This is a genomic window from Prosthecochloris sp. (assembly GCA_015482705.2).
Taxonomy (GTDB): domain Bacteria; phylum Bacteroidota; class Chlorobiia; order Chlorobiales; family Chlorobiaceae; genus Prosthecochloris.
In genome coordinates, this window is record JADMLA020000008.1 from 1 (window position 1) to 115,343 (window position 115,343).

The window sequence follows — 115,343 nt, forward strand, 5'->3', positions numbered from 1 at the left end:
TCAGCCTCCTATTCAGGAATATTCGGGATTTTTGTGGTTTTTCCCTGGTGGTTGCGGAGCACGTATTCTTTGTCGTTTTTTTCGATCATGTAATAATCCGGCATAAGCGGGACTTTGCCGATGTTGGTTGCAAGAACGTACATCGGTTGCGCGAGGCCGGTCGTGTGACCGCGCAGGGCGTCACGGATCAGTTCGGCGCCCTTTTCGACCGGAGTCCGGAAGTGATCGATACCGGGAGCGGGTTCGCAGTAGAACACGTAGTAGGGCCTGATACGGATGCGGAGCAGCTTCTGATGAAGCTCCCTGAAAGTTTCGACATCATCGTTGATCCCTTTCAGCAACACCGCCTGATTGCCGACATTGATACCACAGCTCAAGAGTTCATACACCGCTCTCTCCGTTTCTTCGGTAATCTCTTTCGGATGGTTACACTGCGTGTTGATCCAGACGGGGACTTTGTGAAAACCGCCGATGGCTTTTTTCAGGCCTTCGGTGATTCGCTGCGGCAACACGATAGGCAGGCGGGAGCCGATGCGGATCATTTCCACGTGCGGTATCTCGCGAAGTCTTCCTATCAGGTGTGCCAGTTTTTCATCCGACAACAGCAGCGGATCGCCTCCCGTTATCAGGACATCACGGATTTCAGGGTGTTCGGCAATCCAGGCCAGCCCTTCATCCACATCCATACGCAGTTTCAGATCCTGATCGACAACAAGTTCCTTGCGAAAGCAGTGACGGCAATAAATCGCGCATGTTTCGATGACCGTAAAGGCAATACGATCGTGATATTGCCGGGCAATACTGTCCGGACGGACTTCTTCTGTCGAGCGGTTTTCTTTCCAGACCAGATAATTATCCATTCCGAATTCGTTCACCTGCTCCTACATCGATGGTATCACCTGTTTACGAATCGGACAGTCGGGATCATCTTTGTCCATCAATGAGGCAAAATAAGGCGTTACGCCCCATCTCGTTGCCATCGACTCGATAGCTCGCCGTTCATCATCGGTTACCTTGATATACTCTTCGAGCTTCTCTACTGAATCCACCAGATTCTGCATTTGCCTGACCCATTCTTCCGGCATCGGTTCTCCTTGTTTTATGATTGCTGCAAGTGAGCATGTTTTAACCTAAGTAAGCCTTATTATCCCCCATTTTCAAAAACAGCTTATCCCGGACATCACGAAACGACAAAGGTTGCTCGTTGAAACACGTGAACGGTTCTTACAGTGGACGTTCATCCTTATTGAACCACACCCCCTGATTCCCTTGATTTCGTTTCCATTGTGCTGCCGTTTTCGACCAATACCAGCCGGAACTCTCCGAAATCCTTCCCGAGAATCATTTTGATCGGAAATACGGAAACAACAAGTCCTATAACGATACTAATCGGTGTTATGACAAGCTGGAGTGTTTCAGGGGAGGTAACTCCCACCATGTAGAAAATGGCCCCGATTATCCCACCGACCAATCCTCCCAGTAACATGCTCACAATTGCTGCAACCAGGCTACGCCACAGGTGTGCCCACCAGACGCGAATCACTCTCCCCCAGGTTATTTCGAGTTCCATATTTTTTCCGATAGATTTTGAGATTCATGCTTCATCTTTCCACCAATGATAGCGACATTTCATTAATTTTCATCATTTTCACATTATTTTATCGACAGTTACCCAACAAACCAAGACGAAGGCAGCTGGTTCGGCAAAGAACATTTAACCGGTTCCATCCGTTAGGAATAAACAGATATTTTTCAACCAATGGCTCATGATCATGGAAAAAGAAAAAGTGCTCGTAGCGGGAGCGTCGGGTTATCTTGGGCGATACGCCGTACATGAGTTCAAGAAACGGGGGTATTTCGTCAGAGCTCTGGTCAGAAATCCGGAAAAAGCGGAAAAGGACGGACCGAATCTCGAACCTTCGATCAAAAAGGTCGCCGATGAAATCGTGACCGGAGACGCGACCAGACCGGAAACGCTGAAGGATGTATGCAAGGGTATCGATATCGTATTTTCCGCTTTGGGCCTGACCATGCCGGAAGGTAAAGTCACGAACTACGACGTCGATTTCCTCGGTAACAAGGCGATTCTCGATGATGCGTTATCGCATGGAGTTCGAAAATTCATTTATGTATCGGTTTTCAATGCATCGAAAATGTCCGGTGTGGATGTTGTCAAGGCCCATGAACTGTTTGTCGACACACTTGCATCATCGGGTATGGATTATGCAATCATAAGGCCCACCGGCTACTTTTCCGACATGGGAATGTTTTTTTCGATGGTCAAGTCCGGGCATATGTTTTTGCTTGGCGATGGTGAAAACCAGGTCAACCCCATACATGGTGCAGACCTGGCAAAAGTCTGCGTCGATGCGGTTGAAAATCACGAAAAAGAAGTCGGGGCCGGAGGACCCGAAGTCTTTACGTTCAATGAAGTCATCAACATGGCCTTCGATGCCGTCGGGAAAAAACCATGGATAACGCACATTCCGCTATGGCTGGGAGATGCAGCCCTGTACGTCACCGGTTTTTTCAGTAAAACAATAGCCGGGCTGCTCTCTTTTGCGGTAACGATCAATAGAATAGACAATGTGGCCCCTATGAGCGGAACGCATTATCTCAAAGATTTTTATCACGAACTGGCGAAAAAGGAAGGCTGAAGAAATCACCAAGTTTACTGCGGTATTCCGTAAATGCATTTCTACCGGTGTCGGTTATACGATATGTCGATAACGGCACCCGTTTACTGTATGTTTTATCACAGTATACATAACCTGCAGCTTCGAGCTTTCTCATATGCACACTGAGGTTACCGTCGGTGGCACTTATACCCTCGCGTATTTCAACGAACGACGCCTGATCGACAGAATCAAGATAACAAAGCGCTGCAAAGCGGATCCTCGAGTGGATCACCTTGTCGAGCTGTTTGTAATTGTAATCTTTCTCTTCGTTTTGCAGGGCACTCCCCTGCGCTTTTGATCGAGCACTCATACGACATGCCGGTTATCACCATCATTGAAAAAAGACTTGAAAGCACAACATTGCTTTTAGCCGTATCGTATTTTCTTTATTTAACAAAGTACTCTCAAAAGCAATAAAACTCAACAAAGCAAAGAAATATTTGCTATACTTTTTGCCATATTTGCATTAAATGAGCCTGTATGCATACCGAAAAAATCAACATCAAGTCATATTCACGCAAAGAACTGCAACACGTCGTTGCTGCTCTTGGTGAACCTGGATACCGCGCAAACCAGATACATCGATGGCTCTTCAATGATCGAGCCAAAAACTTCGAAAGTATGACCAATCTCGGTGCAGCGCTGAGGGACAAACTTTCGAACCGGTATGTCATTCCATCATGCTCGATTGTAAAAAAGCAGCATGATCCGAAAGAAAAAAACGGTATGCAAACCTCGAAGTATCTGACACAACTTCATGACGAACAAACTGTTGAAACCGTGCTGATTCCGGCAGAAAACAGAAACACGGTGTGCGTCTCTTCCCAGGTAGGCTGTCCGCTCGGCTGCACGTTCTGTGCAACTGGTCACATGGGATTCTCCCGCAATCTCAGCGCTGCGGAAATCGTTGAACAGGTGTACCTCGTCAACAATCTTCTTGAAACCAAAGCCGTATCGAACCGTGTCACCAATGTAGTTTTCATGGGCATGGGAGAACCTCTGCTGAACCTTTCAAACGTCATTGAAGCGGTCGAAACCCTTTCCGACCAGGATTACCGTTTTTCGCTCCCTCAACGCAAAATAACCATTTCGACCGTAGGGCTGATTCCTCAAATCGATGCGATTGCCCGTTCCGGTTTAAAAACGAAGCTTGCTGTTTCTCTTCATGCCGCAAATCAGCAGAAGCGGGCATCTCTCATGCCTGTAGCGAATGAGCATACCCTTGACGGCCTCCGAACTGTTCTTGAACGATATACCGCTCTTGCAGGCGGGCCCGTAACACTGGTTTACATGCTTCTCGAAGGAGTGAACGACACGATCGAGGATGCTAAAAGCCTTGTGGCATTCAGCAGAGGTTTTTTATGCAAAATAAATTTGATTGATTATAATTCTATCGTTAATATGGAGTTCAAGCCTGTCGAGGCAGAATGGCGAGATCGGTTTATCGGGATCCTTGTCGGTGCAGGTTTGAATGTCACTGTACGCAAAAGCTATGGGACGTCGATAAATGCAGCGTGCGGTCAATTGGCATTACAAGAAAAAACGTTGCCTGCTGACCGTTTCATTAAATAAACCGCACAGCACATTATGGATTTACTGGATTTTCTCCCTTTCAAGAACGAAATCAACAAAGCGTATCACAGCCTTACCGATAATGCTAACCAAACCTCGGAGAATCCTGTTTTCGATGAGTTGAAAGTCAGGCGCTTCGCAAGGCCTCTTTCCCAAACCACAAATTTCATCGTCGAAAAAATAGAGCACTGGATCGGCTGGAACCTCAGAAGCAAGAAAACATCCGTCGGAGGTATGACGATGATTCGTGCAGATGTCTCTTCATTTGCCCTCCTCGGCACAAAAATCACCGTGACGTTCGGTCTGACCGAAGAAATCGACCGCAACGGCCAACCCATTACCACAATCAATTCGAAAGCCGAAACCGAGATTGCGTCGAGAGGTGATTTGGGAGAAAGCCGGCGGGTTATTCGAATGATGCTGTCTGCGCTTGATTTTGAGTTCAGAAGAGCTCTCGTCAAAGATGACCAATACCTCTTTCTGTCGCTCGACCCGAAAGGTCAGATTCTGAATTTCCAGGAACAGTTCGATAAAAACGACACACAGAACAAGCCGACGGAAAAAAAGAAAAAAACGACAAAACAAGCTATTCCATTCAAAGCCTCTTCGAAATCGAACGGCACTTCCGAGCAAAACTCTCCTCCGCAACAACCCGAAGCCTCGACAAATCCTGCAACAGCCAGTGAATCATCCTCACCGGGAAATAAACCATCCAGATCGAAGGTAAAGGTTATTACACTGAAAAAATAGTAATTTAACAACCCGCCATAATGAGAATTATTTTACTCGGGGCACCCGGCGCAGGCAAAGGGACTCAGGCTCAGTTTATTTCTTCCAAGTACAACATTCCACAGATTTCAACCGGCGATATGCTTCGATCAGCCATCAACGAGGGAACTCCGCTAGGGCTGGAAGCAAAAAAAATTATGGATGACGGCAATCTGGTTTCGGATGAAATCATTCTTGAACTTGTAAAAGAACGACTCGATAGGCAAGACTGCAAGAACGGCTGTCTGTTCGACGGGTTTCCCCGCACAATCGCCCAGGCCGAAGCTTTGAAGGAGGGCTCGATAACGATCGATCATGTGATCGATATCAATGTCAATGACGAAGAGATCATTAAACGCATGAGCGGCAGGCGTGTTCACCTTTCCTCAGGCAGAACCTATCACGTTGTCTTCAACCCGCCTGCCAGCGAAGGTCTCGATGATGTAACCGGAGAACCGCTCGTCCAGCGTGAAGATGACTGTGAGGAAACCGTTCGCAAACGCCTCGAGGTCTATCACAATCAAACGGCACCTCTTATCGAATACTACCAACAATGGGAGTTGAGCGACGATCCGGCAGCCCCCCGGTTCAGTAGTGTGAACGGCACAGGAAGTGTCGATGAAATCAAGAACTCGATCCTGGATGTTTTACAATCCTGAGATTATCTTCTCACATTTTTTTATTATAGAAGTCAGTGTGCCGTTTCTACACTGACTTTTTTATTGTACACCCATTATCCATGCGCTTTGCATCACTATACGCCAATAATTACCTCCGTGATGAACCGTTGCTCGTTACCGTCGGGAGCGATCTGGCAGATGAACTTCAGCCTGGTTGTCAGATATTGTTTTCACCTGCAAACAATACGAGACGGAGCGTCATCGGTTATGTGGTCGAAATTACCGACTCTCCCCTGCCAAATCAGCCTGAAGGCTTCATAACCGATATTCTCAATAGCGGAAAACCCGTTCTCACGCCGATAACCTTACAGCTCTCGATCTGGATAGCCGAGTATTACATAACATACCCGATTGAAGCCATCAATGCGATCCTTCCTGCCCCATTGAAAACCAAAGTCAGTGAAACAGTCGAACTGACCGATTTTCAGCTCATCAGCAGCAGTGACCGAAAAGTTGTTTCGACCTCATTGCGCAAACACATCCTGAAGCTTTTACAAAGCAGGAAAAAGTTGACGGTCAAACAGCTTGAAAACAGGCTAGGGAAACAAAATCTCTACCGAACATTGGTCGAAATGGAACGTGGCGGACTGGTGGCATTGAAAAAATCCTTCAAGACCGCAAAGCCTAAAACAAAAACAGCCTACCGCTTTCGCCAGTCCTATAGCGAATCCTTGTTGCAAGACTTAGTACGATCTCCCCGTCAAGCAGAAGCCGTGAAGCAGTTACATGCCCTGGAAACATCTTGGGGATTCCCCGAACAAATGGGCATTACAACTGGAATTGCCCGGGAACTGGTTAAAAAAGGAATTTTCGAAAAAATAAAGGTTGAAACCGGTTCCGGGTTTTCAAGCGAGTTTTCGGAACCGAAAAAAATCGTCAAACAGCTTACCGAATCACAACAGCAAGTGCTGAACAAACTGTTGACGGGATTTCGATCCGGCAATTTCGCAACCTATCTACTGCATGGCATCACAGGAAGCGGTAAAACGATCATCTATATCGAGCTACTGAAAGAGGTCCTCGCTGCAGGCCAAACCGCAATCGTTTTGGTTCCTGAAATATCGCTGACCCCCCAAACAGCATCCCGCTTTCGTCAGTACTTCGGCGACGATATCCAGATTCTGCATAGTGCAATGAACAACCAGGAAAAATATACCGCCTGGCAAAAGCTTCGTTCGGGAAAAGCCAAAATTGCGCTTGGAGCTCGATCAACGGTGTTCGCACCGCTTGAAAATGTCGGAGCCATCATCGTCGACGAAGAGCACGATATGGCCTACAAACAGGACAGAACACCACGCTACAATGGCCGGGATACTGCGGTTATGCGCGCTAAACTCGAAGGGGCACTCTGTCTTCTCGGATCGGCCACCCCTTCATTCGAGTCGTTCTACAATGCGAAGAACAAAAAATATACTCTTTTGACGCTTCCGGAAAGAGTCGATGGAGCAACGATGCCTTCCGTAAAACTGATTCCCATGCGCGAAAACAGAAAGGTCTCTTTTTCCATTTCGGAAGTTCTCTTCGAGGAGATCAAAAAAAGACTCGAGCGCAACGAACAAGTCATACTCCTGCAGAACAGACGAGGTTTCGCAGGAAGTCTGCTTTGCCTGGACTGCGGTGAGATTCCCACTTGTAAGCATTGCAACATCCCAATGGTTTATCATGCTGCCAGCAGGCAGTTGCGTTGCCATTACTGTGGAAATGCGGCACTCTTCTCCGATCAATGTCCGCATTGTTCCTCAACAAACATTCTTTACAAAAGCAGTGGAACCGAACGCATCGAAGAGGAATTGCACAAGCTTTTTCCTGAAGAAAAGATACTCCGTATGGATGTCGATACAACAGGTATCAAAGGTGCTCATGCAATGATCCTGAACGAGTTTCACAAGAAAAAAGCCCGGATACTTCTCGGTACTCAAATGGTGGCCAAAGGTCTCGATTTTCCCGATGTCACCCTTGTTGGCGTCTTGATGGCCGATATCGGATTGAATATTCCTGATTTCAGGGCGGGTGAGCGCCTTTTTGCGCTTCTCATGCAGGTGTCTGGCCGTGCAGGCAGGTCCAAGATTCCCGGAGAAGTCTATCTTCAAGCATATAATACGGACAACGATGTTTTCGCTTATCTTCTCAACGGCAGTTACGAAAAGTACTACAGTCTGGACATGCTGGCAAGAAAAACACTGGAGTACCCACCTTATGCGAAACTTGTCACCTGCGAATTCTCTTCAACGGAAGAAAATACTGCAGAAAAAGCCGCCGAAGAATTTGCAGAAGCGCTAAAACCACATCTTCAGAAAGAAACCTTTCTTATGCTTGGCCCAGCTCCCGCGGGCATAGCACGTATCAGGGGACGTTACCGCTATCAGGTTCTACTGAAACTTCCCGGCAAAAAAATTTCCGCCGATTTCCTCAAAAAGATGAGGTATTCTCTGATGAACAAACACAGCAGAAATAATCTTTCCATTACCATCGATGTCGATCCGCAAAGTATGATGTAGCTTGTTTTAGAATCAAGAAGTCAGAATAAAGGATTGTGAAAAAATGAGTCGTCCTGAAACGTATAATGACAGCATACTTTCGACCCTGAATATGTCAGATATCAGTCCAGAAAGAACACCTATTATTGAGAACTTATAATTCAAATACTGCTTATATTGTACTTTTTGTAATATACCTTTATCGTTTACAACTCTTCTTTATTAAGGCACATGGCTCTTTTGAAACACCTTTTTTCTCGGAAAGGCCGTGCAAGTCGACTAGCATTTATCGGCTCCTTGTTTATCCCGATCTTGCTTGGCCTAATTATAAGCCCTCTTATATTTCTTGCTGAAGAAGCCTTCTATATTTATAGTGCGTTGCTTTCTCTTTTGATATTTTTGGAAATTCCTTCACTATGGATCATAATTGCCAATAGCATCAAAAGACTACATGATATAGGCTATCCTTCGAGTTTTATTTTTTTGGCCTTGATACCAATTTTCAATCTTCACCTTTTTTTCATCCTTCTTTCTTTAAAAGGCAAGAATGGGGAAAACAAATACGGTCCTAACCCATCATCTAATCGACCGTTTTTTTCATTCAAGAAAACATACCTCAAGAATTACCCTTTAGAAGCTGTTCCTGCTTCAATATTTCTCCTCGGTCGCTACCTTTTTGCAGCCTTTTTTCTTTATGGCTTCTGGCACAAGCTGGTAAAGGGATGGCTCTGGACCGACATTATGTCCGTACATTTCTCCGAAAGACTCGGGGAACTCCTTCCAGGTTCCTTTCAGGCACTCTACCTCGAACATTTCGCCATTCCGCTGGCAATGCCCATTGCGTGGATCGTCACCGTTGGCGAACTCATCATCGGCATGTCCCTTGTCTTTGGTCTTGCTGTACGCATAAACGCCGCATTTGCGCTCTTTCTCGTATTGAATTTCGCTGCAGGAGGGTATTACAACCTCTCTCTCCCTCCATTCATGATTTATTCGGTATTGTTGATGGCCTTTCCCTCGGGCCATTGGTTAGGCATGGACAAAAAGCTCCATGAGAAGTACCCTGATTCACTGTGGTTTCTTTGAGCCCGAAGCGGAACTCTAACAAAGCAGAATTACGTTTTAATTTTTCCACATACATACATTTCGAAGTGTCCGAAACGGTATGTGACCACCGAGAAAGGTATGAGTCGAAAATAATAACCGGATCATTCAAACAAGAGTTATGCATTGCAAAACAACGATTCCGGCGACAATACTATTGACAGCCCTGCTTTTGAGCGCCATTTTTTCAGGTATGTCTCCCGTTGTCAATACCTCTTTTGGCGCTGTATCCAGCAAAACAAAATCTTCAACAGATCGTTCACGTGCCCTTATCGATGGAGATACTGCGTTTTATACAATGCATTACGAGATAGCGGACTCGCTCTATTCATCGATCATCGAAAAAGAACCTCACAACGCCGAAGCCAACTGGAGGCTTGCCCGGCTTTATATCAGCATGGGCGAATCACTACCACCTGAAAACAAGGAAAAGCGTCAACCGTACTATGAAAAAGCCGTTCTGCATGCAAAGACAAGTATAGCAAGCAATGAGGCTATTGCCGAGGGGCATACGTGGTTTGCGGCCTCCCTTGGTGTTTTGGCTGATAATATTGGCCCGAGAGAGAAAATAAAACGAGCCAACATCATCAAAAATGAACTCGACCGGGCACTCGAGCTCAATCCGGAAGATGATATCGCCTGGTCTATTCTCGGCTCTTTCAACCGTGAAATCGCCAATATGGGATGGTTTGAAAAAGTGTTCGCCAAAACATTTTTAGGTTCGTTACCGAAAGGAAGTCGGGAAGAAGCAGAAAAAATGCTCAAAAAAGCCATTGCAATCAATCCACGAGTCATACGGCATTACCATGAACTGGGAAAACTGTATCACGATATGAAACGTTACCGGGAGGCGGTCGAAGTTCTTGATGAAGCTCTCAACAAACCGGTACTGATGAAGAGTGACGAACGAAGGCTTCAAAATATCCGCAAACTGAACAAAAAACTTTCAAAAAAGATCGATGATTAGGGAGGCTTCGGAGCAGTTTAGTCAAGAAGCCGGATGGAAAATGCCACAGAGAGTCATACAGTTTTTCGATGTGCCTTAAAAGTCGACTTTCAAACCGACCAGAACGTTGTGACTTGAGATATCGAGTTCTATGTTTTCTTCGTCTTCACGAAATCCGGCATCCTGTGTTGCAAAGTAGCGGTACATTGCATTGACACTTACCGAAGAAGAAATCTTTACTCCCAATCCCGCGCCAACCTGATAGGCAAGCACGATGTCATCTTCACTGAACTCATCAACCTCGTCCTCATACTCTACATTTGCAGCCCCGATACCCGCACTGATGATGGGCACTATTCTGCTATCACCGATGTGACAAGAGTAATAACCGTTTGCAAGCAAAGAAAGAATGGAAAGGTCACCATCTGCAGCAGCTGCAATCCCTCCAGGCTCGAATGTCTCGAAATCGTTTTTCTGGTAACCGATTTCTCCCTCGAATCGAAAGCTGCCGAAGTCAAGACCATGAGCATAGCTATATGCTTCTCCTTCGTCGTAGCTCAGATCACCTCGTTTCGAACCTTTTATACTTGAATCATTTAAATACGCCAGCCCTACAGTCAACCCTGCATAAGGGGAACCTGCGTGTGCTGGAAAAGAAGAGAAAAAAACAACGATAAGACACAATACCCCTTTCGCATACTTGCTTACCATTCAACCTCCCGAGTAATAAAAAATACAGCCGCCACATAACGACATTCAGTGACCTATCTGTATACACATTACTCTCTGTTCACAGCGCAATTGTACACACGACACCTATTTTACAGGTAATATAATGTTTTTTCGCAACTCCAATAAAGATCCTGGGAAAAACATTCAGCCGAGTTCGAGCATCCCCATGAGTCCACGAACACCAAGGTGATAACTGTTTGCTCCAAATCCACTGATGACACCACTGCAAACCTCAGATATCACAGAAGTTCTTCGAAATTCCTCGCGTGCGTAGATATTGGAAAGATGGACCTCGATGACAGGTATCGTAATCGCGCTGATCGCATCTCTCAATGCAATTGAATAATGGGTCAGTGCTCCGGCATTGAGCACCACCCCACTATACCCACCCAAGTCTTCACAATGAAAGAGTTTTTCCAGAAGCTCACCCTCTTCTTCGGACTGAAAAAATTCAAACGATACCCCTGGAAATGTATCGACAAGTTCCTTGTTGATATCATCGAGGGTTCGACTGCCGTATATCTCGGGCTCACGCTTGCCAAGCCTCGAAAGGTTTGGACCGTTAAGGACAAGAATTGAAATAATATCCATTATTCATCACGTGCAACTCCAAGAAAACGGAGCAGCATAAGAAACAGGTTGATAAAATTCAGGTAAAGCGACAATGCCCCTATTACCGATACTTTCGCTTCTGATTCCCTATCGGTAACCATGGCAGCCATTTCTTTAATGCGTTGCGCATCATAAGCGGTCAAACCGGTGAACAGCAAAACACCGATAACGCTTATAATAAGTTCAAGCATCGAGTTCTGCATGAACATGTTGACCAATGAAGCGAGAATGATACCGATAAGCGCCATGAAAGCGATATTGCCAAGCTTTGTAAGATCACGCTTGGTAGTATGACCGAAAACACTCATGGCCGCAAACGTCCCGGACGTCACGAAAAAGGTACTCACAATCGAACTGGCAGTGTAGACCATGAAAATTGCAGAAAAGGTCAACCCTGTCAGAGCGGAATAAAGAATAAACAGTCCTGTTGCCACCGAGCCTGACAAACGATTGATCCCGGCACTCAGGCCAAAAACTATCCCGAGCTGTGCGATAACCAATCCGATCAAGATGAGACCGTTGGAAAAAATGAGGTTTCTGAGCATCTCATTCTCGGAAACATAGTAGCCGACCGTTGCTGTCAGTGCGAGCCCAAGCGTCATCCAGGTATACACCTGATTGACCACTCTCGTCTGTACGTCGACGGAAACCCTCGGTGCCGCTACGGCTCCCGCCGTTTGAGCCATCTGATTACGTTGTATCATATGTTTTGTTCGTTGTTCATGTTATAATTGACTTGAAGAACCTCCCTCGACAACAGTCTTTTTCCTCCATTTTTCAAGTACTTTCTCCGGTAACCTCAATAAATGGAGATGTCCCTATTACTGTTCAGCCGACTAACATCCCAGCTATCCAGCTAATGGAACACGTAGACCGTCTCCAGACCGAGAGCTTCTTATCTCCTCTACATCAAAGAATATACTGGCTCAGATCCCTGTCCTTGATGATCACACTCAGCTTCTCGCCAACCATCGCTTTGTCAATGACGATTTTTTCGTCACTGCATTTCTCCGGAATGGCGAACATGAGCTCCTCGAGGAGGTTGGTCATGATGGTGTGCAATCTTCTGGCACCGATATTTTCAACCGATTCGTTGACCTGAGCGGCAATTGACGCCAGTTCCCTGATAGCCTCATCGGTAAACTCAAGCTCGACACCTTCGGTTTGTAAAAGAGCTTTGTACTGTTTGATCAAAGCGTTTTTCGGCTGGGTAAGGATTTTGTAGAAATCTTCTTCGGTAAGACTTTTCAGCTCTACACGAATAGGAAAACGTCCTTGTAATTCGGGAATCAGGTCGGAAGGCTTAGCCACATGGAAAGCACCCGAAGCGATGAAAAGAACATGATCGGTCCGCACCATTCCATGCTTCGTCGCAACGTTGGAGCCTTCGACGATAGGAAGCAGATCACGCTGAACTCCCTCGCGGCTGACATCCGGTCCTTTACCGCCCGCACCGGTTGTAGGAGCGGCAATTTTATCGATTTCATCGATAAAAACAATACCGGAATCCTCCACCTTGCAAACAGCCTCTTTTATAACGGCATCCATATCGATAAGTTTCTGTACTTCTTCCTGCTCAAGAAGCTTTCTTGCTTCAGCAATCGTCACCCTTCTTTTTTTGCGCTTTTTCGGAAGACCGCTCATCAGATCCTGCATTATTCCTCCAAGCTCCTCCATTTGTCCGAGAGGACCGAAAATCTGCATCATTCCGCCCTGGGAATCGGTACTGAGTTCCATCTCTATCTGACGATCCTCCATTCTTCCGGAACGAAGCCGTTCCAACATTTTTTCCCGGCTTTTTTTATTGATGGCATCCTCTAAATCGGCACTTGCCTTTTCATCTCCGCTACCTTCTTCTGCAACCTCCTCTTCTCTTTCATAAGGAGATGACGGTACTGTCGGCAGCAATATATCGAGCAAACGCTCTTCTGCCAGGGCAGCCGCTTTTTCTTTGACTTCTTCGGATTTTTCATTCCTCACCATGTTGACCGCCTGATCCGTCAGATCACGGATCATCGACTCGACGTCACGTCCCACATATCCAACTTCGGTGAACTTGGAAGCTTCAACCTTGACAAAAGGAGCATTTGCCAGCTTTGCAAGCCTACGGGCTATTTCGGTTTTACCAACCCCGGTAGGCCCTATCATGATAATGTTGTTCGGCATTATCTCGTCACGCAGTTCTTCGCTGACATTTTGCCGGCGTAAACGGTTTCTGAGCGCAATCGCGACGGCTTTCTTCGCTTCCTGCTGACCGATGATATATTTATCCAGGCGAGAAACAATCTGACTTGGGGTAAGAAATTCGTTACTGATTAAAGAGTTATTCACTGTTGTATTCTCAGCTATTTCAAGAACTTTTTGCTGTTTGTGATCTGTCATATTCGTCTACGTTCGTTTACAATGATAAAATACGTTGATAAGAACTGCTTTCGACCTTACATCAATCCAACACCTGTACAACAAGGATGTCACGAAGAGTAATGCCCAGTAGAGTCATACCTCTTCAAGGATAATGTGGTCATTGGTATAAATGCATATGTCCGCTGCGATCTTCAGGCTCTCCCTAACGATATCCGAAGCCTCCAGATCGGTATGCTTCAACAATGAACGAGCAGAAGCAAGAGCGAACATGCTCCCACTGCCAATCGCAACGATACCGTCTTCAGGTTCGATGACATCACCTGTACCTGATATGATCAGTGCTTTTTCCTGACCCACGACTGCGAGCATAGCCTCGAGGCGACGGAGATATTTATCGGTGCGCCAGTCTCTGGCCAACTCGACGGCAGCTCTTTCAAGCTGTCCTCCATAAGCCTGCAACTTTTCCTCGAAACGGTCAAGAAGCGTCACTGCATCAGCAGTTGCTCCGGCAAATCCGGTAATCAGATCAGCCTGGCGCAATCGTCGTATTTTCTTCGTACTGTGTTTAATTACCGTGTTTCCAAGAGTCATCTGGCCGTCGCTGCCAAGAGCCGCTTTACCGTTTCTTATCACACCAAGAACTGTTGTGGCTCTCAACGCCGGCTTTCCATACATTTCCATTACTACTCCTCTTCGGGACTTTACCCCGGATTCGATCACGTCGCTCATAAGAGATTTTCCAATATCGACCGCTCCGGGGCATTAAAATATTTTTTTTCTTAATCTTGCTACTGGAATTTGCATTTGTTCGCGGTATTTTGCAACCGTTCTGCGAGCAATCTTTATGCCTTTTTCCTCGAGCATCTTTGCAAGCTTATCATCGTTCAGTGGCTTTGCAGAGTCTTCAGCCTCGGTCAGCTCTTTTATATATTGTTTGATGATCTTTGTCGAAAGATCCTCCCCCTCTTCTGTAGGCAAACTCCCGCTGAAAAAATATTTGAGTTCAAAGGTACCGAATCTGGTCTGAACATACTTTCCATTCACCGCCCTGCTTATCGTGGAAAGATCGAACCCAGTTTTTTCAGCTACATCCTTCATAACCAGAGGCACCAGTTTCTCTGGACCGGTAACAAAAAAATCATACTGAAAATTCATCAAAGCCTCTATGACCTTGATGAGCGTGTTCCGACGCTGCGCAATGGCGCTTGCAAATTCTTTTGCACGACTCAACTTCTGGCGCATGTACTTTCTGTCTTCGACGGGAACCCCCCTGCTTTTGAGAACATCCTGGTATTCTCTCGTAACATGGACCGTCATATTGCTCCGATCATTCAGCACTGCTGTAAGACGGCCGTTTTCATATGTCACGATAAAATCGGGAACGATGTATTCATCCGCACTGACACCGGCGATAAACGGATGAGGGTCCAGCGTTGAAATGACAGCTATTGCCGATTCCAGCTGTGCCGGCCGGATCTGCAACTGCTTGAGAATCCGCTCATAACGGTTGTTGAGAAAATCATCGTAATGCTCTTCGAGAATATGCAAAGCCAACGTATCGGGAGAGGTCTTGTTTCTACCGACTTTCGCTTCGAGCTGGACAAGTAACCTTTCCTGAAGAGTATGAACACCTATCCCCGGAGGATCGAGATACTGTATCTTTTTCAGAATGCTCTTCACTTCCCACTCATCAACTTCGATACCGTTTTGTCCGAGTCCGTAAACGATAACCGGAAAATCTTCCTTCAAATAACCGTCATCATCGAGATTTCCCAGAATTTCGACTGCTATCGACAACTCCCTGGCAGCTATTCCTTCCTGTAAGGAAAGGTCTTTCAACAGTTTTTCCTCACAGGAATCCTGCTGAACCGCCTGGATAAAACTTTCTTTCGGACGATTATCGATGGTGAACTGCAACCTCCCTTCCTGATCGTCCTTTTTTCCTCTTTCGGTATCTCCCGCTCCGTCTTTTTCAAAACGATCGACAGAATCGAACATACCCTCTTCAGGTTCATCGCCACTCTTTACGCCGGAATCATCTATGGACTCCCCCTTCTGCTCTTCGAGCTCGAGCATGGGATTATCCTGCAGCTCATCGAAAATCCTTTGCTCGAGATGCATTAACGGAAGTTGGAGAAGCTGACTTGTCATAATCTGCTGAGAAGACAGCTGGGTTCTCTGGCTCTGCTGAAGCTTAATGTCTGGCATAATTCATGGGAGAATTCGCTAATAAGTCTTTCAAGCGGCGATACCATGTCAAACCGTAACGATCGATCAATGCTTCTGCAACATAATCAATAAGAGGAACACCTTTGTCGATTCCTTCTTTTACAGCTTGCCGACACATTGCATGCCGCTCATAGACAAGATAATCCAATCCAAACTTTTTTATAATCCTGATTGGAAACAACCGGCATGAGAGCGGTTTTCTCTTTTCTATGGCACATAAGGTTATATCCTTATCCCGAAAGGCAAAAACACATTCACGTCCATCCATGGTTCGAGTATAGAGGCTACCCCGATATATTTCCAGGCAACCGTGACGCCTGATATATCGTCTGTTTTTTTCCGGAAGTCTTTGACTGAGCGTACCTACGATTTCACGGAGAGACTCTGCCTCCTTCTCCAAAACCGGAGCTCCGAGTTCTCCTTCAACACAACACGCACCTTTACACGAAGCAAGATCACAAGAAAAAAAGGACCCGGGAATCCCGTCATCTATGAGCACATCATCAATTGCAAGCATCGAGGTCAAGAGAAATCGTTGTATAAAATTCTATTTTACTCATCATCAAGAGTTATTTTTTTTATATAGCAAGGGTAAAAACCATACCCATATTAATCCAATTATCAGTAAGAAGCACACTATGACAATCATTGACGGTAAAAAGATTTCAAGCGACATCAAAAACGAACTGAAAACCTCCGTTGCTGCATACAGGCAGAAAGTCAATACCGTACCGGGTCTCACCGTAATTATAGTCGGGGAAGACCCTGCATCACAGGTCTATGTACGAAACAAGGCCAAAAGCTGCAAAGAAATCGGCATGAACTCCGAAGTCATAGAACTCCCGAAGGAAATATCCCAGGAACAGCTGCTTTCCAGAATAGAAGCATTGAACAAAGACCCGGAAGTTCACGGTATCCTCGTTCAGCAACCGCTCCCCCCGCATATCGATGAATACGCGATTACCATGGCAATATCCCCTTCCAAGGATGTAGACGGGTTTCATCCGGAAAACGTCGGGCAAATGGTACTCGGCAACCTGGATAAATGCTTTCTGAGCTGTACACCCTATGGCATTCTCGAGCTGCTTTCACGATATAACATCGAAACCAAAGGCAAACACTGCGTCGTTGTCGGAAGAAGCAATATCGTCGGGAAACCTATGGCGAATTTGATGCTCCAAAAACTCGAGGCAACCAACTCTACAGTCACCATATGCCATTCGGCAACGAAAAACATGTCTGAACTGACCAGGCAGGCGGATATTCTGATTGTAGCCATCGGCAGGGGAAATTTCATCACGAAAGATATGGTCAAACCCGGTGCCGTTGTCATCGATGTCGGTATGAATCGAATTGAAGACGCATCGCGAAAATCCGGCTACCGGCTTGTGGGTGATGTGGATTATGAGCCTGTCTCCCGGAACGCCTCGGCCATCACCCCGGTTCCCGGTGGTGTCGGCCCGATGACCATAGCCATGCTGCTGAAAAACACACTCCAGTCGTTCATGCGAGCCAACTCCATCGAAGCGTTGTAACATCCGAGATGGCCAAATCAGCAACCCGTTATATCTGCACCAGTTGCGGTGCCGTCTCGCTAAAATATTCCGGTAAATGTTTTGCGTGCCAGAGCTGGGGGACCCTTGAAGAATCGGCCATCGAAGAGCCATTGGCGGGTAATTCCTCAACCGACAATGTTCTACCCGCCTCGGAAACGTTACAGCAACCAGGAAATTCTGTATCACAGCAAAGAATTTCGACAGGAATCGGAGAACTCGACCGGGTACTCGGTGGCGGCCTGATGCCCGCTTCGGCAGTCCTTATCGGCGGCGAACCGGGCATTGGCAAATCAACCCTGATGCTACAACTCGCCCGGCATACGTCACCCCTGAATATTCTCTATGTTTCGGGAGAAGAATCACCGTCTCAAATCAGGGATCGTGCCAACAGACTTTCCATCACCTCCAATGATCTGAGGCTTGTTCCGGAAGTCAACCTCGAAAAAATCATCGGTGTCATCGATCGTGAACAGCCTGACATCGTCATCATCGACTCGATACAAACGCTCTATTCAGGTGAATACAAAAGTTCGGCCGGAACAATAACACAGATACGAGAATGCACCTCGGAGCTCATCCGCTCTGCCAAAAGCCGTAACTTCATCCTGCTCGTCATCGGGCACATCACGAAAACCGGTTCACTTGCCGGTCCGAAAACCCTCGAACACATGGTCGATACGGTTCTCCAGTTCGAAGGTGAAGGCTATCAGTGGTACCGAATGATCCGATCGGTCAAAAACCGGTTCGGACCGACGAACGAGATCGGTGTATTCCGAATGGATGAAAAAGGGCTCGAAGAAGTGAAAAATCCTTCGGAATTCTTTATATCCGGCCGCTCCACCGGTGTACCGGGAAACTCGGTGCTCGCCGCCATCGAAGGATCGAGGGCCGTGCTGGTCGAGGTGCAGGCGTTGGTCAGTAAAACAAACTACCCGATGCCGCAGCGGATAAGTTCGGGATTCGATCTGAAACGAATAACGATCATACTCGCCGTCCTCGAAAAAAGGCTTGGTATACCTACCTGGGGACAGGATGTTTTCATCAAGGTCGCGGGAGGGCTGAAACTGGTCGAACCGGCATCGGATCTTGCGGTTGCAGCTGCGGTCGCTTCCGGAATCAGTAATACCGCTCTTTCCCCCGGTATGGTCTGCGCCGGTGAAATCGGGCTTTCAGGTGAATTGAGAGCGATAAGCGACGGAGAACGCCGAATACGTGAAGCCGCCCATCTCGGCTTCGACACGATTTTATTACCGTCTGCAAACACCAGAGAACTGAAATCCTCCATCCGCAAGCTCCCCGTCACGGTAAAAGGCTGCAATTCACTACAAGAAGCCCTGGATCACATGCACCTCTGATATAATCTCAAAAAAGAGGGGACGTTGTAAATAATTTACACTTCACAGCACAATCACAGATTTTGTACCTACCCATGTACCAAGCGTATCACACCGAATTACACTTCGCATATATGACTGCATTTTAGAAAGATTCCATCACCTTCAGCTCACGATCGGGTTTGGCTTCAGACTGAAAAGCCTTACATTTCTTCAAACCCAATGCATTATTCGATGCGGCATCGTTAAGCGCGATAAACAATCAACCAATATTCAAACAGAGGACAATTATGGCTTATATATTACTTATGTGGCTCATCAATGCCTTGTCAGTCTATGCCACCGCGAGCCTTCTTGGTGGCATTTACGTAAAAAGCTTTTGGGCAGCTCTCATTGTAGCCCTTGTACTCGGCCTGGTCAATGCGATCGTCAAACCAGTCCTGGTGTTTTTCTCCATTCCCTTCATCATCGTTACTCTCGGGCTTTTTCTTCTGGTCATCAATGCGCTCATGCTGATGTTTGCTGCAGCAATCGTCGATGGGTTTTCGGTAAGCAGTTTTTGGTGGGCTGTTCTTGGCTCTTTGGTCATCAGTTTCGTCTCCTGGATGTTAAGTTCGATTTTCAATATTTAAATTTCAGGGCAAACAGATCATCATGCAAGGTCAAGCAGACGCAATTATCCTTCCAAAAGCAAACAAACTCAGACTCAACTCGGTATTCTACAGTTCCGACAGTCCGAATGACATTCTCGTTAAAACTATTGCAACGACCATTACACCGGGTGTAGACCGTTTGCTCCTTACCAATAAACCGGTATCACACAAGGTATTGAACTATCCGATCATGCTCGGAAGTGAAATGATCGGGCAAGTTATGGAAACAGGACCGGATGTATCGACGGTTAAACCTGGCGATTTCGTCTATACATTCAAAGGCGACCGATGGGAAGGAATCGAGACATATTATGGCTGTCATGCCGAGATTGTTCCTACCTCACAGGAAAACGTTCTTCCTTTGGGTCGCAAGCCGATACACAGAGACCTCCTCACCGGTCTTTTAGGATACGCTATAGCAGCAATCGAAAAGGCACAACCGGACAAATCCAGTCGAGTTCTTATTCTCGGACTTGGATCAGTCGGACTGATGGCAGCCGAATATCTTCGGCACAAAGGTGTCGAATCAATCGATGCTCTTGAAAATTTCGGCATTCGTGGCCAGCTTTCCTGTGCTAAAAACATTGCGATGCAAATCAACGATTTCACGAGTGATTTCAATGACTCCTATGACATCGTTATCGAAGCCACCGGTCGGATTCTACTCCTTGAAAAAGCAATTCGACTCCTCAAACCCGAAGGCAAAATAGTGCTCATGGGAAACTATGAAGTACTCGCCTACGATTATCGCCTGATCCAGCACAAGGAACCGGTTATCATCTGTTCGAATATCACCTCCTACGAGCATCTTCTTTCTTCCCAGAAACTTCTTGAAAATGAAGGTATCGAGAGTGAGAAATTTTTCACCAACGTTTTCGCTGTCAATCAATTCGAGCTTGCCTACAGAGTCGCTCTTGACAGCAAGGACGCGATTAAAACCGTCATCAGCTGGATTTAAAGCACATGAATGATGTAGCGGTACGTTTATCCGGTATCTCAAAAAAGTTCGGTGAGTTTTGGGCAAACCGAGACATCTCACTTGATATCCAAGCCGGCTCTATTCACGCCATTGTCGGAGAAAACGGTGCAGGAAAAAGCACGCTGACGAGAATCATCTACGGCATTTCCGTACCTACTTCAGGCACAATTTCCATAAGAGGAAAAAACATACGTTTCAGCGCTCCACGCCAAGCCATTGACGAGGGAATCGGCATGGTACACCAGCATTTCATGCTGATACCGGAACTCAGCGTTACGGAAAACATCATACTCGGAGCTGAGCACTGCTCACTGTTTGCCCCACTGAAGAAAAAAGAAGCCTCTCTGAAAATCAAGTCAATTGCTGAAAACCATGAGCTTGCATTTGATCCAGACGTGCTTGTATCTGAACTCTCCGTAGGAGAAGAACAAAGGGTTGAAATACTTAAACTACTGTATCGCAATGCCGATATACTGATTCTCGACGAACCAACAGCCGTTCTTACTCCTTCTGAAACAGAACAGCTTTTCAAGACCCTCAAATCTCTTCAGCAAGAGGAAAAAACCATCATCCTGATCACCCATAAACTCGATGAAGTACTAAGTGTTTCCGACACGGTCAGCGTGATGCGTAGGGGAAAAATTGTCGCAACCAAAACAACGACTTCCGTCACGAAGAGTGATCTTGCCAATTTGATGGTAGGCAGAAATGTTTTACTCAAGGTCGACAATCCCCCGGAAACACCAGGGAAAAGCATATTACAAGTCTCACATGTCAGTCTCACGGATCCCAAAAAACGCTCAAGACTCAATGACCTTTCTTTCGAAGTCAATGAAGGGGAAATTTACGGTATCGCTGGTGTCGAGGGAAATGGACAACGAGAACTACTGTCCCTGCTCTGGGGAATGGCTGAACCGCTTCACATTACGAATGGTACAGTCACTGTCGAAGGTGCATCCATTCTAGGGAGAAATCCAGCTGAAATCGCATCATCAGGTGTTTCCCACATTCCGGAAGATCGCCTGAAGCACGCTGTGATATCCAACTTCTCCATAAGTGAAAACATCATCTTCGGTCGCCATAGGGAACACAAATTTCTAAAGTTCGCAGGCTTCGATACAACCGCCGTCAACAACTATGCAAAAAGCATGATAGACCTTTACGATGTTCGTTGTGACTTGCAGAACAATCCCTCCCTTGCAAGCCTTTCAGGCGGCAATCAACAGAAAATAGTACTCGCAAGAGAAATCGACCGCCCTGGCCTCAAGTTACTCATTCTCGCTCAACCTACTCGTGGAGTCGATATCGGCGCCATTGAAATGATCCATAAGAAAATCATCGAGACCAGAGATAATGGTGTCGCCATTCTTCTCATCTCTGCCGAACTCGAAGAAATCATCTCGTTATCGTCCAGAATCGGTTGCCTTTACAAAGGAACTATCCGACATGAGTTTACCATGGAAGAAGTCCGCAAAGGAAGAACCTCCGAACAGGACTTCGAAAAAGAAATTGGCATGTTCATTACCTGAAAAGAATCTACGTCATGCAAAACCGTACTATCAAGGTTGTCGTTCCTCTGCTTGCCATAGCCGTTGCACTGCTCATCAGTGCATTGCTGATCATGACAACGGGAAGAGACCCCTTGATGATCTATCAGAAAATGCTCTCTATGACATTCGGCTCGGATTATGGAACCGGGCAGATAGTATTCCGAACAACCTCTCTCATCCTGACCGGACTGGCTGTCGCCATTCCTTTCAAGGTAAGGCTTTTCAATATCGGAGGCGAAGGCCAGGTTCTTGCCGGTGCATTTACCGCCGCTTTTGTCGGCATCATGCTTCCCCACCAGACCCCACCGCTCATTGCCATATCGATTTGCTCAACATCAGCCATGCTTGCAGGAAGTTCCGTAGGTCTCCTCGCCGGATGGCTGAAAGTCCGATTCGGCATCAGCGAAGTGATATCGACAATCATGCTGAATTTCATCGTACAGGCTTGTGTCGGATACCTCTTGACTTGGCATTTTGCAGTCCCCTCAACCGTTCATACTCCTGAAATCATCCAGTCGGCACAAATACCGACGTTCGAAAGCGCTCTCGGTGTCTGGCGAAAATCACCGGCAAATTTCAGCACGTTGTTTGCACTTGCCGCCAGCCTTTTATCATGGATCATGATATTCAAAACCACGACAGGATATGAAATGAGGGCTGTGGGCCTGCAACCCGAAGCCGCCGGATATGCAGGCATCAGCGCAAATGCACACATCATGAAAGCGATGGCCATAGGTGGCGCCATGGCCGGCCTTGCATCGGCAAACCTGGTACTCGGTTACAAGCATTTTTATGAAGCGGGGCTGGCAAGCGGAATAGGCTTCATCGGTATCGCTGTCGCACTGCTTGCACTTGCACACCCTTTATGGCTTGTCGCTTCCGCCTTGCTGTTCGGGTTCCTGGAATACGGAGGTCTGACTGTCAATGCTTACGTACCAAAAGATATTTTCATGATGGTACAGGCCATAACAATTCTGATGATACTGATACTAACAAAAACCTTACGTTGAATGTCGTATCATATCTTTGAAATAGCATTACAGCAAGACACCCAAGCGCTCTCGTCTCCATTCACATCAGCGTTCCGTCCGATTGTTAGGATCGGAATCAATATCAGAGCCGTATAGATTCATCTGCTTACGGTAGTAGGAAAATGCCTGTTCCTGCCGTACAACGCCAAGCAATGTATCCGATTTACGTGACAGTACCGGAAGAATATCATAATCGGTCAACTCGAAAAGCTTCAATGCTTCATCCAGTTTAGAAGTCTCATAAAGGACAGGAATATCTTTTTTTACAATATCTTCGGCAATAAGACCGGTCAACGGTCCTTCTCTGAGCAAAATACTCATTTCCTCGAGCCTTATGACGCCGACGAACTCGTCGCTCTCTGTTGTTACGAGAAAGTTCGATTCCGGGGTATTGTGAAACACATCGATGATTTTTTCAGCTCCCGTCACATCACGAAACCTGACGTAACTGGTTCGCATGATATCAAGAACACTTATATTCTCCGCAACCGATAGAGCGATTCCAAAACCGACACGGACCCCTTCTTTCTCAAGGACATAGGTCTCCATGGAATAACCGTATGCCAGGCGGGCAATCAATGCAGCGGTTACCGCTGCAAACATGATTGGCAAAACAATTTCATACTCCCCCGTCACCTCAAAAAGAATCAGAATTACCGTAAGAGGAGCGCGAATGATGCCTGCGGTCAAAGCCCCCATACCGACAAGAGCATATGCTCCGGATGTCGCTGTTATACCGGGGAACAGCGTATGAACCAGATTACCGAACATTCCGCCCAGCATCGCGCCCATTTTCATGGCAGGAGCAAACATACCACCAGAACCACCGGAACCTACACTAAAGCCTGCGACAACAGGCTTCAATAGATAAATGCCAACCATGTTCAGCCATGACTCGGTGCCTCTTACAGCGTTATCTATGACCTCGTAGCTGTATCCGTAGAGTCCTGGCAACCACATACAGACCAAACCGGTTAAAAGTCCGCCGATTGCCGGCATCGCCCAGGCCGGTATGTTCCGTTTTTTTTCTACTTTCAGAAATGTCTCTTCTATTCGATAATACACCTTGATAAACATCACGGCGGAAAGACCGGCCAAAACACCGAGCAGAAAATAAAACAGCAGCTCTGTGTTGGAAACAAGACTATAATCCGGCACCTGAAAGGTCGGTGAATTGCCAAGGTAACTACGAGAAACAACCGTGCCTATGACAGCGGCAATAACGATCGGGCTAAATGTTCTGACACTGAAATCCCCCAGGATAACCTCGATAGCAAACATTACACCACCAATCGGTGCATTGAACACCGCAGCAAGACCGGCTGCCGCCCCGCACCCAAGAAGGGTTCGTTTCCTGTCCGGTGAAAATTTCAGCACCTGAGCGACGGAAGATCCAAGTGCCGCTCCTACCTGGGCGATTGGAGCTTCTCGACCACCACCCCCGCCCGTACCTATACTCAGAACGGAAGTTATGGTTCGATGGAGCCACAACCGCCGAGGAAGATTCCCCTCGTTCTGTGCAACTGCTTTTATAACACTTGCGAGGCCATGCCCTGGCCTTGTTTTGACGACATACGCGTTATAAAGCCCGACAAGCAATCCCCCCACAGCCGGCACAAAGGGCATCAACAGCCCCCAATATCCCTCTGTTATGAACGAAGTCCCAAAAACTTCCAGTCCACCGAAAAAAAAGTGACTGAGAAGTTTGATGGCATCGTGAAAAATGACCGCAACGTAACCGGTTGTAACCCCTACAAAAACGGCTATAAACAGAAAAGGCAGATCCTGATTGAGATTGAGCTGAATCAGGATATTCTCCAATGTCAACTTGAAAAATTTCTGTGATGTCCCTCTAAAGTATCTGCTTCTTCTAAACAGTATGTAGAGGATGGCAAGAACTTTCCTGCTCCAGCTACCTTTTATTTTCGAGGGATTCTTCATCAATAGGAATTCAACTCACAAAGAATGGATATGCATATTGGGCAGAGGAAGAAAAATCATCCGCATATTCACCATACAATTTATTTTTTTATCTTCAATCGCTTTTAAGAAGAATGATCCGTTTATCTTAAACTTGTTGCTATAATTATGCCAGTAAAACGTACCGAAAAAGAAAAAGCCTCCAAAAAAGCTGCAAAGAATACTTCAGCAGCAACAACTTCGACAAAGAAAAAAACAACGGCGGCAAAATCAACAACCAAAAGCACAGCCACCCCAAAAAAAACAGCAAAGAAAACTTCCTCCACAGCAAAAAAACAAACCAGAAAGGCTGCATCAATCACTCCAATGACAGCAGAAAATCATGAAACTGTCAGGATCGCCGCCTATTACCGCTGGGAACAACGAGGAGGAATCCATGGTTTTGATGTTGAAGACTGGCTACAGGCTGAAAAAGAAATGACCAATTAAAGAAGCGCAAACACGTTATCGAAAGCCATTCGGAGTAATGGCTTTCATATTCCAATGCAAAACGTCCACCAATGTCCTTCCTCAGTACTCTACTCAGCAGCATCAGAATCTTTTTTGCCGGCATATGGCTTGTAATAAGAATTGTACTCGAATATTTCGGAATCATCAGCGATGGCAACGACAGAACGACCGGCATAAAAGACCTTCGAGAGGAATATAAAAAAGCGAACTACCGTTAAACAGGCAATTTAAAAGGCGATCCAAAATCATCCGTTTCCTCGTCAGTCTTATTCACTCATCATCGACAACCACAGTAAGATCAACAACTTTACCCGGCTCGGCGAGAGCATTCACCGCAGGTTTCTGATTAATTACCGTATAAGGAACAAGAAGTGATGAATACTCATATGAGACGTTGCCGGTATTGAAGCCGTTTTCAACTATAACCGATCTTGCCTGTTTGAGTGACATCCCTAAAACATCCGGAACTGGAATTTTCTGAACAGTCTCGATCACTTCTGCTTTTCCCACGATCAATGAAATGGAAGAACCCGAGGAAACAACGGTTTTCGGTGCTACCGACTGGCTCAGGACCCTTCCGTCCTCCGCAGGATCGTAGACGGACTGAACCTGCACACCTGTTACAGTGATATCGAAACGGTCAAGAATCTGACGAACTTCATCAAGCGGCCTACCATAAAAATCAGGTATGGAAAATCTTGGTTTTTCCCGTTTATTCAGAACCAGATAAACCGTTCTTCCCGGTTTTACCTCGGCCCCGGCAACAGGTCTCTGAACAATGACGGTGTTTGAATCAACCTCACGAAGGTAACGCACGTTATAACTTTTTTTCCCTGCAAGCCCGGCAGCTCTCAGCACACCAAGAGCATTGTCATAGCTCATCTTTTCTACATTCGGCACCAAGACACTTTGTCCCTGACGGGTATAAGAAATCATTACGAATTTATCCATTACAACATATCCTGCGACAAGCAGAACAACAACTACAAGAACTTTCTTCATTATTCTTTCCGAGCCATCTTAATTCTCACGTTTCATAACAAAATCAACAAGCAGCTTCAGAGAACGTTTTGCATCCCCCTCTTCCAGCCTCTCTATCGCAGTCAGGGATTTCTCGGCAAAGCCTTCAGCCACTTCCGCCGCATAATCCAGTCCGCCCTTCTCTTTGACAAAAGCAATAACCTCACGACTTCTCATAGTTCTCTTTTTCGAACTCTTCAGTATACTTTTTATCATTTTCTGCTCGGTACGATCAGCATTGCGAAGAGCGTATATCAGCGGCAAGGTGATTTTCTTGTCTTTGATATCGATTCCCAGTTGTTTACCTGTCTTTTTGGAGTCGCCTGTATAGTCGAGTAAATCATCACGAATCTGGAAAGCAAGTCCAAGATACTCTCCATAACTCTTGAGTGCCTCTATTTTCTCCTCATCATCCGTAGTACTTGCAGCACCTATAGCACTTGCTGTTGCAAGAAGTGACGCCGTTTTATCCGATATAACCCTCAGATAATCGGCTTCTGTTATATCGAGGCTTCTTGTTTTCTGGATCTGTAGTATTTCACCTTCACTCATACGTCTAACGGCATCCGAAACCATATGCAGAAAGAGATAATCTTTGTTATCGAGTGAAAAAAGGAGCCCTTTTGAAAGCATGTAATCGCCAATCAATACGGAAATCTTATTTTTCCAAAGGGCATTGATAGAGGGCAATCCTCTTCTCATTTCCGCACCATCCACAACATCGTCGTGAATGAGTGTTGCAGAATGCAGTAGCTCTACCATAATAGCTGCCCGATAGCTCTTCTCTTGGACTCCACCGCAAACTTTCGCCCCAAGCATAACCAGGAGTGGGCGAATCTGTTTCCCTTGCTGCTTCAGTATGTAACGAACAACCTTGTCGACGAGACTGTTGTCCGTATTCAGTGCTGTTTTGTATTTTTGCCGAAAAGTGTTCAACTCTTCGGCCACAGGAAAAACAACGTCTTGTAAATTCACAGGCTTTGTTTGTTGAGAGCGGCTCAAAGCGCACTTATGTAATCAGTTGAACAATCAATTAGTATAACAGATCTCTCCGAAATAAAAAGCCCGAAACCGGTTGTATAATTCCTTATGTTGCAAAAATAGTTCAAATAACCAGAAAAAAAATCATCAATTACGCTTTTCCTCTTTTCGTTGAACCTGCTGTCAGTTTCATATCGTTTTACTCTTGAATCGATATATCGGCACTGCCTACCGCAACCCCACAAAAACAACGCCGACCGACCACCTTAACCAACTCATTATTTATCAATATCTTATAAATCAACAGATTACCTTCTAAAAAACAATTTGCTCACGACTGGTATGTTTATTAGTATGTTTCGGTTCATTACTATGCCATTTCGCTCCCCGGCTGGCCTAAACAAGGAAAAGCAAACGAGTTCCCGACAAACAAGCTGTAGTGCAGCATGAGCAATGAAACAGAATCCTCAAAACCCAAATCACCTGCTTCGCAGTTGATGGATGCCGAAATTGAAGCCAAAGAGCGTGATCTAGCCGAACACGAGAATGAAGTGGACGACAGTTCCGGTGCTACTGAAATGAACTTCATCGAGCATCTCGACGAACTCCGTAGCAGGCTCATCAAAAGTGGAATTGTGCTTGTCCTGATAATGGCGCTATGCGCATTCTTTTCGGATACGCTCGTCAATCAGGTTCTCATTGCGCCCATAAAGAATAGCAGCGACACGATTGTTTTGCAAAATCTCGTGCCTTACGGACAGATTTCGCTGTATCTCCAAGTCATATTTTTCTCAGGTTTCATTCTCTCTTTCCCTTACCTCGTCCATCAGATATGGCAATTCGTACTTCCGGGATTGAAGCAAAAAGAGAGGTCTGCAACACGTTTTATCATTTCCTTCATTTCACTTTCATTTTTCGCAGGCATTGCCTTCGGGTACTTTATTTTCATGCCGATCTCGCTAAAATTTTTTGCCGGATTCGGCACCCCTCTCATTGAAAACAACATCGCCGTTCAGGACTATGTCAGTTTCTTCATTGGAGCACTTCTTACGACAGGCCTTGTCTTCGAACTGCCGTTCATTTCATACATCCTTTCCAAGATAGGGTTGCTGACTCCTGCCTTTATGCGCTTCTACCGCAAACATGCCATTGTAACGCTTTTAATCGTTGCCGCCGTCGTCACCCCTTCTACCGATATCGTTACACAGCTCGTCATTGCAGTACCGATGATCCTGCTGTATGAGCTCAGCATTGGTATTTCAGGCTATGTGAACCGGAAAAACGATGCCTTGACGAGTGCCCCGAAAGTCCCATCGAAATAACAATAAACAAAGAAAACCCGGACTTCGTCAGCACAATCCTGCCTGGCTCATGATCTTGTCGTAGAGTTCATGAACGTTTCGCTCAAGTTCCTTGAACGAACCATTGTTTTCTATCACAAAATCAGCCCGCTCCACAAGCTTTTTCTGGGGCCACTGAGATTGAATACGATGCATAATTTCTTCACGAGTTCCCATTCCTTTTCTTATCGCACGCTCTATCCTTTTTTCAAGATCGGCCACCACAACCACTACCATATCCAATCCTTTGTCACCCCCGGACTCGAGCAGGATTGCCGCTTCTTTTACGAGTATTTTCACTCCTGATTTCGAAGCCTCGTTCACTGTATGACGAAAAGCCTTGAAAACTTTCGGATGAACCAATTCATTCAACGCTTCCAACAAAGAAGAATCAACAAAAACCCTCTTGGCAACACGCCGTCTGTCCAACATCAGTTTTCCGACACTGTCCAGACGATACACCTCGTCACCGAAAAGCTTTTTAATCCCGGCAATTATTTCCGGATCTTCAAGCTGAAGCTCTTTGGCGACCTTGTCGGCTTCAAAAACAGTACATCCCATTTCAGCAAGCATTCCGCTCACACTGCTTTTACCACAACCAAGCCCCCCTGTTATTCCGAGAAGAAAAGGAGCATGCTGCTTCATCTTTCTTTTATCGATCATCTTCCTGCAGGTTGTTTCTTACTTGAAGCAAAACCGCCTTCCACAGATTTGGATTTTCTTTATAGACATCCGTTCGCTCATTAAAACCTTCGAGGCTCAAAGCATGTACTTCGAGCAATGAATCAACGTGCTTTCCGCCAATCCTGTGGACATTTTCAGACTCACCGACCGTAACCCCGGACAAGACCAGATAATCAGCATAAAACGCAGCAAATTTCTTATCGGCCTCGTTCAGTACAGGCTGTTTGTTTCGAGTGCACCCCTGCCCAAGGAACATCAAAACAAGAAAAGCACCACATAAAGCATGTATCCCGGTTTTTCGCGACCTCATGACACCCCCTTTTAGAGTAACCTATCCGATATGGATCAAAAAGTATTCAATAACCATGAAAAGCAGACAAAAGTGTCGATCATACAATGAATTATCAAAAAATTCATCTGCAAGAGAAACTAAATCTTTATGGCAATAGTTAAAAAAACCACATCTCGTTCCTATGGCACTTTCAATTTAAACTTTCAACGCTCATGGCTTACACACAACCGGCTCTACCCTATGCTGAAAATGCTCTAGAACCCCACATTTCAGCCAACACCATAAGCTTCCATTACGGCAAACACCATGCTACCTATGTTAAAAAATTCAACGACATGGTAGCAGGTACCCCTCATGACGATCAAAGCCTCGAAGATGTTTTCATCGCAGTTGCCAATGACCCTGAAAAAATCGGTGTATTCAATAATGGTGCACAAGCATGGAACCACTCTTTTTATTGGAACAGCCTTTCTCCAAACGGAGGAGGAAAACCGTCAGGGGAAATAGCTGATAAAATCGATGCTGATTTCGGCAACTACGATTCTTTCAAAGCGGAACTTGCCAATGCCGCTGCAACGCAATTCGGCAGTGGGTGGGCATGGCTCGCTCTCGATAACGGGCAGTTGAAAATCGTTAAAACCCCCAATGCTCAAAATCCACTGACAAGCGATATGCATCCACTCTTGACCATCGATGTCTGGGAACATGCATACTATCTCGATTATCAAAACCGTCGTCCTGACTATATAACAGCTGTCATCGACGAGCTGTTGAACTGGGACTTCGCTTCACGGAACTTCCTCAACGCTCAGGTATAAGGCTGAATCGCAGCCCCTCAATGCACAAGAAAAAATCATGCCGATCCGTGAAACTGATGTCCGGATTTCACGGATCAAGCCCGAGAGTGAATGAAAATAGATTGGAACCGCTTGACTCTTCAATGGAAAGCAAGGTAGATGAAAGGAATGTTCTCCTGCAATAATGCAATGTAATTCTACATCCATGGAAGCTGAACAACTCTATCCAGGTCGATAACTTTCACATTTTCCGGGAGATTGAACTGAATATCGAGGTCGGCTGGATTGACGACACGTTCATCGTAGACGATGACCAGCTCGTGTTTTCCGGCACCATCCAAACGAGGATTGAACATCATGACATCGATTTCACCAGGCAGGTTGACCTTCTTACCGTCAAGAACGAATGGTGAGAACTTTTTGAAATGCACTTCAACCTGTTTACGACCACGAGAGTCGAAAAAAAGTATTCCTTCGATATTTCGCGTCAGAGGATTTACCAGCAGCTCTTTCTTACCGCCTTCCACATTAACGGCATAACTAACTTTACCCGCTCCTTCATAAACCCTTTCTATTGCCTGAACTGGCTCGTCAACAGTCACAACACCGGCAAGAACATCAGATAAAAATTCATATCCCACCTTCAATCCAAGAATTTTCTCAAGATTGTCAGGGTGGCTCGTTCCCTGAAGAGCCCGGTTGTTCAACATATCATGAACAAAGAGTGAATCAGGCCGAAACAACATATCGGCAACGGGCCACCCAACGACACCCGCACTGACTATAATACGCATATCATTTGATCGTTCGAGCTGTACGGTACCGTACAAGTGCTCCTTTCTTTTTGGTGTTCTGATCCAGATATCGGCATATCCATCGATGGCAGACACTACTTTCGATGTTCCCGATACATCGCGATACAGTTCAGCGAGATCTTCACTAAGTGCAACGCTCTCGGTAGGCCACTCTTCAATTGTAACTGTTCTGAAATCCGCACACCCTGCAGTGATAAACACTAAAAAAATGCACAGGAACCCTCTGAAGCCTTGTTTCATTGAAAAATCCTAGATAGTGAATAGGTCAGAAAATATTGAGAATATGGTGAATATTCTTTTTTTAAGCTGTTCTTTTTTTTATCCCTACATTAATTTCATTGATTATAATGCGCTTGCTGCACCACAAAATTTCGACCCGTTTTATTTATGGACTCTCTGTACCTCAAACCAAAAGAACATCGAAGGCTGTTCAAGGGCCATCTCTGGTCATTCAGTAACGAACTGCAATCACTTCCGAAAGATATTACTGCAGGAGAAACAGTCAAACTGTATACTCACGACAAAAAATTTGTGGGTACAGGGTTTTACAATCCCCATTCTCTCATTGCCTTTCGTTTGCTGTCAAGAACGGGAGAGGTTCCAAACGGTGATTTTTTCAGAAAAAAAATCCTCGATGCATTTGATCTTCGTAAGAAAATCTACCCGGAATCCGATACAAACGCATTCAGACTCGTACACGGTGAATCCGATGGTCTTCCAGGCCTTGTTGTCGATTGTTTCAACAAAGCCATCGCTGTACAAGCATTTTCCGCCGGTATGGATCGTCATCTGCCGCTTATCTGCGATGTCCTTCTCGACCTTTTCCAACCATCGGCTGTCGTTTTGCGCAACGAATCCGTTCTCCGGGAACTCGAAGGGCTTCCTTTATATAAAAAAATCGTGCATGGCTCCAGTACAGAAGCAGTTCAGACTATCCATGACACCGGACTGCAATACCTCATCAATCTTCTGGAGGGTCATAAAACCGGCTTTTTCCTTGACCAGAGGGATAACAGGCGCATCGTTCGTAAAATCGCTCATGGAGCGGAAACACTCGATGTTTTTACCAGTGACGGGGGATTTGGACTGAACGCACTTTTTGGAGGAGCCAAATCCGCCACCATGGTCGATATATCTTCCGACGTGTTGCAACGTGCAGAAGAAAATGCCATCCTGAATAAGCTCTCGAATTATGCACTGATTAAAGGTGACGCTTTTGACGTTCTCACCCGGCTGGTCGAGGAAAAAAAGTATTACGATCTGGTCATTCTCGACCCGCCAAGTTTTACAAAAAGCCGCAAGAACCTACCATCCGCATTGCATGCTTATAAAAAGCTCAACAAACTAGGGCTTCAGCTTGTCAGAAACGGCGGCTTTCTTGCAACCGCATCATGCTCACATCACGTTTCAGAAGAGGACTTTCTTGGAGTCATTCGTCAAGCCTCTTTCACACAAAAAAAACAGTTACGCCAGGTCTTCAGAAATACCCAACCCGCAGACCACCCTATACTGCTCTCCATGCCCGAGACTCATTACCTCAAGTTCGCCTGCTTCTATGTCAACGAGATGTGAGGCATATGGGCACAAGCCATTGAAAATCTTCTGCATGATAAGGTTTTGACTCTGATGCGTCATAGGGTTGTTGTCGAAAAGCTGTCATGCAGGAGATTTTTCACAAAAAGAGTGCACCAAATCATACACCTCCTTCCATGAAGACGCACGTGGTTCGGATATAGCCTTGTTGGTACTGTTTGCAAAACAAATGGTGTAGAGATCTTTTTTCCGCAACTGTTCAATGTTATCAGGGGTATCCTCAACATAGATATCAGCACCGACTTCCGACTTCTCCTTCATGAAACAAAGGTCCCAGTATGGAATGCCATGACCATCGAGCCATGAAATAGTCTGCTCCACAGCTGAAGCATGCGAATAATGGAGAAACAACCGATGTGTGATAATTCTGATATGGTACCCCTCATCGGATAACTTTCTCAGGTATTTTCTCGCTCCGACAATCATGGGCATGGTCTTGAAAAGTCCCCTTTGGTTCAACGCATACCGATGCAGACTCTCATATTGTTTTTCCCCGGAAATCCCCCACTCCTTCAACCCATAAGAAACATCGGTTGTCAGCTCTTCGACGGAAAGCTCAAACCATTCTGCGGCAATCTCCCGCATTCGCCCATAAAAATCAGCACAGACCCCATCGAGGTCCACCCCGATGACTGGCTTACTTTTCTCAGGTTTTCCCATATGTTCAAGGTTTGCGTTTATATGTCAATCACACGAGAATGAGAACCCAACATTCACCTACCGGGCCTGAGGGGCTAATACAGTGCCCTATCGAAGACTCTTCTATGCTTCAACGTAACCGGATGCTCCTCACCGAGATACCTGAAAACTGCAATGCACGCTTTACGGGCACCATCATCATCGTAATAACGGTTTTCTCTGATTACCTCTATGAAATCGTCAAGAGCCGCATCGAACCGTCGTTCCCTCAACTCCGTTATCGCTTTAAGATAACGGTCGCGAACACTATCACCCTGAAAAACGCCGACATCTTTCATTAAAAGAGTGATGAGCGTCCTTGCTGCATCAACGAGCTCCGCATAATCGAGATCACCTTCGAGTCTGTCGACAAGGATAGCTGCCTCTTCGGGTGCAGAGAAAATTTTCAGCTTCATAAGCGCTGAAGACGCACGAGCATTTCCCGGCTCTTTTTCCAGTATCTCTTCGAATATCGAAACCGAGCCATCTTCATCTCCCTCCATGAGAAGCAATTCAGCTTCTTTGAGTCTGTCGGCATATTTTCCTGGAAGTGACTTCCTCAACCAATGCTCTACCTGCCCTTCCGGCAGAGCTCCGACAAATTCATCAACGACAGCACCATCGACAAACAGCTTTACAGCGGGAATGCTCATGATACCGTATCGACGAGCCACATCCTGATGCTCTTCGGTATTGATTTTTACGAGAATAAATTCTCCAACATGATTTGCCGCAACTTTTTCAAGCACCGGTCCGAGCATTCTACATGGCCCACACCATTCCGCCCAGAAATCAACGAGAACAGGAGTATCGTAACTCTTTTCTATGACATCACGGTTAAAATCAAATGTATTTTCTTGCATATTTTTTCTTTGTTGGAATATTAGTACATAGACGCAACTGCGCCCAAATGAAAATAATGATCATGTGCAAAAAAACATGGGATTACCCGTCCATGAAAAAAACAAGTTTTCTATCTTGCATTGAGATACCGTTCGAAGTCAAGCTGACAGCACAATCATCGTAGAACCCATTCTCATATGATTACTCTTGAAAACCTTCATGTTTCCATCCAGGGCAACCCAGTACTCGAGGGCATCAATCTTTCTATAGATGATGGAGAAACGGTTATCCTTTTCGGGCCGAACGGTTCAGGCAAAACAACGCTATTATATACCATCATGGGGATAGGCAACTACGATGTTACCGAAGGCCGAATCCTCTTCGACGACGAAGATATCACAAGCCTTCCTGTTCATAAACGAGCAAGAAAGGGAATCGGCATGTCGATGCAACGTCCACCCTCGATCCATGGATTGAAAACAAGAGGGCTTGTCGCAATGTGCGCAGGGGAAAGAAAAATCGACATCGATACTCTCGCAAAAAAAGTCAACCTCGAAACATTTCTCGACAGAGACATAAACCTTGGCTTTTCCGGCGGTGAGATCAAACGTTCAGAAATACTTCAACTGTTGGCCCAACAACCCGACCTCTTGTTGTTCGATGAACCGGAATCAGGTGTCGATGTGGAAAACATGGACCTGATAGGCAACATGATCCGGGAACTCCTTGAAGGAAATCCTGAACCGGATGCGGAACATACCATGAATGAACTCATGCATGAGCGGAAAACATCCGGTCTGATCATCACACACACGGGATATATTCTTGATTATATCGCTGCTGACCGTGGCCACGTTCTTTATGACGGACACCTTTGCTGCGCCGATAATCCTAAACGAATTCTCGATCACTTGAAAAAATACGGCTATAAGGAGTGTATCAGATGCCTCAGCTGAAAGATTCCAGCCCTGTACCGACGGAAATGAACGATAAAACCGTCTTATTTAATGAAGTATTGAACCGTACACATTCAGCTCTCATTGAAACTGAATTTTTGAATCACTTGTAAACAATCAATAACGGTGAAAGTCGATCTGTCCAAATATGAGTTCTCCGACCATGAAAGCAACGAGGTTGACGACCTGACAAGGCTTGAAAAAGGCGAACAGGAAAGCATGAAAATGGCCGGGTTCGACGTATCGGAAAAAAACACAAGCGCATCGTTCGTGCAGATCGACCATAATCATGCATTTTGTAAATCTTACGATCCGGGAGTCGAAATACTCCCCCTTGGTTTGGCCCTTTCAATAGATGAAGGATTGGCCGACCTTCAGTGGAACCTCTTGAAACCAGATAAAGACGAATTCACAAGACTTGCTGCTGATAATACACATGGCGGTTATGTCATACGCATCAAAAAAGGAGCCAAACTCTCAGCCCCTGTTCAATCCTGTTTGATGATGCACACGAACAAGGTTGGCCAGAACGTTCATAACCTGATCATTGTGGAAGAAGGTGCAGAAGCACACATTCTTTCAGGCTGCACGACGACCGAAGCCGACCAGTCTGCCGCACATATCGGTATATCCGAGTTTTATGTAGAAAAAAATGCAAGCCTTACGTTCACCATGGTGCACAACTGGGGTGAAAATGTCGAGGTGCGACCACGTTCAGCCGGTCAGGTCGAAGCCGGAGGAATCTTCCTCAGCAACTATATAAGCCTCAAACCGGTTCGTAACCTTCAGATGAACCCGCTGATCACACTGAAAGGAGCAGGGTCAATCGCCCGTTTCAATTCCGTTGTGGTCTCTACCGAGAACACTTTCATGGACGTCGGCAATCGAGTTATCCTCGATGCGGCGGACACCAGAACAGAGATCATCTCACATGCGATTGCCGCAGGTGGACACATTATTGCACGTGGGCATATCCAGGCTAACTGTTCCCCGGCAAAAGGACATCTCGAATGTCAGGGCTTGTTGCTCAATAACGGTATCATACAGGCTATTCCGGAACTCGATGGACGCGCTGAAGGTGTTGAGCTTTCGCATGAAGCCGCTGTTGGAAAAATCGCCAAAGAAGAGCTTGAATACCTCATGATCCGAGGGCTGGACGAGGAAGAAGCAAGTTCAGCAATTGTTCGGGGATTCCTCAACATCGACATCATGGGATTGCCTCCTGAACTTAAAACAGAAATAGACAAAGCAGTTACCGAAAGTCAAAAAAGCATGTTTTAACCTCATGAAACGTACGTTATCCTTACCAATCCTTCTCCTGCTTATTATATTTTCCTTACCTTTGTTCGCCGAGCAAACAACGATAAGGAGTGCTGACGGAGCTATTCCCGTCCAGTTCACCGGTCTTGCTGAAAAAAAAGATCTGTCCGGCCCAAAAGGCCGTATCGCCATCCGCATCGACAACATCAGAAATTCCAAGGGAACTCTGGGCATTGCCCTTTTCAAAAGTGAAACAGGATTTCCCGATAAACCGGAAAAGGCATTTGCTTTCGCAAGTATCGCGACAAAGGAGTCGCCCGGTGAAATCGTCATCGAAAACATTCCTTACGGCACCTATGCGCTCAGTGTTCTTCATGATGAAAACGAAAATCGAAAAATGGATAAAACCTGGGTAGGAAAACCAAAAGAAGGATTTGGAACCTCGAATAACCCGAAAGTCAGGTTCGGCCCTCCCAAATTCGATGAATCTGGCTTTGTTCTCGATCGGGAAAACATATCAATAGTGATAGACATGATGTATTTATAATGACATCTTCGCCATAAAGTAAACCTGAAAAATATGAAAACAACGTCATTCATGACAAAAGGGGTCATAACAAGCCTTTTTTGCTGTATTGCCCTCTTTTCCTGTAAACCAACGGTCAAAGTCGAGGCACCGGAGAAACCAATAACGATCAACATGAATATCAAGATCGATCACGAAATAAGGGTTAAGCTCGACAAGGATATCGAAAACATGCTCGATGAAAGAACAGATATTTTTTAACCAGGGAGATCTGACATGAAAACCACAACATCTATACCTGCATCTCGTAGCCTCAAAACATTCGTGCTTTTCGTAACGTTACTGCTCTCTTTCAGTCCCGGACTTTTTGCCATCGACCTCCAAAGCGCCCTTTCCAGAGGTTTGGCAGGAGAAGTAGATAATGGTTACCTCGCCATTCCACCCGGAGCGACAAACGAGGCACAGCCGCTTGTGAAGTCGGTCAATAACCAAAGACGGGCCGCTTATGCTTCACTTGCAACGAAAAATGGTGTCACCCCTGAAATTGCCGGCCAGGTAACGTTCGAAAAGCGTTACCCTGAATTTCCAGTTGGAACCTGGGTAAAGATTCAGGGAAGGTGGACGCAAAAGTAAGCTTTTCACCGTGAAATGGGTACTACGCATTTTCATTGCCGTGCTGCTTGTCACCATTACAGCTACAGCAGTTGCATGGCTTACGTTTCCTCGATATGTCCAGTCCTTGCTCGACAGGACTGTCGAGGGAACAAACGTCAGTATACAAATACACAAACCCGGTCTGCCGAACCTCTCCGGAATACAATTCGACAGACTCGAAGCTGTATTCGATTCCCCGCCCGATTCATGCACGAACAGATCCGCCAGGTACCGGCTTATCGTTCATAACGGCAAACTGCACTGGAAAACACCACAAAACAACAGCCGCAGTGCAAACGGATTGATACCGGAAATAGTACCTCTCAACTTCGAACTCGAATCCGACTCGATCAACATCGTTCAGGAAAAAGGTGGACTGTCATTCAGTGACAACGATCCTTCCATGGCAGGCACTGTGAACATTGTCCGTATGGGAAAAGGATTACATGTTGCTTTTGAACCGGAATCGTTCCACTATGAAATTGAAAACGGTGCTCTTGCTTTAAACAATCTCAGATTCGAAGACATCACCTACAAATACACAATCGACAGTAAAGAAGCATGGATCCAAAAACCGGCGCTCCTCAACGTTGGATCCTTGTATTCAGATAATCAACCGGTTCCCCTCTCCAATTTTGAAGCACTTTTCGCTTTGACAAAGGATTCTGAAAATATCTGCGGAATAACTTTTAAAGACTGCTCTGTCGATTTGTTCGGGCTCAGGGCAAAAACTCCACGAATAGACTACAATCCGCTTAACAATGAAACCAGCTTCACCCTCCTCCTGGACAGCCTTCCGCTTGAAAAACTGCCAGGCTTCAAGGGGAGCGAGCCTGACCGCCCTTTTGCAAAAGGAGAATTGAACGGAACCATACCGATAGAGTTCCGCGATTCTGTGATCAGAATTCACAACGCTTTCATTCGGGCAATTCCAGGCACAAAACTGATCTATTACTCACAGGAAGGTCTGCCTTGGCTTTCGATAACAGGTACAAACAGTAGCAGCCCCCATGATCTCTTCACCAACCTCAATGCAACCATCGCTCTGAACAACGAGGATACCAACCTTCCAGGTATAGCGTTAAAAAGCCTGTCCTCCGTCTTTCTCGATGGAACCATGAGCATAGGACCCGCCATCTATGACACTTCTGATAAAAAACAGTCTTTTATATTGAAGCTGAACAATGTCCAACTGCCCGAACGGGTTAGCCTGCATGGCGATTTCAATGCATCTTTGAAGGGAGAAGTCAGCGGTACGGTACCGATCAGCATCATGGAGGGAAAATTTGCGATAAACAATGCACACCTCTCGTCCAAAGGCAATGGATCCATCATTCACACTCCTCCTCGTCAGAAAAAAGGTGAAAAGGATACTATTTTCAGCTCGCCACCATCCGATGCAACATACACCTATAGCGAACCCGACTTACGAATCACCCGTGATCCCGAAGGGAAAACAACAATCGGCTTCGAGCTGAAACAGATGACACGCAAAACAACCGGAGGAACGCTTGAATTTTTGTCTCCAAAAGGAGTTCTTGACCTCTGGCACGTTGAAAACAATCCGAGTTTGATCTCCCTTTCAGAGTTCTCGGCAGGATTAATGGATGGCCAGATTGCTCTAGAACATGTCGATTTCGACATGGTAAAACATACGGCTGAAACAGAATTGATTTTTGACCGTATCCCCCTGCAGAAACTGCTTGACCTGCAAGGCATGAAAAAAATCTATGCCACTGGCACTCTTCGTGGAAAAATACCGATAATCATCAAAGATCAGCTTTTTGAAATCCCCACAGGTAATATGGATGCCGATCAAACCGGCCAGATAATCTATTCAACAACCCCCGAGGAAAGGGCTGCAGCTAATGAAAGTCTAAGACTTACTTATGACGCTTTAAGCAATTTTCTTTATTCCGAACTGATCTCCTCTATCAGTATGAGCCCTGACGGGCAATCAGTTATTCGTCTTCAACTGAAAGGAGTCAACCCTTCGTTCCAGGATGGCAGGCCTATCCACCTCAACCTGAACGTTGAACAGAATCTGCTTGAATTATTGAAAAGTCTTACTATATCGACCAACATAGAACAGGCTATTTCTGAAAAAGCCTTACAACAGCAATAATACACCTGGCCTGCCTTTATAGTAAAATTGTAAATACGGAGAATATCCTTTGACACACCTACTGATCCCTCTTGTCGCCCTGACGACGCTGACCGTCACGACACAACCAAAACCAGAGCCCTACGGCAACCATCCGATTCTCAGGCTTTTTTCAGAAGAAAAAGAGGAAAGCCCAAAAGACACCGCTCACGTCGAAGAAAAGGAACACGCCAGCATGTATCTGCAAATCTGGACAGGAAGCGGAACCATTGCTCAACAAAACCAGTTTACCTTCAATGAAAAAGCCACTATTGACAGGAACCGTGAAAAACTGAACTGGTGGTTTCGGTTGCAAAAGGACGATAAAGCTGAATTCGCTGTCTGGCAGGTAGCTGAGTTTCCGTTCACAAACTCCATATTTGACTGGAAAAAGCCTGATGGAATCGTGGCAAGCGGCCCGGTCATATGTCAATTCGGTCTTGGAAACGCCAATTTCTTCGAAATCGAATTCGATGAATTCGTCGATACACATGACCATCTAACCTCGAAAAAAGCCATCACCTATTATATCCGTGTCATTGCTCTCGATGCCACTGGTGAACCTATAGGTTCCCCTTCAAATACGGTCATAGCACACTACTGACTACTCGATCCATGAAACTCGTTTTGCCTGCAGAAAAATACCGAACAATGAAAACAGACATCGATTTTGCGTATATTATACACTGAAAAACCCCAATCCCTTCAATTCGAACTTATCTCGTATGAAATGGAAGGATCTTCTTTCTGTGGAAATCGACTATACATACGGCGTGACAGACCATCTTGTAAGCTTGGTCCGGGATGATGAACTGGACTGGAAACCCGATCACGGAAGTAACTGGATGAGTATGGGGCAATTGCTCATGCATATGACCGATGCATGTGGGAGTACGTTCGATGGACTGATCAGTGGGGCATGGGATATCCGCGAAGAATATGTCCTGAATGATCTTGACATGCAGCAGATTTTTCCTCCAGCCAACATGCTCCCCATGGTCAACACCGTAGCTGATGCGAGAAAACTGCTTTCCGAGGACCGGAAGCTTGCCCTGAAAAGTCTCAAAAAATGCACTGAAGAAGAGCTGGCAGGCAAGTACGCACCGGCGCCCTGGACAAGACATCCCATGATACTCGGCCAGCGTCTTTTACATATGATATTGCATCTCAACCAGCACAAAGAACAGCTATACTACTATCTAAAACTGACTGGCAGATCCGTAAACACCTGTGACCTTTATGGTATGAGCTGTGATATTTATCCAGGAAAACAACTGAAGGATCAAGAGAAAAATCCGTCTTCCATATAACCCTCCTGTATCAATATCACTGCACCTAACCCTCCACGAAATTGTAATAAATCATCGAATTCCCACATTTTTGTACTCTTCATCTCTCTTTCAGACAAACCCAAGGTGCGCATAAGCCGTTCAATAACAACACATTAAGAGAAAACGTCTTATTCTGGCACATATCTTGATATTTATTGTATACAAGATGTTTTCGCAGGACCTGACTTCAAAGCATTCAACTCATTTGCCATGACAGTTATCGATACTCTTTTCGGACGGCTCAACGGAGCAACGGTAGACCCGCTTTTTTCCAACAAAAAAGTGAACGGCTGTATTGTCTCGAAAAAAAACGTCTTTTCCACACCGTTTGGAGAACTCATACCGCAATTTGAAACCGAAGATATTGGAAGACGGGAAAGAAAACCTGTTTATTTCTACAAAAGCGGTGCTGTCAAGACACTTCCTCTTCAACATCAGACAAAGGTAAAGACACCTTTCGGAGAAATCTCAGCCGAGCTGATTACGTTTTATGAAAGTGGTGCCCTTAAAAGAATTTTTCCGCTTGACGGGAAGCTCAGCGGTTTCTGGTCATGGCAGAATGAGTCGATGCTTGCGGAGGAATCAGGATTTGACACACCAGCCGGATACATAAAAGCCAAACTGCTATCGGTACAGTTCTATGAACATGGTGAACTTAAAAGCCTAGCACTATGGCCTGGTCAGAAAGCAACGATATCAACCCCATATGGGGAAAAAGAGTTCAGAAAAGGAGCCGCATTTTATGAAAACGGAATGTTGCGCTCCTTCGAACCACAGAAAAAAACTGAAATACCAACACCTATCGGTACAATGGTCGCTTTCGACAACGAACCGAACGGAATACATGGCGATCTGAACTCGCTTCAGTTCGACAATACCGGGCTGGTCTCCGGTTTGAGTACCATCGACAATGAAGTATCGGTATATTTTCCGGGTGGCTGCAGACAAATTTTCAAACCGGGCGTGAAAAACAATGTATGCGGAGATGAACGAAAGGTCACAGTACCACTGAAAATACGTTTTGATAAAGGAGCCGTCCATTTCAATAACAGCACACCGTTCAGGCTCGACCTTTATTCATTCGATGTAAGAAAACATACCCGAAAAACAAGTATGCCAGCTTACACTTGCACCGGCTAGGCTAATGAATCGACCATCCCGCAAGCCAACCCGTTGAAAATGCCGCCTGGAGATTGAACCCCCCAATTTCACCGGTGTAGTCAAGAAGCTCCCCGCAAAGAAAAAGATTTCTGCATTTTTTCGACTCCATGGTTTTCGGGTTCACTTCTTTCAAGACTATCCCTCCAGCTGAAACCTCACCTGCTTCAAGAGGAATCGTCTTGACAAGGCCAAAGTCAAAATTATGCAGTGTATGCTCAAGTGACCTTCTTGCTTTTTTGTTGAGATTCCCCCATTTTTTTTCCTGATCGATACCCGATTGCCGCATAATCAGGGGAACGAAGGCAGAAGGAATAGAATCCTGCTGCTGAAGAAACCTGCGTATCAACTGCCGTCCGTTTGCAAATGCATGATCCTGCATTTTTTTTTCAAGGGCTTCTGCAGAATAATTCGAAAAAAAATCAATCATAACCCGGCACTCACCATCCTTTTCCTGTATCCCGGCAACGTCACGAGAAAGAGATAGACAGGCAGGCCCAGATATACCTTTATGCGTTACCAGAAGGTCTCCGGTACGAGAAACACAGTTACCATCACACGTTACCTTCAAGGTGACATTCCGAAGAGAAACACCTACAAGCATCTGTGAAGGAACACGATCCAGATATATCGGTGCAAGAGCAGGCAATGGTTTCTCCACCCTGTGACCGAAAGAACGTGCAATGTTCAAACCATCTCCCCGAGTACCGGTTTGAGGATACGAAACTCCGCCTGTAGCCACAACCAGCACATCCGCACTGAATTCTTTCGTTTCAGTCATAACCGCGAAAAAGCCATCCCGGTTCTCGGCACGTTTCACCCTTTCTCCGGTAAGTACCTGTATCGATGAGTTCAAGAGCTCTTTCTCGAATGCTTTCAGGACATCATCAGCACATCCCGATCCAGGAAACACCCTGCCATCATAACGTACAACCGTTCGCAAACCTTGACGTTCTATAAGTTCCAGCAGATCTTTATTGGAAAAAGCATACAGAGCATGTCGCAAAAAACGCTGTTCTGGCTTATAAATAAAGCCTTTCCAAAGCAGCTCGTCGACAGCTCCATCGTGAGTGATGTTACACTTACCTCCCCCTGAAATGCCAATCTTGACACCGGGCCGCTGATTGCGTTCAAGAATGGTTACCTGAAAATCCCTATCAGCGAAGCCACGTAAACGTGCTTTCTTCCTTGCTGCAATAGCAGCACATATACCTGAAGGCCCACCACCTATGATGAGCACATCAGAATGAATTCTATCAGAAAAGTTTCGCATCAAACAGTTCTATTGACAATGATGGACAGAAACCCAAATTCATTGTCACTTTTTTTACTCGTACCTGTTTATCACATTCACCCGCATTCCTTCTTCGAGATCGTTGGTCGGGTGCACCACAACGACATCTCCCTCTTCAAGACCTTCGAGAACTTCAGCATAGTAAGCCCCCCGTCTTCCAATCGTTATCGCCTGCCGGACTGCTTTACCTCTTGAAACGGTAAAAACGTTCCATCCATGTTCACTCCTGAAAAGGCTACTTACCGGAACCTGCAGAATATCTTCCTCCTGCCACAAAATGATTTTAGCCTGTACACGGTAATTGTCCCCAAGCCTTGATTCGGGCTCTTGCAAATTCACTATGATGTTGACCCTTTTCTCCTCGATCCCCAGTGACGAAATTTTTGTAAAGGCAGCAGGCTCAACTGTCTTGACAAACCCATCGAGCGCATTGCGGCCGCCCCACTCCTCGACCAGCACACTCATCCCTGGCTCAACCCTGACAGCATCCGAAGAAAGCACATCGATGACCACCTCGATATCCTCAGGATCCCCTATCTCAACCAGCGGAGTTCCCGCGGAAACGACACGCTCACTCTTCTCAAAAACCCTCAATACCTTCCCGCTGTCCGGAGCAAGAACATCGATGGTATCACGACGTACCGATTTTCCAATCAAAGAGCGTGCAGCTTCAAGATCGTAACGGGCCGATTCAACATTCAACTGAGCAGCCCTGTGCTGTTTCTGCAGCATTTGCCAGGATGTTTTCACCTCCTCGAAGGTTTCTGCTGAAACAGCCCCTTTCCGGTAGAGATTCTTGTATCGATTGTACTTTCTTGCAGCCTGATCCAGGTCAACCTTGACTTCCCGTTCATGTGCACGAGCTGCTTCCAGTACAGCTTCAGCAGAACGGGCTCTGGCATCGGCTTCTTCGAATTCACGAGTATTAAGCGGAGGAGGGGTAACACGTACCACCATACCATTTTTTCGCAGAAAATCACCTTCATCAAGTGTGATACGCTCAATCCTGCCGGTGACCGGTGACGCAACGGTAAAACCGTTACGAACCCTCGTCATACCTTCACCATCGAGGGTTACGGTCAATTTTCCCTTTCGGATAGACTCTGCGTCGACCTGTAAAGGCGACGGTTTCATCACAAATGCCAGAATACCTGCGACAACAAGGATAGAAATCGCAGTTATACGCTGTGTCTTCGAAAACGTCATATTCTTCATGATTAAAGCAGTTGTTCAAAATCCCACGTAGAACGATGCCCTTACGTCAACAGCCTCACTTCGGTTTATGAGAAAATCATGCGGCTCCATGAAACGGTTGTTCGTGTTTACCCCCCTTTGAATAAAAAACCTATTCTCTTGTCTTCAAAACAGCTATCATGTCAAGTCGGTTCAATCTGAAATGCACCATAAGCCCTGATAAAATCGCCACTATCACGATTACGATCAATGCAAAAATAAAATTGAAACTGCTGAAAACCACAGGCATGCGATACAGCTCGGAACTCAATCCAAGAGCAAGCAGAACCGACAGCCCTATCCCTATGAGAAAACCAAGAGGAATCGCAACAATCGTCAGAATAGCCTGTTCTCCAAGCAGAATAATCGCGATTTCATGCCTGGTCAAACCAAGGACACGCAGACTCGAAAGTTCCCTTGCCCGTTCCGAAAGTGAAATCCTGGCACCGTTGTATACGACTGCAAAAGCGAGAATACTTGCAAAAGTTGTCAGAATCACCGTCGAGGCTGTCATGCTTTGGGCGATAAGCTCCTCAAAGCTTTCCTGCATCGCTTTGAGCATGGAGGTTCCGGCAACTTCAGGCATCTCCTTGAAATCTGCAAAAAGCTTCTCTTCCTCCGCCTCGTCTATTCTGAGGTATGCTGCATTCACCTTGTCTTCATCATGTGTAAGACGATCAAGATTCTCAATCCGAGTATATGCAGACAGTCCCAGCAGTTCATCGATGGTTCCTCCTACAGGAACACTTACAGTTCGTCGTTTCCCCTGGAGAAATTCTACAGTCAATGTATCACCGGGAGATACCCCGAGCACATTGGCGAGAGTCGTGGTCAGAAGCAGGCCGTTTTCCGGAAGCTGGAATTCACGATTATGAGCATCGACAAGACGTCTCAACCCATCGACATTTTCCAGTCCTGTAATCGACTGACGGCGTGAACGATGCTCATAAACAAGCCTGGCTGGTTCAACTCTATAGAATTCCTGTTCGAGAACTCCCTCGAGTGCAACAATATCATACTGCACAGAACTTGGCCTCGACTCATTGAAAATAACCGTGAGATCTTCCCGATGCTTTTCACTGAACTCAACCAACATGATATGATTGACTGCATCGTAACTGTAACGCCCCGCAATAAGTATTGCAACAGCGAAAGCGATCATAAGAACTGAAATAGCCGCCTTCAGTTTTCGTCTTTCCAGGTTTCTCACGACTATACGAATCGAAACAGGAATTTTTTTCTGAAACTGCTTTCGATCAAGAACCCCAGGCTTGTAAACAGCAGGTGTTTCAGGCCGCATTCCTTCGGCAGGAGGCAATGCAACAGCCTGTCTGACAGCACTGAGCGCTCCAACCAAAGCGGCACCGGCACTGAGCAGAACCGATAATGCAACATCCTCGAAACGAAAATAATAGATAAGTTCAGCAAAATTGTAAAAATCTTCATAAACATGGGTCAATCCCAACCCCAGCCAGGCACCAAGTGCAGTACCTGCTACAGCACCGATAAACACGGGAACCATGGCAAACCCAAGATAGTGCAGCCCCACCTCTTCGTTGGTATACCCCATGGCTTTCATTACAGCGATCTGATCCCTCTGCGTACTGACAAGCCTTTTCAATACAATATTGAGTAGAAAAACAGCGACCCCTAGAAAAATGGTCGGCAGTACGGTAATCTGCATCCCTACTTGCTTGATCTCATCGGAGATGAAACGGTCTGAAAGCTGCTCATCCCTTCCATATGCCCCAAGTGAGCCGAAGCGTCTAAACATATCGTCCAATCGCCGGATAACATCCTTTTCCGATGCTCCATGAGCAAGGGTGATTGAAAGGTCATTGAACGCTCCCGACATGTCAAGCGCGGATTCCAAAGCATCGCGACTCATCCAGAATACCCCGAAGCGCCGATTATCCGGGAAAAAAGCGCCGGGAGGCACCTCATAGATATATTCCGGAGAAAGACCTTTCCCGACAATGACCAACTCTTTCCAACGGCCATTGATAACCGCACCAACATGATCTCCTAGCCTCAGTCCATTTGCAGTCATGAAGGTTTCACTGGCAATGACTTCTTCTGGATGTCCAGGCTCGATATAACGCCCCTCTCTGAGGAAGACATCATTGAGAACCGGTCTCCGCCTATCAGGCATCGACACGAGTTTTCCACTCGCCGGTTCGTTCAGCCCCGGCACATCGAGCGTCACACTGGCTACAATGCGAGATCTGACCGCTGCAACTCCGCGAATTCTCCTCACACTTTCCAGCATAGCCTCGGGAGCTCGCTTTGCCTGCATGAAAATATCGGCAAAACGGTATTCGCTGTAATATTGTAACCTCGTCGCCTTTAAAGAGTACTCTACACTGCTCATGGAAACGAATACAGAAATGCCACATGCAACGACTGCAGCCACGGCAAACATCTGGCTCTTCATTCGAAGCAGCTCTCGCAACAGTTTCCGGTTCAGTTGCTTCATCTTCTTTTACCAGCTCAGTTCAGAAGGTGACAGTTTTTTCTCATTACGCTCTATCTCCGTTATTTCACCGCTGCGCATATGAACCACCCTGTCAGCCATGGAAGCGATCGAAACATTGTGTGTAATCACAAGTGTCGTTGTTCCCAGCTGTTCATTTACTTTCCGTATCACTTCCAGAACAAGCTTACCCGTTTCATAATCCAGAGCCCCTGTGGGTTCATCACAAAGCAACAGTTCGGGACGTTTTGCAACCGCACGAGCAATGGCTACCCGCTGCTGTTCACCTCCCGATAGCTGTGCCGGAAAATGATTCATCCGTTCTGAAAGATTCACGAGTCTCAGTGCCTCCTCAGCCGACATGGGATTGGAAGATATCTCGGTCACAAGCTGAACGTTTTCAAGTGCGGTGAGGCTTGAAATAAGATTGTAGAACTGAAAAACAAAGCCGATGGACTCTCTACGATAACCAGTCAAATCCTCTTCTGTTGCAGCAGTCAATTCTTTCCCGCGAAAAAAAAGATCTCCTTGCGAAGGCAAATCGAGTCCACCGATGATATTCAAAAGAGTAGACTTGCCGCTGCCTGAACTACCGAGAAGCACAACAAGTTCACCTTCGAAAAAGTCTACAGTGACATGTTTCAATGCCTCAACCTGAACTTCCCCCATCGTATAGACCTTGCTGACCGTGTCCAAATGAAGCACTGCATCACCCGAATAACTCCGGTTATACGCCATACTATGTAAATCGCTTTTCTTTCGTTACAAGCCCTATTCCATCGATTTTCATAATGTAATATACATCGAACACACAACTCAGGGTTTGTTCGTTTTGTCGAAAAATCGAATTCTTTCAGGCATCTTCTTCACAATAAATGACAAGCCTCTCTTGAAATCTCTCAATTCATACACCAAACGATAAACGAAGAAACAACTTACGTCATACTATTCTGACAGATGTTTTTACCCTTTTATAAAAGTCCTGTACATTGTAAAAAAAGAAAGGAAACAACAAGAGTTTTGAAGTATTCTATACCGTATATGGTTGAATAAAATGGGAATGTAATGCCGCATCAAACAAAGTATCTTTGATGCAAAAAAGCACTTCCCCATAGTCTTTTTCTGTATAACTGTTGGTATCGTCATCGTGTTCCGACTGTTTGCCGGTCTCCTTTCAGGAATCAGGCGAGCGATGAGAAAACCCAGCGAATTTCATGGAAAAAGACCCAGGGGATAAATGCATCGGATCAGCTTTCCTTCAGTAAACAAATATTTAACAAAAAAACTGTGGCCTTACCCCCGAAGCCATGAAAACGATTTTGCCCAAGGAGCTCAAACGCCCCAGAGTACTGCTTCAATCGGCACTCATTTTTCTGCCAATAATTGCTGTGACAGTCTGGATGAGCATCTACATCTACAAAAGCGACCTGTCACGCAATATGAATGAAGTACGAGATACTTCTGAAAAAAACATGCTCGATAAGGAACAATGCCTGGCAGAGATGATTGAAGACACTATCCAGGACCTGCATTTCATCGCTTCACTACCCGAAGTTCCCAATGTTCTTGAAAATTCCCATGGAACAGCTGCCGAAAGATTAAAAAAAACCCTGACGTCTCTCAGCAATGCCAAAACCAATTATGATCAACTTCGCTTTCTTGACAACAGCGGAAAAGAAGTAATCCGCGTCAATTATGATCCCATAAAAAGAGCCTATGCTGTCAAGGAATCACAACTCCAGGAAAAAAAACATCGATATTATTTCAAGGCGATACAAACGTTGGAAGAAAACGATGTATACATATCCCCTTTCGACCTGAATATCGAACACAAGAACATCGAACGGCCACATAAACCAACACTCCGCTTTGCCAGATCAGCTTTTGATTCAAATGGTAATAAATGCGGTTCCGCGATCATCAACCTTCTTGGTAAACCGCTTGTCGAATCCCTCGGTTTTCATCTATCCACCCGACACAACAAGCTGATGCTATTGAACGGTGAAGGCTTTTTTTTGGCTGGAGCTCCGGACGACAACAATTGGGGCTTCATGTTCCCGGAAACAGAAAAGGCAGTCACTTTCGCAACGCACTATCCCGATGAATGGATACGAATCATCGGTACCGAAAACGGCCAAATTCACACTCAAAGAGGGCTTTTCTCATTCAAGAAAATCCATCCCTTCCCGGAAAACGCTTTCATCGATTCGGGTATTTCCCATTGGTATATGGTTTCCTTTATCCCTGAAAACAAACTAAAAACCGTACTACCGGCAAAACTCGACTATGTAACGCTTCCGCTCTTCACCGGCTTGATTCTTTTTGCCGGAACGTTACTACTGACAATAAGGATAGAACGCAGCCGCCAGTCGCACAAAAATCTCGAAAAACTTGCAGCAGAAATACATGCCTTCTATGATCACTCTCCCACCTTGATCACAATCTGTTCAGCTGATGGCAAATACCTCATGGTCAACAACGCAACGGCAGAATTTCTCAAGATGCAGAAAGAAGAAATTATCGGAAAAAACTTTTCAGACTTCCTGCCCCCAAAACTTGTGAGGATATTTTTGAAAAGAATCGAAAAGGTCATTGCAACAAATGCCCCAATCATGGTAAGGGACAACATCCAGATCAACAATCATGAACGATTTTTTCACAGTGTCATCTTCCCTATACCTTCTGAAAACAAATCCCCATCGATGCTTGGTGTATCAAGCATCGATATCACGAATCAGGTTCGTTACCAAAATGTTCTCAAAGAAAACGAAGCACGTTTTCGCTCTCTTTTCGAAGGATCGCCTGACGCTATTTTTCTTGCCGATGCATCCAGCGGCATCATTACGAAAGCAAACAAGAAAGCGTCACTATTGACCGGACTGACAAAAGAAAAACTGATCGGAAGGCACATAACCGCCCTGCTTCCGGAACACCAGCAGAAAATCATCTCTGAATCCTTCTCCGAACGTGAAAACGAATCCTGGAAATTCAGAACAAGCATACCGATTGAATCCGCTGTGCTGCATAAAGACGGTCATACAATCCCGGTTGAAGTCATCAGTCACAAAATGAAGCTCGACGAACGTAATGTCATATACAGTATTTTCCGCGATATCACCATCCGAAAAAAGACAGAATCTGAACTACTGGAAAAAACCGTTATGCTGGAAACCGTCTCTGGATCGGTTCCGGCCTATATCTTCATGAAAGATAGAGAACTCCATTACACGTTCATCAACCGTTATGCACTCGAGCAACACAACATCTTTCCCCCTGAACAGACGATAGGAAAAACCGACTATGATATTTTTCCTCAAGGAACAGCAAACACCTACCGTTTTAATGATACAACTGTTCTGGAAACCAAACGGCCGATCATCAATATGGAGGAAGAGATGATTTTACCGGATGGAACTTGTATTCCGGTCCTCACCAGCAAATTCCCGCTATTCAACAAGCAGGGTGAAACCGAGGGCATCATAGGTATTTCAATAGATCTTTCCGAACAAAAAAAAGCCGAGGAACAACAAAGAAAGCTCGAGCATCAGCTTCACAACAGTCATAAACTCGAAACTCTCGGAACACTTTCAGGAGGTATTGCCCATGACTTCAACAACATATTGACTCCGATCATCGGATTTACCGAAATCGCAATCCATAATCTACCCCCGGAAAGTGACGCTGTTCAAGATCTTCAAGCTGTTCTGAAAGCCGCAAAGCAGGCAAAAAAACTTGTCCAGCAAATTCTTACCTTCAGCAGACAGGAACCAAAAAACCTCCTGCCGCAGAAACTACAACCCCTCATCATAGAATCACTTGATTTCCTGACACATTCCATCCCAAGTAACGTCAAGATAGAAAAACTGATAGAAGACTTTGACGATACGATCATGTGCGATGCATCACAGATCCAGCAAATCATCATGAATCTTTGTACAAATGCATGGCAGGCAATGGAAAAAGAACCCAGAATACTTACCGTTGCCCTCAAGAAAACAAACATTGAAAAATTCATGGCTGCCAGCCACAAAAATCTCAGTGAGAATCGGCAATACGCAATAATTACGGTCAACGATACTGGAAGAGGTATGACAAAAGACGAAATTGACAAAATGTTCGACCCGTTCTACACAACAAAAGAAGTAGGGAAAGGAACAGGACTGGGGCTTTCAGTTGTTTATGGAATCACTCAGGGACATAATGGAGAGATAACTGTCGAAAGTCAAAAAGGGAAAGGAACATCGATTTCGGTTTTTCTGCCATTGATGCCGCAAGAGCGAAAAATCGATAACAACGATGTCGATTCGAATCATCGATAATGAATTCGAAAAAACCAAGCTGATCAACATGATTCTTGAAAAACAGATATCGAGGCAACAACAGAAAAATCCATCTCTCCTCTCCTGCCTCGAAAAAAGGAAAAGAAATCTTCTCGGCGATCACGGGTATAACGTCAGGTGAACAGATAGGCAATTCACCTCCTCTTTTCCATGGAACGAACTGACGGAGTGATAACGTTATCAAGAAAACGGCATCCCCTTTACTCAAAATAATAGCGCTATGGACTTCGATGCTCTCTATACATGGTTCATGGGACTTGGCGCCGACTACGGTGTCAATCCGTTTATATTTGGAGCGATATATGTCGGCGCAATACCTTTTTTCACGCTTTCGCTCGCGTGGCTCGTCAAAAACTTGAAGCAAAAAAAACCGGCTGTGCTGCCAGCACTCCTTACCGGATTCTTTTTTATTTCAGCTTATCTCTACCTCATCATTGCAGGTAGAAACGTACCAGTATGGGTTTATCTTTTTATTGTCCTTCTCGTCGGTTTGGGAGCGTGGTCAACGATAAGAAAAATCAGCAAACAGATTTCACAAACAGGAGGGAGCAGATGAATTTCGATTACGACGTCATCGTTATCGGTGGAGGTGCAGCAGGTTTGACCGCTGCTGGAGTTTCAGCTTCGTTAGGTGCGAAAACCGCCATGATCGAAGAGAAAAAACTGGGGGGGGACTGCACCTGGTATGGCTGCATTCCGAGTAAGACGCTTCTTAAATCTGCAAAAGTAGCTCAAACCGTTCGCCAAGCGGGGAAGTATGGTATCACAACCGACAACCTGACTATCGACTTCGAAGCGGTCATGAAACGGGTCCATACAGTACAGCAAAACGTTTATCATGAAGCCGATTCGCCTGATATTTATGAAAAAATGGGCATTACGGTTGTAGAAGGCCAGGGAAGTTTTTCGAATGAACATACGATCATCATAACAAAAGACGGTATGAGCCCTCAGGCTCTACGTGCTAAAAACATAGTGATCGCTACAGGAAGCAGACCGGTTATCCCCCCTATTGAAGGCCTTGAAACGGTTCCCTTCTTGACAAACGAAACCATTTTTTCACAAAAAAAACAGCCGAAAAAACTTCTGGTCATAGGTGCCGGGCCAATTGGGACAGAGATGGGTCAGGCATTTGCAAGGCTCGGTTCCGATGTCACTATTTTTGATTTCAACGACAGAATTCTCCCCAAAGACCATCCCGGACTAACGGCAATTCTTCAAGATATGTTGACCGGTGAAGGTATTACCTTCAAACTGAATACCACAGTTAAAAAAGTAGAGCAAAAGAATGGCGGCATTCTAGTGACTGCAGAGGATAAAAAAGACGGAAGCTCCTTTACTGTTGATGGAGATGCGCTTCTTGTCGCATCCGGAAGGCAGGCGAATATCGAAACACTGAACCTGGAAGTAGCCGGGGTGGATACACATAAACGTGGTATCGTCGTCAACGAAAGTTGCCAAACATCCCGCCATCATATCTATGCCTGTGGAGACGTTGCCGGAGGCCTGCAGTTCACCCATATGGCCGAACACATGGCTAAAGTCGCTGCAAGTAAAATGCTGACCCACCTTCCGATGCGAACAGACGACCGGCACGTTCCCTGGTGTACCTATACGGAGCCTGAAATGGCGCATGTCGGTGAAACAGAAGAGACACTGCAAAATAAACACGTCGGTTATGAACTGTATCGATTTCCTTTCAGTAAAATTGACAGAGCTATCACTGAAAGCGAAACGGAAGGGTGGATTAGGGTTTATGCAGCTGGTTTCGACGGTAAAATTTTCGGGGTCGACATTCTGGGAGTTCATGCCGGCGATTTGATTAGCGAGTTTGCACTCGCAATGCGCAATGGAATCACCCTTCGACAGATATCCGACACCATTCACCCTTACCCGTCCTACGCACTTGGAAACAGAAGAGCCGCCGATCAGTGGTACGTTCGCAAACAGTCCGGTGCGCTTGTCGGCCTACTACAGTTCTTTTTCGGCTACCAGGGAAAACTGCCGGATACAAGTGACCCGGAAAGAATCGTTTAAACATAAAGAGCGTTTCCATATAGCCCCGATTATTGTTTTTTTATACTCTGACACGGCAAACAACAATCGGGAGTAACGCTATGGAACCATCTTTTTTCGCCTTGTTCATCATTACATTCATGACCGGCATTGCCGGGGGCATCCTGATCGGGAAAAAAATCGAACCCACCACTGAAAACTGCTATGAAACACCAGTTCGAATAGGCCAGTCGAACATAATCGGTCGAGGTGCTTTTGCAAATCGCAACATAGAGAACGGAGAGATCCTGGAGCACTGCCCGGTCATCGAACTCGATGAGAAAGACATCGGAGGAGAGCTGCTGAACTATGTTTTTTACGGAGAAAACGAGAAAACAAGATTGGTCGCTATGGGTAACGGAATGCTTTTCAACCACTCATCTTTCCCGAATGTCGCTTACTATCGTGATGAAACACCTCTCGGCCCTGAACTCATCATCTACGCTCTGCGCGATATACGAAAAGGCGAAGAACTTTTCTACAACTACGGCAGTGATTGGTGGGAAACACGTAACATGAACGAAATCTCCTGAAAGAACGAGTCATTCCATTTCCTCAACGACAACCCCCATGTTGAATATGAGCACCATGTTGCCGTCGTGCGCAAATTTTATCTTGTTCCCGTATTCGGTAGGCTCGATATCGATCCTTCCCTCATAGATTTTGACCGGTTCTCCCGATGCCGAGTACACAGTCACTTTCCGCTCCAAACCAACCCATTTTGACTGAAAGTCCTTGACACCCCGCTGAAATTTCTGCGAACAGCCGCCAAGGAGGAATATGGTCAGCAAACAGACAACAGCCGTGGTTTTTCTTCCCATGATCTTCATTATAAGCGCTGCTTCAGTATTTTTTTCATACTCTCGTCACTCAGTTCAACAGGATTGCTTTTGCAACGCGTGCACGAAACAATACCATCAATATCTTTCTCTTGAAAACCGAACGCCCCAAGTTTCGGAAAATTCAATTCATTTTCCCAATCATCCAGTTTTTTCAACAGTGCATGGCAGCTTTCATCATCATCCATTGAAAAATCGGCGCAGAGCACTCTCCCTACCTGAGCGTACTTTACAAGAAACCGACCGGTATCGCCCCCCCTTTCACGAAGCTGAACCATATTTTCCATGGTTGCCGCACCAAGCAGTGTCGCACAAAGCACACCATGAGGTATGTCAATGTGACCGCCAATCGAAGATGCAAATCCATGAACAATACCCAGTCCGGCATTGACGAGAGCGATTCCCGACATCAATGCAGCATAGGCCATTTTGGACCGAGCTTCAATATCCCTTGTTTCTGCCTGGCTGACCTGGATAAATGATTCCGAAAAATATTCGAGTCCGCTGAGAGCAACCGCATCGACATAAGGTGATCCAAAAGGTGATACAAAAGCTTCAATCAGCTGTGTCAATGCATCCATGCCGGAAGAAACGGTCAGCCAGCATGGCATGTCGAGCATGAGCACGGGATCGATAAGAACAGCTTCGGGAATAAAAGCAGGATGACGGAGAGAACGTTTGTAACCATTTCGGCCAACTTTGCTGATAACGGCATTGTTTGTTGCTTCGCTACCGGTACCTGAAGTTGTCGGAACGGCAATAAACGGCACTTTCGAACCATCATGAACTCTGTAACCGGGTAATCCCTCGATGTACAGTTCTACAGGTTCTTTTTTCAGAAGCATTGCCGATATTGCCTTTCCAGCATCGATCACACTTCCGCCACCTATCGCTACGACAACATCGATACCTGTATTTCCATACTCCGTAACGGCTTGATCGATAATTTCAGGTGAAGGCTCTCCGGAAACAGTATACTGGCGGAACAAAAAGGAATCCGAGCACAAACGCTCGAGTAATAGAGAAAAACCCTCCGACTGCCGGAAAGACTTCGCACCGGTTACAAGGAGAACCTTTTTTCCAAATTCGCCGATCAGAACCGGAAGTTGAAACAGCTTCCCTTCACCGAAAAAAACACGAGGCTGACGAAACAAGCCAAAATCAAGCAGAGTCACTATATTCAGAGTCTACACCTTTCACCAGGACCGGTAGCATTAAAACAATCCCTGCAATAAGCGAAACTGCACCGAAAGGAGCAACAGTTTTTACCGCTGTCATGCCTATTCCGGCAAGATATGCCGAACCTGAATGCAGCAAACCTCCGATCAGAAGCCAGGATGCTATATTCGAGACAAGTGGCATACGTGCACCGAATCGATAAATCAGGTAACCAAACAAGATATTGATCAACGCTTCCAAACTACCGTGTAAATGCGCTCCTGCAAGCATTTTTCGAACAGGACTATCCATCCAAAGTGGGTCCTGTCCCTGCAACATCTTCATCAAAAACATTCCAAGCCCGAGCGTCAGAACAAAATAGGCCGTTCCGACAACAATGTTTTTCTTTCCTGCAACGTTCATCATCTCTCCTTGGCCGTTTACGGTGTTCACATTTGTTTTTCACTCCATACAATCTTGCCGGCAGGATCGATATACGCTTCAGTGCCTTTGAAAGTAACCTTTGCGAGACCCTTGTGAAAACTCTCTGCACGACTGAAACGTGGTTCGATAACCATCACGCCCGAAGTGTCGACGTATCCCCATTTCGTTGTTTTTCTAACAGGTGCCAGCCCACAACAGAACGGTTTGACTTCCCTGTATTCCAAAGGAACGATCTCTTTACCGCTTTTATCGATGAAGCCCCACTTGGCGCCCATCGCAACACGGGCATATCCACCGGAAAAGTTTTCAGCGGTGTCATAACGACAGTTTACAATACTGGTGCCTGTTGTATCGATAAAGCCCCACTTCCCTCCTGATTTAACTCTGGCGCGGCTTTCGATAAAACTCCATGCGTCATCGTATCGGGGTTTTATAACCATTGCGCCGGTCGTGTCGATAAAGCCCCACTTGGTACCGACCTTGACTTTCGCCCGGGTCCCCCAAAAGCTGTCAGCCTCCTCGTATACAGGGGGTACAACAAACCTGTTGGCTTTGTCAATATATCCCCATTTGCCATCTTTCCTGACCAAACCCAGACCATGGGCAAAAAAATAACCCAGCTCGTATTCCGGTTCGATCACCATGCGCCCCGTTGTATCTATGGCACCGTATTTACCGTCAATCATCACGAAAGCCAACCCTTCGGAAAAATGATAACCGAAATCATATGCCTGGGTTCCTATCCGTGCACCACTTTTTTCAATGTAGACCTGTTTACCATTGACGTGAACCCTTGCGAATCCTTTTTTGAAAGGTGTTATCTTCAGGTATTCCGGTTCGATGACATAGCTGCCAGTCGAGTCTATATAACCCCACTTTCCGTCGACTCTTACCGGAGCGAGACCATCTCGAAAAACATAAGCGATGTCATAATATGGCTCTATCACCATCTCTCCGTCAGGATCGATGTAACCGAACTTTCCCCCTTCATAAGCCACATACAGAGATTCAGGAGGAACAGCACGTGCTTCAGTCATCCTCTCCCCTCCCATGTTTCCACCATCCGGGGCACATCCCCCAACCATAAACAACAAACCCGCTGACATTACCCAGCGATACAGACGATCAATGCCCTTTACCTTCTCTTCGGCCAACACCGCACCCCCCTTTTCTTATCATTGTCGCTCCACACTCGGAGCATTTCATTGAACGGCAAGGAACACCTGGATTGTGTTCTGCCTCGTATCCGCATTTCGGACACACACACAACTCCTTTTCCGTACCACTGGTTTCTTCACTCTTCATAAAAACACCTCCTTCAAATATGATTGACTTCCCGTACACAAAAGCTTCGGCAACCTTTTTATGCGCAGACTCGAGAATGCGTCCAAACGTCTGACGGGACACATGCATTTTTTCTGCAGCCTCTGCCTGATAAAGCCTCTCGAGATCCGCCAACCTGATTGCCTCGAGCTCATCGACGGTAACGATAACTTCTTCGAGCCGGCTTCTAGGGGTATTTTGTGGCTTGAAGCACCGAACTCTCGGTACATCCTCCACTCTTCGACAACTTTTCGGCCGCCCTGCCCCTTGGCGTCTCAACATTGCAACCATAACAGGTTTTTTCTCCTTTGAACTTTCGATGACACTTCGAATCAAACGAGGAAATATAACAACAACCGGCTGTTTTGAGAACATGCCGGTTGTAACGCATACTCTCGCTGAACCTCAATCCTCTACACAAATTTCCGCTTTTGAAATCGCATTGGCTGTCACAACGATCAGTATCAGAATAACCAAAGCCAAAACCGCGAGTTCGAACAATACAAGATTCTTGTAAAATACACTATGCGTCATATGAAACATGACCACTGTCGCAAGCGTCTTTGCTGCAAGTGGAAAGGAATATGCCCACCATGAAAGAAAGAAATTGATTTTCGCGAGAATCTGAACCTTGAAAAGAATCAGAATGAACATGAAGAGTGAAAAGTAGTACAATACCCTTGAAAATCCGTCGAGTCCCGCATCATGTCCGGCAAGTCCGGCAAGCTTTATATAGGCTATAAAAGCGATAGCAGGTGGAGCGAACAAAATGAATAACGTGGGCAACAATCTGTCAGGAATCGGTGGATGGAAAATCATTCTATACATCACGATAGTAAACAATGCGATCCAAAAAACCAGCCCAACAGAGAAAAAGAACCATGATATCTCGACAAAACCATGCGGAACACCGGCAATAGGAACGATAAGTGAACCAACTATGGGGATGAACCATCCTGGAGTCATATGCTCAATCTTGAAGTGGGTATGCCTGATCCAAATGGAAATAATAACGATTGAAGCGATAAACTGCAGGATCGCTCCCGTAATCCAGAGGTAGTAGGATACCTGCATGTCACGATCGAGATACGCAACGCTCAGCACAAGGAATATTTTCGCAACCAGAGGAAAAAAGTTGATTTTTACCGGATGATTGAACTCCTTACCGAGAGTATCGGGATGCCGCACCAACTTGGCCGCATAAATCAGCCCCACCAGCACAAAAAGGGCGATTGTTATATACACCAGTATCGTTGCCGGTGTTTCGAGAACAGGAAGAATTCCGTCTCCACCGTGTCCTCCTACTTTTTGAACTGCAAGAGAAAAACCCGCCATGCCGAGTACGATAGCAAAAAACGTTATATGGAAATTTTGCAACCGAAGGCTTTTCTCCTCTGTAGCCGTCACTGCATTGTTGCTCATATCGTCACTATTGATTTATAAGGTTGAAGAATATTACTCATCGACTACACTAGTCACTACTTCAAATTCCGGAGCTTCCTGAATGTGCTTTTTCACCGCACAGAGATTTGCCGCCTTTACCAGAGCATCGTGATATTTCCGGGGAAAAACTTCCGGAACCTGAATTTCCAAAGAGATTTTCCCGATACCTTTGCCGTCCTCCTTTTTATGTTGCTTCTGCACAATTCGAATGTCATCCGTAGGTATGTTTCTCTGCTCACAGAATGAATAAACATAAATGCCGGCACATGTTCCTATCGAAGCGAGAAACAGCATGAACGGTTCTGGCGCCGTTCCTTCTCCTCCATTTCTCTCGGACTGATCGGTTTCAATCGTAAAGCCACGATATGCAGCGTTCACTTTTTTGCCGCCACCGGAAGTGATAATCATGGTGTTATGCATAACTCTTGTTTCTTTTATCCTGGTTAGTGTTACTTATCTCCACCTCATATATTCCCGTATGAATATGCACTATTTTAATTGAAAAACAAGAACGCATGATACACCTTGCCAGGGGAGATGTACGACAAAGATAATTATAAGCATATGCCCGTTATATCGCAACAGGAAAAGCCAAAATCACAAAAAAAGCGATTAGAGTACCGTTTAATCGGTATGCTTGCGTCTCATGCAATAATAGCAGCCGTCGTATGCCGGATTTTCTCTAACCGCCAGCTCATATAGGGGGTAGAAAGCCTTGTTGGATTCATTCATTTTCGTCAACTGCCGGCAATCAGGAAAGTGCAATTCTTTTGTACGAATATTGGCAATGTAGGTAAAGACAGGTCCACCCCTCTCTTCGGTTATCTTTATCATGGCAAGAACACTCATTGCAACGGCAATCGCAGTCAACTCTTTTATGCTGTTCCAATCAGGAGTATAACCGTTTTTAAACCGCTGATAACGATCCTCATACGCCTTGAAAGCATGTAAAGCGTTCCAGGTAACCAGACGATCGATTCTCCAGTTCTTTGCAGGAACCCGTTGCCAGTCTTCGTGTTCAAGTTTCGTAGGAGGAGAAACATCTTCACGGTTCCATGCATCGACCATACGTAAAACATCACTCTTGAAAGCAGTATCCGCCAAAATTTCATCAATAGCACCATTCAGGTCTCTCTCGTACTCTGTATGCCAGTTACCCATATACCCTGCAGTATGATGAGGTACGGTTGCATCCTGAATGGCATGGAGGACATTGCTGAATGCATCAAAGCTTCCGGAACGAATTGCATAGCCGTACCAATAATGAGCGAGATTATCGACAGGCATAAACACACTGCAAGGAATACCTTTGCCCGACTCACCCATACAGTCGGCCAATGGAAATCTTGCTTTCAGTTCACTCTTGACGTTTCGATAAATCCCCTTATCTTCAGGAAACGAGTACCGATCTAGAGATGGAGAACAGTTTCTATACCATTTGTGACATGAAGCATGAACATATTCATCGTTGAGCCACCAGTTCAACCCCTCATCGATTTTCATTCCACTGATACGTGAAAGGATTTCCCCAAAAAACGTTTCGACATCCTCGATCTCAATAGCATCGCTTGCATCCTGAAACTCCTCGGAGCTTGCCGATCCTCTTTTATAGCTATACCCGTCGTAGTCATCGAAACGTCCGGGCCCTTTTTTTATATCGATGAAATGATTGAATGCCGTAAGATTTTTTCCACCTTCTGAATAATGCCCTTCGTCACTGTCTTCGAGTAAATCAGTACTATGAGGATTATCCCGGCCGAGATCGACATCAACAAACTCGAGGTCACGCATTGTATCGGTTGCCGCAGATCCCGACACTATACGATTGATGAGAGGGTCACTCCCTATAGTCCTCTCTTTTATGCCGTTGAAAATTTCATGAAACAGCTCTACAGCCTTTTTTGTCGATGCTCGATGGCTACCGCCCCACATAAGCAAACCTCCGTCAGTAAACTTTTATTGAGAATTGTCCAATCGTTATAATCCCAGAAATCAACAAAGAGACATAAAAAAAACAGCACCCGCTCCCCACACCAACGCTTCGGTGAGTTCGCTCGAAGCACCGAGAACATCACCAGTGACACCTTCAATTTTTTTAAGACTGAGAAAACCGCTGAAAGCGACACTCACCGATGCGGCAAGTAGCGCAAAGCCAAAAGGCAAAAAAATACCGTTGAAGAGAACAAAGAGAATGATGAAAGAAATGGATACGGATGAAACCAGGTGCAGTGGACCGGCGCCGTCAACGAAGCCGGAGGCTGTTCCACCTTCATTGCGAGCATATGGAAGCGATGAAGCAAGTAATACCTGCGAAAGACGAGCCAGTACAACTCCGGATACAATCCAATCGTATAGACCAAGAGAAATAAGTTTGACAAGAACAACCCATTTGAAAATGAAAAGAAGGACAAGCGAGAGAGCACCGAACGAACCAACTGCAGGATCTTTCATAATGCGCAAACGCCTCTCTACATTTCCCCCTCCGAAAAAGCCGTCGGCGACATCGGCAAAACCGTCGACATGAATCCCTCTTGTCAACAAAACACCTGCAAGCAGAACTACTGCCGCAGCAAACTCACTCCAACCGGCAGCCATCGAAAGATAACCTGCGCCAGCCTGGATAAGCCCCAGTAAAAGGCCGACAACGGGAAACCAGTGGAGAGCAGAACAGAAACGAACTGCCTCTTTTCCCGGTATTGGCAGCACTGTCAGTGTACGTAAAGCCGTTACGAGACCTCTCAAAATATCTTCATTGATTTTTGTAGAAACAACAAGACAGCAGTGACAAACGACTCGGGAGTCTCTTCCTGAGGAAGGTGACCGCAGTCGGGAATGACCTCGAGTTTCGCGCCGGGAATCTCGCCGGCCAACCTGAGACTTTCCTCTGTCTTCACGGTCAGATCATGCTCTCCGGTTATCACCAAAGCGGGAACCTCGAGGCTCCCGAGTTTCTTTTCAAGACCGAGATGATGCGTTTCAAGAAAAAGTTCCCAGAAAGCTCTCGACCAGTTCCCGACCATAAGATCCTTTTTGTAAGCGATCAGCGTTTCTTCACTCAACAAAGCCTTGTTATGCCAGAAACCACGAATATTTCTGTCATACAACCTTGCTATCAGAAACTTCATAATCCTTGAGAATACAGGGCTCATTCCGGTGAGCAGCGGTTTCAGGAAAGTCGGCACTTCACTGGTGGCATATCCACTATACACCATTGCCCCAGCAAGCACAAGCCCTTCTACGTGACCGGGATACCGCAAGGCAACAAGCAGTGCCAGCGTCCCTCCGGTTGAATTACCGACAAGAATTGCCTTTTTGTGACCAACCTCTTCAATGAGCCGCACAACCAGATCACTTTGGGCTTCAGGTGAGTAACGAACATTGTTTTCCGGAGAAGGGACCGGACGTGATGTCAATCCGAAAGCAGGCCGATCAAAAACAAGCACTGTCGCCTTCTCCGAAAGAGGGACGACAACATCACGCCATGAACGAATACTGAGAAAACTTCCATGAAGGAGAACAATCAAAGGGTCTCCTTTTCCGAAAATCTTGTAATGGACCCTGAAGCCGCCGGATTCGAAAAAGCGGCTGTCGGCATCAGCGTATTTTTTCTGGAGTTGCAAAAATGCATTCATGAGAGTTGATAGCAGACCCTATTGGTGTTCTGAAACGTTAGCTGCGCTAAAGGTAGCCATTTCACCGTATATCTTTATAGCCCCTTCGATAACCTGCATGGCAAGCACCGCTCCGGTTCCTTCTCCAAGCCGAAGATCAAGATCGAGAATAGGTCTGGCCCCGAGTTTTTTCATTATGATTTTGTGCCCCTGTTCATTGGACAAGTGGCTGAAGAAAAGATAATCGTTCACCTGACACGAAAGCTTCATCGCCGCAACGGCACCGGCCGACGAAATAAACCCGTCGACAACAACAGGTATCCCGACCGATGCCGCTCCGAGAATAAGACCACAGATACCGGCGATCTCGAATCCGCCAAGAGATGCAAGTGTTTCAAGAGGGGTTGAAAGTGATCCACGGTTGGTTTCAATAGCACGTTTTATCACCGAAATCTTATGCTGGAGCATCGTGTCGTCAATTCCGGTACCACGACCGGTGATGGATTCGACAGGGAGATCGAGCAGCACTGCGAACAGAGCTGTCGCGGATGTGGTATTGGCTATACCCATTTCTCCTGTTGCGAGCAGATGACACCCATCCGCAAAAGCCTCTTTTGCAAGCTCAACGCCAACCATGACCGCTTTCAGAGTCTCATCGACAGTCATTGCAGCTCCCTCTGCCATATTTGCCGAGGCTTTTCGAACCTTGTGCCTTCTCAAGAAAGGATGGTCAGGAAAATCATGATCCACACCGATGTCAACCACGTCGAGTTCAGCCCCTGCATGGCGAGCGAGGACATTGATCGCCGCTCCTCCGTTCAGCATGTTATATACCATCTGCGGAGTCACTTCAGCAGGAAAAGCAGAAACTCCTTCCGCTGCCACTCCATGATCCGCCGCAAAACAAAAAACTTTCTTCTTTTTCAGCACCGGACTATCGGAACCTGTTGCAAGGGCATACTTCATCGCAACCTCCTCCAGACGTCCAAGACTCCCCTTTGGCTTCGTAAGATCATCGAGATGAGCCTGAACGTCATTCCTCAATGAATTATCAACCGGCTCGATACTGCCGAGAACACTTTGTAACTGATCGCACATATAACCCACTGTTCGTTTTTGTAATAAGATAAAAATGAATAGCGACTGCCTCATGTATATTTATGTCGGGACTTCATAGAGCAGCACCGTGGCCCTCCATTCCCTACTACCTCCTCCCCATCACCTGTTTCCTAAACCCCATTACCCAGGAACCCTACTTCAACCTCACCGGCAAACCACTACAAAGCAGCCATGCCTCGGTCGATACAGCCGCCACTTTCTGATTGATGGTACCCGCTATATCACGGAACTTCCTTGACATGGCATTTTCCGGCACAATCCCCATACCCGTTTCATTGGATACGAGAATAACATTACAGGGAGGATTTTGCAAGACGGCAAGCAAACGATCGATATGTTCCGTTATTCTTTCATCCGACTCGAGCTTATACAATAGATTTCCTGCCCATACGGTCAAACAGTCTATGATCACCACATCGATCGATCGAGGTATAGCGCTCAAGGCTATATCTATATCAATGGGCTCTTCAAGGGTTTCAAACTCCTCCCCTCTTTCTTCGCGATGTTTATCGATGCGCGCAGCCATCTCGTCATCAAAAGGTTCGGCAGTAGCGAGAAACGCTTTTTTGGCATATCGTTCTGCGCATTGAAGAGCAAATGAACTTTTACCGCTTCTCGCCCCGCCCGTAAGAAAAACAACATCAGCCATATCGAAACGAATTTTATATCACAATGAAAAAAACTTCTCACTCATACTCTCTTTGATACAACCACCCCCTGAACAAAAAGAGAATAGCATAACAGCTTGGACTGAACAAACTCCACAACAGTCATCGCCCCGAAATGAGACCTTTTCTCAAAACGAAACAACAACAGACTCAAAACGAAACAGTCTTACGCAAATAACAGCTCAACAAATCCCAACCCACGCACACAAAATTCACAACATCAGCCAGAAACAGCAAATCGAAAAAAAACACAAAGCTTTTAAAAAAAAATATCATAAAGCCGGAAATTCACACGCTCTTCATATAAACCATATGTCTACCCCACCCATACGCAGAAAGACGGCACAGTATTTGCACACATAATACATCGAAAAGCAGTAAATGATTTTACCATTTAAATGTGTGAACAATTAAAAAACAAAAAAACAGGGAGGATCTCTTGAAACATAGCTCGAAAAAGACATTTATAATTGTCGCTCTCGCGGCGTTACTGCTTACCTCTTTCGGTAAAGTCAGCCATGCCACTGTATCAGGAACAACGGCAACGGGAAACACAAGCATTTCGATCACATTACCCAACATTATCATACTGCACTACCTGTCCGATGTCTCTCTTTCTTTCAACACGGATATTTCGACAGGTGTCGATGAAGGCGCTGGCTCCTGGAACACCTCATGGAGTGGAACGACAAGCAACGGCTCCGGTGAGCTTGCAGGAAGCGGCCTATCAGATGCCCCGACGTATGAGCTTGACGGTAACTCGACAATCAATGTAACCCTACCAAAAGTCTGGGCGGTCCGTGGAATTTCCAGCAATGGCACCGCAACGGTTTCCATCGCGCAGGGAAACACCTCGCTTGCAAACACTCAATCCGATTCGATAGAGCTCTCGAACCTGACGGTCTCGACTGAAGGTGCTGGCCCTGGTGCTTCGATAACCGCAGATCTTGACGGTCTATCGAAACAAAATGCAACTATCGGTAACGTCGGTCTAACCATGGATCTGGCTTCAGCAAATACTTCAGGTCAATATGTCGCTGCAGGTGCGGAATACACCATTACAGCTACAGCCATTTAATATTTTACCTCTGTCAATCAATTCATGGTAATCATGACCCCAGTTTTTTTCAAGAGGTTCTTTTCGGAGAACCTCTTGTCGTTATTCCCGGCAGCCGTAATTTTGAGCGTTTTTTTTCTCTTCCCAAAACAATCCTTTTGTGACGGTCATCACACGAGAATCACGTTCAAAAGAAGCATCGTCTTCGATGCAATGAAACCAAAAAACATCTTCCCAAACAATCAAGCGGCGCAAATTGCCAATGAAGGTGTTTTTTCATCAGATATACGCTGGGATGGAACAGTGACAGAAGCTGGACTCATAACCGGCAACCTTCAGAAGGTATACAGAAGATTAACATTCAGACGCTGGACGAACGAGTCGCAATCAAACCAGGAGTGGCTTTGGCAACTGATCTATTATGATGATGACGACGACTATTGGTGGCACACACCCACGTTCAACGTCTCGATTGTTGATCAATATGGCAATAGCGGAAAGATGAGCCACGTTTCGGATCCGGGTTCATGGATAAAAATCAGTGTCAATGATAAAAAAGTCAACAGGGTCTCCGGCTATTATGACGATGACGATGATGATGATGACATCAGAATTTACCGGGGAACTGTTCGCCTGAAGTTCGACATTTCTCATGCCAGACGCTCAGGAACATACAGAGGCACCATTTTCACCACATTAAGTTATATATAATGATGTACAGGTTATTCTTTTTCTCTTCACTGATTTTTTTCAAAATACTTATTCCCCCGTTCCTCTATGCAGAAGATCTGCCGCAGGGACAGATCGGATTGTCACCGAGCATTTTTGAAAACATACAACTCGGAACCAAACCGGTCAACGAAACAATCCGTTTTTTCAATTTCAGGGAAGAGCCTGTAACCGTACAGGTCAGTGTTCACAACTGGACGATCGATGCAAACAACAAACTCGAACTATTACCTCCAAGCAAGCAGTCGCTTGATCAGTGGATAACAATAAACCCCTTACACTTCACAGTTCCTGCGAAACAGAGCAGACCTGTTCGGTTTTCGATCCGGCCCAGAGTAAAGCCAGATCCGGGTGAGCATCGCGCAATCATTTATTTTTCAGAAGCCCCTTCGACAAAGGATACCACTGCACAAAAAACCATAAAAACCCGATTTCGCGTCGGGGTCGGAATCTATGCAACGTCGAAACCGGTGGAAAAAAAAGCAGTTCTGCACTCGTTTCGTTACAATAAGCACGCCCTTTCCGCAGATATCGAAAACACCGGCAACACCCATGTCAGATTGAAAGGCCAATTCATTGTGTGGAACGAAAACAATCTCCCTCAAGAAAGCGATTTTGACAATCTGTTCTCGAAAAGCAAGGAAAAAACAAAGCCAGAAGGCTTTGCCGGAAGAGGCATTCTCAACAGCTTCCCTGTTCTTCCGGGCACAAGACGAACAGTTGAAACTCCTTTACCTCAACCGGAAAAAAGCGGAACGTACATCGTTGCCGTAAAAGACACTCTCGCCGGCACTCCCCGCACACACCTTTTCAAGCTGGCGAAATAGTCTCGGACCTCAATGCTGGCAACAGGTTGTAACAGTAAAATAGTAAAGGCATTTCTTGCGTTTCTGGCACTGAACACGGTATCGTTTCCCCTTGCGCTCTTTGCAGTTGACGAATCCATCTCCCCTTCTTCAAAGCAACAGACTGTTACGGAAGAACAAGCTGTTGTTGTCGATTTATTCATCAACGATCGACCTGCAGGTATTCAAATATGCTACGAAAGCCATGACGACCTTTGGGTTCCTTTCGAGCTTTTCCATAAACATGTCGATCTGCCATCAGTATCGGAAAACGATCAGATCATGCAGTTCATGACAAGCCTCGGTCCGATACATTTCAACCTCAGCACTTTACAGGAGTTCGAAGGGAAGCAGTGCATTTCATTTGCCATGCTGAAAGAACGCTTCCACGTCCATCCGCTATTCAACGAATACCTTTATACGGTAAAAATCCTCATCCCCTGGAAGCCGGTTACTTCGTCGAAACAAAAAGAAAAAAAAATCTCGGTAACACCAGACATTTCAGCCCCGGGAAAATCACTTTCATTTTTACACTTCGAAACCGATATCTCCCACAGCTTTCAAGACAGCAATACCGATCATTATCTGGAATTAGAAGCCGGAGGAAGAATAGGCCCGGGCATGTGGGATATTGTGACAACAGGAAACAAGCACGATAAACTGTCGCTTTCACAATATCACTGGACAACGCTCAGTAAAAACACTGTTTTCAGAATAGGTACCGGAACAAGCCAGATATACAATCTTGTCGAAAATCCCGAGTATACCGGAGTTCAGATCGCATGGAACAACCGCAACATTTTACAGAATCTCGACGATATGCATTACAGTGACTCCGATGCCTTGTTGAATATAGACCGAACGCAGCGCCGGACAATCGAAGGAACAGGTCCTCCCGGAGGTATCGCCGAACTGCGTTTCGACGGACGTATCGCTGCACGTCAAAGAATTTCCTTCGACGGAAAATTCATTTTCAGCAATGTCCGCATGACGACCGATCTGAGAATAACCAAGGTGTATATTTATGAGTATTCAACCCTGGAACAGCCTCTTCGCATCATCGACTATACCCAATCATCTGCGAACAGGAGTCTTGCAAGGCATGAAATGCTCTTTCATTGCGCCGTAGGACGCTCAGGCAATCCTCTCGATGAAGACTATTCGGGGCCGACTTCCCTCACAGGATTCACCCATATACTTTATGGACTGAACGAACGTGTAACGCTCGAAGGCAGCATGCAGTACGACCCATATGAGAAATCGACCGATCAACTTCTCGGACTTATCATGTCTGTCGGTTCCAGGTGGAACACTTCACTCTACAGCGCACAGTCAAACGGACGTTTTGGTGCAGATATCTCGATCTTCGGCTATGGGAAGAATTGGCGTGTTTCCCAACGTTCACAGTGGAATGAAAAGGGATTTGGATATGATACCAGAGAGCATAAGGAGCGGCATATAGTCCGTTTACAGGCTCGTCCATTTTCTTGGATGAATGCTTTTGTATACGGCAACTACACCAAGGAAAATAACCTGGTAACCAGCAAGCACCTACTACCCGGTGGATATCTGCACCTTTTCCCTCGGACCAGATTGTCCATAATACCAGACGACAACGATGGAAAATATAGCTATGAAGTGTATTTGAGAGCACGGCGCGATACCGATATGCAGTTTCGCTATGAAGACAAGATAATATCCACCAATATCAACCATGATCTTAGAAACGGCACCAATACGCTTCAGCTTTATCACTCTTTTGCCCCGAAAAACCAGACACATGCATCGAGCGTTCATTTCAATTGGCATCCAGGAAACAGCCGGAATGACCGTATCCAGCTTGGAGCATCACATATGCATGGCAGATTCGGTTTTTCCGGTTCATGGAGCAAGGAAATTAATTCCGGACTGAGTGCAATTCTATCGTATAACGATAACATGTTCAACGCCAGCGGATTGTCCATAGAAGACAGCCCATTTCTATCCGATAGTTACGACAACCACACCATCAGTCTTTCCATCACTTGGGATTTAGGATACTCCGGTAAACGGTTTTACCCGATCAACAGATCGGCTATCAGTCAGACAAGAGGAGGTATGGCCGGAGCCTTGAAAATCATGACTGATGCAAATGCCAGCCAATCGTCGATCAATGATGTTTCAATATTGTTAAACGGCAGAACACTGGGGCAACGCCAGATTGGTGGCACTTTTTTCGTAGGAAACCTCAGACCGGGTATATACACGGTCTCGGTCGATCCTGAAAACCTTCCACTTGAAATGGTTGTCGAGCGACAGAACATAAAGGTTGAAGTGCAAAGCGGAGCCGTAACTGAAGTCAATATCCCTGTTTTTACGGAATATGGTGCTGCAGGCATGGTGTGCACAGCTTCGGAGCATATGCTTGTAGATGTACCTGTCAGTATAGTCGATTCATCGGGAAAAACCGTAAAGCGGACGAGAACCGACCAGTTCGGTCACTACCGTGTCGATGGACTGAGACAAGGAAACTATACAGCAAAAGTAACGACAACAAAAGAAGGCGAACCAGACCATGTAACGGAAACAGACTTTACCATTAAAAAAAACTTTCTGTTTGAAATCGATATTATCGTACCCGAATCCCATGAGCAGCAGTAATACGTTTCTTTCAAACCGCTTCTCCAACCTACAGTATCATACCGCACTCGATGCGACACCCATAGATACTCTCGACAGAAGATGGATCCACGGGTCGCGCTTCGCTTGCCCGAGGATGACTGAGAGAAATGAGTCATACCGCACTCGATGCTGCATCCATACTGAGCGACAGAAATGCATAGGGATCCAAGAATCACGCTTCGCTTGCCCGAAGATGACCGGAAGAATGGAGTCATGCCGCACCTGATGCTGCATCCATACTGAGCAACAGAAAAACCAACGAATCCCCGAGTCGCGCTTCGCTTGCCCGAGGATGACCGGGAGAAAAGAGTCCTGCCGCACTCGATTCGGCATCCATGCTGAGCGACAGGAATGCATATGGATCCACGGGTCAAGCCCGAGGATGACTTCAAGAGAGGGGCATGACGTCCTATCCGGCAATATCACATCAGACTCGATGCGGTATTAGATTGGTTTCCTGGTCGCGCTTCGCTTGCCTGAAAATCCATAAAAAGGGCTGAAAATCGTTATATTTATTGACGCTCAGAAACCGGCCTGTTGAAACGGATATTATGGGAAAGTTTGAGATCAAGCAGAAATTCAGTACAATGTAAGAGAAAGGATAGTATACGAAGTATCCTCTGGAGTTCCCCCGAACCCCCCGGAACATAACGAGTGAGATGGCAAAAAACGCCTTGACATTCATTGCTTTCTGTATGAGCATTTTTCTGCTCGATCCACGGGTCTCCGAAGCGGAAAGCCCCTCGAAATCACAAAGCGTCGTAGGCACCACCAATATTTCCATCGTTCTTCCCGACCTGATTATCCTCCATTATTATTCGGGATTGACCCTAAATTTTGAAGAGTTTTCATCCGCAGAAGACAGAGGCTCTGCCGATTTCGATGTTGAATGGAACGGTGAGGCCGAAAGCACGCATCAGCTTACCGACGAGAATACGGAAATCGATTTACCCGACAGGGTCTCCCTGCAACTGCCGAATGTCTGGGCTATCCGAGGCCTCTCCCCTTCTGGAAATGCGAAAGTTTCGATATCACTCAACAACAATGTGCTCACCTCAGGTTCATCGAGAATTATCATCGAGGAAGGTGAAGGCAATATTCAAATCGAGGATAATGCCGGTCATTCCGGCACCTCGATCAACACGAGTCTCAAAGGAATAGCGAGTTCGGAAGCAACTATCGGCAATGTCCGCATAACACTGAACTTTTCCGAAACAACCAAAGCAGGCCTTCACACCGGTGGCCAGTATAAAATCACTGCCGAAACAATCTGATTCCGGAATCCGAACCTCTTTGTCTGTTTTATCATTTCAGCCGGTTCACCTACAGTCAACAAGCTGAAAAGCCAAAGCGACCTGTTATTTTCACAGCACACGTTACTTGAAGAAAACTGTTTTCACTCATGAAATATCTTTCTTAAATTTAAGCGTAGGTGCTTTTTTTTCTGTCCTTTAATCCCCTAAACAATTCATTATGACGTTATTATCGTTTTCAGGAAAAACCTGTGCGGTTTTTCTTCTTATTTTTGCATTTTTTGTCGAAAATGCAGATGCCGTCGTAGGCGGCGGACAACAATCGAGCAGCGGTACAGCCAAAGTCACTGCAAATGTCCCTCAATTCATCGTACTGCACTATTACTCGAACCTAACCCTCAATTTCGAAACCCCGACATCGGAAGCTCTTGATCAGGGGGACAATACCATGGAGGTATCATGGGAAGGCGCAGCTTCCGGAGACGAGCTCTCGACAGCCAATCTCATGGATGCCGAACTCGAACTCGATGGAACGAAAACAACCGTGAAAATGCCGAATGTTTGGGCTGTAAGAGGTTTTTCAAAAAGTGGCAACGCAGAGGTTACCGTAACGATCCCATCTGGCGGAGATGAGCTTTCAAACGGTGAATCGAAAATCGGTATGTCAAACGTCAAGGTCAACGATGGAGAAAACAGCGGCAGCTCGATAAAAACCAACCTTGGTGGTATTGCAAAAAGCTCTGCAACCTTTGGAGGCATAGAGCTGGATCTCGATTTCAGTAAAACCAGCCGATCAGGTAGCCACGCCGGGGGGCAATATACTATAACTGCCTCGACGATATAAGGTTAGGGATATCCACAAATGTCCACTTGCCAGATACGAAAAACAAACACTCTGTTGGTGACAATCGCTTTTTTTTTAATGGCAACCTCTCATGCAAGACCTGCATTTTCTGCAGACAATCTGAAGATTTACAAAAACAGGAAGCTTGACAAGGTAACATTGAGTGAAATCGGGTTGTCCAAAAGCGGCATCTCAACATCGCTCAGTCCATTCGAAGCTGACGTAAGATGGAACAGCAGCGATGTCGATACCCCCGAACTGTTTCTTGAACAAGTCCACACCACAACGAGAATAAGCCGAAAAAACGTGCTGTTGTGGTATTACCAGTTCAACGTCAACGACGATGATGACGATGACGACAACGATAGTTTTTCACGCGGTAGAGCGTTCGATGTCGAATACAGGATTCTCAGCAGAAGCGGGGTTGAAAATGCCCTTTCACACAAGAATGACAGCTCGTCGATAATAAAAGCATACCTTACCGAAAAACCCGTCGAGTGTGAAAGAAAAAACAAAAAAAAGATCCGATGCCTTGGCAGAGTCGACCTGGATCTGGACATTTCCCGAGCAAAAAAATCCGGAAAATATTTCGGCACCATCGAAATAACAATCATAACAATCTAAACGCTATCATGAAAAATCTACTCACGGCACTCCTCATTGTCATGGTCACAATGGCAGCCAATGTTCACGCTCAAGAAGCAGCTCCTCCCGGCCAGATAGGAGTATCTCCTTCGATGCTCGAACTTTCGATCGGTTCCGAACCGGTTAACGAATCGCTCAGACTTTTCAATCTGAAAAAAACACCGACAAAAGTAAAAGTAGAGGTTTACAACTGGACCCTCGACGACAATAATGAAGTCAAACTTCTACCGCCAACCGAACAGTCCCTCGACCAATGGATGCTGATCAACCCGACCGCGTTTACCCTTGAACCAGGAAAAAGCCAGGTTGTTCGTTTATCTGTCCGTCCTCCCGTCAAACCCGATCCCGGAGAACACAGGGCTCTCATCTATTTCATCGAAGAATCCATGGCGGAAAACGCAGCAGATGAAGAAAAAAAACCGGTAGAAGTTCTCTTCAAGCTGGGTGTCGGAGTATATGCGAATGCAAATCCCGTCAAACGTTCGTCGACGCTCACATCGTTCTCTTTCGATAAATCGGGCAACTCACTGAAAGCAGCGATCACCAACAGTGGAAACGTTCACACCAGATTGACAGGCAGTTATTCCATATGGAAAAAAGATGACTTCCCCGGAATCCAGAATGCAGAAAAGTTCGTAAAGGCTGAAAATCCCGAAAAAAATCCTGACGGTCTTGTTGCATCCGGCCAGTTGAATCAGACTCCTGTTCTTCCCGGTAATACCCGAACAATCATAACTCAGCTCCCCACGCTCACAAGGTCGGGATCATATATTGTTGCCGTTTCCGGAGAACTCGGAGATAAAAAGATTGAAAAGACCTATCCCGTATCGCGCTGACAGATGCAAAGGGTAACGGCCTATGGCTTTCATCAAGCGACTCACTGCGCTTTCTTTCCTTATTTCCGTTCTGTACTGTAATAGCGCGATACACTATGCTCAGGCTGCCGAATCAGGGCAGCCTGAACCGCTTCTTGTTGAAGTTTTCTTCAACAAGAAAACTGCCGGCACCCTCATTTGCTATCGCTACCAGAATACGTACTGGATTCCATTCGACCTTTTCTTTCAGCAAACAAAACTCAAAGGTCAACCTGCGGAAAACGGGAAAGTCACCTATCAAACAACTCTCGGAGTACTTTCACACGATCCGAAAAGTCTGAAACTCATTGAAGACACACGATGCATATCGTTCGATCAGCTGGAAAAATCTTTTTATGTCAAAGGACGCTTTGTACAGTCGGTATTCGCTCTTGCACTCGATGTCCCTTGGGCTTCCGGTAAACCTTCGAGAAAAAAAGCAGCGAAACCGGTTATCACTCCTGATATTGAAGCACCTTCCAGTTCCCTCTCTTTTCTGAGATTCGAACCCCAGGTTTCCTATGAGTTCAACGACAATACAAGCAGAGACTTGCTCGTTGAAGCCGGAGGAAGACTAGCCGGCGGTGTCTGGGACATAACATTCGAAGGTGATCCCACGACACGCATCCGACCTTCTCGTTACCACTGGACCACATACAATAACAACTCGGTCCTGAGAGCAGGAACCGGGTCATCCGATCCGTTTTCTCTTCTAAACGACCTTGATTTTACAGGTATACAGGTAGGATGGAACAACCAGACAATTCTCAATCAGCTGGATTTTGAACGATACAGTGACTCTGATGCATTCCTTTCCCTCGACAGAACACAGCAACGAACCATTGAAGGTAACGCCCCTCCTGCCTCGATCGCCGAACTCCGGATCGAAGGTGTTGTTATCGCAAGACAACGAATCGGCCTTGACGGCCGGTTCCGTTTTCCCAATGTCAGGATGACTTCCGATCCGAGACGTACCGAGGTCTATATTTTTCAAAGAACATTGCGGGAGAAGCCTTTGACAATCATTGACTATACAATGTCAATTTTGAACCGTACGCTTCCGGCAAAAGAACTCCTCACAAGAGCTGGTGGCGGGGTAGTTGGCAACCCTCTGTACCAAAATGAAAACGACAGCACATCATGGACCGGGTTCGGTCACATTATCTACGGCGTTCACAACCGGATGACCATCGAAGCAGGAATCCAGTATAACCCGGAAAACATCAACAGAGAAGCTTTTATCGGAACAGTCCTCTCGATAGGCGGTAACTGGGGAATAGCTCTTTACGGCGGAAGATCCAATGACCGTTACGCAACGGATTTCAGACTTGAAGGAAAAGGAGTGGATTGGTCTCTTTCATACTTCGGGCGGTTAAATCAGGAAAATTATTCAAAAGACGGTAAAGAAAAACAAAAAAACCACTCCTTGCGCTTCAGCACAGGAATCATCGAGCCTTTCGACCTGCTTTTGTATGGCAGATACAATAAAACAGGAAACGAGACTGAAGAAAAATACCTGCTACCCGGAGCCTACTGGTATGTTATGCCAAGCATCATGTTGTCAGCCCTTCCCAATGACGAAGAACAATACCGATATGAAGCAAATCTGAATGTGACTTCACGGAGTGATATTTCCGTCACCTATGAAGATGAGATAATCGCAGCAGATCTCGATTATGACTTCAGCCGCTCATTGCAGAGCAGAGCTCTCTACTCACATGCGTTCAGTACAGGAAACAATGTAAGCAGCCTTTACTTCGATTGGTATCCAAAAGGAAACCGCTTCAATCTGATCAGACTCGGAGCATCAACATCAGGTAGCCAAACAGGCTACTCTATCGCATGGAATAAATTTGTCAATGCAGGTCTCGAACTTAGTCTGCAATACAGTTACAATATGAACAACGCTTTACGGCTTGAAACTGAAGACTCTTTTTCCAATTTCGTCCCTCCTGAAGCGAGACAATACATTGCATTTGCCCTCACCTGGGATCTTGGCCGGTCGAGGAAACGCTTCTACCCCATCAATCGCACCGCCATAAGTCATACCCGTGGTGGACTTGCCGGGTCAATGAAAATAATTAATGAAACAAACTTGAAACCTGACGACATCAATAACGTCGACATTCTGTTGAACGGGAAAAAGCTCAGCCAGCGCCAGGTAGATGGCTCTTTTTTTGTCGGGAATCTGAAACCAGGAGTCTATGCTGTAGATGTCGATGCAGAAAACCTCCCTTTAGAACTCAACATACCCAACAAAACAACATATGTCGAAGTGATGAGTGGAGCAGTCAGCGAAATCACCATACCGGCTTATGTCGAGTATTCCATTGCCGGACAAGTTATCGATACCCGGTCAATCGCTCTCGAAAACAGAAAAGTAACCGTCATGGATGAAAAAGGTAACGTTATCGATCATGCCGTGACAAACCTCTTTGGCTACTACAGAACAAAAGGACTCCAGCCGGGAAATTACACGTTATCCGTTTCCGATGTAAAGCACGAGGTAGTCATTAAGGATGATTACCTCTACAGTATCGACTTCACTGTCAGAGAAGAAACAACTCCCGCTGTTTTACACGAAAAGGAAATGGGGGCGGAGAAAAAAACACAGCGAGGCCGGATAAATCCTTGACAAATGGAGAAAATCACCTACAGTGATATCAAGTGCTGTATTTCATCAACTCGGCACAGGAAGTGTTGAAATCATCTTCTGAAAAAATCTCCATGGTAAAAACCCTTGCCTGATCGCGATTTTCATGTAGCGCCTGCATGACCAGATTCAACGTTTCCGCTCGCATGTGCTGCAGACCGTTATGATCCTTTCCGTTTTTTATACCATGCATATGCACCACCCGTGTCCGCGACAGATACCGGACAAGATGCTCCTGAACAGGGTAGCCGTAGAGTTCGAGATGGCCAATATCGAGTGTTATGGAAAGATCGAAAGACGAAATGACTTTATCGAGAAGCTGCATTGGATAATTGAGGGTTTCAACGCAAAATTCCGATGCTTTCACTGAAACAGCAGATAACAGTTTTTCGAATGAAGTATGGAAATTATCTGAAAACGCCGTTTTTTCCTCTTTTGAAAATTGATTGACATCCATTCCTTGTCCTGCTTCAGCGTGTAGAACATAGGCAGAAGGCCGTAACACCTCCGTCAGCTCTATAATCCTGCGACATTTCTCAACCGAACGTTCACGAATTGCGGGATCGAAACTACAGAGATAAACATCCAGAGGCAGATGGATCGAATAGGTAAGCTCATGCTTTTGGCCGATGTCAGAGAGCCTTGCAATATCGCTTTCTGAAGGCAGGTTGCTTATTTCGTCCGACTCGAACAGAACCAGTTCGACATCATCGACCTTGTCTTTCAGGTACTCTATATTCGGGATAATCTCATCGGGAATGATATAGGAAGTAGTACCAACTCTGAAAGGAAACTGCTTTTTACAATTCATTTTTCGTGTTATGAATAATAGCTGCACACAAAACCGAAGACACCATGCTTTTTTCTCCGTGCCTGCCAATCAGGAAATCATATGACGATAATAAATATCTACATCCCGATTGGGACAGTAACCCACGGTTCTGTCTATGAGCTGCCAATCCCTGAAAACCTCTTTATAGGTAGGATTGTTGTAAATAAAATAAACATTACCGTAGCATTCTACTGTTTTTGCCACTTTTTTCGTTAGCGGTTCATCGAACGGATTGAAGGCAAAATACACCGTATCACTACCAAAGCCATCATACTCGAGAATATCTTTACAAAACAACTCTGCACGTCCGCATTTCGTAACAGAAAGATTTCTACGGGCGACCTCACACAAATCCTGATTATACTCTATACCGACTATCGTCTCGAATGGATAAGAATGTGCGATAATGAGCGCCTTTCCTTTTCCGCTTCCAATATCGACAAACCGTAGTCGAAGGGATTGTTTTTGATGCAACTTGTTGTGACGTATAACCCTATCGAAAGAATACACAATGACATCGGTAAACGCCGCTTGATAGCCGGAGCCATGCTCCAGATTCCGAAGCTCTTTGGGGTAAACCGTTTTCTGTACAAGCGAACATGTTTCGGTATGATGCTCGGTATCAAAGCCCTTCTCCTGTGCCAAATAATCCATGAACCTTCGCGGTCCATGACGAAGAATCGCTTCTGGCAACATTTCTACAAGTTGCGGATGATTTCTCATAACGGTATATAGTGCACTTTTTTCACGATTTTTTACAGCTCGTCCGCATTATATTACCGGGAATCTAATGAGTGTCTTCATTTTCGAAGGCTCGGTTTTTCCAGGATCGGATAGATAGATTTCATGATGCAATCCATTCACACAAAGGTCATTGTCAACAATGAAATCCATCAGCTTTTCGATTGTTTCGGACTCATCAGCATAGGGACCCTCATGCAAAATCTGTATACACTTTCCTTCTGCAAAATGTTTTAACGCAATTTCTCGAATCACCTCGTTTTTTTTCTTCGAGGCAACTTCGGATTGCACGAAAAGCATCAGTTCTCCTGTCACGAACTCAGGCATCCTGATCAACAATTTCCAGCACCATTCGCTTCTCGGAACGTCAAAAGCCGGCCTTTCCCCATCGACCCACCACAAACCTTCAAGCCTTGGAACGCTGAAATCATAGCCCTGTTCTTTACAGCGTTTCTTGATCCCATAAGCAAGAGAGTAAAGTGCCTTGAGTTTCTGAATAAAAACATCACCTCCTGGTTCACCCTTGCCTTCTATCGATAAATAACTCACCATACCGAATTCCATAATTTCAGGAACCCTTTTAGAGGTATAATACGACCTATATTTTTTTACAAGATCAAGCTTGGACATGCTCACTCCTTCTTCAAAAATAGCCATCCAATAAAAAGTATAACCTGCAGCGACAACGATAGTAGCCACGGCATACCCAACGTGCGGCGGACTGTTGATTTTCAACGATCCGGGCCACCTGTTTTAAAACAACGGTATTGTTGACAATTTCGCCTCATTTGACGAAAAAATCAAGAAATTTCGTCATTCCTATTCTTTGTATGAATTCCGGAAATAAGGAGATGGTGGTTTCAATCAAAAAAAATCATCCTGCCTATAACCGCTCGGTGAAAAAGCACCATGAATCCCGAATCGAAACATCATACGCCTGTTGAAAGGCTTTACCGAAAGTTTCACCACTTTGAAGGGATATCAGAAGACTCCTGAAAGCATTCTCATCGTGTTCTTTCAAAAATGCAACGAACATCGAAGATTGTTTGTAAAACAAATACGGCCAAACCTTCAGTAAACCATTGCGGCATCGTCATGTACTTGTACAAACCTCTATGCTGAAGTAAAAAAAGATGCGAAAGTTCATGCGTTACATAAGCATCAATCTCATCCGGATGTTCAAGCAATCGCGGAGAAAGAAAAACACTGCCACGATAGGTAATCCCTTTTGCCTTCCTACCGGTCAATGCCTCAAAACTTTCCGGACTTGCAGAAACAAAGAGACGTATTTTTTTAACAAAGGAACCGTTTTGCTGCCGTTCCACATCGACTACCGCAGCATCAAGAGCTTCAGCTATTGCTCCTGCAAACGCTTCAGCGCCATCTTCGTAAAAAACCCTCTTGTCCGACGAAAGCATATGAAAATGATCAGTCGATTGACAATAATGGGCAAGCGCATTTACAGCTGAACAGCTCGACAAAAGAGGAAACAAAAAATAAAAGCGATTGATTTGCAACACATCGACCTTCCGAGTAATAGACTCTCATGATAAAGAGTAAAGACAGATAACCGTTTATTCATTTTATTCTTGGTTCAACTCGATTCATTACCCAACAACGACATATGCAGGCAAAAATGCCTTACGCAATGAATCGAAAATACAGTAACAAGCACACCGATGATAAACTTGTAAAATAATCGCGCTGACTTTCAAAGATCATGTGTCCTGAACGAAGAAGCCGTTCGAGACGTTATAATATATAATTAGTCTAATTCTAAACAAAACCATAGAACAATGCTTATCATTCGCACACTTTTCCTGCTGTTTCTCGTCATGGGATTGGGCGCCTTGACTGAAGAAACATTGGTGACTGCCTCTTCGGCAGGAAGTACAGGTTCCGAAAAAGCAGCTGTTATACCAGAAGGTTTCGGTAAAGTCAAGCTCGATAAAACAGAATCTCTTGACAAGCTCTGTAATCAGGATTTGACCTGTGAGACAATTTTCATGAAAGTCAACAAGGTCGACCGCAGGCATATTTCTGCCGGAAAAACTGTACTGCTTCCGGTAGATATCGATAAAGCATCGCAATACATACCTGTTCCGCAACAGCTCAGTGACAGCCGGGGCGAACGGGAAGTTCGCGTTTTTCTCGATACACAGTATTTCGGAGCGTATGAGAATGGTGCTCTGCTTTTCTGGGGACCGATTTCCAGTGGCCGGAAATCCAACCCAACCTGGCCCGGAGAGTTCTTTGTCAATTACAAGCAACGGCATAAACGCTCAATAAAATACAATAATGCACCGATGCCTTATTCCATCAACTACGACGGCCCGTATTTCATTCACCAGCAGGCTCTTCCCGGTCACCCTGCTTCACGAGGCTGCGTTCGACTGCTCGAAGCCGATGCAAAAAAGCTTTTCAGTTGGATGAAAGTAGGCGATTCGGTTACGGTTCTGTAGAGCGAGCACTCTCGACATCGAGGGTTCGTGCTACAGAGCCTCTCCCCCATCTTTAGTTTTCAAGTTATTACTCCTTTTTTCTTCCTGTGTATTTTTTCCATGAAATCTTCACACCGTTTTATCCACTGGTATAGCTTTTGTTGTCATTCATTCAAGAATCCATTCAGCAAGTATCTTTACGGTTCTGGGATGAATGAGGTAACCACCACTATGGTGAGGGTTCGATTTTCCTCCTCTCAGCGATAGATTATAAATCTTGTAGTCTTTGATGGATTCCACTAATCCATACTGTCTCATTGTACGGTAATCATCAGAGATTTTGGAATCATGAGAGATGTAATCATCCTCTGCTGCAATGTTCACCCACTCACGGATGTTGGCTGGATATCTCCTTTCTTTGCAGGCATTATATCCCTTGATATTCTCTCTTACCGTTGCATCACCGAGTGGACAGCCCAATGTCACGAAAAGATCTATTTTTCGATTCCAGTAGTCATACCACTCCCCGTATCGACTGAACTTCCACAGTGTGTCGTATGCAATGATCGTTCCGAGTGAATGTGCTACAATTGCGGTACTTCCTTCCCTATCGAGTGCACGCTTGAGAGGCTTGATCATGGGTCTTCGGACTTCGGTTCCGTAAAAGCTCTCATCGTTCCAGTATTCCCTCATATCAGGAGCAACTGCTGCTATCAGCGTTTCGCTGAGATTGAAAAAGCTTAGAATAGGAGAGAGCACATCAGCAGCCCCTTCTTTGAAAGACTCCTTGCCTGGCAAGCGATTATAGTTTCTTTTTGAAAACTGATTCGAGCTATACACCTTCAGCAACTCGAGAGTATGTCGCCGAGAATCGGTATCATCCACATAGGGTTTGCCCTCTGCCGACTCCATATAACAGTTACTTGTATCGCCGTAATAAACGAACTCTAGAGTTACTTCACTGAAACGAGCGGCAGCATCTGGAAAATCACGGTCGAGCCCCCACCTGAGAGCATCGAGCCAGAGACTGCGCAGAGACTCTTCAGGGGGTTTCCAGCTCCTACCATGTATAAGCAGCAGAGTCTTATTCATGCGAAAACATGTTTACAATCAGGATATCCACAGTCCTCTTCTCCCGATAACCAAAAATAACGAGTTCTATTGTTTATTTTCATGAGTCTCGACCAGTGACAAGACCTCATTGAGTTCTTCCAAATCAAATGGCTTGTCCAATACGGCAACAATTTTCAGATTTTGAGTAACCTCTTTCTTATCGGCCATTCCATATCCACTTATGAACACCACCGGGACGTCATACCCCTCATCTTTGAGACGAGCGACAACACTAATGCCATCTAGACCGGACATCTTGAAATCTGTAATAATCAAATCGAATGTTTCAGGATCCTCCAAAAACAATTCAAGACCTTTTTTCCCATTCGAAACCGGGACCACCTGATGATTCAACATCGTCAAATAGTTCCCAAGCAATTTGAGAATCAGGGGCTCATCATCCATTATCAATATTTTCATGTACCTTCATTACTGGAATTTGAATTATAAATTTACTCCCTTTCCCTTCTTCACTTTCGACACCTATTGTTCCCTTATGATTTTGAATGATTTTGTAAGAAATCGACAATCCCAAACCTGTACCTTCACCTTTCTCTTTTGTAGTAAAAAACGAATCGAATATTTTTGATTTCACATTGAAAGGAATACCGCATCCTGTATCTTCAACCTCAACGATAACGAAACAACCCCGATGAAAAGAACGAACTGTAAGTTGTTTTTCGGAAGAGGATCTCAAAGCATTTTCTGCATTACTGAATAGATTGATGAACACCTGCTCCAATTCAATCACGTTCCCATTGACCAACGGCAAATCTTCGGAAAGTTCATGGATAACTTTAATATTCTTGTTCGATAGGTCTTTACTGAAAAAAATAAATGATTTGTTGATAACCTCGTTTATATCAACATCTTCCTGCTTTTCCAATCCAGCATCCCTACAGAATTCCAACAAATGATTGACTATAACAGATGCTCTCTTTGTCTGTACTTTGATTGCCCGGAGATGCTCTTCTATAAGATCATACTTACCCTGTTCATGAAGAATCAATGAGACATCGGCGGCCATATTGATAACCCCTAGTGGATTGTTGATTTCATGAACTACTGCCGCAATCATTTCTCCTACCGATGCTAATTTCGCTGACTGGACTAATTGACTTTGAGAAACTTTCAATTCATCGCTGGAAACCTGAAGCTTTTGACTTAAATATATAATTTCCTTCACTTGCAATCCAAGAAATATCACAAAAAAGAAAACAAGTATTGGAAACAAAATAAACAGTTCGTCAATTTCTATATTTTCATAAAATCCCGTCCATTCCCATAGCAATTCAAACGCATCAATCCAGCACAAAACAGGAAATAAAACTGCTCCGAGAATTGCAATAAATATTATTCCTTTTATTATTCGACCCACAACAAAAAATCGTTTGAATAGAAACTATAAGACAGTCAAGCAATACTGCTATAGTTTCAGTAAAAATGTATCGCATTGTACAATAAAGACATAAATAATAACCGAACTTATGAAGCATCAGCGCTCGTCATACTGTTCAGCGAAACTATTCTCATGGGGAACACCTGTGCTCGTCCAATACTATAATGACTGGTTTCAAACAACAAATTCCAGAACCCCACTCGAATTCATGCTAAATAACTATATACTCTGCACCATATCGAAGTAATCAAAAAAAACATCAATCTCTCTCTGAAATCGAGTAGATAAATCAAGGAAGCCCTTATCGTGAAATTTTGATATATCATCTATATCACAGAACATTTCAAAGAATATAAAATCAATTACACAGCATCGTTCGACACATTGTAATCACGTCAAAAACCATAGCGCGCCGCTGTCGAACATCTTTATCTTGTGAGATCATTTATTATCGCACAATACACATCAGTTGATACAGCAGTTGTGTATTGCATGAAAGATGTCATATATGCATATGATGATACGAAGCGAAGCGCTTCAGTTCGTTTCCGGATAGAGCACGATGCAAGACTTCGAATCGATCGAGTCACGAAATTTTCCGAATAAAAGAGAGAAACGGATCAAGAAAAGCAATCAGGTAGGCCTCTTTCAGACATCCGCTTTGCATGTCATGAAGCAAATCCAGGAGTCTTTACCGATAGTGGCATGAAGGAATGCAGGAGAAAAAGCCATCTGTCCGATAAGCAAAGGACAAGGAATTCGATTACGTGAAAAGCAAACGTCACGAATCATGAGAAAAAGATATGAAACTGCAGATATGTCAGCAACAGGCCCAGCGCTCCTCCCACCAGCACCTGTAGTACCGTATGTCTCTTCAAGTGAACCCTCGCCACTCCTATAACGATTATCAACAGAAAAAAAGAGTGGACAACCGGTCCGAATGCATAGGCCAAAGCAACCAAAGGGCCTGCAATACCGGTAGTGTGAACGCTGATTTTCCACCACTTGGCAACAAGCATCACAAGGAGGGTATTCGATGCATAACAACACATAAGCCCTTGAACGTAAATCGGGGCTTGAAGAGCGAAAAGAAAAAAGAAACCCGCAACATAACTGACGATGCTAAAGGTCAATGGGTTAAGCCGTTGAGCTCTTTCCGCAATATCGAGCGTCTCGAGGAACCCTTTTTTCTAAATCTATCGACTGCCTTGTATTTCAGTCATACAATACACAAAAAACACAAATTTATTTCTCATGCATCACAATCGATATACGGTTCAGGATTGTTTCTTTGTCTTGTAGACAAAGGAACGCCATCGCTCCTCCTCCACATCCGCTCCGGCCATCTCCGCTCTCGCGAGTGCGAAAAAAAGATCGGATAACCGGTTGACATAAACCGGAATGGAGGGATGAACAGTTGCCTCTTTCATCAGATGAACAAGCATACGCTCCCCGCGGCGGACCTGTGTACGAACCACATGACAAAGAGCGGAAATTTCCGTTCCGCCGGGTAACAGAAAACAATCCGAAGGCCCAGCCGCCTCTACCAGTTCATCGATCCAGTGCTCACACCATTCGGCTCCGTCAAGAGGAAGCGGTTTAACATTCACCCTGGTAGCATCTGTTGGAGTAGCAAGATGAGACATCATATTCATGAGAGTAACCTGCACCTCCTGTAAACGCCCCTGCCACGCATGGCCCAACGGTAATTTCGAACGCAACAACCCGATATAAGAGTTCACTTCGTCGAATGTGCCGTAGCACTCCACTCTGGAATCATCCTTATCCACTCTGGTGCCGCCAAACAAACCCGTCGTCCCCCCGTCCCCCGTTCTGGTATATATTTTCATTCTTTTCTCCTATTTTCCTTTTGACTTTAGTGATCCGCCTTCAACTCTTTCATCAAGTCATGCAGACTGGTCCATGCTTGAGCACCGTCCGCATGAAGCTTCCTCACAATTTCGACGGCCTGCTTTCCCTCGGTGTAATCACGTTCGGCAATTCCCTCGGCTATCCACACCTTTTTTCCTGCTTCGATCGCCTCTTTTGCAAGCTGAAGATTGATCAGATTGCCTTGTCCGAAAGGCACATCACTCACAACAAGGATATCGGCCTTCGCTGCCTTGAAAGACGCTTTTTGAAAAGCTTCCTCTCCTATGGCGGAAAAAGGCTTTTCAAATACTGCATCGATACCGAGAGCAAGAGCCGCTTCAGCATCCGAATCCATTTCGTTCAAAACACCACTTGTAATTCTGAACCCTTGCAGAGAAAAACGCCGGAAGAGCTCTATCCCGGTCCCTCCTCCGGCAATGACATGCACCGCTTTATGTTTTTTCGAACTTCCGTTGAAATTCTCGAGAACACCGGATACATGTATCGAACCGGTAACGGGATCTCTTTGAACTTTCAACTCACAATCATACACCTGATCGAGAATTTCAGGAACAAGCACTTTTTCAGGCCTGCCTTCGGCGACAATGCGCCCTTCACTCATCAGGATCAAACGATCAGCGACTTCCGACGACAAACCCAGATCATGACTGACAAGGAAAACCGTCATGCTTTTTTCACGGTTGATTCTTTTTAAAATGCGCAGAACCTCATAACGATGATTGATATCAAGATGTGCAATCGACTCGTCAAGCATAAGAATACGTGGCTCCTGAGCAAGAACCATAGCAAGAATGACCCTCTGCTGTTCACCACCACTCAATTCCATGAAATAGCGGTCTTTCAGGTGAAGCACATTGGTATAGATCATAGAGCGCTCGATAACCACAAAGTCTTCTTCAACAAGTCCTCTCAGGAAACCTGAAGCGGCAATACGACCGTTCATGACAATCTGGCCTACAGTGAAGGCCATCGGAGACTCGACTTTCTGCGGGACCACCCCTATATATCTGGCACGAGTCACCTGGCGCATCGATCGAATATCTTTTCCAAAAAGACAGACACGTCCCTTGACCGGCTTCAGAAGCGCCGAAGCGGTTTTCAACAACGTGCTCTTGCCGCACCCATTTGGTCCGATCAACGAAATAAATTCACCCTCGTTCACCTGAAAACTGAGATCATCGAGCACCGTCATGCCTTTGTATCCGGCATTCACTTTTTCAAACGTCAACGCAGCCTGTCCCATATCCTCCTGCTTTCCTGTTTCGATTCCTCAACAATTAAACAAATCGACGATCTTAGCTAACCTATCCATGCATTTTTCATTTTGCGTTGAAGAATCAGCAGAAAAAAAGGGCCTCCGGCCAGAGCCGTTACAACACCGACAGGAACCTCTATCGGAGCGATCACCGTTCTGGCGAAAGCATCGCAAACAGCAAGAAAAGTTCCTCCTCCAACTGCGGAAAGAGGAATAAGCCAGCGATGATCCGGACCGAACATCGCCCTGATGACATGAGGAACGATCAAACCTACAAACCCAATCATACCTGCCATCGAAACCGCAGTTGCCGCAACCAGCGTCGCACAAAGCAGCCCACCCATGATGACGGCATCTGCATTGATACCCTGATAGTGTGCCATTTCCCTTCCGAAGGTCAAGGCATTGAGCCTTGAAGCGAGAAACCATGCCCCCCCAATCCCGATTCCGATAAACAATGCAGAAAAAAGGCGCTGATTGAAAGAGACAGGTTGAAGGTTCCCCAACATCCACCAGATGACGTTGTGCAGCCCCTCTGCGCTGGCCATGGAAACAAAAAACATGATCAAGCTCGAACAGATAGCGCTGACAATCACCCCGCTTAAAATAAGGCTGTAGACTGACGGCATCCCTCCGCTACCACGGCTTGCAATCCAGTAAACAAGAAAAAGAGTCGCAACAGCCGAGGCAAATGCCATTATGGGAAGACTGAGAGGTACAGCAGCAACAGCACCGAATAGAATTGCCATGGTTGCCCCAAGTCCTGCCCCTCCACTTACTCCGAGCACATACGGTTCGGCAAGAGGATTGCGCAGTATCGCCTGGAAAATCACTCCAGAAACGGACAACGCACCGCCAACCAGCACACCCATAACAAGACGGCTGAACCGTAAACTCATAATCGCCCGTTCTACCGGGGAATCGAGATCGGGCCATAGCATACCCGTTGGCCCCAGAAGAAGAGAAAACCCAAGGAGAAGCGGAACGCAAACAAAAAAAAGAGCAACACGCGCTCCCGATATGGTATTGAGCCCTAACATCGCTGCCGGACGCAAGGTTGTATCCTGATACTTTTTCATATTATTCAGCTAAGCAACAATCATGTAACGCTCCCCTGAACAGTGAGGCGAATAAAAACTCCCGAAGCAAGAAACAAAAAAGCGCTCAGCACCATAAGTCTAATGGTTTTTCTCAGGGTATCGATAGTACAATCATCCTCTACAATTCCCAGATACGGCAACGTCTGTCTGATACCGCCATAGGATCGAGGCCCTCCAAGCCTTACGCCAAGCGCTCCGGCAAAAGCTGCTTCCGAAAACCCTGCGTTTGGACTTGCATGCTGCCTTGCGGTTCGAACAACCGAACGGAAAACAGCATGCCCGTCAAGCCGCATGAGCCATGCCGCAAAACCAACGACCGGAACTGTAAGGCGAGCCGGCAGATAATTGGCGATATCGTCCAGTTTAGCCGAAGCCCATCCAAAATCCATATACCGTTCGTTTTTATAACCGAACATCGAATCCAGCGTATTAATCGCTTTATACGTCATAGCACCTACAGGTCCGAAAAGCAAAGCGTAAAACAAAGGGGCGGTCACACCATCAACCGTATTTTCCGCAACGCTCTCCACTGTTGCCCGCACCACATCCTCCTTGTCCATTGCAACGGTATCCCGACCAACCATCATTCCTACTTTTTCTCTTGCCTGTTGAAGTCCCTCTTGCTCGAGAGCAGTCAGGACTGCACGGGCATGCCTGGCCAGGTCTTCAGCAGCAAAGGAAAAATACAGTATCACTATCGATGCGGCAACCCCGAAAAGGGGATGAACGGAAAAGCAAAGCCATAACACCCCAGAGGTAACGACCACTGTCCCGCCGACAACAATCACTACGGCAAGAATTCCGGCGACTCTCAGGGAAATCTCCCGATATTTTCGCAATAACGCCTCGGTATTCACCGCAAGGAAACCGATCGACTTGACAGGATGAGGCAGTTTGCGAGGATCCCCCAACAACAGATCAAGGATAAAAGCAGCGAGTAGCTGCAGCTCAAGGTCTGCACTCATCATCTCACAACCGTCTCAATTTCTTCTCTTGCAGACAGTAGTTGCTCGAGCAAACGATCATTTTCGTCTGGTTTACGGATTGCAAAACGAAAATAGTTATCCTTCAAACCTGGAAAATTTCTACAATCCCGAACAAGAATTCCCTTTTTCTTCAGAAATTCGAGAAGATGGTCAAGGCTCGATCCGCCGTTCCATCGAGCGAGAAAAAAGTTTGCGGCATATCCTTTCAGAGAAATTCCCGGGATCTTTTTCAGCCTCTTGAAAATTTTCGCCCGCTCGGACGCAATCATCGCCCGGACGTCACGCTCATAGTCTTTACACTCGAGCAACTCCCTTGCAACATGCTCCGCAACGATATTGACAGTCCAGGGCTCCTTGTACCGCAACAAAACATCGATAACATCGCGATGAGCGATGACCGCGCCAAGGCGCAGGCCTGGCAATGCATAAAACTTGGTGAGAGAGTGAACGACGATAACGTTCTTCAAAGCCATGACTTCTCTCATAAGCGTCGCTCCGGGGAAATCGTCCACATATTGGATAAAAGCCTCATCCATTATAAACCACTTGCCAGGAAAACGGCTTGCGAGAGCGAGAAAAACCTCTTTTGGAAACCTTGTCCCGGTGGGATTGTTCGGATTGGCAGCGAAAAAAGCGTCCACCCCTTGCAGTTCCGCTGCAATCGTATCGATAGAGGGTAATGTAAACCGATCCTCTTCCTTCAGTTTTATATAGCGGACCTCTGCCCCGGAAATCCTGCAAGCTCTTTCATAGTCGAAAAATGACGGAGCAAGCACCCGTACTTTTTTTACATTCAGCGCTCTTGGAAGAAGATAAATCCCCTCTATCGCACCGTTTGTCGGCAAAACAGTTCGGCTATCCAGCCCAAATCTTCCCACATAAAAATCTTTTATCCCCAACCCATCTATCGAAGGATACCGGCTAACTTCGCATGAGTCGAGAGAAGTGATGGCAACCGGTGGTGGTAACGGACTGACGTTAACACTGAAATCAAGAAGATTATCACTTTTCAAACCGGGCTGGCAATCCAACGCTCCTCCATGCTTATGGAAATAAAGATTGTCTCGAGTCATTGCAACAGTAACAAATTACTAATATTTTCATAACGAGATCGATGTCCGCAAAATGCTCCTTTACCGTACCCCACAATCATCTCCTACAAATCAACAGCTCAACAATTCTTGCTCTCCCGCTCTATAATCCCGAACACCGCGCTCATATCAAGATGCTTTTCGAAATGATCTGCAAGGCGATTATACTCGTTATCCTTGTCCCACGTCTCACCGTTTGAGACAAATTGCGGGTCCAACAAACGAAGAAACCACTCTCTGAACCCCGTTCGATCAAAGATACCGTGAAAATAGGTCCCTAGTACCTTTCCGTCCATGCTGACAGCCCCATCGTTATCCGTAACCGGCTCATTGTTCCTCGACGATACCTGAATCAAGGAATGAGCGTCTCCGACAAGACTGCTCTCTCCCATATGTATTTCATAACCTTCGACCTTTACCGGTTGACCAAACAGGCATCCTTTGGAATTGAAAAGCTTTTTCGTTTTCCGAAGCACCGTTTCCATAGGCAGCAAACCAAGAGCCTTCGATTCACCTGCTTCACCTTCGATACCATAAGGGTCCGTGATAATCCTTCCAAGCATCTGGTACCCCCCGCAGATTCCCAGGATGACACCTCCATCGTCCCGAAACGTATTCAGCTTCTCTTTCCATCCATTGGAAAGCATCCAGTCAAGATCTCCACGCGCATTTTTCGATCCAGGCAGAATAACAGCCTGATAGTCCTTCAGACGCTTGGGATGGTGGAGGTAGTGAACCTCGACATCCTCATGGCTGTCCAGCACGGCAAAATCGGTAAAGTTCGAAATATGGGGAAAATAAATTACAGCTATGCTGATCTTTCCAGAATCGGGAGTACCTGCAGGATCGACAACGGCCTGAAGGGGTACGGCATCTTCCGCATCGATGGTAATTCCCCTGAAATAAGGCACAACCCCCAGCACGGGAACTCCAGCAAGCTTCTCTATAATACGAATACCATCTTCGAACAGGATTGCGTCACCCCGAAACCGGTTGACGATAATCCCTTTCACCAAAGCACGGTCTTCGGGCGGGATTATCGATAATGTACCGGCCACCTGAGCGAACACACCGCCTCTGTCGATATCGGCAACAAGAACAACAGCAGCATCGGCCTTTTTGGCAGTCTTGAAATTCACGAAATCCCGTTCATAGAGATTCATTTCCGCACAGGACCCCGCACCCTCGATCACCAGCATCTCGTGCTGATGGCGAAGATTTTCAAGGCTTTCGAACGCTGCTTCGGCCCAGATTCGGGTATTGCCGAAATACTCCCTTGCCGAACGGTTTGCAGCCACCGTCCCCTGCAGCACCACTTGTGAACCCGTATCCTTGTTAGGTTTGAGCAACACCGGGTTCATATCGGCAGTCGGAACGACACGGGCAGCTTCAGCCTGCACAATCTGGGCACGTCCCATTTCAAGCCCATCAGGTGTAACACCTGAGTTATTGGACATATTTTGCGCTTTGAACGGTGCGACATCGATCCCCGCATTACTGAACATGCGACACAGAGCCGTTGCCACGATACTCTTTCCAACATCAGACGCTGTTCCGAAAACTGCTAAATTTCTCATTCTGCTTTCATTGCCACTCATGTACTGTAAACCAAACTGTTCAATTCAAGTCACGCCAACCGGCCTGCGTGCTTTTTCCAAACCCGTTAAACAAGTACAGGCGCAGTCTGCCCACAAGCATCTGCGCCCATATCGAAGAAAGAGATCGGAAAATCCGATGTGTACAAACTTGTCAGATATCGAACCTCAATCCAAGAGTAAATGTACGACCAGGCATCGGGTAACCCAAAACATATTCGTAATTCCGATCAAACAGGTTTTCAACACTGCCTTTCACCGTAACGCTCGAGGTTTTTGAATTTCCGACAGAAATCCTTTTGGCAAGAGACAGATTCGCGACACAGAAACTGCCTTTGGTCACTTCTTTTGCCGGCCAGAAATTCCAGTCCTGCACCTTGGTCTCGCCAAAATAAGCCATGTTGAAATTACCGCTGAAGCCATTGCTGTCATGAACCCTCAAACCGGTCACGAGGTTCCACTCGGGCAGGTATCGGATATCTTCATCGGGCGATCCATCATCGAAACTTGACACATAGTCCAGCATGTAGGTCCCTGATGCGTATGGCTCCATAAAGAACCGTGAACCGGCAATAGTGACAGGGAACACATAGGACATCTCCCCTTCGATACCGGTAATCGTGGCTTCATCCTGGTTTTGCCAGGAAATTTCATCGGGACCGATTTCCACCTGTTGGATAAAATCTTCATACTCGGTCGTGAACAAGGTCAATGAAGACGCGAATCCGTCAATGTTCACCTCCACACCGCCATCGATCGTGTGGCTGGTTTCGGGATCAAGATCAGGGTTGCCGATGTAATGTTTTGTTCCCGACCAGGACGAGACAACATAATCCGCTGCAAGAGATTGTGCATCCGGCACCTGGAACCCTTCACCGTACGAAGCACGCAGCTTGACATTGTCGGAAACATGATACGCAAGACCGAAGCTCTTGACGAAACTGTCCGCTTCCTCTGACGTTTCGGGGTTAGCCTGGTCATGAGTATACTTCACTTCGTAATCGTCGTAGCGCAGCCCGGCGGTAAGCACCAGCTTCTGATCGAAAAGATACCCTTTGGCAAGCGCGAAATATCCCAAATCGTCATATTCCGAATCAAGCGGTTCGTAGGGCGATTGTTCGATATCATAATTCAGCCAGTCAACCCCGGTCGTCACGGTGAAGTTTTTTTCAGCATAGCTGACCTGAGCCTGCGCTCCCTGTTGATCGGTGGTTTTCGAGAAAGGAATACCATCGTCCCAACCACCGGGGTTGCTCCCGAACGGATCATACCAGGTATCCGTGTCTTCACCCACAAAGTACCTGGCCATCCAGGAAAGACGGTCATTGGTGGATTTTCCGGTATAACTGACGTCGAGGGAACGGTTACGGGTCGTTTTGTAGTTATCTCGATCATTCTTGGCCAAATCGCTGGGGTTACCCGCTCTTCCTACCTCGAAATGCGTATAAGTAACACCAATCCGGTTACCTGGATAGAATTCGTACCCGAGATTGACGCTTCCGCGTATCTCGTCTTCGTAACCGGTGTTGAAATACGTTATATCGTCTCCGGTATTGTAATCGTCCATTTCCGCTAACGAGCCGGTTGCGGAAAAATCAAAATCACCAAGGGTCCCGGCTATACCGCCTGTTGTTTTTTTATAGTCGTATGTACCGATTTCCTGCTCCATAAAAAACGAAGGTTTTCCCTCACCTTTTCGCGTAATGACGTTCACGACGCCACCAATGGCGGCCGATCCGTACTGTACGGCTCCCGGGCCTCTGATGATTTCAACTCTTTCGACGTTGTCGGTCATGAGTTTGGCCAGGTTACCTGTCCCCGCTCTTCTGCCATCGATGAGAATGAGAATTTTTCCTCTCAAATCGTTGCCGTGAGCATCGCTTCTGAATCCGCGAATACCAACAGCAGTAGAAGCTCCGGGGTATTTCTGAATGTGACCGATGCTTTGTTCCGCAAGCAGTTCTCCAAGGTCTTGCGCAGGAGACGCTTCAATTTGCTTTCTGGTGATAACCGTCACATTGTTCGTGACGTCCTTTTTCAGCTCCTCGACCCTGCTTGCCGTTACAACAATTTCGTTCTCCTTGTAATTTGGCGTGTTCGACGTTCCGGCAATCTCTTCGGCATCGAGCACGCCTGTTGCAAGCAGTCCTGCTGCGAGAAACAGTAAAAAGCGTTTTTTCTTCATGATCCGTTAGTGTTTAATGCTTGAACAAAGATTAAACACGACAGGAATTATCTGCTGAAAGCAAATGCATCGGGGAAAATCAACCCTCAAAACATGAGACACTGACGTGTAGGAAATCTCCAGTCAACCATAATCCCCTACAGTACATTAAACTGCCATAACCGGATATGATTCACTCCGAAATTTTGTATTCACATAATGAAGCTGAACTGCATTGCCTGACTATAACCCGTAGTCGTGTTTTGCAATAGCGTCGCTGGCAGGTCTCCTGACTTTAACGGACACCGCTGTTACGGCCTTCCCATGGATTTCCTGGCGGAAATCAACATCACAGTGACCATAACAACCCCTGCTTCTGCATCATGAGGCCATGATGCTTGTAACAGAAGTTTCCGTTGTAACAGTTGCGGGTACAGTGTACGAATTTCACGTACTTCCCTATTCTCCGGCTTTCAAACCGGCACCAGCTATCTATGAAAGAACATTGTTACACCATGATAATATTTTTTTTGCTGCCTACAAAAGCAATTATCCGCGCAGCAAGCCTTTTCAGCCAAAAACCCCTCAATGCAATCTTTTGTAATACTTCAGCCGGTGAAAGGGCAGTATTTCGGGATGAAAGATATGAACCAGATCCCTGAGAACAGCATCGGGTTCGCTCATGCCGATTTCCCAGAACATATTCCTGCCGCTGTCGAATGTTGCGGCATTGTTGTTGTAAACGTTACCCTCTTTGACTGAAAAAAAATGAGTATACCGACTGTCGCTATTGATAATGTCAGCTATCGATGTTGCCGTATACAAAGGATTGATCCAATAGTCAGCGACAAGCCCGATTTTCATGGCGTGTTCGAAACTGATCGGATTTTCCTCATAATCCGTGCTTTCCTCGAGAATGTAATTCGCCCCTGCGTCATGAAGCAATCGAACAAACCAAGCGCTCGACCCATGCGTGCTCCAGAAACCTCTTTTACCCTGCCCGACAATGACTCCCGGACGTTTGCCGAAACGTTCTCCAACCTGCCTTTCCAACGTTTCATAACGGAAAGCGGCATCGGCAAAATAAGCATCGGCATCATCTGACTTTCCAAAAAAGGCGCCGAAAAACTTGATCCACTCAAGTACACCGAGAGGATGACCCTCGAGATGCATGCTGCTCAAACCGGGTTTGATCCCCATTGCCTCCAGCTTCTCATGAACATCCGTATCACTGCCTGAAGAGTACACGAAAGCGATATCCGGAGAAAGATTCACCATTGTCTCCATGTTCATCGATCCTGACAAACCGGTTTCGAGTACCTTTCCGGAATCGATCCGTTCGAGGATCGTTTCATTACCTATCCACTCTTTCTTTCCTACGCCGACAATGCTCTCAAATTCACCCAGCAGCCGAAGCATGGTGATATGCAATCCTATACCACAGGTGACCCTCTCGACAGGTGTAGAGACTACGAGAGCCTCAGTGAACCCCTCCGGCACACTCTCTCCCCTTGGAACCAGCAAATAACGATAGGATACCCCCAACTTCGCGCCTGCAGGTTTGACGACATCGATCAGTGTCGACGTACCGACACGTTTGAGCGTGAAACGGCGGGCATAACGGAGAGGGATGTCCTCCGGAACATCGGCCATAGATTGCTGCCCGAAAGGCCTGTTTTCACCCTCAACTGTATTGCAGCAAACCAAAAACAGGAAAATGAAGGACAGTACCATTATCAGCACTGTCCAGGTTCCTTTTCGACTGAAAAACATCGGCTTGACAACCATAGCGTTCAAAAGTTCACGGTGTAGCGAACACCCAGCGATCTACCGGGCATGTTGTAACCGTCTTTCTCCGTATAGTTTTCATCCAGAAAGTTCTTGGCGATCACTGTCACCTTGTTGGTGTCGTTGACCCTGAACGCCACGCTTGCGTCAAAAATCAAGCTTGCCGGGATCTCGATGATCGGATCCTTCAATGTCGGCCTCACCTCATCGTAGTACCCGAACCAGTTCCGTTCAAAACGATCTCCGATGTATCTTGCCGTCAAACGAGCGATAAACAATTTGAAATCATCATACTCGATGCCCACACTTCCCCTGTTCTGTCTGACATAAAGCATCTCTTCCTCTATTTCATCATCCATGGTTTTCGAGGAAAACAGATGCGTGAAGTTGGTGAAAAGACGCAATGAATACCGGTAGTCGTCCCATGCCCCGAAATCATAGGAAACCTCGAACTCGACACCATTCATTTCCGCAGCATTGAGATTGACGAAAGTTTTGTACACCGTATCATCGCCATCCACAGCTGAAACAGTCTGAATAAAATCCTCCCAGTCCGTGCTGAAATAGGTGACATCGGCTCTGAACCCGCCATTTTGGGTCTCGTAGGTCAGTCCTGCATCCCAGGTCACGCTGGTTTCGGGTTTCAGGTCGGGATTTCCACGCGTTTCCATACCATTGCTGTCGACGTAAAAACCGGCTTTTTCATACGGGTTCGGAGCGACAAACGCCCGTCCTATGCTTGCATGAATCTTGCATTCCGGAATAAATCTATACTGGGCGCTAACACTTGGATTGAAGTTGTCATACTCTTCCGAATCCGTATCGATGACTGAAAAAAACGGCGTTTCCTTAAGCTTGTACACTGTCCTATCATAACGTCCCCCGAGATTGGCTATGACTTTCTCATCGAACAGGGAGACACCGATTTCACCGAAAAGACCTAATGAGGAAAGCTGTTGGTTGGGACGATAAGGCGCTTTTTCGGTTTCTGCATCAAGGAAACTTCGAGAGACGACATCGGCCGTGGAATAATCGATCCCCCCGGTAAACCTCTGCTTTGAGAACGCCACCTCGTCCTGCAATTGAAAACCGAGCCATTCCGTCTCACTGGTTGAAGAACGGTAGTTGAAACCATCATCATCTTTTTTGTAGTACACCGATTTCTCTTCAGACCAGTATGGTTTAAACCGAACATTGTGCACTCCCCACTCTCCGGTCATGGTAACGTCGAGAGTCTGACGGTCGACATCTTTTTCCCCGTGCCCGTATACTCCCCAGATCGATCCCGGACTTTTGACGCTGTGAGCCTGATAGATTTCTCCACGTGTATCGACTCGTATCCTGTCGTCGATCTGATAACCAAAGCGAAGATTCCCCGAAAGTGTGGCATACGTCGAGTTTTCCATCGTCCCAATCTCCTGCTCGAGAACTTCAGGATCCGGGTCGGAAATCAACGTATTGGATCCGGCCTTGTAATCGTCATTCTGGTTGAAACTTCTCAGGCCAAGATCAAAATCGAATCTATCGGCAAGAGAACCACCAACACTGACACTTCCATCGAGCGTACTGAAACTGCTGTACCCGATAGACGCGTTACCGGCAATCCTGCCCGTTGATTTCTTCGTGATGAAATTGATGGACCCACCCATCCCCTGTGAACCGTAGAGAGCTGAAGACGGACCTTTGATCACTTCCACCCGCTCAATATTGTTCATATCTATCGTAGCAAGATTCGTCGCCCCGGCCGGCCGGCCGTCAATAAGATAAGTAACGTTCTGATCCAGCCCTGAAAACTTCGGCGAAAACCCACGGATCGACACGCCGGACAGCACACCGGGATATTCGATAACATCTACACCTGAAGTTTTTTTCAACAGGTCTGTTGCATTGACTGGATCCAGAGCTTCGATATCCTTCCCGGTAACGATCTCGACCTTACGGGGGATATTTTTCAGTTTTTCAGTTGAACGGGTAGAGTACACAACGATCTCTCCGGTAGCATAGCCACTCTCTTCAAGCGAAACCTTGAGCACACTGCCGTGCCCGGGCGAAACCTTTCGTGTTTCGTAACCTGTGTAACTGAAAGTAATTTCAGAAGTGTTTTCTGGAACGTCAAGCTTGAATTCCCCCTGGCCATCGGTAACGACCCCTATCCCCGTTCCACTGATATGAACGGATGCTCCGACAAGAGGTTCACCGTCTGACGCATTTGAAACGATTCCGGAAACAACCCGTTTTTCCGCCATGACCTGTATCACGAACGACGTGGAAAGAAAGGAGAAAAAAACCGCTATTCTCAATACTTTAAAAAAACAAGTAAACATCATTATTTAAATACGTTAGATATTAATCTTTTTACACACAACTCTCTGACCGAGCGATCACGTGCGGCCATCTTGCATTAAAAAAACGGACCGGCACGGATCTGGCAGAGACTGGACAGACAGGGCAAAATGCAGGCATGAAAAAAACCGATCATGCCGAATGCCATGACACCGGATGGATGAACAGCGAAAACCGTACGCAAAAGCAAGTACGGTCTTTTTGCTGCCAGCAATTGCAGAACAAAAAGTAATTGTCTCATAGATATCGCTTTCTTCCCGAAGCATTGGTCCATTACGGCAGGTCTTCTGACTTTCCCGGATTTGCAGACCTTCCCGATCCGCCGGGAGCGGATCAGTGGCATTTCCTGCAAATCTTCATTGGCGGCAGTAGTGCCGACACGGGATTACAGCAGCGGGTACTGTTCCGGATTTACACCGGATTCCCTTTTAAGCCGGTCGGCAGAAGCCAACCGGCACCGCAAGGTTTTATTCATTCACGTCATGAAAAGCGCACGAAAAAACGCGCCAATAGATTGTTCAGGAGGGTCCCTCCTTTTTCCCAGACATTTTCCATTCCATTTTCCATTTCTCAACCTCTTTGCTTGTAAACACGTCTACACGTGCCCCCTGAAAATCTTCGGCAACGTCTCCTATACGCTCCTCGAGATCTCCTTCCAGGAGAAGTGCCGCCGAACGAACTGCCTCAAGCAGTTCTTCGTCGGCATTCCAGAGTCCTCTGGCCTCTGCCTCGAGCAACCGCCGGGTTATTTCCTCGAGTGCATAGGGATTTTGTTCCCGCATCCACTCTCTGAGCTCCTCATTACACACATATGTCTCAACCACGCTGTCGAAAACCCAAGGTTCGACTTCCCTGGTGGTCGCACTCCATTTGAACAGGGTATTGATACGGCCTGCAACCCCCTGCGCTCCCTGAAAACCGTGATCTTTCATGGAAGATATCCAGCGATCGTTTAACAGTTTACTTCTCACCGACCTTTCGATTTCTTCCTTGAAATCACGAATGTCAATATCCCGGGGCACAGTGGTATCTGCCCAGTACATTTTCGTCTTTTTGCCGGAAAGCGCGGTAGACGCTGCAGCCATACCGCCGGCATAGGACGCATAACAATCACAGTCGAGCGCGTCGTATTCTGCCGACGTTTGTTTGATGTAAGAAACTTCAACTTTCGAAAGCTGCCTGGCCAAAAGCTCATGAGCCTTCCGGCCAAAGTCCTGCGGCATCGAACCGTATGCGTAACCGGACTGATTGACGTATGCCTCTGCAAGATCATGTTCGTTCTGCCATGCTGACGCATCGAGCGCGAGACCGACTCCCGAGCTGTATGTTCCCGGGGCAGAAGAAAATACCCGAAACATAGCCATACGCTGCATCTCTTTTTCACTCAACAGGTCGGCCGCTTCCCTTTTCAGCTCTTCGAGCTGCTGCCGGGTATGCTTCCTGACCATATTCCGCTCGGCAGGCTCGTCGATCCGACTGACCATAGCAACAGCCTTGTCGAGCAGCGAGATGAAATGAGGTACCATATCCCGGACAATACCGCTGGTCTCGATGGTTGCATCGATACGAGGACGCAGCATTTCGACATTGTCTATCACCAGACGCAATTGGTCAAGATCGACAACAGCCACACCGCTTACCCGTCCGTTCGGCTGACGCACGGGTTCGACTCCCATAAGCCAGAAAATTTGCGACAGCATTTCTCCGTCCGACTTGAAAGCGTCGGAACTCCAGAGGCTCAGTCCGATGCTTTCAGGAAAACGGCCTTCTTCACGATAGAACTTTTCAAGAAGCTGATCGGCCAGCTTCTTGCCGACATACCATGCAGCTTCAGAAGGCATCGACATAATGTCGGCTGCATAGAAATTCCTCCCGGTGGGCAGCACATCCTGTTTCCCGGAAGAAAGTGATCCCGCAAGAGAGGCATCGACATACTCTCCATCGAGTGCCCGAAGGAGAGAACAGGACTCCTGTTCAGCCATCGCAATGGCATCGGCCATATCACGGCACCACTGTTTCAAATGGCCCGGCAGCTCAGCGACCAAACCCCCAACTTCTGCGGAACCGTTTTCGACGCTCACTATCGCTTGAACGATTCCAGCCGCCCGGTCAAACACCTCACCATCTTTGGCGGGATGCATGGCGGCAAGCTCTGCTACGGAAGGCAAGCTGCTTCCTGAACGGTCAAGAGCGGACGTCACCATCGCCGATATTGAAGAAATGCCGGGTTTTCGCCCGAAAACATGCATGCCATCGGGCACCATCGAGCGACGTATCCTCGTGATCTGTCGGGAAAACCGCTCTATACTCTCTTCCAGCTTTTCTGCACCGTCATACTCGTCAAGAAACTTCAGCTTCACGGCCACCTCTTCGATGGACTTCAGGAGCGACTGTTGTCTTACACGATCGTTTCCGTCACCAGCGCGCCTGTATTCCGTGAACAGATCCTCGAACTGCAGAAGATCCCCGGACATTTCAGCCGGACGATAGGCCGGTGTGAGATGATCGATAATTACCGCACGACCTCGCCTTTTGGCAACCATTCCTTCACCCGGTACATCCATGACATAGGGATAAAAATTAGGCAGATCGCCCAGTGAAATGTCACCAAAACAACGATCCGACAAAACCGCCCGCTTCCCTGGAAGATATTCCAACGCACCGCTGGCACCGAAATGGATGACTGCATCGGTGTGACGCTGGATATAGAAATAGGTCGCCAACCAGTGGTAGGGTGGCGCTATTTCAGGATCGTGAAGAATCCTGCACACTTCACCATCGCACCTGGAACCGTAACATCCTCTCTTTGGCTGCGTCATGACAAGGATGTTGCCGAACCGGAGCCCGGTAATCAGCAAAGCTTCCTTTCCGCTCTTCTTCCATACCATGCCCTGACCGGGAAATGCTCCCCAGTCGGCCTCGACTTTCTGGCGAACGAAGCTGTCGAGCGTACCGAAAAAAGCCCCGTACTCATCATGGTCCATGGCATGCAGGACACCTCCTTTCTTTACTATCTCATCAACCGTCGTCCATCGAAACTCACTCAAAGCCTTGCGCTCCTGGATCATATCGAGGAGTTCCTTTCCTGTTCCTGGTATCTCACCAACCTCATAACCCGTCTCCTGCATCCGATGCAGTAACAGGATGAGACTCTCGAACGTATCGAGTCCCACCGCCATACCGACAGTATTTTCGACCCCCTTGCAAGGGTTGTTGTGCAAAACGATAGCAATACGTTTTTCTTTGTTCGATTTCCGACGTAACGCAGCCCACCTCCTGACACGACGCGCAACCATGTCAATTCGCTCCATGATCGGGACAGAGGTTACGAGCGCCGCCGGTTCACCTGATTTACGAATGGACCCGGACACCATGATCGGGTCGATGACACCGAACATTTCCGGCTGAACAAGAGAATGCGTCAGGCTCATGGCGCTCAGGCCCACCGGATCCTCCAGCCACGCTTCAGGGGAGAGTGTATAATGACGCAGAAGCTGTACGACGGGAACGTTTATCTCCCGCAACAGGGAACGTTCTTCGATGGAAGCGAACAACCTCCCCATCAGGAAATTCAGAATAACATCGGGCCGTATATCCGGTTCGCTGAAATACCGGTACCATGGATACCTGGTCTCCGGCTCTCTCCTTGTTTCGGAAATTGTGTCGCTGAACACGCAAAGCGCGAGAACTCCTCGCCCCTCGAGCCCTGCAATGAGTGCATCGATATCGGCACAACTGCCTTCGGCAACATGGCTGTAATGCATGATGATGGCGGCAACCGGAAAGTTCTCATCCCATGATCTCCGGCTCTGCAGCCACTCCTTGTAGTCCTTTACCTCATAAAAAACACGTGGAGCATCCGGATGATATATCCCGTGAGACACGACGGGTAGGCATGGGTCATGATCGATACCCATTATCCGTTTCAGCCCATTGAGAAAATTCTCTTTCGACAGAACAGCAAAGTACTCACGGATTTCTCCCAGTTCGGGATCGGTGAACGTGGAAAAATCTTTCGGCAACCGTGGATTCAGCCCGACCCTCACCTTGACGGAACTCACAATACCGTACAAATCCTCAAAACCGGGCATATCCCCCGATATATCGGTCACGATGATATCGATTTCTCCGTTCCGGATGCGCATACACAACTCATCCTGTGATCCGTACCCGAAAACCGTAAGCGTAACTCCATGCCGCTTTAAAGGGTCGGCAAGCCGATACCAGATAGCCGAGCTGTGAACGTTGTTGAAAAATGCTATCGTTGTCATGTTACGACTCCAGATTACTCGTTTTGTTTTTCAACATCGACCCGACATCCATCACGATATCCTGCAAGGGCTGACGCCGTATGCGGTGTGGCAGAGCAAACATGGCTGCTTTGTCGATATCATCCCTACCGACCTCTGTCCTTCCATCGTAAGCTGCAAGGGTTTTGGCGGTTTTCATGATTATGATATCACCTCTGTGACCGTCGACCCCGACTTCGAGACAATAGTTTGCAATTGCAAGAAGATTTTCCCGGCTGACACTTACGGAGGGATAAAGCCTTCTGGCCATGTCGATCTTTTCGACAAGCTTTTCCGACTCGTCAGCCCATCGACGGCAAAATGCTTCCGGATTCTCCTCGAAAAGAAAGCGTCGCTCCATCACCATGACTCTCTCTTCAGCATCGCGGATGCCGTCGATCTGCACGCAAAGCCCGAATCGGTCGAGCAGTTGAGGCCGTAGTTCACCCTCTTCGGGATTCATTGTCCCCACGAGCGTGAAACGTGACGGATGGGCAAAAGAAACTCCCTCACGCTCGATAGTGTTGACCCCCATTGCCGCTGAATCCAGCAGCACATCGACCACATGGTCGTCGAGCAGATTGACTTCATCGACATAGAGAATTCCCCTGTGAGCCGAAGCAAGCAAACCGGGTTCAATTCGTTTTTCACCGGCTTTCAGAGCATGCTCGAGATCGAGCGTCCCGACAACACGATCCTCGGTCGCTCCGACAGGCAGTTCCACAACCCTGACTTTGCGCTTTTCAACCGACAGGCGCTCCCTCTCTTCAGACAAAACTTCTCCCGAAACCTCGAAGCACTCCTTGATGATATCGGAATCTTCATCGGGTGAAAGATTGAAGGGAATACCACCGACAACGTCGATTTCCGGCAGAATATCGGCAAGTGCACGCACTGCAGTGGATTTCGCCGTTCCCTTTTCTCCACGGATCAGCACTCCTGAAAGCGTCGGATTGATACTATTGAGTACAAGAGCCAGCTTCATCTGCTCCTGGCCGACGATTGCTGTAAATGGATAGGTATACTGTTTTTTCATGATGTGGCGTCTTTTACAATGTTTAAAAGTGTATCGGCCTGCAGATCGTCGATTTTGAAGTATTCGGCCTGAAGCATCACGGCAAACTTACGGGCGAGACCGAAATTCACCAGACCAGGCTCCTCCGTATCGACCACGAGAAAACGAATACGCTCTTCAGCTGCGATCTTTTTCGAAAGTTCATAGGCTTCTTCAAGCGGCTTGCGTTCCCCGAGAGCCTTGTTCGCTTTTCCATCGGTCACGAGAATAACCATAGGGCGGGCTTCAGGCTCTTTCATGAGATGGTTGTGAGCTATCTCGTACCCTTTCACCAGGCCGGCTGAAAAAGGCGTCCGTCCCCCGACCGGCATCTCTCTGAGCAGTTTTGCCGCCAGCTCGACCGACGAGGTCACCGGCAGGTTCACCACAGCCTCGTTTTTACGAAACGAAACCATCGCGAGTTTATCGCGTTTCTGATAAGCGTCGATCAAAAGTGACATGATGGCCCCTTTCGAAGCCGCCATTCGACCTCTGGCCCCCATCGATCCGCTTGCGTCGACGACGAAAATCAGCAAATTTCCAAGACGTTTCTCCCTGATTTTTTCCCTGATATCCTGTTCATGCAGGACCACGGCCATCCCGTTGTGATTTTCCCGCTCCCTCTGGAAAGGAGCTGCTGCACGAAGTGTTGCATCGAGAGCGATGTCGTTGTTTCCGCGCCTCATGGTGCTTTTGGTATAGCGCCCCTGCTTCTGTGAAACCCTGGAACGGGATCGTTTACCGGAACCTCTGCGCACAACCCGGTCTTTTGGAGAGCTGATCGAACGGACCTTGAAAGATGAGCCTATATCGAAAACCTGTTCGGAAATCGATGCATCACCGTGACTCTCTTCGGTTTCGTCCTCCCGGGAATCTGATTGCCGCTCACGTTTTCCCTCGTTTTTCTCACTTTCGTTTTCCGGACTCCTTTCATCGGAACGCGACTCCTCACCGGTCTCCTGAAACTGTTCCGGCTCCGAAGACGAAGACTGCTCATCCCGCTCTTCGGGGTTCCTGTTTTTTTGACTCTCACTTTCCGGCTGACTCTCCGGCTCCTCCGGGGGAGGGGGTGGCTGAGCATCCCTTCTGCGATGGGCGAGCGCAAGCGAAGCAACGTCAGTGATATCATCCACTTCAACGACGATCCTCCCCTTGTAAGCGGCGTTAGCCCTTGCTGCCTGCTCGATCACAAGGTCGGCACGATGTCCTGCAACATTGTTCTCCCTGCAAAGCTCGGAAATGAACCGCCTCAGATGTTCAGGCATCCTGACTGCCGACAGAAGCTCACGTGCCGCCCGAACCTTCCCGGCAATTCGGTCGTTTTCCTTCCGGTAAAAGGCAATGAAGCCCTTGCGGTTCTCGTCGAACTGTTCTCTGCGAAGCATCAGCTCCACACGTTCTGCCGCATCGTTTTCGGCAGTAACCTCGACGCAGAGACCGAAGCGGTCCAGAAGCTGCGGGCGAAGTTCCCCTTCTTCAGGATTCATGGTGCCGACAAGCAGAAAGGATGCCGGATGAGAAAAAGAGATTCCTTCGCGTTCGACTCGATTCTCGCCGGACGAAGCAGCATCGAGCACGATATCGACGATGTGATCGTCCAGCAGATTGACCTCGTCAACGTAGAGAATACCCTTATCCGCTTTTGCAAGAAGACCCGGCTGGAAAACCCTGCACCCTTCTCGCATGGTGCATTGAAAATCGATACCTCCTGCCACCATGTCTTCCGTTGCATTAAGCGGCAGTGTAACGACCAAGGAACGATTCTCGCCGCCGGGGGCACCCGATATCTTCTCCTGCAGCAGTTCACCAAGTGCACGTACTGTCGTCGATTTGGCTGTTCCCTTTTCACCACGCACGACAACGCCACCGACACGGGGATTGACCGCGTTGAGCAGCAGCGCATGCTTGAGATGTTCCTGACCTATGACCGCAGCGAATGGGTAAAGCAAAGTATGCATAGCGTTTAAAAAGTATAGTTCATGCCGACAACAAACTCTCTGGGTGGCGCATCGTAGCCATCGACATAGAGGTAACGCTCGTCGAGAAGATTGTCTATATCGCAATAAAATGTCAGTTTATCCAAGGAATAGTCAGCTCTTGCATCGACCACCGTATACCCTGGAATCGTCGAAGTGTTACCGGCATTGGTATACACCTTTCCGGTAAACTTGGCCGTCGTTCTGAATGAAAAACCTGTAAACGGTTGTATAACGACTTCCATCAAAACGGTATGAAAAGGCTTTGCCGGCAACCAGTAACCTGTCTCTTCATTGAGCGCGTGCAGGTAACTGTAGGATGGGCTCACCTCGACAATGTCCGAGAGTGCCCATGTGACCGAAACCTCGGCGCCTTGATAGGTAACCTGCCCGAAATTCTCGTAACGTCCTGTATTGTCGGGTTTGCGCACATAGGTTATTCTATCGGTGATATCGCGATGAAACACCGATGCATCGATTGACAGGGAAGAATCGGGCATCACCGAAAAGGACAGCGCATAATTCATCGCCCTTTCCATCTGGAGATCAGGATTTGGCCTGGTGACGGAAGATTCGTAAAAACGCTGCCTGAAAGTCGGCAGGTTACTCGAACGGCTTGCAGAGAGTTCGAAAGAAAAGCTATCACGGGAATACCCGGCCTTTACCTCCGGATTCAAGGTATTGGAGAAGTTGGAATAGTAATTGGTGCGGATACCCATGAAAAATGACCAGGGAGTTGCATCTTTGTATAACGTTTTTGAAAGGAAAAACCAGGCCTGTTCTTCATCGGTGGTCGTGAACCTGTTCCCCGACGCCCGACGCCACTCATAACCTGCACCACTTTCGACCCTGCCGAAAAACGGAAGCGCAAAAGGTGCTTGTAATGACTGGCCTGCCTTGACGACCTCAAGAGAAGCATACAGATCCTTGTCAGGGTCTTCACTCACCGTCCGTGATGTGGAATAGTAAGTCCTCCCTGTCATATCTCCGTATCGTTGCCCGAACAACCATGACCAGTCATCGTAATTCTTTCTCGAGTTCGGAGTCCGTTTTTCCGGGTAACCTCTCAGGCCCTTTTTTTCATCATTGTACTCCCCTGAAAGGAACAGTGAAATATTGTGTGATGCGCGGTAATCAATCCTTGTTCCCAAACGGCGTCTGGTCTTGTCGCCATTGACGGTAAAACCGTCATAGGACTCATAGCCGCTCGTAAGACTTGCCGAAACGTTGTTTTTCCGCCCCGACAGGTTGAGCGACGCGTTTTTCTGGCCATTGTCACCCCAATATCCTCCGACCGTACCGCCAAGACGTTGAGCACTCTTTGTGGTGATTACGATAACACCACCTCCGGTATTGTCCCCATAGGCCGTACCGCCACCACCCTTTATCACTTCGATTTTTTTGATGGTATCGAGAGAAATCATGGACCATTTCACCGAACCGGAAAAGGATGTGGGATCATTGATGCTACGGCCATCGAGAAACACTTTGACATTGCCCGAACCACGGATGGAGACCGATGTCTCCCCTGCTTTGATTCCCGGAATACGATTGAGGACCTCGCTGATTTTCAGGACTTGCATCGCACGTATCTCATCGGCGGTGATCACCAGCTTCTCATCCTTCTGATCCGCCAACAGCAACTGAGGAAGAACAACCTGCAACCAAACTAAAATCCCTGCGACAAGCAATAGCTGCAACTGCCTCACTCGTTGATCTCCTCTATCTCTCCTTCGGTTTCAAGATACTCTTCCTGCAGACGCTGCTTCATCTCTTCGGAAGCGTTCCACATACCGCGGCCGATCGCCTCGAGCAGCTTGTCGAGAATATTTTGTCGGGCATAGGGATTGACTTCCTGCATCCACCGTTTCATCTCCTCATCGAGCACGTACCTGCCGGCAACACGTTCGTACATCCAGTCCTCGACCACTTCCGCAGTCGCATCCCAGCCAAGAATGACATCCATCATCTTGGAAATGTCCCCGGCACCTTTGTAGCCATGACGTTTCAACCCATCGAGCCATTTCGGGTTGAGCAGACGGGAGCGGAAAATGTGCTTGGCCTCTTCGAATGTCGAACGCACCTTGACTCGTTCGGGGTCGGAACTGTCGCCGACAAGCGCGAAAGGCAACGCGCCCCGCTCCTGCTTCGCCGCAGTGATCAGTCCACCGTAGTAGTTGTAGTAATCTGTACAGGAAAACATGTCATACTCACGGGAATCTTCGTTTTTGACGGTCGCATCGAGCCTGGAAAGCACTTTCCTGAAAGTCGCAGGCTTCTGTTTTCCATACGATCCCCGACCATATGCATGGGATGAGTAGCGGACATAGTTATCGGCAAGATCAGCCTGCGTTTCCCAGTTTTTCGATTCGATCAACTCTTCGACTCCCGCTCCGTAGGTTCCGGGAGGACATCCGAAAACCCTGAATGTCGCTTCGCGCATGGCTTCGTCTTCGTTCATTCCGTCTTTGCGGTAACTTTCGGCATCGGAAAGAACGTTTCGCCGCAACATATTGATTTCAGGCGGTTCGTTGAGAGCTGCAACCATCTTGACTGCATCGTCTATCCGGTCGACAAGCAGTGGAAAAGCATCACGGAAAAACCCGGAAATCCTGGGAACGATGTCGAGCCTTGGCCATTTGAGCTCACTGGAAGGGATGATTTCGAGTCCCTCGACATAACCGCTCCCTTTTTTCCAGACCGGCTTGACGCCCATCAGGTAAAATATCTCTGCAAGGTCATCCCCCCCTGAACGCATGGTCGCTCCACCGAAAAGAATGACGCCTATGCTCCTCGGATAGTCACCCTTTTCCTCCAGGTAACGCTCGACAAGCGCATCGCCGAGACTCATACCGACCTTCCATGCCGCCGGTGTGGGAATTTTCTGGGGGTCGATGGAATAAAAATTACGACCGGTAGGCAGGATATCGGCCTGTCCCCGTGTCGGAGCGCCGGAAGGTCCCGGTTCGACAAATCTTCCGTCAAATCCCTTGAAGGCCGAATCGATTTCGTCACTCACTTTTCTGATCCGTGGTACGAGGTCCGAACAGATATAGCGCAGGCATTTCATCACGTCATCGCTCGTCACCTCCGGCATTACCTTGCGGATGGATATGAGACAATCTTCCGCGTAGTCGTGACGAGAGAGCATCCGAACCAGTTCGAGAGCAGTATCGTGAGCCTCTCGAATCACCTGGCCGCCAGTCTTGGCGGTCACGCCGAAGACCGGACACCCCTTGTTCTCTATCAGTTCATCGATATCATACCCCCGTGCCCGGAGAATCGATTCACGTAACGAAGGAGCCTCACCCTGTTCGAGCCGGGTCATTTGTACAACCAGCTCCACGAGTCTTTCTCCTTCAGGACAAAGCCCGAGAGTATGCAGGCCATCCGAAATCATCGTGTCGGCGATATCGTCAAGATAACGGTGCAGATGCTCGAGAAACCCGTCGAAGTCAGCCATTGCCCCTTCCCTGCCGAACCCTGTGTCCTTGTCAAGGTCAGCCTCGACCAGTGCATCCCAGATCATTGGCATCAGAACTTCGAGCTTTCCCGGATCACTGCTGCGCGCAGCAGCATAATCTTTGAGCAGATTGTCAAGCGACGCCATCTCCTCATACAGATCCGCATTGGTGAAAACTGGTGTCAGGTGATCGACGATACAGCAGTACGACCGCCGTTTGGCTTGCGTCCCCTCGCTGGGATCGTTAATGATATAGGGGTAAATGTTGGGAAGGTCCATGATAGCCAGATCCGGAAAACACTCGCCTGAAAGTCCGAGCGCCTTGCCCGGCAACCATTCGAGAGACCCGTGCTTGCCGACATGCATCACCGCATCGGCCCTGAAGATTTCACGCAGCCAGCGATAGTACGCCAGATAATGATGCGGCGGTGGAATATCCGGATCATGAACAAGTTGATCCTGACGCTCGAGCTTACCCCTTGGAGGCTGTATGGTGATAAAAACATTGCCGTTTACCGTTCCGGGAAAAAGCAATGAATTGCCGTCAACGAACAGATCGCCGGGCACATTTCCCCAGTTTTCCTCCATTTTCTCTCTCACATTCACCGGTAAAGCCTCGTGCCATGGCCGGTATTCATCCGGCCCTGCCGTTGCTTCGGTCTTTTCCGCCATTCTGTCAGGGGTCAGCCACCGCCGGTCACAGGTCATACCCTCGAGCAGTTCCCGAGCGAGATCGTCTCCTTTTTCATACTGCCGGTCGATTTTGTACCCTTCGCTCGCCATCCGTTCGAGCAGCAGCTTGACGCTCTCGAAGCTGTCGAGACCGACAGCACACCCGATTCGGTCATTACGGGGAGGATAATGATGGAAAATCACGGCGATGCGCTTTTCAGCATTGGGCTTGTGACGCAACGCCGCCCACCTGAACGCGATGGAAACAAGTTTTCGAACCCTTTCCTCGACCGGCATGATCCTGACAAGCTCTGCACCGGTCAAGGTATCCGTACCGACGTTTTCTCTCGTTGCGAACGGCACGGTAACCAATGCGCCATCGAACTCGGGCTGTGCTGCGGAAAACGAAACCTCCATTGTCCCGAGCCCCTGCAGGCTCGCTTTCCACTGCTCATAGGGCTGAAATGTCATGAGAGCCTGCAGGAACGGTACGTCCAGCCCGGGCAGAATATCGTCGTAATCCTTCGAATTGAGCGTAAGTGAAAAGAGGAGCGGATTGATGAGCACATCGATCCTGCTTCTTCCATTGTGATCCTTGAAAAAGGCGTCCGCAACGTAGTCCGATCCCCTGTTGCCCCGTATCGCATCTTTGTAACGCAGATGAAAGACCGCGATAACGTTGGCCCCTTGACGCTCGATCTCTCTGATCAGATAGTCGAATGCGGCCAGGTCGCCGTCGATGAAATAACTTTGGTAAAACCACACGCCGACGGTTGGCTTCGCGGGATCGACGTGCTTTTCAAGATAACCGTCGATATCGTCGAACGCCGGAAAATCAGGATGGTAGATCCCTTGGTGCGGCATTCTTCGGGGAGCCTCGACCGGGATATCGGCAGAAAAGAGGATATTGTGAAGATACCGTAACATATTCCTGAAATTTTCCATCCCTCCGTTCATGAGATAACGGCTGACGGCATCCCCTTTTTCAGTTCCGAACAACTCACTGTGCTCATGTGCCAATTCAAGAGCTTCTTCATCCCCGCCTGCTGAATGAATGAACAGAAGCGGGGCTTTCCGGCCTTCACTTTTTCGCAGCCGGTAAGCTTCGAGAAAATCGTCGAACGGAGGAAACGACGCTTTTCCGCCCATGAGCCGAACGATAAGCACGTCCGACTCGACCGCTTGGCGCACAAACTCCGCAGCCTGAGCCGGCGTCGACAATTGGGAACGAAGACGAGCCTTCACGCTCACCGATCCACCATCGTCGATATAACGGCGCACACCTGCGCTCAAAGACGGAATCTCCGATGGACTGGTACTGAAATAACACAAGGTAAAATGCTTCATACCGCTATGTCTCCCTGTTGAACACAGTATTGAAAAATCGTACGATACAACTCACAGATCAGTTCTCTGCCGACATCTCCGTTATAGAGAAGGCGTGTAGGACATTCACCGGGACACCTGCCTTCGAGAGGACAATCCGTGCATGCTTCGGAAAAAAGAGTGCTTTCCGACAACGCAGGATATGCCGACGAAGGGGCATCGACCGTTCCGAGAAACAGGGCCGGATCACCGACAGCCTGAGTGCAGGGATAGAGCTTCCCATCAGGAGTCACGGCAAGACTCGCACCGGAACATGCGGAGCAGTAGGCGCGACTCGAGCCCTGACGCCATGAACGAAGAACAAGCGCTCTCTCCCGAAATTCCAGCGGCCGTTCGCGCCGCCGGTTGAACAGGTCGAGTGTTTCGAGTAAACGGAATGTCTCTGCAGCGAGAACCTGCTTTCGAGGCAAATGACATCTTTTTTCAGCTGCAGCACCTTTCTGCACCAGAAGATCGAGCCCGAAACCGCATGCCGATGAAAAAGGATACAGCGCCATCAGAAGCCCTCTGAGTTCCCTGACATTCCGGTCTGCCAGCACCGCCGTTACCCTGAACGGGATACGCTCTTCTTCGAGCATTGTCAGCGCACGGTAGGTCTCCCGGCTTCCACCGCGTAACACCTCCTGCACGTACGGCGACCCGTCGATGCTGATACCGATTCCTGTTCCGTAACGCTTCAGCTCTCTTGCCGTCTCTCTGTCGAGCAGTACACCATTGGTCTGCAGTGCCGTCGTAGCCGGCAAACGTTCACGTTGAATCTGTTCGAGAATCGTAAAGACCTGTTCGGCGGCAAGCAACGGTTCCCCTCCTGTAATCTGTACATGAAAAGCCCGGCCTGATGCCGCAGCCATATGGAGAGCCTTCATCGCCGTATCGAGATGCATCACCTTCCCTGCATGAGTTTCTCCTTCGTAACAGTAGGCACAGGAAAGGTTGCAGGCTGTCGTCACCATGAGCATCAGATATGAAGGGGGATTTGCAATCATGATCTCTCTTTCCGGGTGAAAAACCTTTCTCCCAACGACTGTTTCTGACGATGGATTTTATCGACCCACTCCTCTTTCGAACGGAAAGAAAATTCAAAAACTGTCGTATCCGGCGCGATCCTTTCAAACAGTCCGGCAATCGACGCATGGCTGAACGCATCATGCTCATCGATCCGGCGCACATGACGCACAGCAACCGTAAACCGCTCCCAGAAGGTCTCCGCACCATCGAACGGCTCGTGCATCTCCATGCTTGCACGAACATAGTCACCCGACAGGCTCTTGCAGAGGTGTACCGCCTTTACAAGGTCACGATAGCTGCCGAGACGATCGACTTCACCGAGCAGATACGCCACCGCCTCCTTTTCGTTCACGAGTAAGCGATTCTTGTTGAGAATATGGCCGGTATCGAGCACCAGACCCGGCTTGGAGTACTCGAGGCGATCGAACAACCGGTCGATTTCCCGCACGCTGTCGAGCCGGAAATTGCCCGGCCACCAGAGATTTTCGAACAGAATCCAGCCATCATACGCTGTATCACGTACTACCTCGTTGATCACATCGGCAGACAGATCGACCATCTCCTCCCAACTCCATGGCGGATTCCAGTTGAAAATGTAGTCGAGCTCGTAATGGACAGGATGAAAAACCACATAAGGGCAGTTGAAACGCCTTGCAAGCTCGAGCTGTTTACGGTAACAGGCGACGATCGTCTCCCGGCTGGTCCCACCATAGTACATCTCGATGTTCCTCTCGTTGTCGAACATCGCCAGGAGTTGCCGCCTGTCGTTGTACCATATCTGTTTGAGCATCACGAAAAAACGCAGGTGAATGCCACCGATGATCTCTCCGGGGATTGAATCGTACTCGTAATCACCTACCGGATAGAGCTCATAACCGTCGAAATCTGTCTCATCGAGCAGAGAAACAGCATGCTCCCAACGCTCACCGGCAATGGAAAGATCGTTTGCATGAGTGCTGATATTGAGTAAGAAACGCATGGCCCATTACTTCACTGGTTCGGTAAAAACATCGTTTACCGCAACCGGGAAAGCATGAAAACAGCGTGCATGCTGATCGAATCGGCAAGAACATTCAGACCTGTCGATAGAAAAGACAACAGGCTGTGGACAGAGAATATCCCTACACCTGTTTCGCGGAAGAGTAATGCACAACATATTGAGATCGATTGCTTTAACCCGAAGCGATAAACATCACGGCAGGTCTTCTGACTCTCCTGAATCTGCCGCCTTCCCGATCCGGGAGCCCGGTTCAGTGGCATCTTGGCAGATCAATATCTCCGGCATGAAGCCGGTACAGGATTACAGCAGCGGGTACTGTTCCGGATTTCCACCGGATTCCCTTTTAAGCCGGTTGGCAGAAGCCAGCCGACACCGTAGTGTTTGTATATACTGTAAAACCCGCTGAAATACAAATTCCCGACTCTTTCGTTTTTTATCAGCCCTCTCTTCTATGGACACCCCTAAAAAGTGCCATGAGCGGTTCGAGAGCAAGGCTGATGGAGCGTAGCGATCGGGGCGTGCAATACGTTTTTAGAGGTGCCTATAGGGATGATGTGTTCCCGACAAATAGTACAGCAACTTTGCAACGCCGTATTTTTTCATTATAATCCATCACTTTTCTGGAATGTTCTTTCTCAACCGGTGCCTGTGGCGACAAGCCATGGGGTAAAAGGGAATCGTGTGAAAATCACGAACTGTTCCCGCAACTGTCATTACTGGAGCTGATCTCATCAGCTCATCTGCGTGAGTCTGCGTCACTGCGTCAACCTTATCGTCCATCCCGGACGGCGTGGGAAGGCACAGCCTCGATAATGTTTTTCAGTGAGAGTCAGGAAACCTGCCGGTTGATTATTGCCAGAGTTAACAGGCAAAACACTGTTGTTTACGAAAACAAGCAGCGATTTTCCTGCGGCTCAAACGGCTACGGGACCATAGCCCGGCAATAAGCCGATACCCCGGAATGAAATTCAGTTCGACCTGTTTCAGCATCTATCAATGCAGTCTGGTGATCCGCATAGTAAGCCACCGGTACGTCATGTCGTGCTTAAACGACCATTTTGCAGAACTCCTGCTGAAACGGTGAAGAACATGCTTTCATCGAAAACAGTAACTTTTACCTGACGAAACCATGCAGCACCCATCATTGACGAAAGGGCTTCTGAAAACTTTTTTCGCATTGCTTCTTCTCCCCTCTTCCGCATTTTCCGGGGAAAACGCTTCCGGAGAAATTACCGTACCGGAGATCGTGATTACCGCCACGAAAACAGAGGAAACTCCGTTTTCACTCCCTGTATCCATAGAAACCGTCTCCTCCTCCGATATCGAACGTGAGGTCGCTGAAAACAGCTCAGAACTTATCGAAAAGGTACCGGGAGTCAGCATCGAAGGCAGCGGAATGTGGGAAGCCGCCCCCGTGATCAGGGGTTTTAGCGGTACCAGGACGCTCGTGCTGATAGATGGAGATCGCGAAAACAATCTCTGGGCGGGGCGCGATCCACTCACACCGTTTATCGGTGTTGCAGATATCGAGCGAATCGAAATACTCAAGGGCCCTTCTTCGGTGCTCTATGGAAGTGATGCTCTTGGTGGTGTCATAAACTTCATCACGAAAAAACCTGATTTCGCACTGAACGATGGCTGGAGTTTTGCACCGGAAGCATCAGGCACTTACAGTTCGGTCGACGAAGGCTGGCAAGGAAACGTGGCACTTGGCGGAGGAGGTAACGGTTTCGATTTCCGCATCGATGCTTCAAGCCGGGACCATGGTGACTATACGGATGGAAATGGCAACAAGATCGCAAACAGCCAGTTCGAGGCCATGAGTCTGGGAGCTCAGGGCCGCTATATGATCGATGATCAGCACGAAGTGTCACTTTCATATCGCCATACCGGCATCGTTGACAAGGGAGTCCCCCAGAAAAATAACGCGCCATGGTCTCACTTCACCAAATTTGACACCGATACCTGGAAAGCAGCGTATACAGCCCGGCAACTCGGAGCCATTGAGGAACTGCTCCTGAAAGGTTGGCTTGTCGACCAGGAACGTGTATATGACGGCAGAATAAACAGTTCGACGCAACCGATGTATACTCTCAAGAACAACCGGATCGACACCGGAGCAAAAGGAGCATCGCTACAGCTCACCTTTGCACCTACACGGCAAAACACGCTTGTTACCGGGCTCGACTATGTGCACGAAAACGCGGAATCCGCTGAAAAACAGATCAAGAAAAAAACTTCGAACGGGAAAACCGCAAAAGAAATCACCTTCCCACCCGTCTCCGACGCCCATCGCGATCATATCGGTTTTTTCGCCCAGGATAAACATGTTTTCCATAACGGTTCCGTCCTGATGGGCGGTCTCCGCTACGACTATTTCAGCGCCGATGCAGAGGACGCACGTTTCAGGACAGTAGTGTATGAACCTGACGGACAGACCGTCAAAAAAGTGGTGGAAGAAGTGAACGTTTTCAAAGAAAAGAGCGATCAGGCGCTTACAGCCTCACTCGGCTATGTACATCCGTTGAACAAAACGGTGAACCTGACAGCAAACATCGCGACCGGATTCCGCTCGCCTGACATGTTCGAACGCTTCTCCACAAGAGGAGGCAGTTACATCATTCTCGGCGATCCCGATCTCGATGCGGAATACTCCTGGAATATCGATTCGGGTATTAAAATCAAATCAGAAACCCTTACCGGTTCATTCTCCATCTTTTATTCCTGGGTCGAGAACTATATCGACCTTAAGAGCAACCCGGATGTCACCTTCAACGGTATGGAAACAAAAACCTACGTCAACGTTCCGGAAGCCGAAGTGTACGGCTTCGACGGCGGTGTCACCTGGAGGCCAGCCGAACATCTTTCCCTGTTTGGCAACATAGCGTCGGTGATCGGTGAAAATACAACTGACGGCCAGAGGCTCAACACCATCCCGCCGCTCAACGGACTGGTCGGCTTCCGCTGGGAAGACTCGATCAACAGCACCTCGAACTGGTGGATAGAGCTGAACAGCGAAATCTTCGACAATCAGGAAAATCCGGCTCCGAATGAAAAGGCAACACCCGGGTATGCGGTTTTCAACGTAAGAAGCGGCATCCGATTCAACCGGAACATCGCCCTCTCCGTGGCAGTCGACAACATCTTTGACAGAGCTTACCGCAGCCATCTCAATTATGCGGATTTTCTTTATGAACCGGGAATCAACCTGAAAACATCCCTCAAGGTCACACTCTAATAACAACATGATACAGTCTCAAAAGCCGGACACCTGATGAAGAAACAGGAAAAAAACAGTTTCGAATCCTTTTCCGCATGATGAAACAAAGTCTTATCCTCCTCTCATGCACCCTTTTGCTCCTTCTCGAGGCCATGGTTTCCCTCTGGATAGGGCGCTATCCGGTTTCCCCGGATCAGCTTTTCTCATTCCTTATCGACCGCCAGAGC

General features: G+C 46.9%; 103 protein-coding genes, 2 pseudogenes and 4 riboswitches (1 of these 109 running past the window's edge). Of the genes and pseudogenes, 45 read left to right on the forward strand and 60 right to left on the reverse strand.

The window, feature by feature from the left end:
• Positions 1-8: 8 nt before the first annotated feature.
• Together QZ209_RS00965 and QZ209_RS00975 are read right to left on the reverse strand one after the other, a co-directional pair.
• Positions 9-1,085: pseudogene (locus QZ209_RS00965) on the reverse strand (KamA family radical SAM protein).
• A gap of 158 nt (positions 1,086-1,243) precedes the next feature.
• Complete coding sequence (locus QZ209_RS00975) at positions 1,244-1,570, reverse strand: hypothetical protein (RefSeq protein ID WP_294343609.1); 327 nt, start codon at positions 1,568-1,570, stop codon at positions 1,244-1,246.
• 202 nt (positions 1,571-1,772) lie between these two features.
• On the opposite strand from QZ209_RS00975, the gene QZ209_RS00980 reads away from it, so the two are divergent.
• A complete protein-coding gene (locus tag QZ209_RS00980) occupies positions 1,773-2,657 on the forward strand; it encodes an SDR family oxidoreductase (RefSeq protein WP_294343611.1) in 885 nt (294 codons plus the stop codon).
• On the opposite strand, the gene QZ209_RS00985 is transcribed toward QZ209_RS00980, so the two are convergent.
• Positions 2,617-2,988, reverse strand: coding sequence for a transcriptional regulator (locus tag QZ209_RS00985; protein ID WP_294343614.1), 372 nt, complete (start codon positions 2,986-2,988; stop codon positions 2,617-2,619). The genes QZ209_RS00980 and QZ209_RS00985 overlap by 41 nt on opposite strands.
• Before the next feature lie 170 nt (positions 2,989-3,158).
• Between QZ209_RS00985 and rlmN the strand changes: the two genes are divergently transcribed.
• The 7 genes and pseudogenes from rlmN to QZ209_RS01015 all read left to right on the forward strand — a co-directional run bounded on the left by rlmN (position 3,159) and on the right by QZ209_RS01015 (position 10,246).
• Positions 3,159-4,250 carry a 23S rRNA (adenine(2503)-C(2))-methyltransferase RlmN gene (gene rlmN, locus QZ209_RS00990; protein ID WP_294343618.1) on the forward strand — a complete coding sequence of 364 codons (1,092 nt, stop codon included), beginning with the start codon at positions 3,159-3,161 and terminating at the stop codon, positions 4,248-4,250.
• Positions 4,251-4,265: 15 nt separating this feature from the next.
• Positions 4,266-5,000 carry a hypothetical protein gene (locus tag QZ209_RS00995; protein ID WP_294343622.1) on the forward strand — a complete coding sequence of 245 codons (735 nt, stop codon included), beginning with the start codon at positions 4,266-4,268 and terminating at the stop codon, positions 4,998-5,000.
• A gap of 20 nt (positions 5,001-5,020) precedes the next feature.
• Positions 5,021-5,677 carry an adenylate kinase gene (gene adk, locus QZ209_RS01000; protein ID WP_294343625.1) on the forward strand — a complete coding sequence of 219 codons (657 nt, stop codon included), beginning with the start codon at positions 5,021-5,023 and terminating at the stop codon, positions 5,675-5,677.
• An 80-nt stretch (positions 5,678-5,757) separates the two neighbouring features.
• A complete protein-coding gene (gene priA / locus QZ209_RS01005) occupies positions 5,758-8,196 on the forward strand; it encodes a primosomal protein N' (protein WP_294343628.1) in 2,439 nt (812 codons plus the stop codon).
• Positions 8,197-8,406: 210 nt separating this feature from the next.
• Positions 8,407-8,739 (forward strand): annotated as a pseudogene (locus QZ209_RS12595) (DUF805 domain-containing protein); the annotation flags it as partial.
• An 87-nt stretch (positions 8,740-8,826) separates the two neighbouring features.
• Positions 8,827-9,261: a DoxX family membrane protein gene (locus tag QZ209_RS01010; RefSeq protein WP_294344126.1), complete on the forward strand. Its 435-nt coding sequence runs from the start codon at positions 8,827-8,829 to the stop codon at positions 9,259-9,261.
• A 139-nt stretch (positions 9,262-9,400) separates the two neighbouring features.
• Positions 9,401-10,246: a tetratricopeptide repeat protein gene (locus tag QZ209_RS01015; RefSeq protein ID WP_294343631.1), complete on the forward strand. Its 846-nt coding sequence runs from the start codon at positions 9,401-9,403 to the stop codon at positions 10,244-10,246.
• A 75-nt stretch (positions 10,247-10,321) separates the two neighbouring features.
• Here the strand turns inward: QZ209_RS01015 and QZ209_RS01020 are convergent, their stop codons facing one another.
• From QZ209_RS01020 to QZ209_RS01050, 7 genes are all read right to left on the reverse strand, one after another.
• A complete protein-coding gene (locus tag QZ209_RS01020; RefSeq protein WP_294343633.1) occupies positions 10,322-10,936 on the reverse strand; it encodes an outer membrane beta-barrel protein in 615 nt (204 codons plus the stop codon).
• 165 nt (positions 10,937-11,101) lie between these two features.
• Positions 11,102-11,548, reverse strand: a complete 447-nt coding sequence (aroQ, locus tag QZ209_RS01025; protein ID WP_294343636.1) for a type II 3-dehydroquinate dehydratase — start codon at positions 11,546-11,548, stop codon at positions 11,102-11,104.
• Positions 11,548-12,273, reverse strand: coding sequence for a Bax inhibitor-1/YccA family protein (locus tag QZ209_RS01030; protein ID WP_294343638.1), 726 nt, complete (start codon positions 12,271-12,273; stop codon positions 11,548-11,550). Before QZ209_RS01030 ends, aroQ begins: the two co-directional genes overlap by 1 nt.
• Positions 12,274-12,478: 205 nt before the next feature.
• Positions 12,479-13,951 (reverse strand): ATP-dependent protease ATPase subunit HslU, encoded by a 1,473-nt coding sequence (gene hslU / locus QZ209_RS01035; protein WP_294343639.1) that lies wholly within the window; start codon positions 13,949-13,951, stop codon positions 12,479-12,481.
• Between the two features lie 114 nt (positions 13,952-14,065).
• Complete coding sequence (gene hslV, locus QZ209_RS01040; RefSeq protein ID WP_294344128.1) at positions 14,066-14,614, reverse strand: ATP-dependent protease subunit HslV; 549 nt, start codon at positions 14,612-14,614, stop codon at positions 14,066-14,068.
• Positions 14,615-14,695: 81 nt separating this feature from the next.
• A complete protein-coding gene (gene rpoN, locus QZ209_RS01045) occupies positions 14,696-16,141 on the reverse strand; it encodes an RNA polymerase factor sigma-54 (RefSeq protein WP_294343640.1) in 1,446 nt (481 codons plus the stop codon).
• Positions 16,128-16,679 carry a DUF3109 family protein gene (locus tag QZ209_RS01050; protein ID WP_294343641.1) on the reverse strand — a complete coding sequence of 184 codons (552 nt, stop codon included), beginning with the start codon at positions 16,677-16,679 and terminating at the stop codon, positions 16,128-16,130. The genes rpoN and QZ209_RS01050 overlap by 14 nt, the downstream gene beginning before the upstream one ends.
• Positions 16,680-16,800: 121 nt before the next feature.
• Here QZ209_RS01050 and folD point away from each other — a divergent pair, with 121 nt between their 5' ends.
• The 6 genes from folD to QZ209_RS01080 all read left to right on the forward strand — a co-directional run bounded on the left by folD (position 16,801) and on the right by QZ209_RS01080 (position 23,244).
• Positions 16,801-17,697 (forward strand): bifunctional methylenetetrahydrofolate dehydrogenase/methenyltetrahydrofolate cyclohydrolase FolD, encoded by an 897-nt coding sequence (gene folD / locus QZ209_RS01055; RefSeq protein ID WP_294343643.1) that lies wholly within the window; start codon positions 16,801-16,803, stop codon positions 17,695-17,697.
• Positions 17,698-17,705: 8 nt separating this feature from the next.
• Positions 17,706-19,073, forward strand: coding sequence for a DNA repair protein RadA (radA, locus tag QZ209_RS01060; protein WP_294343645.1), 1,368 nt, complete (start codon positions 17,706-17,708; stop codon positions 19,071-19,073).
• Between the two features lie 269 nt (positions 19,074-19,342).
• Positions 19,343-19,684, forward strand: a complete 342-nt coding sequence (locus QZ209_RS01065; protein WP_294343648.1) for a phage holin family protein — start codon at positions 19,343-19,345, stop codon at positions 19,682-19,684.
• A gap of 22 nt (positions 19,685-19,706) precedes the next feature.
• Entirely contained in the window at positions 19,707-20,663 is a 957-nt protein-coding gene (locus tag QZ209_RS01070) for a zinc-binding alcohol dehydrogenase (RefSeq protein WP_294343651.1), read from the forward strand.
• Between the two features lie 5 nt (positions 20,664-20,668).
• On the forward strand, positions 20,669-22,213 hold the full coding sequence (locus QZ209_RS01075) for an ABC transporter ATP-binding protein (protein WP_294343654.1): 1,545 nt from the start codon (positions 20,669-20,671) through the stop codon (positions 22,211-22,213).
• 14 nt (positions 22,214-22,227) lie between these two features.
• Positions 22,228-23,244: an ABC transporter permease gene (locus tag QZ209_RS01080; protein WP_294343657.1), complete on the forward strand. Its 1,017-nt coding sequence runs from the start codon at positions 22,228-22,230 to the stop codon at positions 23,242-23,244.
• Between the two features lie 66 nt (positions 23,245-23,310).
• Here QZ209_RS01080 and QZ209_RS01085 read toward each other — a convergent pair whose 3' ends face one another.
• Positions 23,311-25,206: a chloride channel protein gene (locus QZ209_RS01085; RefSeq protein WP_294343662.1), complete on the reverse strand. Its 1,896-nt coding sequence runs from the start codon at positions 25,204-25,206 to the stop codon at positions 23,311-23,313.
• 122 nt (positions 25,207-25,328) lie between these two features.
• On the reverse strand, positions 25,329-25,547 hold the full coding sequence (locus tag QZ209_RS01090) for a hypothetical protein (RefSeq protein ID WP_294343665.1): 219 nt from the start codon (positions 25,545-25,547) through the stop codon (positions 25,329-25,331).
• A 4-nt stretch (positions 25,548-25,551) separates the two neighbouring features.
• Here QZ209_RS01090 and QZ209_RS01095 point away from each other — a divergent pair, with 4 nt between their 5' ends.
• Both QZ209_RS01095 and QZ209_RS01100 read left to right on the forward strand, forming a co-directional pair.
• Positions 25,552-25,674, forward strand: a complete 123-nt coding sequence (locus QZ209_RS01095) for a DUF2934 domain-containing protein (RefSeq protein ID WP_110022288.1) — start codon at positions 25,552-25,554, stop codon at positions 25,672-25,674.
• 71 nt (positions 25,675-25,745) lie between these two features.
• Positions 25,746-25,913, forward strand: a complete 168-nt coding sequence (locus tag QZ209_RS01100; RefSeq protein ID WP_294343688.1) for a hypothetical protein — start codon at positions 25,746-25,748, stop codon at positions 25,911-25,913.
• Between the two features lie 52 nt (positions 25,914-25,965).
• Here QZ209_RS01100 and QZ209_RS01105 read toward each other — a convergent pair whose 3' ends face one another.
• Positions 25,966-26,697, reverse strand: coding sequence for a PASTA domain-containing protein (locus QZ209_RS01105; protein WP_294343691.1), 732 nt, complete (start codon positions 26,695-26,697; stop codon positions 25,966-25,968).
• 18 nt (positions 26,698-26,715) lie between these two features.
• Positions 26,716-27,690 carry a polyprenyl synthetase family protein gene (locus QZ209_RS01110; protein WP_294343695.1) on the reverse strand — a complete coding sequence of 325 codons (975 nt, stop codon included), beginning with the start codon at positions 27,688-27,690 and terminating at the stop codon, positions 26,716-26,718.
• 452 nt (positions 27,691-28,142) lie between these two features.
• On the opposite strand from QZ209_RS01110, the gene tatC reads away from it, so the two are divergent.
• A complete protein-coding gene (tatC, locus tag QZ209_RS01115) occupies positions 28,143-29,018 on the forward strand; it encodes a twin-arginine translocase subunit TatC (RefSeq protein WP_294343697.1) in 876 nt (291 codons plus the stop codon).
• A 27-nt stretch (positions 29,019-29,045) separates the two neighbouring features.
• Here the strand turns inward: tatC and coaE are convergent, their stop codons facing one another.
• Together coaE and QZ209_RS01125 are read right to left on the reverse strand one after the other, a co-directional pair.
• Positions 29,046-29,699, reverse strand: a complete 654-nt coding sequence (gene coaE, locus QZ209_RS01120; RefSeq protein ID WP_294343699.1) for a dephospho-CoA kinase — start codon at positions 29,697-29,699, stop codon at positions 29,046-29,048.
• Positions 29,689-30,030, reverse strand: a complete 342-nt coding sequence (locus QZ209_RS01125; RefSeq protein ID WP_294343701.1) for a hypothetical protein — start codon at positions 30,028-30,030, stop codon at positions 29,689-29,691. Before QZ209_RS01125 ends, coaE begins: the two co-directional genes overlap by 11 nt.
• A gap of 194 nt (positions 30,031-30,224) precedes the next feature.
• Between QZ209_RS01125 and QZ209_RS01130 the strand changes: the two genes are divergently transcribed.
• The gene (locus QZ209_RS01130; protein WP_294343703.1) at positions 30,225-30,830 is read left to right on the forward strand and encodes a superoxide dismutase; all 606 of its coding nucleotides are present in this window, start codon (positions 30,225-30,227) and stop codon (positions 30,828-30,830) included.
• 176 nt (positions 30,831-31,006) lie between these two features.
• Here QZ209_RS01130 and QZ209_RS01135 read toward each other — a convergent pair whose 3' ends face one another.
• On the reverse strand, positions 31,007-31,864 hold the full coding sequence (locus QZ209_RS01135; protein WP_294343706.1) for a DUF4292 domain-containing protein: 858 nt from the start codon (positions 31,862-31,864) through the stop codon (positions 31,007-31,009).
• Between the two features lie 147 nt (positions 31,865-32,011).
• Here QZ209_RS01135 and QZ209_RS01140 point away from each other — a divergent pair, with 147 nt between their 5' ends.
• A complete protein-coding gene (locus QZ209_RS01140; RefSeq protein WP_294343708.1) occupies positions 32,012-33,196 on the forward strand; it encodes a class I SAM-dependent rRNA methyltransferase in 1,185 nt (394 codons plus the stop codon).
• A gap of 84 nt (positions 33,197-33,280) precedes the next feature.
• Here QZ209_RS01140 and QZ209_RS01145 read toward each other — a convergent pair whose 3' ends face one another.
• On the reverse strand, positions 33,281-33,877 hold the full coding sequence (locus QZ209_RS01145; protein WP_294343709.1) for a 5'-nucleotidase: 597 nt from the start codon (positions 33,875-33,877) through the stop codon (positions 33,281-33,283).
• Between the two features lie 74 nt (positions 33,878-33,951).
• Positions 33,952-34,758, reverse strand: a complete 807-nt coding sequence (gene trxA, locus QZ209_RS01150) for a thioredoxin (protein ID WP_294343711.1) — start codon at positions 34,756-34,758, stop codon at positions 33,952-33,954.
• Positions 34,759-34,935: 177 nt separating this feature from the next.
• On the opposite strand from trxA, the gene QZ209_RS01155 reads away from it, so the two are divergent.
• From QZ209_RS01155 to QZ209_RS01195, 9 genes are all read left to right on the forward strand, one after another.
• Positions 34,936-35,694: an ABC transporter ATP-binding protein gene (locus QZ209_RS01155; RefSeq protein ID WP_294343715.1), complete on the forward strand. Its 759-nt coding sequence runs from the start codon at positions 34,936-34,938 to the stop codon at positions 35,692-35,694.
• A 126-nt stretch (positions 35,695-35,820) separates the two neighbouring features.
• Positions 35,821-36,975: a SufD family Fe-S cluster assembly protein gene (locus tag QZ209_RS01160; RefSeq protein ID WP_294343718.1), complete on the forward strand. Its 1,155-nt coding sequence runs from the start codon at positions 35,821-35,823 to the stop codon at positions 36,973-36,975.
• 4 nt (positions 36,976-36,979) lie between these two features.
• Positions 36,980-37,501, forward strand: a complete 522-nt coding sequence (locus tag QZ209_RS01165) for a DUF2141 domain-containing protein (RefSeq protein WP_294343721.1) — start codon at positions 36,980-36,982, stop codon at positions 37,499-37,501.
• 51 nt (positions 37,502-37,552) lie between these two features.
• On the forward strand, positions 37,553-37,741 hold the full coding sequence (locus QZ209_RS01170) for a YnbE family lipoprotein (protein WP_294343724.1): 189 nt from the start codon (positions 37,553-37,555) through the stop codon (positions 37,739-37,741).
• Between the two features lie 15 nt (positions 37,742-37,756).
• A complete protein-coding gene (locus QZ209_RS01175; protein WP_294343727.1) occupies positions 37,757-38,113 on the forward strand; it encodes a YdbL family protein in 357 nt (118 codons plus the stop codon).
• A 10-nt stretch (positions 38,114-38,123) separates the two neighbouring features.
• Positions 38,124-40,259, forward strand: coding sequence for a YdbH domain-containing protein (locus QZ209_RS01180; protein ID WP_294343730.1), 2,136 nt, complete (start codon positions 38,124-38,126; stop codon positions 40,257-40,259).
• Positions 40,260-40,308: 49 nt separating this feature from the next.
• A complete protein-coding gene (locus QZ209_RS01185) occupies positions 40,309-40,881 on the forward strand; it encodes a hypothetical protein (protein WP_294343732.1) in 573 nt (190 codons plus the stop codon).
• A gap of 121 nt (positions 40,882-41,002) precedes the next feature.
• Positions 41,003-41,587, forward strand: a complete 585-nt coding sequence (locus QZ209_RS01190; protein WP_294343733.1) for a DinB family protein — start codon at positions 41,003-41,005, stop codon at positions 41,585-41,587.
• 231 nt (positions 41,588-41,818) lie between these two features.
• Entirely contained in the window at positions 41,819-42,748 is a 930-nt protein-coding gene (locus QZ209_RS01195; RefSeq protein ID WP_294343735.1) for a hypothetical protein, read from the forward strand.
• Position 42,749: 1 nt separating this feature from the next.
• Here the strand turns inward: QZ209_RS01195 and QZ209_RS01200 are convergent, their stop codons facing one another.
• The 4 genes from QZ209_RS01200 to QZ209_RS01215 form a co-directional block, all read right to left on the reverse strand.
• The gene (locus QZ209_RS01200) at positions 42,750-44,039 is read right to left on the reverse strand and encodes an NAD(P)/FAD-dependent oxidoreductase (RefSeq protein WP_294343737.1); all 1,290 of its coding nucleotides are present in this window, start codon (positions 44,037-44,039) and stop codon (positions 42,750-42,752) included.
• A gap of 54 nt (positions 44,040-44,093) precedes the next feature.
• Complete coding sequence (locus tag QZ209_RS01205) at positions 44,094-45,275, reverse strand: efflux RND transporter periplasmic adaptor subunit (RefSeq protein ID WP_366515729.1); 1,182 nt, start codon at positions 45,273-45,275, stop codon at positions 44,094-44,096.
• A 130-nt stretch (positions 45,276-45,405) separates the two neighbouring features.
• On the reverse strand, positions 45,406-47,769 hold the full coding sequence (locus QZ209_RS01210) for an ABC transporter permease (protein ID WP_294343739.1): 2,364 nt from the start codon (positions 47,767-47,769) through the stop codon (positions 45,406-45,408).
• Between the two features lie 6 nt (positions 47,770-47,775).
• Positions 47,776-48,504 carry an ABC transporter ATP-binding protein gene (locus QZ209_RS01215; protein WP_294343741.1) on the reverse strand — a complete coding sequence of 243 codons (729 nt, stop codon included), beginning with the start codon at positions 48,502-48,504 and terminating at the stop codon, positions 47,776-47,778.
• A 569-nt stretch (positions 48,505-49,073) separates the two neighbouring features.
• On the opposite strand from QZ209_RS01215, the gene QZ209_RS01220 reads away from it, so the two are divergent.
• From QZ209_RS01220 to QZ209_RS01240, 5 genes are all read left to right on the forward strand, one after another.
• Positions 49,074-52,085 (forward strand): PAS domain S-box protein, encoded by a 3,012-nt coding sequence (locus tag QZ209_RS01220; protein WP_294343743.1) that lies wholly within the window; start codon positions 49,074-49,076, stop codon positions 52,083-52,085.
• Entirely contained in the window at positions 52,063-52,227 is a 165-nt protein-coding gene (locus tag QZ209_RS01225; protein WP_294343744.1) for a hypothetical protein, read from the forward strand. The genes QZ209_RS01220 and QZ209_RS01225 overlap by 23 nt, the downstream gene beginning before the upstream one ends.
• Positions 52,228-52,326: 99 nt before the next feature.
• Positions 52,327-52,662, forward strand: coding sequence for a hypothetical protein (locus QZ209_RS01230; RefSeq protein WP_294343747.1), 336 nt, complete (start codon positions 52,327-52,329; stop codon positions 52,660-52,662).
• On the forward strand, positions 52,659-54,143 hold the full coding sequence (gene lpdA / locus QZ209_RS01235) for a dihydrolipoyl dehydrogenase (protein ID WP_294343748.1): 1,485 nt from the start codon (positions 52,659-52,661) through the stop codon (positions 54,141-54,143). The genes QZ209_RS01230 and lpdA overlap by 4 nt, the downstream gene beginning before the upstream one ends.
• 80 nt (positions 54,144-54,223) lie before the next feature.
• Positions 54,224-54,694 (forward strand): SET domain-containing protein-lysine N-methyltransferase, encoded by a 471-nt coding sequence (locus tag QZ209_RS01240; protein ID WP_294343750.1) that lies wholly within the window; start codon positions 54,224-54,226, stop codon positions 54,692-54,694.
• Between the two features lie 9 nt (positions 54,695-54,703).
• Here QZ209_RS01240 and QZ209_RS01245 read toward each other — a convergent pair whose 3' ends face one another.
• The 12 genes from QZ209_RS01245 to cobU form a co-directional block, all read right to left on the reverse strand.
• The gene (locus QZ209_RS01245) at positions 54,704-54,991 is read right to left on the reverse strand and encodes a hypothetical protein (RefSeq protein ID WP_294343753.1); all 288 of its coding nucleotides are present in this window, start codon (positions 54,989-54,991) and stop codon (positions 54,704-54,706) included.
• The gene (locus tag QZ209_RS01250) at positions 54,991-56,175 is read right to left on the reverse strand and encodes an iron-containing alcohol dehydrogenase (RefSeq protein WP_294343755.1); all 1,185 of its coding nucleotides are present in this window, start codon (positions 56,173-56,175) and stop codon (positions 54,991-54,993) included. Before QZ209_RS01250 ends, QZ209_RS01245 begins: the two co-directional genes overlap by 1 nt.
• Positions 56,162-56,611: a hypothetical protein gene (locus QZ209_RS01255; RefSeq protein ID WP_294343757.1), complete on the reverse strand. Its 450-nt coding sequence runs from the start codon at positions 56,609-56,611 to the stop codon at positions 56,162-56,164. Before QZ209_RS01255 ends, QZ209_RS01250 begins: the two co-directional genes overlap by 14 nt.
• Positions 56,608-57,756 (reverse strand): WG repeat-containing protein, encoded by a 1,149-nt coding sequence (locus QZ209_RS01260; protein ID WP_294343760.1) that lies wholly within the window; start codon positions 57,754-57,756, stop codon positions 56,608-56,610. Before QZ209_RS01260 ends, QZ209_RS01255 begins: the two co-directional genes overlap by 4 nt.
• The gene (locus QZ209_RS01265; protein ID WP_294343762.1) at positions 57,728-58,216 is read right to left on the reverse strand and encodes a DUF134 domain-containing protein; all 489 of its coding nucleotides are present in this window, start codon (positions 58,214-58,216) and stop codon (positions 57,728-57,730) included. Before QZ209_RS01265 ends, QZ209_RS01260 begins: the two co-directional genes overlap by 29 nt.
• Positions 58,217-58,330: 114 nt before the next feature.
• Complete coding sequence (locus QZ209_RS01270; protein WP_294343766.1) at positions 58,331-59,347, reverse strand: SLAC1 anion channel family protein; 1,017 nt, start codon at positions 59,345-59,347, stop codon at positions 58,331-58,333.
• A gap of 33 nt (positions 59,348-59,380) precedes the next feature.
• The gene (locus QZ209_RS01275; protein WP_294343769.1) at positions 59,381-59,788 is read right to left on the reverse strand and encodes an OsmC family protein; all 408 of its coding nucleotides are present in this window, start codon (positions 59,786-59,788) and stop codon (positions 59,381-59,383) included.
• Positions 59,789-59,992: 204 nt separating this feature from the next.
• Positions 59,993-61,300, reverse strand: a complete 1,308-nt coding sequence (locus QZ209_RS01280; RefSeq protein WP_294343772.1) for a hypothetical protein — start codon at positions 61,298-61,300, stop codon at positions 59,993-59,995.
• Between the two features lie 60 nt (positions 61,301-61,360).
• A complete protein-coding gene (locus QZ209_RS01285) occupies positions 61,361-62,113 on the reverse strand; it encodes an adenosylcobinamide-GDP ribazoletransferase (RefSeq protein ID WP_294344134.1) in 753 nt (250 codons plus the stop codon).
• On the reverse strand, positions 62,107-63,000 hold the full coding sequence (locus QZ209_RS01290; RefSeq protein ID WP_294343775.1) for an alpha/beta hydrolase: 894 nt from the start codon (positions 62,998-63,000) through the stop codon (positions 62,107-62,109). The genes QZ209_RS01285 and QZ209_RS01290 overlap by 7 nt, the downstream gene beginning before the upstream one ends.
• Before the next feature lie 18 nt (positions 63,001-63,018).
• The gene (gene cobT / locus QZ209_RS01295) at positions 63,019-64,077 is read right to left on the reverse strand and encodes a nicotinate-nucleotide--dimethylbenzimidazole phosphoribosyltransferase (protein WP_294343778.1); all 1,059 of its coding nucleotides are present in this window, start codon (positions 64,075-64,077) and stop codon (positions 63,019-63,021) included.
• 154 nt (positions 64,078-64,231) lie between these two features.
• Complete coding sequence (gene cobU, locus QZ209_RS01300; RefSeq protein ID WP_294343780.1) at positions 64,232-64,747, reverse strand: bifunctional adenosylcobinamide kinase/adenosylcobinamide-phosphate guanylyltransferase; 516 nt, start codon at positions 64,745-64,747, stop codon at positions 64,232-64,234.
• 458 nt (positions 64,748-65,205) lie between these two features.
• On the opposite strand from cobU, the gene QZ209_RS01305 reads away from it, so the two are divergent.
• The 4 genes from QZ209_RS01305 (at position 65,206) to QZ209_RS01320 (ending at position 70,037) form a co-directional block, all read left to right on the forward strand.
• Positions 65,206-65,844: a hypothetical protein gene (locus QZ209_RS01305; RefSeq protein WP_294343782.1), complete on the forward strand. Its 639-nt coding sequence runs from the start codon at positions 65,206-65,208 to the stop codon at positions 65,842-65,844.
• Positions 65,845-66,036: 192 nt separating this feature from the next.
• Entirely contained in the window at positions 66,037-66,534 is a 498-nt protein-coding gene (locus QZ209_RS01310; protein ID WP_294343784.1) for a hypothetical protein, read from the forward strand.
• A complete protein-coding gene (locus QZ209_RS01315; RefSeq protein WP_294343785.1) occupies positions 66,534-67,379 on the forward strand; it encodes a hypothetical protein in 846 nt (281 codons plus the stop codon). Before QZ209_RS01310 ends, QZ209_RS01315 begins: the two co-directional genes overlap by 1 nt.
• Before the next feature lie 12 nt (positions 67,380-67,391).
• Positions 67,392-70,037, forward strand: coding sequence for a hypothetical protein (locus QZ209_RS01320; RefSeq protein ID WP_294343788.1), 2,646 nt, complete (start codon positions 67,392-67,394; stop codon positions 70,035-70,037).
• A gap of 232 nt (positions 70,038-70,269) precedes the next feature.
• Here QZ209_RS01320 and QZ209_RS01325 read toward each other — a convergent pair whose 3' ends face one another.
• Positions 70,270-70,425 carry a hypothetical protein gene (locus QZ209_RS01325; protein WP_294343790.1) on the reverse strand — a complete coding sequence of 52 codons (156 nt, stop codon included), beginning with the start codon at positions 70,423-70,425 and terminating at the stop codon, positions 70,270-70,272.
• 292 nt (positions 70,426-70,717) lie between these two features.
• On the opposite strand from QZ209_RS01325, the gene QZ209_RS01330 reads away from it, so the two are divergent.
• From QZ209_RS01330 to QZ209_RS01350, 5 genes are all read left to right on the forward strand, one after another.
• The gene (locus QZ209_RS01330; protein WP_294343791.1) at positions 70,718-71,332 is read left to right on the forward strand and encodes a hypothetical protein; all 615 of its coding nucleotides are present in this window, start codon (positions 70,718-70,720) and stop codon (positions 71,330-71,332) included.
• A gap of 199 nt (positions 71,333-71,531) precedes the next feature.
• Positions 71,532-72,155 (forward strand): hypothetical protein, encoded by a 624-nt coding sequence (locus QZ209_RS01335; RefSeq protein WP_294343794.1) that lies wholly within the window; start codon positions 71,532-71,534, stop codon positions 72,153-72,155.
• 78 nt (positions 72,156-72,233) lie between these two features.
• Positions 72,234-72,779, forward strand: a complete 546-nt coding sequence (locus tag QZ209_RS01340; protein WP_294343796.1) for a hypothetical protein — start codon at positions 72,234-72,236, stop codon at positions 72,777-72,779.
• 8 nt (positions 72,780-72,787) lie between these two features.
• A complete protein-coding gene (locus tag QZ209_RS01345; protein ID WP_294343798.1) occupies positions 72,788-73,636 on the forward strand; it encodes a molecular chaperone in 849 nt (282 codons plus the stop codon).
• Positions 73,637-73,658: 22 nt separating this feature from the next.
• Complete coding sequence (locus QZ209_RS01350; RefSeq protein ID WP_294343800.1) at positions 73,659-76,289, forward strand: carboxypeptidase-like regulatory domain-containing protein; 2,631 nt, start codon at positions 73,659-73,661, stop codon at positions 76,287-76,289.
• Positions 76,290-76,317: 28 nt separating this feature from the next.
• On the opposite strand, the gene cbiR is transcribed toward QZ209_RS01350, so the two are convergent.
• The 4 genes from cbiR to QZ209_RS01370 form a co-directional block, all read right to left on the reverse strand.
• On the reverse strand, positions 76,318-77,118 hold the full coding sequence (gene cbiR, locus QZ209_RS01355) for a cobamide remodeling phosphodiesterase CbiR (protein ID WP_294343802.1): 801 nt from the start codon (positions 77,116-77,118) through the stop codon (positions 76,318-76,320).
• 69 nt (positions 77,119-77,187) lie between these two features.
• Complete coding sequence (locus QZ209_RS01360) at positions 77,188-77,862, reverse strand: class I SAM-dependent methyltransferase (RefSeq protein ID WP_294343806.1); 675 nt, start codon at positions 77,860-77,862, stop codon at positions 77,188-77,190.
• A gap of 48 nt (positions 77,863-77,910) precedes the next feature.
• Positions 77,911-78,615, reverse strand: a complete 705-nt coding sequence (locus QZ209_RS01365) for a GyrI-like domain-containing protein (protein WP_294343809.1) — start codon at positions 78,613-78,615, stop codon at positions 77,911-77,913.
• A 269-nt stretch (positions 78,616-78,884) separates the two neighbouring features.
• Entirely contained in the window at positions 78,885-79,298 is a 414-nt protein-coding gene (locus tag QZ209_RS01370) for a hypothetical protein (protein ID WP_294343812.1), read from the reverse strand.
• A gap of 378 nt (positions 79,299-79,676) precedes the next feature.
• On the opposite strand from QZ209_RS01370, the gene QZ209_RS01375 reads away from it, so the two are divergent.
• Positions 79,677-80,342, forward strand: a complete 666-nt coding sequence (locus QZ209_RS01375) for a L,D-transpeptidase (RefSeq protein ID WP_294343814.1) — start codon at positions 79,677-79,679, stop codon at positions 80,340-80,342.
• A gap of 147 nt (positions 80,343-80,489) precedes the next feature.
• Here QZ209_RS01375 and QZ209_RS01380 read toward each other — a convergent pair whose 3' ends face one another.
• The 20 genes from QZ209_RS01380 to QZ209_RS01475 all read right to left on the reverse strand — a co-directional run bounded on the left by QZ209_RS01380 (position 80,490) and on the right by QZ209_RS01475 (position 111,875).
• Positions 80,490-81,413 carry a hypothetical protein gene (locus tag QZ209_RS01380; protein WP_294343816.1) on the reverse strand — a complete coding sequence of 308 codons (924 nt, stop codon included), beginning with the start codon at positions 81,411-81,413 and terminating at the stop codon, positions 80,490-80,492.
• 66 nt (positions 81,414-81,479) lie between these two features.
• The gene (locus QZ209_RS01385) at positions 81,480-81,854 is read right to left on the reverse strand and encodes a response regulator (protein ID WP_294343819.1); all 375 of its coding nucleotides are present in this window, start codon (positions 81,852-81,854) and stop codon (positions 81,480-81,482) included.
• Positions 81,832-82,812, reverse strand: coding sequence for a HAMP domain-containing sensor histidine kinase (locus QZ209_RS01390; protein ID WP_294343821.1), 981 nt, complete (start codon positions 82,810-82,812; stop codon positions 81,832-81,834). The genes QZ209_RS01385 and QZ209_RS01390 overlap by 23 nt, the downstream gene beginning before the upstream one ends.
• A gap of 809 nt (positions 82,813-83,621) precedes the next feature.
• Positions 83,622-83,966 (reverse strand): hypothetical protein, encoded by a 345-nt coding sequence (locus QZ209_RS01395; protein WP_294343824.1) that lies wholly within the window; start codon positions 83,964-83,966, stop codon positions 83,622-83,624.
• Positions 83,967-84,110: 144 nt separating this feature from the next.
• Complete coding sequence (locus QZ209_RS01400) at positions 84,111-84,683, reverse strand: cob(I)yrinic acid a,c-diamide adenosyltransferase (protein WP_294343827.1); 573 nt, start codon at positions 84,681-84,683, stop codon at positions 84,111-84,113.
• A gap of 26 nt (positions 84,684-84,709) precedes the next feature.
• Positions 84,710-85,969 (reverse strand): ABC transporter ATP-binding protein, encoded by a 1,260-nt coding sequence (locus QZ209_RS01405; protein WP_294343829.1) that lies wholly within the window; start codon positions 85,967-85,969, stop codon positions 84,710-84,712.
• Between the two features lie 56 nt (positions 85,970-86,025).
• Positions 86,026-87,021, reverse strand: coding sequence for an iron ABC transporter permease (locus QZ209_RS01410; RefSeq protein WP_294344136.1), 996 nt, complete (start codon positions 87,019-87,021; stop codon positions 86,026-86,028).
• Between the two features lie 59 nt (positions 87,022-87,080).
• On the reverse strand, positions 87,081-88,049 hold the full coding sequence (gene cbiB / locus QZ209_RS01415) for an adenosylcobinamide-phosphate synthase CbiB (protein WP_338053111.1): 969 nt from the start codon (positions 88,047-88,049) through the stop codon (positions 87,081-87,083).
• Positions 88,046-89,140 (reverse strand): threonine-phosphate decarboxylase CobD, encoded by a 1,095-nt coding sequence (cobD, locus tag QZ209_RS01420; RefSeq protein WP_110022130.1) that lies wholly within the window; start codon positions 89,138-89,140, stop codon positions 88,046-88,048. Before cobD ends, cbiB begins: the two co-directional genes overlap by 4 nt.
• A gap of 98 nt (positions 89,141-89,238) precedes the next feature.
• Entirely contained in the window at positions 89,239-90,735 is a 1,497-nt protein-coding gene (locus tag QZ209_RS01425) for a cobyric acid synthase (RefSeq protein WP_294343836.1), read from the reverse strand.
• A gap of 172 nt (positions 90,736-90,907) precedes the next feature.
• A complete protein-coding gene (locus tag QZ209_RS01430) occupies positions 90,908-92,938 on the reverse strand; it encodes a TonB-dependent receptor (RefSeq protein WP_294343839.1) in 2,031 nt (676 codons plus the stop codon).
• Positions 92,939-93,178: 240 nt separating this feature from the next.
• Positions 93,179-93,421: riboswitch (cobalamin riboswitch) on the reverse strand.
• Positions 93,422-93,502: 81 nt separating this feature from the next.
• Positions 93,503-94,705: an ABC transporter substrate-binding protein gene (locus QZ209_RS01435; RefSeq protein WP_294344147.1), complete on the reverse strand. Its 1,203-nt coding sequence runs from the start codon at positions 94,703-94,705 to the stop codon at positions 93,503-93,505.
• A gap of 5 nt (positions 94,706-94,710) precedes the next feature.
• A complete protein-coding gene (locus QZ209_RS01440; protein ID WP_294343841.1) occupies positions 94,711-96,951 on the reverse strand; it encodes a TonB-dependent receptor in 2,241 nt (746 codons plus the stop codon).
• Positions 96,952-97,307: 356 nt separating this feature from the next.
• Positions 97,308-97,525: riboswitch (cobalamin riboswitch) on the reverse strand.
• A gap of 41 nt (positions 97,526-97,566) precedes the next feature.
• Positions 97,567-101,319: a cobaltochelatase subunit CobN gene (locus tag QZ209_RS01445; protein WP_294343842.1), complete on the reverse strand. Its 3,753-nt coding sequence runs from the start codon at positions 101,317-101,319 to the stop codon at positions 97,567-97,569.
• A gap of 1 nt (position 101,320) precedes the next feature.
• Positions 101,321-102,373, reverse strand: a complete 1,053-nt coding sequence (locus QZ209_RS01450) for an ATP-binding protein (protein WP_294343843.1) — start codon at positions 102,371-102,373, stop codon at positions 101,321-101,323.
• A complete protein-coding gene (locus tag QZ209_RS01455; RefSeq protein ID WP_294343845.1) occupies positions 102,370-104,349 on the reverse strand; it encodes a magnesium chelatase subunit D family protein in 1,980 nt (659 codons plus the stop codon). The genes QZ209_RS01450 and QZ209_RS01455 overlap by 4 nt, the downstream gene beginning before the upstream one ends.
• Positions 104,350-104,354: 5 nt before the next feature.
• Entirely contained in the window at positions 104,355-106,076 is a 1,722-nt protein-coding gene (locus tag QZ209_RS01460) for a TonB-dependent receptor (protein WP_294343849.1), read from the reverse strand.
• Positions 106,073-109,849: a cobaltochelatase subunit CobN gene (gene cobN, locus QZ209_RS01465; RefSeq protein WP_294343851.1), complete on the reverse strand. Its 3,777-nt coding sequence runs from the start codon at positions 109,847-109,849 to the stop codon at positions 106,073-106,075. The genes QZ209_RS01460 and cobN overlap by 4 nt, the downstream gene beginning before the upstream one ends.
• Positions 109,846-110,874 carry a radical SAM protein gene (locus tag QZ209_RS01470; protein ID WP_294343854.1) on the reverse strand — a complete coding sequence of 343 codons (1,029 nt, stop codon included), beginning with the start codon at positions 110,872-110,874 and terminating at the stop codon, positions 109,846-109,848. The genes cobN and QZ209_RS01470 overlap by 4 nt, the downstream gene beginning before the upstream one ends.
• Complete coding sequence (locus tag QZ209_RS01475) at positions 110,871-111,875, reverse strand: TIM barrel protein (protein WP_294343857.1); 1,005 nt, start codon at positions 111,873-111,875, stop codon at positions 110,871-110,873. The genes QZ209_RS01470 and QZ209_RS01475 overlap by 4 nt, the downstream gene beginning before the upstream one ends.
• Before the next feature lie 199 nt (positions 111,876-112,074).
• Positions 112,075-112,288: riboswitch (cobalamin riboswitch) on the reverse strand.
• A 231-nt stretch (positions 112,289-112,519) separates the two neighbouring features.
• Positions 112,520-112,757, forward strand: a riboswitch (cobalamin riboswitch).
• Between the two features lie 268 nt (positions 112,758-113,025).
• Here QZ209_RS01475 and QZ209_RS01480 point away from each other — a divergent pair.
• Positions 113,026-115,134 carry a TonB-dependent receptor gene (locus tag QZ209_RS01480; RefSeq protein WP_294343860.1) on the forward strand — a complete coding sequence of 703 codons (2,109 nt, stop codon included), beginning with the start codon at positions 113,026-113,028 and terminating at the stop codon, positions 115,132-115,134.
• Between the two features lie 77 nt (positions 115,135-115,211).
• Positions 115,212-115,343, forward strand: partial view of an iron ABC transporter permease gene (locus QZ209_RS01485; protein ID WP_294343863.1) — the beginning only. It continues 867 nt past the right edge of the window; 132 of the gene's 999 nt are visible here — the first part of the coding sequence; the start codon lies at positions 115,212-115,214; its stop codon lies off the right edge, out of view.

What these genes read in the sequence shown, in the direction of transcription:
- QZ209_RS00975 (WP_294343609.1), bottom strand. Translation starts at nt 1,570, where the DNA reads ATGGAACTCGAAATAACCTGGGGGAGAGTGATTCGCGTCTGGTGGGCA.
- QZ209_RS00980 (WP_294343611.1), top strand. Translation starts at nt 1,773, where the DNA reads ATGGAAAAAGAAAAAGTGCTCGTAGCGGGAGCGTCGGGTTATCTTGGG.
- QZ209_RS00985 (WP_294343614.1), bottom strand. Translation starts at nt 2,988, where the DNA reads ATGAGTGCTCGATCAAAAGCGCAGGGGAGTGCCCTGCAAAACGAAGAG.
- rlmN (WP_294343618.1), top strand. Translation starts at nt 3,159, where the DNA reads ATGCATACCGAAAAAATCAACATCAAGTCATATTCACGCAAAGAACTG.
- QZ209_RS00995 (WP_294343622.1), top strand. Translation starts at nt 4,266, where the DNA reads ATGGATTTACTGGATTTTCTCCCTTTCAAGAACGAAATCAACAAAGCG.
- adk (WP_294343625.1), top strand. Translation starts at nt 5,021, where the DNA reads ATGAGAATTATTTTACTCGGGGCACCCGGCGCAGGCAAAGGGACTCAG.
- priA (WP_294343628.1), top strand. Translation starts at nt 5,758, where the DNA reads ATGCGCTTTGCATCACTATACGCCAATAATTACCTCCGTGATGAACCG.
- QZ209_RS01015 (WP_294343631.1), top strand. Translation starts at nt 9,401, where the DNA reads ATGCATTGCAAAACAACGATTCCGGCGACAATACTATTGACAGCCCTG.
- QZ209_RS01020 (WP_294343633.1), bottom strand. Translation starts at nt 10,936, where the DNA reads ATGGTAAGCAAGTATGCGAAAGGGGTATTGTGTCTTATCGTTGTTTTT.
- aroQ (WP_294343636.1), bottom strand. Translation starts at nt 11,548, where the DNA reads ATGGATATTATTTCAATTCTTGTCCTTAACGGTCCAAACCTTTCGAGG.
- QZ209_RS01030 (WP_294343638.1), bottom strand. Translation starts at nt 12,273, where the DNA reads ATGATACAACGTAATCAGATGGCTCAAACGGCGGGAGCCGTAGCGGCA.
- hslU (WP_294343639.1), bottom strand. Translation starts at nt 13,951, where the DNA reads ATGACAGATCACAAACAGCAAAAAGTTCTTGAAATAGCTGAGAATACA.
- hslV (WP_294344128.1), bottom strand. Translation starts at nt 14,614, where the DNA reads ATGGAAATGTATGGAAAGCCGGCGTTGAGAGCCACAACAGTTCTTGGT.
- rpoN (WP_294343640.1), bottom strand. Translation starts at nt 16,141, where the DNA reads ATGCCAGACATTAAGCTTCAGCAGAGCCAGAGAACCCAGCTGTCTTCT.
- QZ209_RS01050 (WP_294343641.1), bottom strand. Translation starts at nt 16,679, where the DNA reads ATGCTTGCAATTGATGATGTGCTCATAGATGACGGGATTCCCGGGTCC.
- folD (WP_294343643.1), top strand. Translation starts at nt 16,801, where the DNA reads ATGACAATCATTGACGGTAAAAAGATTTCAAGCGACATCAAAAACGAA.
- radA (WP_294343645.1), top strand. Translation starts at nt 17,706, where the DNA reads ATGGCCAAATCAGCAACCCGTTATATCTGCACCAGTTGCGGTGCCGTC.
- QZ209_RS01065 (WP_294343648.1), top strand. Translation starts at nt 19,343, where the DNA reads ATGGCTTATATATTACTTATGTGGCTCATCAATGCCTTGTCAGTCTAT.
- QZ209_RS01070 (WP_294343651.1), top strand. Translation starts at nt 19,707, where the DNA reads ATGCAAGGTCAAGCAGACGCAATTATCCTTCCAAAAGCAAACAAACTC.
- QZ209_RS01075 (WP_294343654.1), top strand. Translation starts at nt 20,669, where the DNA reads ATGAATGATGTAGCGGTACGTTTATCCGGTATCTCAAAAAAGTTCGGT.
- QZ209_RS01080 (WP_294343657.1), top strand. Translation starts at nt 22,228, where the DNA reads ATGCAAAACCGTACTATCAAGGTTGTCGTTCCTCTGCTTGCCATAGCC.
- QZ209_RS01085 (WP_294343662.1), bottom strand. Translation starts at nt 25,206, where the DNA reads ATGAAGAATCCCTCGAAAATAAAAGGTAGCTGGAGCAGGAAAGTTCTT.
- QZ209_RS01095 (WP_110022288.1), top strand. Translation starts at nt 25,552, where the DNA reads ATGACAGCAGAAAATCATGAAACTGTCAGGATCGCCGCCTATTACCGC.
- QZ209_RS01100 (WP_294343688.1), top strand. Translation starts at nt 25,746, where the DNA reads ATGTCCTTCCTCAGTACTCTACTCAGCAGCATCAGAATCTTTTTTGCC.
- QZ209_RS01105 (WP_294343691.1), bottom strand. Translation starts at nt 26,697, where the DNA reads ATGAAGAAAGTTCTTGTAGTTGTTGTTCTGCTTGTCGCAGGATATGTT.
- tatC (WP_294343697.1), top strand. Translation starts at nt 28,143, where the DNA reads ATGAGCAATGAAACAGAATCCTCAAAACCCAAATCACCTGCTTCGCAG.
- coaE (WP_294343699.1), bottom strand. Translation starts at nt 29,699, where the DNA reads ATGATCGATAAAAGAAAGATGAAGCAGCATGCTCCTTTTCTTCTCGGA.
- QZ209_RS01125 (WP_294343701.1), bottom strand. Translation starts at nt 30,030, where the DNA reads ATGAGGTCGCGAAAAACCGGGATACATGCTTTATGTGGTGCTTTTCTT.
- QZ209_RS01130 (WP_294343703.1), top strand. Translation starts at nt 30,225, where the DNA reads ATGGCTTACACACAACCGGCTCTACCCTATGCTGAAAATGCTCTAGAA.
- QZ209_RS01135 (WP_294343706.1), bottom strand. Translation starts at nt 31,864, where the DNA reads ATGAAACAAGGCTTCAGAGGGTTCCTGTGCATTTTTTTAGTGTTTATC.
- QZ209_RS01140 (WP_294343708.1), top strand. Translation starts at nt 32,012, where the DNA reads ATGGACTCTCTGTACCTCAAACCAAAAGAACATCGAAGGCTGTTCAAG.
- QZ209_RS01145 (WP_294343709.1), bottom strand. Translation starts at nt 33,877, where the DNA reads ATGGGAAAACCTGAGAAAAGTAAGCCAGTCATCGGGGTGGACCTCGAT.
- trxA (WP_294343711.1), bottom strand. Translation starts at nt 34,758, where the DNA reads ATGCAAGAAAATACATTTGATTTTAACCGTGATGTCATAGAAAAGAGT.
- QZ209_RS01155 (WP_294343715.1), top strand. Translation starts at nt 34,936, where the DNA reads ATGATTACTCTTGAAAACCTTCATGTTTCCATCCAGGGCAACCCAGTA.
- QZ209_RS01165 (WP_294343721.1), top strand. Translation starts at nt 36,980, where the DNA reads ATGAAACGTACGTTATCCTTACCAATCCTTCTCCTGCTTATTATATTT.
- QZ209_RS01170 (WP_294343724.1), top strand. Translation starts at nt 37,553, where the DNA reads ATGACAAAAGGGGTCATAACAAGCCTTTTTTGCTGTATTGCCCTCTTT.
- QZ209_RS01175 (WP_294343727.1), top strand. Translation starts at nt 37,757, where the DNA reads ATGAAAACCACAACATCTATACCTGCATCTCGTAGCCTCAAAACATTC.
- QZ209_RS01190 (WP_294343733.1), top strand. Translation starts at nt 41,003, where the DNA reads ATGAAATGGAAGGATCTTCTTTCTGTGGAAATCGACTATACATACGGC.
- QZ209_RS01195 (WP_294343735.1), top strand. Translation starts at nt 41,819, where the DNA reads ATGACAGTTATCGATACTCTTTTCGGACGGCTCAACGGAGCAACGGTA.
- QZ209_RS01200 (WP_294343737.1), bottom strand. Translation starts at nt 44,039, where the DNA reads ATGCGAAACTTTTCTGATAGAATTCATTCTGATGTGCTCATCATAGGT.
- QZ209_RS01205 (WP_366515729.1), bottom strand. Translation starts at nt 45,275, where the DNA reads ATGAAGAATATGACGTTTTCGAAGACACAGCGTATAACTGCGATTTCT.
- QZ209_RS01210 (WP_294343739.1), bottom strand. Translation starts at nt 47,769, where the DNA reads ATGAAGCAACTGAACCGGAAACTGTTGCGAGAGCTGCTTCGAATGAAG.
- QZ209_RS01215 (WP_294343741.1), bottom strand. Translation starts at nt 48,504, where the DNA reads ATGGCGTATAACCGGAGTTATTCGGGTGATGCAGTGCTTCATTTGGAC.
- QZ209_RS01220 (WP_294343743.1), top strand. Translation starts at nt 49,074, where the DNA reads ATGAAAACGATTTTGCCCAAGGAGCTCAAACGCCCCAGAGTACTGCTT.
- QZ209_RS01225 (WP_294343744.1), top strand. Translation starts at nt 52,063, where the DNA reads ATGTCGATTCGAATCATCGATAATGAATTCGAAAAAACCAAGCTGATC.
- QZ209_RS01230 (WP_294343747.1), top strand. Translation starts at nt 52,327, where the DNA reads ATGGACTTCGATGCTCTCTATACATGGTTCATGGGACTTGGCGCCGAC.
- lpdA (WP_294343748.1), top strand. Translation starts at nt 52,659, where the DNA reads ATGAATTTCGATTACGACGTCATCGTTATCGGTGGAGGTGCAGCAGGT.
- QZ209_RS01240 (WP_294343750.1), top strand. Translation starts at nt 54,224, where the DNA reads ATGGAACCATCTTTTTTCGCCTTGTTCATCATTACATTCATGACCGGC.
- QZ209_RS01245 (WP_294343753.1), bottom strand. Translation starts at nt 54,991, where the DNA reads ATGAAGATCATGGGAAGAAAAACCACGGCTGTTGTCTGTTTGCTGACC.
- QZ209_RS01265 (WP_294343762.1), bottom strand. Translation starts at nt 58,216, where the DNA reads ATGGTTGCAATGTTGAGACGCCAAGGGGCAGGGCGGCCGAAAAGTTGT.
- QZ209_RS01270 (WP_294343766.1), bottom strand. Translation starts at nt 59,347, where the DNA reads ATGAGCAACAATGCAGTGACGGCTACAGAGGAGAAAAGCCTTCGGTTG.
- QZ209_RS01275 (WP_294343769.1), bottom strand. Translation starts at nt 59,788, where the DNA reads ATGCATAACACCATGATTATCACTTCCGGTGGCGGCAAAAAAGTGAAC.
- QZ209_RS01280 (WP_294343772.1), bottom strand. Translation starts at nt 61,300, where the DNA reads ATGTGGGGCGGTAGCCATCGAGCATCGACAAAAAAGGCTGTAGAGCTG.
- QZ209_RS01290 (WP_294343775.1), bottom strand. Translation starts at nt 63,000, where the DNA reads ATGAATGCATTTTTGCAACTCCAGAAAAAATACGCTGATGCCGACAGC.
- cobT (WP_294343778.1), bottom strand. Translation starts at nt 64,077, where the DNA reads ATGTGCGATCAGTTACAAAGTGTTCTCGGCAGTATCGAGCCGGTTGAT.
- cobU (WP_294343780.1), bottom strand. Translation starts at nt 64,747, where the DNA reads ATGGCTGATGTTGTTTTTCTTACGGGCGGGGCGAGAAGCGGTAAAAGT.
- QZ209_RS01310 (WP_294343784.1), top strand. Translation starts at nt 66,037, where the DNA reads ATGAAACCAAAAAACATCTTCCCAAACAATCAAGCGGCGCAAATTGCC.
- QZ209_RS01315 (WP_294343785.1), top strand. Translation starts at nt 66,534, where the DNA reads ATGATGTACAGGTTATTCTTTTTCTCTTCACTGATTTTTTTCAAAATA.
- QZ209_RS01320 (WP_294343788.1), top strand. Translation starts at nt 67,392, where the DNA reads ATGCTGGCAACAGGTTGTAACAGTAAAATAGTAAAGGCATTTCTTGCG.
- QZ209_RS01330 (WP_294343791.1), top strand. Translation starts at nt 70,718, where the DNA reads ATGGCAAAAAACGCCTTGACATTCATTGCTTTCTGTATGAGCATTTTT.
- QZ209_RS01335 (WP_294343794.1), top strand. Translation starts at nt 71,532, where the DNA reads ATGACGTTATTATCGTTTTCAGGAAAAACCTGTGCGGTTTTTCTTCTT.
- QZ209_RS01340 (WP_294343796.1), top strand. Translation starts at nt 72,234, where the DNA reads ATGGCAACCTCTCATGCAAGACCTGCATTTTCTGCAGACAATCTGAAG.
- QZ209_RS01345 (WP_294343798.1), top strand. Translation starts at nt 72,788, where the DNA reads ATGAAAAATCTACTCACGGCACTCCTCATTGTCATGGTCACAATGGCA.
- QZ209_RS01350 (WP_294343800.1), top strand. Translation starts at nt 73,659, where the DNA reads ATGGCTTTCATCAAGCGACTCACTGCGCTTTCTTTCCTTATTTCCGTT.
- cbiR (WP_294343802.1), bottom strand. Translation starts at nt 77,118, where the DNA reads ATGAATTGTAAAAAGCAGTTTCCTTTCAGAGTTGGTACTACTTCCTAT.
- QZ209_RS01360 (WP_294343806.1), bottom strand. Translation starts at nt 77,862, where the DNA reads ATGAGAAATCATCCGCAACTTGTAGAAATGTTGCCAGAAGCGATTCTT.
- QZ209_RS01370 (WP_294343812.1), bottom strand. Translation starts at nt 79,298, where the DNA reads ATGCTTTCGTCGGACAAGAGGGTTTTTTACGAAGATGGCGCTGAAGCG.
- QZ209_RS01375 (WP_294343814.1), top strand. Translation starts at nt 79,677, where the DNA reads ATGCTTATCATTCGCACACTTTTCCTGCTGTTTCTCGTCATGGGATTG.
- QZ209_RS01380 (WP_294343816.1), bottom strand. Translation starts at nt 81,413, where the DNA reads ATGAATAAGACTCTGCTGCTTATACATGGTAGGAGCTGGAAACCCCCT.
- QZ209_RS01385 (WP_294343819.1), bottom strand. Translation starts at nt 81,854, where the DNA reads ATGAAAATATTGATAATGGATGATGAGCCCCTGATTCTCAAATTGCTT.
- QZ209_RS01400 (WP_294343827.1), bottom strand. Translation starts at nt 84,683, where the DNA reads ATGAAAATATATACCAGAACGGGGGACGGGGGGACGACGGGTTTGTTT.
- QZ209_RS01405 (WP_294343829.1), bottom strand. Translation starts at nt 85,969, where the DNA reads ATGGGACAGGCTGCGTTGACGTTTGAAAAAGTGAATGCCGGATACAAA.
- QZ209_RS01410 (WP_294344136.1), bottom strand. Translation starts at nt 87,021, where the DNA reads ATGTTAGGGCTCAATACCATATCGGGAGCGCGTGTTGCTCTTTTTTTT.
- cbiB (WP_338053111.1), bottom strand. Translation starts at nt 88,049, where the DNA reads ATGATGAGTGCAGACCTTGAGCTGCAGCTACTCGCTGCTTTTATCCTT.
- cobD (WP_110022130.1), bottom strand. Translation starts at nt 89,140, where the DNA reads ATGACTCGAGACAATCTTTATTTCCATAAGCATGGAGGAGCGTTGGAT.
- QZ209_RS01425 (WP_294343836.1), bottom strand. Translation starts at nt 90,735, where the DNA reads ATGAGAAATTTAGCAGTTTTCGGAACAGCGTCTGATGTTGGAAAGAGT.
- QZ209_RS01430 (WP_294343839.1), bottom strand. Translation starts at nt 92,938, where the DNA reads ATGAAGAAAAAACGCTTTTTACTGTTTCTCGCAGCAGGACTGCTTGCA.
- QZ209_RS01435 (WP_294344147.1), bottom strand. Translation starts at nt 94,705, where the DNA reads ATGGTTGTCAAGCCGATGTTTTTCAGTCGAAAAGGAACCTGGACAGTG.
- QZ209_RS01440 (WP_294343841.1), bottom strand. Translation starts at nt 96,951, where the DNA reads ATGGCGGAAAAACGGGTTGTTTCCGGAATCGTTTCAAATGCGTCAGAC.
- QZ209_RS01445 (WP_294343842.1), bottom strand. Translation starts at nt 101,319, where the DNA reads ATGACAACGATAGCATTTTTCAACAACGTTCACAGCTCGGCTATCTGG.
- QZ209_RS01450 (WP_294343843.1), bottom strand. Translation starts at nt 102,373, where the DNA reads ATGAAAAAACAGTATACCTATCCATTTACAGCAATCGTCGGCCAGGAG.
- QZ209_RS01455 (WP_294343845.1), bottom strand. Translation starts at nt 104,349, where the DNA reads ATGCATACTTTGCTTTACCCATTCGCTGCGGTCATAGGTCAGGAACAT.
- cobN (WP_294343851.1), bottom strand. Translation starts at nt 109,849, where the DNA reads ATGAAGCATTTTACCTTGTGTTATTTCAGTACCAGTCCATCGGAGATT.
- QZ209_RS01470 (WP_294343854.1), bottom strand. Translation starts at nt 110,874, where the DNA reads ATGATTGCAAATCCCCCTTCATATCTGATGCTCATGGTGACGACAGCC.
- QZ209_RS01475 (WP_294343857.1), bottom strand. Translation starts at nt 111,875, where the DNA reads ATGCGTTTCTTACTCAATATCAGCACTCATGCAAACGATCTTTCCATT.
- QZ209_RS01480 (WP_294343860.1), top strand. Translation starts at nt 113,026, where the DNA reads ATGCAGCACCCATCATTGACGAAAGGGCTTCTGAAAACTTTTTTCGCA.